This is a genomic window from Streptomyces millisiae, assembly GCF_031845425.1.
Classification (GTDB): Bacteria; Actinomycetota; Actinomycetes; order Streptomycetales; family Streptomycetaceae; genus Streptomyces; species Streptomyces millisiae.
Window position 1 is genome coordinate 114,980 of record NZ_JAVREM010000005.1, and the last position, 81,609, is coordinate 196,588.

86 protein-coding genes and 2 tRNA genes (1 of these 88 running past the window's edge) are annotated in these 81,609 nt (G+C 74.0%); 37 read left to right on the forward strand and 51 right to left on the reverse strand.

What is annotated here, in order from left to right; translation table 11 throughout:
- Nucleotides 1–49, forward strand: partial view of an SCO0930 family lipoprotein gene (locus RNC47_RS07995; protein ID WP_311596840.1) — the final stretch only. The gene continues 935 nt to the left of window position 1, outside the view; only the last 49 of its 984 coding nucleotides appear in the window; the start codon falls outside the window, past its left edge; the stop codon is at nt 47–49.
- 115 nt (nt 50–164) lie between these two features.
- Here the strand turns inward: RNC47_RS07995 and RNC47_RS08000 are convergent, their stop codons facing one another.
- Nucleotides 165–632 (reverse strand): Lrp/AsnC family transcriptional regulator, encoded by a 468-nt coding sequence (locus RNC47_RS08000; RefSeq protein ID WP_311596841.1) that lies wholly within the window; start codon nt 630–632, stop codon nt 165–167.
- 113 nt (nt 633–745) lie between these two features.
- On the opposite strand from RNC47_RS08000, the gene RNC47_RS08005 reads away from it, so the two are divergent.
- From RNC47_RS08005 to RNC47_RS08015, 3 genes are all read left to right on the forward strand, one after another.
- A complete protein-coding gene (locus tag RNC47_RS08005) occupies nt 746–1,579 on the forward strand; it encodes a class I SAM-dependent methyltransferase (RefSeq protein WP_311596843.1) in 834 nt (277 codons plus the stop codon).
- Between the two features lie 95 nt (nt 1,580–1,674).
- Entirely contained in the window at nt 1,675–1,872 is a 198-nt protein-coding gene (locus RNC47_RS08010) for a hypothetical protein (protein WP_311596845.1), read from the forward strand.
- A complete protein-coding gene (locus tag RNC47_RS08015; protein WP_311596846.1) occupies nt 1,862–2,851 on the forward strand; it encodes a CapA family protein in 990 nt (329 codons plus the stop codon). Before RNC47_RS08010 ends, RNC47_RS08015 begins: the two co-directional genes overlap by 11 nt.
- 18 nt (nt 2,852–2,869) lie before the next feature.
- On the opposite strand, the gene RNC47_RS08020 is transcribed toward RNC47_RS08015, so the two are convergent.
- The 3 genes from RNC47_RS08020 to RNC47_RS08030 all read right to left on the reverse strand — a co-directional run bounded on the left by RNC47_RS08020 (nt 2,870) and on the right by RNC47_RS08030 (nt 6,372).
- Nucleotides 2,870–4,207 carry an ABC transporter permease gene (locus RNC47_RS08020; RefSeq protein ID WP_311596977.1) on the reverse strand — a complete coding sequence of 446 codons (1,338 nt, stop codon included), beginning with the start codon at nt 4,205–4,207 and terminating at the stop codon, nt 2,870–2,872.
- Between the two features lie 11 nt (nt 4,208–4,218).
- Complete coding sequence (locus RNC47_RS08025; RefSeq protein WP_311596849.1) at nt 4,219–4,998, reverse strand: ABC transporter ATP-binding protein; 780 nt, start codon at nt 4,996–4,998, stop codon at nt 4,219–4,221.
- A 96-nt stretch (nt 4,999–5,094) separates the two neighbouring features.
- The gene (locus tag RNC47_RS08030) at nt 5,095–6,372 is read right to left on the reverse strand and encodes an MFS transporter (protein WP_311596851.1); all 1,278 of its coding nucleotides are present in this window, start codon (nt 6,370–6,372) and stop codon (nt 5,095–5,097) included.
- 240 nt (nt 6,373–6,612) lie between these two features.
- Here RNC47_RS08030 and RNC47_RS08035 point away from each other — a divergent pair, with 240 nt between their 5' ends.
- From RNC47_RS08035 to RNC47_RS08050, 4 genes are all read left to right on the forward strand, one after another.
- Nucleotides 6,613–6,876, forward strand: coding sequence for a Scr1 family TA system antitoxin-like transcriptional regulator (locus RNC47_RS08035; protein WP_311596852.1), 264 nt, complete (start codon nt 6,613–6,615; stop codon nt 6,874–6,876).
- A 5-nt stretch (nt 6,877–6,881) separates the two neighbouring features.
- A complete protein-coding gene (locus RNC47_RS08040) occupies nt 6,882–7,055 on the forward strand; it encodes a DUF397 domain-containing protein (protein ID WP_311596854.1) in 174 nt (57 codons plus the stop codon).
- Nucleotides 7,056–7,114: 59 nt separating this feature from the next.
- Nucleotides 7,115–7,597 (forward strand): hypothetical protein, encoded by a 483-nt coding sequence (locus RNC47_RS08045; protein WP_311596856.1) that lies wholly within the window; start codon nt 7,115–7,117, stop codon nt 7,595–7,597.
- A 69-nt stretch (nt 7,598–7,666) separates the two neighbouring features.
- A complete protein-coding gene (locus tag RNC47_RS08050) occupies nt 7,667–8,602 on the forward strand; it encodes a S66 peptidase family protein (protein ID WP_311596857.1) in 936 nt (311 codons plus the stop codon).
- 37 nt (nt 8,603–8,639) lie between these two features.
- Here the strand turns inward: RNC47_RS08050 and RNC47_RS08055 are convergent, their stop codons facing one another.
- Nucleotides 8,640–8,906 carry a YciI family protein gene (locus RNC47_RS08055; protein ID WP_311596858.1) on the reverse strand — a complete coding sequence of 89 codons (267 nt, stop codon included), beginning with the start codon at nt 8,904–8,906 and terminating at the stop codon, nt 8,640–8,642.
- 24 nt (nt 8,907–8,930) lie between these two features.
- On the opposite strand from RNC47_RS08055, the gene RNC47_RS08060 reads away from it, so the two are divergent.
- On the forward strand, nt 8,931–9,629 hold the full coding sequence (locus tag RNC47_RS08060; protein ID WP_311596861.1) for a Crp/Fnr family transcriptional regulator: 699 nt from the start codon (nt 8,931–8,933) through the stop codon (nt 9,627–9,629).
- A gap of 38 nt (nt 9,630–9,667) precedes the next feature.
- On the opposite strand, the gene RNC47_RS08065 is transcribed toward RNC47_RS08060, so the two are convergent.
- The 5 genes from RNC47_RS08065 to RNC47_RS08085 form a co-directional block, all read right to left on the reverse strand.
- Nucleotides 9,668–10,243, reverse strand: a complete 576-nt coding sequence (locus tag RNC47_RS08065) for a Fic/DOC family protein (protein ID WP_311596862.1) — start codon at nt 10,241–10,243, stop codon at nt 9,668–9,670.
- Nucleotides 10,240–10,590, reverse strand: coding sequence for an antitoxin VbhA family protein (locus RNC47_RS08070; RefSeq protein WP_311596863.1), 351 nt, complete (start codon nt 10,588–10,590; stop codon nt 10,240–10,242). The genes RNC47_RS08065 and RNC47_RS08070 overlap by 4 nt, the downstream gene beginning before the upstream one ends.
- A 161-nt stretch (nt 10,591–10,751) precedes the next feature.
- Nucleotides 10,752–11,591 carry a sugar phosphate isomerase/epimerase family protein gene (locus RNC47_RS08075; protein WP_311596864.1) on the reverse strand — a complete coding sequence of 280 codons (840 nt, stop codon included), beginning with the start codon at nt 11,589–11,591 and terminating at the stop codon, nt 10,752–10,754.
- Nucleotides 11,591–12,775: a dihydrodipicolinate synthase family protein gene (locus RNC47_RS08080; RefSeq protein ID WP_311596866.1), complete on the reverse strand. Its 1,185-nt coding sequence runs from the start codon at nt 12,773–12,775 to the stop codon at nt 11,591–11,593. Before RNC47_RS08080 ends, RNC47_RS08075 begins: the two co-directional genes overlap by 1 nt.
- Nucleotides 12,776–12,789: 14 nt before the next feature.
- The gene (locus RNC47_RS08085) at nt 12,790–13,950 is read right to left on the reverse strand and encodes a Gfo/Idh/MocA family protein (protein ID WP_311596867.1); all 1,161 of its coding nucleotides are present in this window, start codon (nt 13,948–13,950) and stop codon (nt 12,790–12,792) included.
- A gap of 122 nt (nt 13,951–14,072) precedes the next feature.
- Between RNC47_RS08085 and RNC47_RS08090 the strand changes: the two genes are divergently transcribed.
- The 4 genes from RNC47_RS08090 (at nt 14,073) to RNC47_RS08105 (ending at nt 18,779) form a co-directional block, all read left to right on the forward strand.
- Entirely contained in the window at nt 14,073–15,134 is a 1,062-nt protein-coding gene (locus tag RNC47_RS08090; RefSeq protein ID WP_311596869.1) for a LacI family DNA-binding transcriptional regulator, read from the forward strand.
- Nucleotides 15,135–15,914: 780 nt separating this feature from the next.
- Nucleotides 15,915–17,972, forward strand: coding sequence for an ATP-binding SpoIIE family protein phosphatase (locus RNC47_RS08095; RefSeq protein ID WP_311596870.1), 2,058 nt, complete (start codon nt 15,915–15,917; stop codon nt 17,970–17,972).
- A gap of 60 nt (nt 17,973–18,032) precedes the next feature.
- The gene (locus RNC47_RS08100) at nt 18,033–18,545 is read left to right on the forward strand and encodes an NUDIX domain-containing protein (RefSeq protein WP_311596872.1); all 513 of its coding nucleotides are present in this window, start codon (nt 18,033–18,035) and stop codon (nt 18,543–18,545) included.
- A 9-nt stretch (nt 18,546–18,554) separates the two neighbouring features.
- Entirely contained in the window at nt 18,555–18,779 is a 225-nt protein-coding gene (locus RNC47_RS08105) for a hypothetical protein (protein ID WP_311596874.1), read from the forward strand.
- Between the two features lie 12 nt (nt 18,780–18,791).
- On the opposite strand, the gene RNC47_RS08110 is transcribed toward RNC47_RS08105, so the two are convergent.
- From RNC47_RS08110 to RNC47_RS08125, 4 genes are read right to left on the reverse strand one after another with little or no spacing between them, the layout of a single operon-like run.
- Nucleotides 18,792–19,643, reverse strand: a complete 852-nt coding sequence (locus tag RNC47_RS08110) for a tryptophan 2,3-dioxygenase family protein (protein ID WP_311596876.1) — start codon at nt 19,641–19,643, stop codon at nt 18,792–18,794.
- A gap of 2 nt (nt 19,644–19,645) precedes the next feature.
- Nucleotides 19,646–20,617: a diiron oxygenase gene (locus RNC47_RS08115; RefSeq protein ID WP_311596878.1), complete on the reverse strand. Its 972-nt coding sequence runs from the start codon at nt 20,615–20,617 to the stop codon at nt 19,646–19,648.
- Nucleotides 20,618–20,633: 16 nt separating this feature from the next.
- Nucleotides 20,634–21,926, reverse strand: a complete 1,293-nt coding sequence (locus RNC47_RS08120; RefSeq protein ID WP_311596880.1) for an aminotransferase class I/II-fold pyridoxal phosphate-dependent enzyme — start codon at nt 21,924–21,926, stop codon at nt 20,634–20,636.
- Nucleotides 21,927–21,928: 2 nt separating this feature from the next.
- Nucleotides 21,929–22,786 carry an SDR family NAD(P)-dependent oxidoreductase gene (locus RNC47_RS08125; RefSeq protein ID WP_311596882.1) on the reverse strand — a complete coding sequence of 286 codons (858 nt, stop codon included), beginning with the start codon at nt 22,784–22,786 and terminating at the stop codon, nt 21,929–21,931.
- 159 nt (nt 22,787–22,945) lie between these two features.
- On the opposite strand from RNC47_RS08125, the gene RNC47_RS08130 reads away from it, so the two are divergent.
- Nucleotides 22,946–23,764 (forward strand): alpha/beta hydrolase, encoded by an 819-nt coding sequence (locus RNC47_RS08130; RefSeq protein ID WP_311596884.1) that lies wholly within the window; start codon nt 22,946–22,948, stop codon nt 23,762–23,764.
- Between the two features lie 59 nt (nt 23,765–23,823).
- Here RNC47_RS08130 and RNC47_RS08135 read toward each other — a convergent pair whose 3' ends face one another.
- Nucleotides 23,824–27,531: an ABC transporter ATP-binding protein gene (locus RNC47_RS08135; RefSeq protein WP_311596886.1), complete on the reverse strand. Its 3,708-nt coding sequence runs from the start codon at nt 27,529–27,531 to the stop codon at nt 23,824–23,826.
- A gap of 398 nt (nt 27,532–27,929) precedes the next feature.
- Between RNC47_RS08135 and erm the strand changes: the two genes are divergently transcribed.
- On the forward strand, nt 27,930–28,706 hold the full coding sequence (erm, locus tag RNC47_RS08140; RefSeq protein WP_311596889.1) for an ErmE/ErmH/ErmO/ErmR family 23S rRNA (adenine(2058)-N(6))-methyltransferase: 777 nt from the start codon (nt 27,930–27,932) through the stop codon (nt 28,704–28,706).
- Here the strand turns inward: erm and RNC47_RS08145 are convergent.
- Both RNC47_RS08145 and RNC47_RS08150 read right to left on the reverse strand, forming a co-directional pair.
- The gene (locus RNC47_RS08145; RefSeq protein ID WP_311596891.1) at nt 28,660–29,061 is read right to left on the reverse strand and encodes a hypothetical protein; all 402 of its coding nucleotides are present in this window, start codon (nt 29,059–29,061) and stop codon (nt 28,660–28,662) included. The genes erm and RNC47_RS08145 overlap by 47 nt on opposite strands.
- Nucleotides 29,054–29,257 carry a hypothetical protein gene (locus RNC47_RS08150; RefSeq protein WP_311596892.1) on the reverse strand — a complete coding sequence of 68 codons (204 nt, stop codon included), beginning with the start codon at nt 29,255–29,257 and terminating at the stop codon, nt 29,054–29,056. The genes RNC47_RS08145 and RNC47_RS08150 overlap by 8 nt, the downstream gene beginning before the upstream one ends.
- A 119-nt stretch (nt 29,258–29,376) precedes the next feature.
- On the opposite strand from RNC47_RS08150, the gene RNC47_RS08155 reads away from it, so the two are divergent.
- Together RNC47_RS08155 and RNC47_RS08160 are read left to right on the forward strand one after the other, a co-directional pair.
- A complete protein-coding gene (locus RNC47_RS08155; protein ID WP_311596894.1) occupies nt 29,377–30,216 on the forward strand; it encodes a helix-turn-helix domain-containing protein in 840 nt (279 codons plus the stop codon).
- Between the two features lie 426 nt (nt 30,217–30,642).
- Entirely contained in the window at nt 30,643–31,287 is a 645-nt protein-coding gene (locus RNC47_RS08160; RefSeq protein ID WP_311596895.1) for a dihydrofolate reductase family protein, read from the forward strand.
- 80 nt (nt 31,288–31,367) lie between these two features.
- Here the strand turns inward: RNC47_RS08160 and RNC47_RS08165 are convergent, their stop codons facing one another.
- The 3 genes from RNC47_RS08165 to RNC47_RS08175 form a co-directional block, all read right to left on the reverse strand.
- Nucleotides 31,368–31,769 carry a PIN domain nuclease gene (locus RNC47_RS08165; RefSeq protein WP_311596897.1) on the reverse strand — a complete coding sequence of 134 codons (402 nt, stop codon included), beginning with the start codon at nt 31,767–31,769 and terminating at the stop codon, nt 31,368–31,370.
- Nucleotides 31,766–31,993 carry a type II toxin-antitoxin system VapB family antitoxin gene (locus tag RNC47_RS08170; protein WP_311596978.1) on the reverse strand — a complete coding sequence of 76 codons (228 nt, stop codon included), beginning with the start codon at nt 31,991–31,993 and terminating at the stop codon, nt 31,766–31,768. Before RNC47_RS08170 ends, RNC47_RS08165 begins: the two co-directional genes overlap by 4 nt.
- Nucleotides 31,994–32,081: 88 nt before the next feature.
- Nucleotides 32,082–32,354: a helix-turn-helix domain-containing protein gene (locus RNC47_RS08175; protein ID WP_311596899.1), complete on the reverse strand. Its 273-nt coding sequence runs from the start codon at nt 32,352–32,354 to the stop codon at nt 32,082–32,084.
- Between the two features lie 51 nt (nt 32,355–32,405).
- Between RNC47_RS08175 and map the strand changes: the two genes are divergently transcribed.
- Complete coding sequence (gene map, locus RNC47_RS08180; RefSeq protein WP_311596901.1) at nt 32,406–33,173, forward strand: type I methionyl aminopeptidase; 768 nt, start codon at nt 32,406–32,408, stop codon at nt 33,171–33,173.
- A gap of 3 nt (nt 33,174–33,176) precedes the next feature.
- On the opposite strand, the gene RNC47_RS08185 is transcribed toward map, so the two are convergent.
- Together RNC47_RS08185 and RNC47_RS08190 are read right to left on the reverse strand one after the other, a co-directional pair.
- Nucleotides 33,177–34,055 (reverse strand): alpha/beta fold hydrolase, encoded by an 879-nt coding sequence (locus RNC47_RS08185; protein WP_311596903.1) that lies wholly within the window; start codon nt 34,053–34,055, stop codon nt 33,177–33,179.
- Nucleotides 34,048–36,744, reverse strand: a complete 2,697-nt coding sequence (locus RNC47_RS08190) for a helix-turn-helix transcriptional regulator (protein WP_311596905.1) — start codon at nt 36,742–36,744, stop codon at nt 34,048–34,050. Before RNC47_RS08190 ends, RNC47_RS08185 begins: the two co-directional genes overlap by 8 nt.
- Nucleotides 36,745–36,818: 74 nt before the next feature.
- On the opposite strand from RNC47_RS08190, the gene RNC47_RS08195 reads away from it, so the two are divergent.
- Together RNC47_RS08195 and RNC47_RS08200 are read left to right on the forward strand one after the other, a co-directional pair.
- Nucleotides 36,819–37,082 carry a hypothetical protein gene (locus RNC47_RS08195; RefSeq protein WP_311596907.1) on the forward strand — a complete coding sequence of 88 codons (264 nt, stop codon included), beginning with the start codon at nt 36,819–36,821 and terminating at the stop codon, nt 37,080–37,082.
- On the forward strand, nt 37,079–37,468 hold the full coding sequence (locus tag RNC47_RS08200) for a PIN domain-containing protein (RefSeq protein WP_311596909.1): 390 nt from the start codon (nt 37,079–37,081) through the stop codon (nt 37,466–37,468). The genes RNC47_RS08195 and RNC47_RS08200 overlap by 4 nt, the downstream gene beginning before the upstream one ends.
- Nucleotides 37,469–37,506: 38 nt before the next feature.
- Here the strand turns inward: RNC47_RS08200 and RNC47_RS08205 are convergent, their stop codons facing one another.
- The gene (locus RNC47_RS08205; RefSeq protein ID WP_311596980.1) at nt 37,507–38,673 is read right to left on the reverse strand and encodes a nuclear transport factor 2 family protein; all 1,167 of its coding nucleotides are present in this window, start codon (nt 38,671–38,673) and stop codon (nt 37,507–37,509) included.
- Nucleotides 38,674–38,750: 77 nt separating this feature from the next.
- On the opposite strand from RNC47_RS08205, the gene RNC47_RS08210 reads away from it, so the two are divergent.
- Nucleotides 38,751–39,644 (forward strand): LysR family transcriptional regulator, encoded by an 894-nt coding sequence (locus RNC47_RS08210; protein ID WP_311596911.1) that lies wholly within the window; start codon nt 38,751–38,753, stop codon nt 39,642–39,644.
- 14 nt (nt 39,645–39,658) lie between these two features.
- Nucleotides 39,659–40,810 (forward strand): low temperature requirement protein A, encoded by a 1,152-nt coding sequence (locus RNC47_RS08215; RefSeq protein WP_311596913.1) that lies wholly within the window; start codon nt 39,659–39,661, stop codon nt 40,808–40,810.
- Here the strand turns inward: RNC47_RS08215 and RNC47_RS08220 are convergent.
- The gene (locus tag RNC47_RS08220) at nt 40,802–40,999 is read right to left on the reverse strand and encodes a DUF5708 family protein (protein ID WP_311596914.1); all 198 of its coding nucleotides are present in this window, start codon (nt 40,997–40,999) and stop codon (nt 40,802–40,804) included. The two genes, RNC47_RS08215 and RNC47_RS08220, sit on opposite strands and share 9 nt — an antisense overlap.
- A 190-nt stretch (nt 41,000–41,189) precedes the next feature.
- Here RNC47_RS08220 and RNC47_RS08225 point away from each other — a divergent pair, with 190 nt between their 5' ends.
- Entirely contained in the window at nt 41,190–41,984 is a 795-nt protein-coding gene (locus tag RNC47_RS08225; protein ID WP_311596916.1) for a phosphatase, read from the forward strand.
- A 57-nt stretch (nt 41,985–42,041) separates the two neighbouring features.
- Here RNC47_RS08225 and RNC47_RS37580 read toward each other — a convergent pair whose 3' ends face one another.
- Nucleotides 42,042–42,866, reverse strand: coding sequence for a VanZ family protein (locus RNC47_RS37580; protein ID WP_394814733.1), 825 nt, complete (start codon nt 42,864–42,866; stop codon nt 42,042–42,044).
- A 152-nt stretch (nt 42,867–43,018) separates the two neighbouring features.
- Between RNC47_RS37580 and RNC47_RS08235 the strand changes: the two genes are divergently transcribed.
- The gene (locus RNC47_RS08235; protein ID WP_311596917.1) at nt 43,019–43,693 is read left to right on the forward strand and encodes a histidine phosphatase family protein; all 675 of its coding nucleotides are present in this window, start codon (nt 43,019–43,021) and stop codon (nt 43,691–43,693) included.
- Between the two features lies 1 nt (nt 43,694).
- Here the strand turns inward: RNC47_RS08235 and RNC47_RS08240 are convergent, their stop codons facing one another.
- Nucleotides 43,695–44,171 (reverse strand): nuclear transport factor 2 family protein, encoded by a 477-nt coding sequence (locus tag RNC47_RS08240; protein ID WP_311596918.1) that lies wholly within the window; start codon nt 44,169–44,171, stop codon nt 43,695–43,697.
- Nucleotides 44,168–44,926 carry an SDR family oxidoreductase gene (locus RNC47_RS08245; RefSeq protein WP_311596919.1) on the reverse strand — a complete coding sequence of 253 codons (759 nt, stop codon included), beginning with the start codon at nt 44,924–44,926 and terminating at the stop codon, nt 44,168–44,170. The genes RNC47_RS08240 and RNC47_RS08245 overlap by 4 nt, the downstream gene beginning before the upstream one ends.
- A 153-nt stretch (nt 44,927–45,079) precedes the next feature.
- On the opposite strand from RNC47_RS08245, the gene RNC47_RS08250 reads away from it, so the two are divergent.
- Nucleotides 45,080–45,916 carry a helix-turn-helix transcriptional regulator gene (locus RNC47_RS08250; RefSeq protein ID WP_311596921.1) on the forward strand — a complete coding sequence of 279 codons (837 nt, stop codon included), beginning with the start codon at nt 45,080–45,082 and terminating at the stop codon, nt 45,914–45,916.
- A 22-nt stretch (nt 45,917–45,938) separates the two neighbouring features.
- On the opposite strand, the gene RNC47_RS08255 is transcribed toward RNC47_RS08250, so the two are convergent.
- The 9 genes from RNC47_RS08255 to RNC47_RS08295 all read right to left on the reverse strand — a co-directional run bounded on the left by RNC47_RS08255 (nt 45,939) and on the right by RNC47_RS08295 (nt 55,608).
- Entirely contained in the window at nt 45,939–46,925 is a 987-nt protein-coding gene (locus RNC47_RS08255) for a twin-arginine translocation signal domain-containing protein (protein ID WP_311596922.1), read from the reverse strand.
- Between the two features lie 56 nt (nt 46,926–46,981).
- Nucleotides 46,982–48,271: a transporter gene (locus RNC47_RS08260; protein ID WP_311596923.1), complete on the reverse strand. Its 1,290-nt coding sequence runs from the start codon at nt 48,269–48,271 to the stop codon at nt 46,982–46,984.
- Nucleotides 48,272–48,277: 6 nt separating this feature from the next.
- Entirely contained in the window at nt 48,278–48,892 is a 615-nt protein-coding gene (locus RNC47_RS08265; protein WP_311596982.1) for a hypothetical protein, read from the reverse strand.
- Nucleotides 48,893–48,939: 47 nt separating this feature from the next.
- On the reverse strand, nt 48,940–51,081 hold the full coding sequence (locus RNC47_RS08270) for a hydantoinase/oxoprolinase family protein (RefSeq protein ID WP_311596925.1): 2,142 nt from the start codon (nt 51,079–51,081) through the stop codon (nt 48,940–48,942).
- Nucleotides 51,082–51,199: 118 nt separating this feature from the next.
- Complete coding sequence (locus RNC47_RS08275) at nt 51,200–52,828, reverse strand: FAD-dependent oxidoreductase (protein ID WP_311596927.1); 1,629 nt, start codon at nt 52,826–52,828, stop codon at nt 51,200–51,202.
- A gap of 44 nt (nt 52,829–52,872) precedes the next feature.
- Nucleotides 52,873–53,901 (reverse strand): LacI family DNA-binding transcriptional regulator, encoded by a 1,029-nt coding sequence (locus RNC47_RS08280; RefSeq protein ID WP_311596983.1) that lies wholly within the window; start codon nt 53,899–53,901, stop codon nt 52,873–52,875.
- Between the two features lie 205 nt (nt 53,902–54,106).
- Nucleotides 54,107–55,000, reverse strand: coding sequence for an acyl-CoA thioesterase II (gene tesB, locus RNC47_RS08285; protein WP_311596929.1), 894 nt, complete (start codon nt 54,998–55,000; stop codon nt 54,107–54,109).
- Between the two features lie 76 nt (nt 55,001–55,076).
- Nucleotides 55,077–55,150, reverse strand: a tRNA-Met gene (locus RNC47_RS08290).
- A gap of 14 nt (nt 55,151–55,164) precedes the next feature.
- The gene (locus tag RNC47_RS08295; RefSeq protein ID WP_311596930.1) at nt 55,165–55,608 is read right to left on the reverse strand and encodes a Fur family transcriptional regulator; all 444 of its coding nucleotides are present in this window, start codon (nt 55,606–55,608) and stop codon (nt 55,165–55,167) included.
- A 184-nt stretch (nt 55,609–55,792) separates the two neighbouring features.
- On the opposite strand from RNC47_RS08295, the gene RNC47_RS08300 reads away from it, so the two are divergent.
- The gene (locus tag RNC47_RS08300) at nt 55,793–57,247 is read left to right on the forward strand and encodes a catalase (RefSeq protein WP_311596984.1); all 1,455 of its coding nucleotides are present in this window, start codon (nt 55,793–55,795) and stop codon (nt 57,245–57,247) included.
- A 75-nt stretch (nt 57,248–57,322) separates the two neighbouring features.
- On the opposite strand, the gene hisN is transcribed toward RNC47_RS08300, so the two are convergent.
- The gene (hisN, locus tag RNC47_RS08305) at nt 57,323–58,117 is read right to left on the reverse strand and encodes a histidinol-phosphatase (protein WP_311596931.1); all 795 of its coding nucleotides are present in this window, start codon (nt 58,115–58,117) and stop codon (nt 57,323–57,325) included.
- Nucleotides 58,118–58,235: 118 nt separating this feature from the next.
- On the opposite strand from hisN, the gene RNC47_RS08310 reads away from it, so the two are divergent.
- Nucleotides 58,236–58,685 carry a TetR/AcrR family transcriptional regulator gene (locus RNC47_RS08310; RefSeq protein ID WP_311596934.1) on the forward strand — a complete coding sequence of 150 codons (450 nt, stop codon included), beginning with the start codon at nt 58,236–58,238 and terminating at the stop codon, nt 58,683–58,685.
- 26 nt (nt 58,686–58,711) lie between these two features.
- On the opposite strand, the gene rsgA is transcribed toward RNC47_RS08310, so the two are convergent.
- The 4 genes from rsgA to RNC47_RS08330 form a co-directional block, all read right to left on the reverse strand.
- Nucleotides 58,712–59,716 (reverse strand): ribosome small subunit-dependent GTPase A, encoded by a 1,005-nt coding sequence (gene rsgA / locus RNC47_RS08315; protein WP_311596936.1) that lies wholly within the window; start codon nt 59,714–59,716, stop codon nt 58,712–58,714.
- A gap of 14 nt (nt 59,717–59,730) precedes the next feature.
- Complete coding sequence (aroA, locus tag RNC47_RS08320) at nt 59,731–61,086, reverse strand: 3-phosphoshikimate 1-carboxyvinyltransferase (protein ID WP_311596937.1); 1,356 nt, start codon at nt 61,084–61,086, stop codon at nt 59,731–59,733.
- A gap of 31 nt (nt 61,087–61,117) precedes the next feature.
- A complete protein-coding gene (locus RNC47_RS08325) occupies nt 61,118–61,831 on the reverse strand; it encodes a M50 family metallopeptidase (protein ID WP_311596940.1) in 714 nt (237 codons plus the stop codon).
- 68 nt (nt 61,832–61,899) lie between these two features.
- Entirely contained in the window at nt 61,900–63,498 is a 1,599-nt protein-coding gene (locus RNC47_RS08330) for a sigma factor (protein ID WP_311596941.1), read from the reverse strand.
- Between the two features lie 193 nt (nt 63,499–63,691).
- Here RNC47_RS08330 and RNC47_RS08335 point away from each other — a divergent pair, with 193 nt between their 5' ends.
- Entirely contained in the window at nt 63,692–64,381 is a 690-nt protein-coding gene (locus RNC47_RS08335) for a DUF2637 domain-containing protein (protein WP_311596942.1), read from the forward strand.
- Between the two features lie 93 nt (nt 64,382–64,474).
- Here the strand turns inward: RNC47_RS08335 and RNC47_RS08340 are convergent.
- The 3 genes from RNC47_RS08340 to RNC47_RS08350 all read right to left on the reverse strand — a co-directional run bounded on the left by RNC47_RS08340 (nt 64,475) and on the right by RNC47_RS08350 (nt 66,399).
- A tRNA-His gene (locus RNC47_RS08340) sits at nt 64,475–64,550 on the reverse strand.
- 83 nt (nt 64,551–64,633) lie between these two features.
- Nucleotides 64,634–65,230: an oligoribonuclease gene (gene orn / locus RNC47_RS08345; RefSeq protein WP_311596944.1), complete on the reverse strand. Its 597-nt coding sequence runs from the start codon at nt 65,228–65,230 to the stop codon at nt 64,634–64,636.
- A gap of 59 nt (nt 65,231–65,289) precedes the next feature.
- Nucleotides 65,290–66,399 carry a GlxA family transcriptional regulator gene (locus RNC47_RS08350; RefSeq protein ID WP_311596947.1) on the reverse strand — a complete coding sequence of 370 codons (1,110 nt, stop codon included), beginning with the start codon at nt 66,397–66,399 and terminating at the stop codon, nt 65,290–65,292.
- Between the two features lie 709 nt (nt 66,400–67,108).
- Between RNC47_RS08350 and RNC47_RS08355 the strand changes: the two genes are divergently transcribed.
- Nucleotides 67,109–67,633 (forward strand): universal stress protein, encoded by a 525-nt coding sequence (locus RNC47_RS08355; protein ID WP_311596949.1) that lies wholly within the window; start codon nt 67,109–67,111, stop codon nt 67,631–67,633.
- A gap of 782 nt (nt 67,634–68,415) precedes the next feature.
- On the opposite strand, the gene glmS is transcribed toward RNC47_RS08355, so the two are convergent.
- Together glmS and RNC47_RS08365 are read right to left on the reverse strand one after the other, a co-directional pair.
- On the reverse strand, nt 68,416–70,236 hold the full coding sequence (gene glmS, locus RNC47_RS08360) for a glutamine--fructose-6-phosphate transaminase (isomerizing) (RefSeq protein WP_311596951.1): 1,821 nt from the start codon (nt 70,234–70,236) through the stop codon (nt 68,416–68,418).
- Nucleotides 70,237–70,303: 67 nt separating this feature from the next.
- Complete coding sequence (locus tag RNC47_RS08365; RefSeq protein ID WP_311596953.1) at nt 70,304–70,579, reverse strand: hypothetical protein; 276 nt, start codon at nt 70,577–70,579, stop codon at nt 70,304–70,306.
- A 128-nt stretch (nt 70,580–70,707) separates the two neighbouring features.
- Between RNC47_RS08365 and RNC47_RS08370 the strand changes: the two genes are divergently transcribed.
- Nucleotides 70,708–71,664 (forward strand): DUF389 domain-containing protein, encoded by a 957-nt coding sequence (locus tag RNC47_RS08370; protein WP_311596954.1) that lies wholly within the window; start codon nt 70,708–70,710, stop codon nt 71,662–71,664.
- A gap of 7 nt (nt 71,665–71,671) precedes the next feature.
- On the forward strand, nt 71,672–72,244 hold the full coding sequence (locus tag RNC47_RS08375) for a hypothetical protein (RefSeq protein ID WP_311596955.1): 573 nt from the start codon (nt 71,672–71,674) through the stop codon (nt 72,242–72,244).
- Between the two features lie 9 nt (nt 72,245–72,253).
- On the opposite strand, the gene RNC47_RS08380 is transcribed toward RNC47_RS08375, so the two are convergent.
- Complete coding sequence (locus RNC47_RS08380) at nt 72,254–72,661, reverse strand: ATP-binding protein (RefSeq protein WP_311596957.1); 408 nt, start codon at nt 72,659–72,661, stop codon at nt 72,254–72,256.
- A gap of 154 nt (nt 72,662–72,815) precedes the next feature.
- Here RNC47_RS08380 and RNC47_RS08385 point away from each other — a divergent pair, with 154 nt between their 5' ends.
- The 5 genes from RNC47_RS08385 (at nt 72,816) to RNC47_RS08405 (ending at nt 75,105) form a co-directional block, all read left to right on the forward strand.
- The gene (locus tag RNC47_RS08385) at nt 72,816–73,715 is read left to right on the forward strand and encodes a helix-turn-helix domain-containing protein (protein WP_311596958.1); all 900 of its coding nucleotides are present in this window, start codon (nt 72,816–72,818) and stop codon (nt 73,713–73,715) included.
- Nucleotides 73,712–73,930 (forward strand): DUF397 domain-containing protein, encoded by a 219-nt coding sequence (locus tag RNC47_RS08390; protein WP_311596959.1) that lies wholly within the window; start codon nt 73,712–73,714, stop codon nt 73,928–73,930. Before RNC47_RS08385 ends, RNC47_RS08390 begins: the two co-directional genes overlap by 4 nt.
- Nucleotides 73,927–74,397 carry an NUDIX hydrolase gene (locus RNC47_RS08395; RefSeq protein ID WP_311596960.1) on the forward strand — a complete coding sequence of 157 codons (471 nt, stop codon included), beginning with the start codon at nt 73,927–73,929 and terminating at the stop codon, nt 74,395–74,397. Before RNC47_RS08390 ends, RNC47_RS08395 begins: the two co-directional genes overlap by 4 nt.
- Nucleotides 74,398–74,535: 138 nt before the next feature.
- A complete protein-coding gene (locus tag RNC47_RS08400) occupies nt 74,536–74,892 on the forward strand; it encodes a hypothetical protein (RefSeq protein ID WP_311596962.1) in 357 nt (118 codons plus the stop codon).
- Nucleotides 74,893–74,976: 84 nt separating this feature from the next.
- Nucleotides 74,977–75,105 carry an LPFR motif small protein gene (locus tag RNC47_RS08405; RefSeq protein WP_311596963.1) on the forward strand — a complete coding sequence of 43 codons (129 nt, stop codon included), beginning with the start codon at nt 74,977–74,979 and terminating at the stop codon, nt 75,103–75,105.
- A 54-nt stretch (nt 75,106–75,159) separates the two neighbouring features.
- On the opposite strand, the gene RNC47_RS08410 is transcribed toward RNC47_RS08405, so the two are convergent.
- The 4 genes from RNC47_RS08410 to RNC47_RS08425 are packed head-to-tail and all read right to left on the reverse strand — an operon-like array spanning nt 75,160 to nt 80,877.
- On the reverse strand, nt 75,160–76,308 hold the full coding sequence (locus RNC47_RS08410; RefSeq protein ID WP_311596964.1) for an acyl-CoA dehydrogenase family protein: 1,149 nt from the start codon (nt 76,306–76,308) through the stop codon (nt 75,160–75,162).
- A 5-nt stretch (nt 76,309–76,313) separates the two neighbouring features.
- On the reverse strand, nt 76,314–77,264 hold the full coding sequence (locus RNC47_RS08415) for a hydroxymethylglutaryl-CoA lyase (RefSeq protein WP_311596966.1): 951 nt from the start codon (nt 77,262–77,264) through the stop codon (nt 76,314–76,316).
- On the reverse strand, nt 77,261–79,240 hold the full coding sequence (locus tag RNC47_RS08420) for an ATP-binding protein (RefSeq protein ID WP_311596986.1): 1,980 nt from the start codon (nt 79,238–79,240) through the stop codon (nt 77,261–77,263). The genes RNC47_RS08415 and RNC47_RS08420 overlap by 4 nt, the downstream gene beginning before the upstream one ends.
- A 29-nt stretch (nt 79,241–79,269) precedes the next feature.
- Nucleotides 79,270–80,877, reverse strand: coding sequence for a carboxyl transferase domain-containing protein (locus RNC47_RS08425; protein ID WP_311596968.1), 1,608 nt, complete (start codon nt 80,875–80,877; stop codon nt 79,270–79,272).
- 48 nt (nt 80,878–80,925) lie between these two features.
- On the opposite strand from RNC47_RS08425, the gene RNC47_RS08430 reads away from it, so the two are divergent.
- On the forward strand, nt 80,926–81,531 hold the full coding sequence (locus RNC47_RS08430; protein ID WP_311596969.1) for an SACE_7040 family transcriptional regulator: 606 nt from the start codon (nt 80,926–80,928) through the stop codon (nt 81,529–81,531).
- Nucleotides 81,532–81,609 lie beyond the last annotated feature (78 nt).

Consider the following 81,609-nt stretch of genomic DNA (forward strand, 5'->3'; position numbering starts at 1 on the left):
GGGCCTCTGGTGGGCCGTCACCCCCGAGGGCGGCAAGGCCGCCGCCTGACCACCCCCTGATCCGCCACCCCCCACACCCCCACAACCCCCCACAACCGCAAGCCACTTCCGTCCCCCCACAGGCCGCCCGGGGCACCCTCCCCGCCCCGGGCGGCACCCCCCTGTCAGCCCTTGCCCGGCAGCGGGGTGAGCACCCTGGTGCCCGCGGTCTCCCGGTAGATCATCGAGCTGCGGAAGCCGATCACCTCGCGGCGCGCGCTGAACCGGTCCATCAGGAACGCGTGCAGGTGCTCGATGTCCGGCACCGCCACATGCACCACGAAGTCGTCGTCCCCCGAGACCACGTACACCGAGAGCACCTCGGGCAGCCGGGACAGATAGCTCTCGAAGCCGGTGATCACCTCCCGGCTCAACGGCCGCAGCCGCGCGAACACCAGCGCCTGGAGCGAGCGGCCAAGCGCGCGCGGCTCCACGGCCGCGTGGTAGCCGGTGATCACCCCGCGGGCCCGCAGCGCCCGCACCCGCTCCAGGCAGGTCGAGGGCGCGACGCCCACCAGGCGGGCCAGCTCCCGGTTGGTCAGCCGCGCGTCGCGCTGGAGATGGGTGAGGATCGCCGAATCAATGTCGTCCATGGCCGCCATTCTGCCGCCTGTTCCGAACGTCGTTCGGTCACCGGCCGACGATCCCGTATTCGGGGCTAGATTCGCTCCCGTCCCGCCGGATACCGGAGAGGAACCCCGCCGCCATGACGCTCGCCGTCCCGCCCCCGTCGGCTCCCGCCCACCCGGCCCCGTCGGTTCCCGCCCACCCGCCGGCGATGGACCACTACGACCGGCTGCTCGCCGAGCACTACACGTGGATGCTGGGCGGCGACCTGACCGCGCTGGCCGCCGCCCAGCGGTCGCTCCTCGCCGACCTCGGACTGGCCCCGGGGCCGGCCGGGACCGTCGCCGTCGACCTGGGCTGCGGCCCCGGGCACAGCAGCCTCGCGCTGGCCGGGCTCGGCTACGACCCGGTGTTCGCCGTCGACCTCAGCGCCCCGCTGCTCGCCGAGCTGGCCGAGCACACGGCCGGAACCCCGGAGATCAGGACCGTCAGGTCGGACCTGCGCACCGCGCCACGCGAGCTGGTGCGGCCGGGCTCGGCCGGCGCCGTCCTGTGCCTCGGCGACACCCTGACCCACCTGCCGACCCGGGGCGACGTGGCCGCGCTGCTCGGCGACATCGCCGGCGCCCTGGCCCCCGGCGGCCGCGCCGTCCTCTCCTACCGCGACCTGACCGTGCCGCTCACCGGCACCGACCGCTTCCTGCCGGTCCGCGCCACCGAGGACCGGATCATGACGTGCTTCCTGGAGTACCCGGACGACTTCGACGACTACACGGTCGTCGTGCACGACCTGGTCCACAGCCGCCGTCCAGGACCGGACGGCGAGTGGACGCTGCGCACCGGCAGCTACCGCAAGCTGCGGCTGGCCCACCATTGGGTACTCGACCAGTGCCGCACGGCCGGCCTCCGGGTGGTGCGCGACGAGACGGGCCCCGGCGGGGGCGCGATGCGGACCGTGGTCCTGGAGCGGTGACGCGACCGTTTGGCACCGGTTCGCCCGAAGTGTGAGGCTGGAAGGGCAGGCACATCACAGCACGCCGCGTGACGCGCGGCCAGGGAGGTGGCCTCATGACCGACCGGACAGGCGGGACATACGGGACCGAGACCCGGATCGAGGATCTTGAACAGCGGGTGGAGACCCTGACGGACGCCCTGCGCACGGTGATCGACGGCCTGGCCGACGACCCGCCGCGGGACGTGCGGGACAGCCCGGCCGCCAGGGGAGCCAGGCTCGCCAGGGAGGTGCTGCTCGCCGGTGGCCGCTGAGGCCCGGCTGGCACTGGCCGGGGACACGATGCTGGGCCGTGGCGTGGCCGAGGAGATCGGCCACCACGGCACGGGGACGCTGTTCGCCGACAGGCTGCGGGCCGAGCTGGCCACGGCCGACGCGGTGCTGCTCAACCTGGAGTGCTGCGTGTCGAGCCGGGGCAGCCGGATCCGGATCCCCGGCAAGCCGTTCTTCTTCCGGGCCCCGCCCGAGGCGGCCGAGGCGCTGGCCGGGCTCGGCGTCCGCGCCGTCACCCTGGCCAACAACCACGCGCTCGACTACGGCCCCGAGGCGCTGCTCGACACCCTGGACCACCTGGCCGCGGCCGGGATCCTGACGGTGGGCGCCGGCCCCGACGAGCCGGCGGCGCGGGCGCCGGCCGTGCTGACCGTGGGCGGGCTGCGGATCGGGCTGCTCGGCGTCACCGACCACCCAGCGGAGTACGCGGCCGGACCGGCACGACCGGGCGTCGCCCACGCCGAGCTGCGCGCGGGCGTCCCGCACTGGCTCACCGAGACGATCGGCGCACTGCGCCACCACGTGGACGCGGTGCTTGTCCTCGTCCACTGGGGCCCCAACATGGTGACGGAGCCGGTGCCGCACGTCCGGCGCGCGGCGCCCCGGCTGCTCGCCGCCGGCGCCTCCCTGGTGGTGGGCCACTCGGCCCACGTCTTCCACGGCCTGACCCGCCGCGTCCTGTTCGACCTGGGCGACTTCGTCGACGACTACGCCGTGGACCCGGTGCTCCACAACGACCGGGGCGTCGTCGTCTTCACCACCCTCGGCCCGGAGGGGCCGCTCCGCACCGAGGCCCTGCCCATCGCGCTCGACTACGCCCAGACCCGCCCGGCCGAGCCGGCCGGGCGGGAGTGGGAGTGGGTGGCGCACCGGCTGACGGCGGCCAGCGCCGACCTCGGCACGACCGGCCTGCGGCGGGCCGACGGCCGCCTCGTGCGGGACTGGACGACCGAGGACTGAGCGGCCCCGCGTCGCCGGTCAGGCCACCACCGCCACGGCCTGGATGGCCGGGGTGCGCAGGGCCCGGCGGGCGGTGAGCAGGCTGGTCAGCAGCGTCACCGCGACCGCCACCGCGGCGGTGCCCAGCCAGATCAGGACCGCCTCGCCCGGCATCGTCGCCTCCGCCCGCACCCGGGAGAAGGCGAAGGCGCCCGCGAACCCGGCCACGGTCCCGAAGAACAGCCCGATCAGGGCGAGCAGCGCGCTCTCGGTGGCGACCATCGTCAGCACCTGCCGCGGCGTGGCGCCCGCCAGACGCTGCCGGCCGAACTCCTGGCGGCGGTAGGAGGTCGCCGCGTACAGGCTGTTGACCAGCATGACGCAGCAGAAGGCCGCGATGATGCCGACGACCACCAGGTTCAACGTCTCCAGGTTCCTGTCCTCGGCGGTCCTGGTGATGCCGGCCGCTTCGAGCGCGTCGCTCTCGATCACCTGGATGCACACCGTGGCGATGGTGATGCCGGTGAAGAGGACGAGCGTCATCAGCACCCCGGCGAGGCTCGCGGCCCGCTGCCGGGTGTTGTGCACGGCGAGGTAGCCGCCGGCGCCGGTCAGCGCCGCTATCGGCCGGCCGAACCAGCGCAGCAGCGTCCGCAGCAGCCCGGACGAGAGCGCGGCGAAGCCGACGGACAGCATGATCGCCCCGTAGGCGGGGGCCGCCATCAGCGAGGGCTCCGCCGGGTCCATGGCCCAGGTGGCGGAGACGCCGCCCACGCCGCCGAGCAGCGCCAGCACGCCGCCCACGGTGCGCAGGCCGGCCCGCGGCGCCCGGCCCCCGGCCGCCGCCCTGGCGGCCCGCCGCACCGCGAGGAACGCGGCGCCGACCGAGGCGAGCAGGGTGACGCCGAAGCCCGCGGACAGGGCGATCGGCCCGAAGGCGTACGCCACGCCGGGCGCGACCTGGTCGGTCTCCTGGAACATGTCGAGCAGCAGCCGGCCGCCCAGCATCGCCGGCGCGACGGCCAGCACCGTGCCGAGCAGCGCCACCAGCAGCGCCTCACCCGTGATCATCCGCTTCACCTGCGCCGGGGTGGCGCCGGTCTGCCGCAGCAGGGTGATCTCCGCCTCGCGCTGGCGCACGTTCACCGTCAGCGTGGAGGCGATGGCGAAGAAGACCAGCAGGGTGCCGTAGCCGCCGACCACGGCGCCGCTCAGGCTCAGCGTCTCGGCGCTGGTGTCGTCGATCCCGTCGGCGGCCGCCGTGTCGTGCATCGAGTTGAAGGCCATGCTGATGGCCGCGCCGAGGAACGCGGCGAGCAGGGTACCGAGGAACCGCCCCGGGCGCTGCCGGACGGACCGCGCCGCCAACTGTGTGATCACCATGTCCTTCAGACCCCCGCCGCCACGACGTCGCCCAGGTGCGCGAGGCGCTCCGCCACCGCGTCCGCGGTGGGCGCGGTCATCGAGCCGGCCAGCCGGCCGTCCGCGAGGAACACCACCGAGTCCGCGTAGGAGGCGGCGACCGGGTCGTGCGTCACCATCACGACCGTCCTGCCGTGCGCGACGACCACCTCCCGCAGCAGCTCCAGGACCTCGCGGGCGCTGCGGGTGTCCAGCGCGCCGGTCGGCTCGTCGGCGAAGATCACGCTGGGCTCGGCGACCAGCGCCCGGGCGATGGCCACCCGCTGCCGCTGCCCGCCGGACAGCTGGTCGGGCCGGTGGCCGAGCCGGTCGGCCAGGCCCACCTGCGCCAGGATCCCGCGCGCCCGCTCCCGGTTGACCCGGCGGCCGGCGAGGCGCAGCGGCAGCGTGGTGTTCTGCAGGACGGTGAGGGTGGGCAGCAGGTTGTACTGCTGGAAGACGAAGCCGATCCGGTTCCGCCGGAACTTCGTCAGCTCGGCCTCGCTGCCGCCCGCCAGCTCGGCGCCGTCGACCACCACCAGGCCCCGGTCCGGCCGGTCGAGCCCGGCCGCGCACTGGAGCAGCGTGGACTTCCCGGAGCCCGAGGGCCCCATGACCGCCGTGAAGCTGCCGGTCGGCAGGGACAGCGACACGTCGTCCAGCGCGGTCACGGCGCTCTCCGCGTCCCCGTAGACCTTGGTGACCCCGACCAGCCGCAGCGCCTCCGCGCTCCGCGCGGGCCCCGGCCCGCCACTACGACGAAACATCTCGACTTCCCTTTCCCCGTGAGCCTCGTGGGCCTCTTGAGCCCGTGGGCTCCGTAGGCTCCGCTCCGCGACGCCCGGTGCGCCACACCAACGAACCTACGGACGGCGCGGCGCCACCACATTGGCCTCACGACCCGAACCGGGGGTGGTCCTAGGTACACCTCCCCCCGAGCGCGCGGCCCGCAGCGGGCCGGCCGCCAGGCCGGCCAGGCCCGCGAGGAGCCCGGCCCCGGCGCTGACCCCGGTGGCCGCCGCGGCCCCCACCGCGTCGGCCAGCGCCCCGAGCGCGTTGTGCGCGATCACCAGCGCCAGGCTCTGCACCAGGCCCAACACCGCCTGGATCCGGGACAGATGGGTGTCCGGGGTGGCCCCCATGACCAGCGGCGCTATGTGCGCGGCGAACGCCCCCGCGCCCGCGCCGGCCACCACCCCGCAGGCCACGGCGGCTCCCGCCACCGGCGCCCCGGCCATCCCGGCCGTGCCGGCCGCCGCCACCACGAGCCCGAGCGCCGCCCCCGTGCCGGTGCGCCGCAGCGGCCCCCACCGCGACACGGCCAGCGACACCGCGATCATGCCGAGCGCCTCGGCGCCGGCCACCAGGCCCGCCGCCCCGGCGCCCCAGCCGCGCTCCCGCACCAGCAGCGGCGTCAGCAACGACACCACCGGCAGCAGCACCCCGGCCGCCGCCATGGTCAACAGCAGCGCGGACCGCAACAGTCGGTCCCCCGCCGCGAGCCGCACCCCCTCCACCGCCTCGCCGAGCACCCCGCCCTCCCCCGCCGCCCGCGCCACGTCGAACGCCGGCCGCACGCACAGCAGCACCACGAGCACCAGCGCGAAGCTCGCCGCGTCCGCCAGCGCCACCGCCGTCACCCCGGCCGCCGCCACCAGCACCGCCCCCAACGGCGCCCCGAGGAGCTGCGCGGCCTGGGTGCCCGCCTGGGTCATGGCCAGCGCCCGCGGCAGCTGCTCCCGCCCCACCAACAGCCGCGGCATGGCCCCGGCGGCCGGCAGGTAGAACGCGTCGACCGCCCCGACGACGGCCGCCGCCGCTACCAGCAGCCAGGCCGGCGTCCCCAACCGGTGGCTCGCCACCGCCAGCGCCAGGGTCGCGGCCAGCATCACCGCGTCCCCCACCACCATCACCCGCCGCGGCCCGAGCCGGTCCCCCAACGCCCCGCCCACCAGCAGCAGCACCGTCCGCGGCAGGGTGACCGCCGTCAGCACCAACGCCGCCGTCCGCCCGCCGTGCTCGCTGGCCGCCCACCCCAACCCGAAGAACAACGCCGCACCCCCGAGCAGCGACACCCGCGTCCCCGCCAACCAGACGAGAAACGCCCGCGGCATCGCCCCCTGCTTCCCTGCTCTCTCCATGTGACGCACCGTAACGGCCACCACTGACAATCGCGCCGGTCGCGCATGATGGGCCGCAGGCACAGATGGGGTTACGCGCCTGCCGCCTACCGATGACGGCGAGGCTCATACGGCAGTTGCAACGCGCGATTGCGGAGTACCGAGGAGTGCTTCCGGCCGGGCCCGTTGACCTGGCCGAGTTGGAGTACCACGCGAAGCGCGTGACCATGGTGGACCAACTGCCCGGAGGTGGCGGTCAACGTGCCGGGCGTCGTGGCGTTCCGCGACATGCGCCAACTGGCCGCCAACTACGCGTGTCCGGACCAGGCTTACGTGGAAGGGCTCGCCAGCATGGCCGAGACCCGAGTCGGTCCCGACATCCAGCGGCGACAGCTCGACCGGTTGCTGGAGGAGAGCGAGCACGAGCACATCACCATCCAGGTGATCCCGTTCACCGCCCCCGGATACGCCGGTGCGGGTGGAGCGTTCGCCTACGCGGCCGGTCCCGCGCTTCGGAAGGCATAGCAGCCGTGCCCGTTCTCGAATGGCGCAAGTCCTCGTTCTCCAACGAACAGGACAACTGCGTCGAGTTGGCGGCCAGCGCGCCGGCGCGACTCCTCATACGTGAGAGCGACGCCCCCGACACCGTCCTGACCACCAACCCGGCCCGGCTCAAGGCGTTGCTCCAGCGACTCAAGGCCTGAAGGGCCGGCCTCGCCCTAGACTTGAGTTCCGGCTGGGTGGGTCTCCGGAGCGAGGGCCGATGGATCAGGGGCTGGCTGCCATCATGGGCGCGTCGATGGGCGCGTTCGCCACGGGGATCGGCGCGTACATATCCGGCTTGTACGCCAACAAGATCGAGAAGAAGCGAGCGCGCCGTGAGGTCTACCGGGCCTTTATCGCCGAGCTGATCGCGATCCGCGCGCAGATCACCGCACTGCGTGGCCTCATTTTCACTCCCCTCGACGGCCGAGACGCCGACGCCATCAGGGCCGGCCTGACGGAGCTCGCGCCGGCGCCGTCCCGCCTGCGGCTCCTGGAGCTGGGCGTACGGCTGGAGGGGCCCGACTCCCTCTCCTCTCTCGCGGAAGCGGCGACCGACCGCGTTTCATGGCTCGAAGAGAGACTGAACCTCACCTTCGAGCAGAACGAATTCACAAACATGCGGGAAACGGTCACAAGCGATTGCGACGCACTCGATCGATTGATGAAGGACATCGGGGAAGAGGCCCCGAAGCATCTTTGACCGACCTCCCGCTCCGGCGTGCGGCTGGTCAACGTGTCCGACCGCCGGGTGGCTGGTTGACTGCGGGCCATGGAGACCGTCAAGCCACCCGCACTCGCGCCGGGCGCCCACGTCGGCGTCGTCGCCACCTCCTCGCCGGTATCGCCGGAACAACTGCGCCGCGTCACCGGCCACTTCGAGGCGCGCGGCCACCCCGTCAAGGTCGCCCCTGGCGTGCTCGACCGGCTCGGTTTCCTCGCCGGCACGGCGGAACGCCGGGCGGCGGGCGTCATGGCGATGTTCGCCGATCCCGACGTCGGCCTGGTCGTTCCGGCGAACGGCGGGGCCGGCGCGGAACATCTCGTGGACCGCCTCGACTACCCGACGATCCGGGCCAACCCGAAGCTCTTCACCGGCTTCAGCAACCCCACCAGCCTCAACAACGCGATCTGGTCCGCCGCCCGGGTACCGAGCCTGCACGGCATCAGTGGGTTCCAGTTCTTCCCGTCCACCGCCGAGCCGTGGACGGAGAACGCGTTCTGGGCCATGGCCACCGGTTCCATCACCGGCCACGAGATCCCCGGCCCGCACTGGCGCGTGCACCGCGCCGAGCGCCCGCGCGTCTCGGGGCCCGTCGTGGGCGGCAACCTCACGGCCTTCAGGACCCTCGTGGGCACCAGGTGGATGCCGCCCACCGCCGGGGCGATCCTGCTCATCGAGGCGATGACGGCCACTTTCGAGAGCATCGACACCGCCCTCACCCACCTCAGACTCGCCGGCGTCTTCCGCGATATCGCGGCCCTGGTCATCGGCGCCCCCGCCGACTGGCCCCGCGAGGACGCCCCCGACGCCGACGTCGACGAACTGGTCCTGCGCTGCGTCGGCGACGGCTTCCCGGTCGTCACCAACGTCGAGTACGGGCACCAGCCGAGGAAGATCCAGTTCCCGATCGGCTGCCGCGTCGAGTTCGACCTGCGCGGCCAACCGCCGGTGCTGCGCTACCTCGAAGACCTCGTCCGGGTGTGAGCCGGCACGGAGCCGGGTGGTCACCGCCCGTCCGGCGTCACCGATCAGGACCCACCACGGGCCGCCACTCGCGCACGCCGACCACCCGCACGCCCGGGGTGCGGTAGTACGGGTCGTCCGCCATGATCCGGTCCACCGCCTCCCGGTCTCCCGGGAAGACCAGCAGTGCCCCGGTGTCGTCCGCGAAGGGGCCTGCGGCCAGCAGGCGGCCCTCCGCGTGCAGTCGGGTCAGCAGCGCCCGGTGGGCGGGGCGGGCGGCGAGGCGTTCCGGCTCGGTGCCGAAGGCGAGTTCGACGATCAGCATGCGGGTGACGGTACGGTCGGGCGGGTGAGCCCGTCTGTATCAGCCGATACACCGCCGCCGCACGCGGCGCTCGGCGCCGTCCCGCTGCTGGCCGGCGTCCCGGACGACCGGCTGCGCGAGCTGTGGGCCGCCAGCGTGCGGCGCAGCCTCCCGGCCGGCCGGACGTTGCGGCACGCCGGCGCGCCGGCGACCCACCTGCTGCTCCTGCTGCGCGGCACGGTCGCCGCCACCGGCCACACCGCCGCCGGCCGGACCGTCCGGTACGGCGAGTCGATAGGACCGCGCGCCCTCGACAAGGTCGCGGTGATCGACGGCCTCGGCCACACCGCCACGCTCACCGCCGTCACCCCCTGCGCGGTGGCGGCGCTGCCGCGCGACCGCTTCCTGGCGCTGACGGACGATGCCGCATCCGTCAGGAGACACGTGCTGCGGGTGCTGGCCGCCGAGGCCCGCCACCAGCAGGCCCGCTTCACCGCCACCGCCACCCTCCCGGCCGAGGCCCGCCTCGCTGCCTGGCTGCTCACCGAGGCCGCGACGCGGCGGGACAGCGCGATCCCCGTGGGCACCCAGCAGGACCTCGCCGACCTGCTCGGCCTCAGCCGCGTCACCGTCAACCGGGCCCTGACCCGGCTCCGCCGGGACGGCCTGATCGCCCCGGCCGGCCGGTCGGTGCGGGTGCTGGCGCCTGAGCTGCTGCGGCTCAGGGCGGCCAAGGGTGCTTGAAGGCGGGTGCTTGAAGGCGGGTGCTTGAAGGCCGGCCCTCACTCCGGGCGACCGCCGACGAGCTTGTCCATCATGCGCTCCAGCGGACCGTTGTCCCCGAGGAAGCTCTTGACCGACGCTTCGGTGTTCTCGATCGCTGACAGGTCGGACCACCGAAGCGACCACCCGGCCTCGCTGCTCAGCTGGCCGAGAAAAGCCCGCTGAGCCCGGCCGTTCCCCTCCCGGAAGGGGTGAAGTGCGTTGACATCGCCGTAGAGAACCGCGATCTCCCTGACGAAGTCGGCTCTCGGCAAGCCGCGCAACCAGTTCGCGGACCGGAGTCGCCCGAAGACCTCGTCGGCGTACGTGCATATGTTGCGGACGGGACAGAAGGAGGTCCACTTCGTGAGGTCGACCGTGCGCAGTTCGCCGGCCCAGGGGTAGACGTCACCGAAGATCACGCTGTGGAAGCGCTGCAGATGAGCCAGGTCGTAGTCGCCGGGCAGCGGTCGACTCGTCAGGATCGCCAGGCGGGCGCGCGAGATGTCCGCCTCCGCCTCGCTCAACGCCCGGGGGTCCGTGATCCCCAGCTTGTTCCGTAAGGCGCCGCTCGGCAGAAGGTAGGGGTCGCTCATCCAGCCCGCCGGTTCTCCTGGCCTCGATGGCGCGCGATGGCTCGGGCGACCATTTCCTCACCCGAGATCTCTCCCCGCACCCAGGCGTCGGCGTCCCGGTCGGCGGCGCCCGATGTCCTGAGCCCCTCCGCCGCCACGGATGCAGTGGCCGACTCGACGGCGAGCCGCCTCTCGCGCTTCTCGACCAGCGCCTCGAAAGCCTCGACGGACAACAGCACACCCTGCGGCTTTCGGTGCGCCCCGATCAGCACGGGCTCGGCCTCGGGGCCCGCGGCACTCAGCTCGGCCAGTATCTGCGAGAGCCCCTTGCGCGCGTCACCGACGGTGACGACCTCAGGAATGTCCATGGCTCCACCCTACCCGAAATCTGTACACGTTTACGTACAGATCTCGCGGCCTCCGGAGCCCCGCCGCCACGTGGTCGCCGTCGTCAGTCCGCCCCGCCCGGGGGTGTTCGTCCCGTCACCCCGGGCGGGGCGGAGTCTCGGTCGCGCCTAGCGAAGGCGGCTCACAGGGTGTGCTCGCGGTAGCGGGCCACGGTCTCGGCCAGGACCTCGTGGCCGTCCCGCGCCCACAGGCCGTCGTTGAAGATCTCCACCTCCACCGGGCCCCGGTAGCCGGCCGCGGTGACCCGCTCGCGGAACCAGCGGAAGTCCACCGAGCCGTCGCCCAGTTGCCCGCGGCCGGTGAGGACGCCCGCCGGCAGCGGGGTGGTCCAGTCGGCGTACTGGAAGCAGTGGATGCGCCCGCCCGCGCCCGCGCGGGCGATGCCGGCGGCGATCGTGTCGTCCCACCACAGGTGGTAGGTGTCGACGACGATCCCCACCTGCTCGGCCGGGAAGCGCTCCGCCAGGTCGAGCGCCTGGGCCAGCGTGGAGACCACGCAGCGGTCCGCCGCGTACATCGGGTGCAGCGGCTCGATCGCGAGACGGACGCCGCGCTCGGCCGCGTACGGCGCCAGCTCGGCCAGCGCGTCGGCGATCCGCTCCCGCGCGCCCGGCAGGTCGCGGCTGCCGGCCGGCAGGCCGCCGGAGACCAGGACCAGGGTGTCCGTCTCCAGCTCGGCCGCCTCGTCGATCGCCGCCCGGTTGTCGGCCAGGGCGGCGGCCCGCTCGGCCGGGTCGATGGCCGTGAAGAAGCCGCCCCGGCACAGCGAGGTCACCGTGAGGCCGGCCTCACGGACCAGCCGCGCGCTGGCGGCCAGCCCGTGCTCGGCCACCGGCTCCCGCCAGAGCCCGACGCCGGGCACGCCCAACTCGACCAGGCCCTTGACCAGTTCGGGCAGGGACAGCTGCTTCACCGTCATCTGGTTGATGGAGAATCCGGTGAGGTCCAGAGAGTCGGTCATCAGGCATCCACCCCGTACACGGCCAGCAGCCGGCCCATCCGCTCCCGCGCCGTCTCCGGGTCGGGGAAGAGGCCCAGCCCGTCGGCCAGCCGGTAGGCCTGCGCGAAGTGCGGCAGCGAGCGCGCCGACTGGAGGCCGCCCACCATGGTGAAGTGCTCCTGGTGCCCGGCCAGCCAGGCCAGGAACACGACGCCCGTCTTGTAGAAGCGGGTCGGTGCCTGGAAGAGGTGCCTGGACAGCGGCACGGTCGGGTCGAGCGCGGCCCGGAAGCCCGCGACGTCGCCGGTGTCCAGCGTCCGCACCGCCTGGGCCGCCAGCGGCCCGAGCGGGTCGAAGATGCCCAACAGGGCGTGGCTGAAGCCCTGTTCGTCGCCGGCGATCAGCTCGGGGTAGTTGAAGTCGTCGCCCGTGTAGCAGCGCACCCCGTCCGGCAGCCGGCGCCGCAGCTTGATCTCGCGCTGGGCGTCGAGCAGCGAGACCTTCACGCCGTCCACCTTGTCCGGGTGGGCGGCGATGATCTCGACGAACGTGTCGGTGGCCGCGTCCAGGTCCTCGCTGCCCCAGTAGCCGGTCAGCGCCGGGTCGAACATCGGCCCGAGCCAGTGCAGGATCACCGGCTCGGCGGCCTGCCGCAGCAGCCGGCCGTAGACCTCGGCGTAGTCGTCGGGTCCCGCGGCGGTGGCGGCCAGCGCCCGGGAGGCCATCAGGATGGCCTGTGCGCCGGTGGACTCGACGAGCGCCAGCTGCTCCTCGTAGGCCGCCCGAACGGCGTCCAAGGAGGTCGCTCCGGGCGCGAGTTGGTCGGTGCCGACGCCGCAGGCGGTCCGGCCGCCGACCGCCTTCGCCTCGGCGCCCGAGCGGCGGATCAGCTCGGCCGCGCCGGCCCAGTCGAGGCCCATGCCGCGCTGCGCGGTGTCCATCGCCTCGGCCACGCCGAGGCCGTGCGACCACAGGTGCCGGCGGAACGCCAGCGTGGCGTCCCAGTCCACGGCCGCCGGGTCGTCGGGCGTCACGTCGGCGAACGGGTCGGCCACCACGTGCGCCGCCGAGTAGACGATGCGGGACGCCAGCGGCGGGGCGCCCGCGGGGTCGAAGACGGCGGGGTCGAAGACGGCGGGCTCGGCGCGCGGCTCGTACTCCACCAACGCGCCCGTGTCGTCGGGCAGTCGGATGGTCCGGGTCATGATGCGGGCACCCCCTACAGGCTCAGCTCGGGAACGGGCAGCCGGCGGCCCTCGGCGGACGACCGCAGGCCGAGCTCGGCCAGCTGGACGCCGCGCGCCCCCGCCAACAGGTCCCAGCTGTACGGCTCGTCGAGGACCACGTGGCGCAGGAACAGCTCCCACTGGGCCTTGAAGCCGTTGTCGAACTCCTCGTTGTCCGGGACCTGTTGCCACTGGTCGCGGAAGACCTCGGTGGCCGGCAGGTCCGGGTTCCACACCGGCTTGGGGGTGGCGGAACGGTGCTGCACCCGGCAGTTACGCAGCCCGGCGACGGCCGAGCCCTCGGTGCCGTCGACCTGGAACTCCACCAGCTCGTCGCGGTTGACCCGCACCGCCCAGGAGGAGTTGATCTGCGCGACGGCGCCGCCGGCCAACTCGAAGACGCCGTAGGCCGCGTCGTCGGCGGTCGCCTCGTACGGCTTGCCGTTCTCGTCCCAGCGCTGCGGGATGTGGGTGGCGGCAAGCGCCTGCACGCTCTCCACCCGGCCGAAGATGTCGTGCAGCACGTACTCCCAGTGCGGGAACATGTCGACGACGATGCCGCCGCCGTCCTCGCTGCGGTAGTTCCACGAGGGGCGCTGCGCGGCCTGCCAGTCGCCCTCGAACACCCAGTAGCCGAACTCGCCGCGCACGGACAGGATCCGGCCGAAGAAGCCGCCCTCGACCAGCCGCTTGAGCTTGCGGAGCCCCGGCAGGAACAGCTTGTCCTGCACCACGCCGTGCTTGATGCCGGCGTCGCGGGCCGCGCGGGCGAGGCGCAGCGCGCCGTCGAGCCCGGTGGCGGTGGGCTTCTCGGTGTAGATGTGCTTGCCGGCGGCGATGGCCTTGGTCAGGGCCTCCTCGCGGGCCAGGGTGACCTGCGAGTCGAAGTAGATGTCGACGCTGTCGTCGGCCAGCACGGCGTCGAGGTCCGTGCTCACGGCCTCCGGGTCGAGGCCGTGCCGCTCGGCCAGCTCGCGCAGCGCGTGCTCCCGGCGGCCGACCAGTATCGGCTCCGGCCAGATCACCGTCCCGTCACCGAGGTCGAGGCCGCCCTGCTCGCGGATCGCGAGGATCGAACGGACCAGATGCTGGCGGTATCCCATCCGCCCGGTGACGCCGTTCATGGCGATCCGGACGGTCTTTCGCGTCGTCATGCCCCTGCCTCCCACACGGCCTGCTTTCCGCGCCACCGAGTCGCCCCCGATTCAGTAAGCGCTTTCTATCGAGAGAGACGCTAACCTCTCCCCACCGGCTTGGACAAGTGTGGGAGCAGAGCATGTCCGTAACGCTGGCGGATGTCGCGGCCCGCGCTGGGGTGTCCGCGGCGACCGTGTCGCGCGTACTGAACGGCAACTACCCGGTCGCGGGTGAGACCAGGAGCCGGGTGCTGCGCGCGGTCGAGGAGCTGGAGTACGTGGTCAACGGCCCGGCCTCCGCGCTGGCCGCCGCCACGTCCGACCTGGTCGGGGTGCTGGTCAACGACATCGCCGACCCGTTCTTCGCGGTGATGGCGAGCGCCGTCCAGTCGGAGATGAGCCCGGCCGCGGACGGCAGCGGGCTCAGCGGCCAGAAGATGGCGATCATCTGCAACACCGGCGGCTCCCCGGAGCGCGAGCTCACCTATCTCACACTGCTCCAGCGCCAACGCGCCGCCGCCGTGGTGCTCACCGGCGGCACGGTCGAGGACCCGGCGCACACCGAGGCGCTGGCCACCCGGCTGCGGCGGCTCTCCGACGCCGGCACCCGGGTGGTGCTGTGCGGCCGGCCGCCGCTGCCGGGCCACGACGCGCTCACCGTCACCTTCGACAACCGCGGCGGCGCCCGGCGGCTCACCGAGCACCTGCTCTCCCTCGGCCATCGGCGGCTCGGCTACCTCGCGGGGCCCACCGCCCGCACCACCACCCGGCACCGTCTTGAGGGCCACCACGCGGCGCTGAGCGAGGCCGGCCTGGCCGGCGAGGCGACGCTGACCGTGCACGGCGCCTACGACCGGGCCTCCGGCTACGACGGGGCGCTGGAGCTGCTGCGCCGCGAGCCGCGCCTGACGGCGATCCTGGCGGCCAACGACACGGTCGCCCTCGGCGTCTGCGCGGCGCTGCGCGACCGTGGCCTGCGGATCCCGCAGGACGTCTCGGTCACCGGCTTCGACGACCTGCCGTTCGCGGTCGACGCGACCCCGGCGCTGACCACCGTCCGCCTCCCCCTCGCCGACGCCGGCGCCCGCGCCGGCCGGCTGGCCCTCGACCGCGAGACACCTCCGGTGGGCGGGGTCGCCACCTACCACGCCGACCTCATGGCCCGCGCCTCCACGGCCCCACCGAGCCGGCCCGGGCCGTAGGCCCGGAACGAGCCGGACCGGGCCATAGGCCCGGAACGAGCCGCGCGGACCGTATCGGGCCGCAGGCCCGGAACGAGCCACGCGGACCGTCCGGGACCCGCGCCGGCCCTGCCGGCCGGGTCGAGCGGCGGCGGGCGGTGGCGCGGCGCGCGCCGACGCGCGCCTCGCGGCCGGACCGCGGCCCGGTGGACGGCCGTGGGGCTCCGCCCGGGTCGGCCACCGCCAGTGCGGTACGCCCGTGGCACGGCGGCCGGCGGCGTCCGGCCGAGGGCGCACAGCCGGCCTCGGTGATCCCGGGCGTCGCGACGTCGGCACCAGGCCGTCCGGCCGGCCGCCACTGGTGCGGCACGCGCACCGCACGCCACCGCCCGGCCTCCGCCGGCCGCCAGGCCAGCGACGCCCGGCACAACCACCCCCGGCGCGAAGCGCCACGCCGTGTCGCCGTTCGACGAGCTGCCGCTGGTCGCCAACGGGCCGCAGCGCGCCGCCCGCCGCCCGTGCAGTACGCACGCCACGCACCCACGCAGGCCGCGGCGGGGCCGGCACCGTCCGGCCCCGCCAACCCGGCGCGAAGCGCCACGCCGCGCGGACCGCGCCGCGCCACCGAGCCCCGGCCGCAGGCCGCCCGCCCGGCCGCAAGGCCGGCGCACACCGACCACCCCGCCGTTCGGCGAAGCTCGCCGGCCGCCAGGCCGGCGGCGGCCGGCGCAACCGCCGGCGGCGCTCCGCGCCGCCGGTAGCCGACCGGCGAGGGGAGGCCCGCGCGGTTACGGTTGACGGGTGGCTTGGCTACCGGATCGCGTTCGTCGCGGTGGCGTGCTGACGCTGCTGCTCGTCTGCCTCGCGCTGGTCGCGGCGGTCTCGATCTACGACGCCCAGCTGAGCGGCCGGGTCAGGTGGGCCGGCTTCACCGCCCTGGCGCCGGTCGTGGCCGGGGCGCTGCTGCCGTTCTGGCCGACCCTGATGGTCGGCGCCGTCGCGCTCGGCTCCAACCTGATCATCTACGGGCTCCTCCCCACCGACGTCACCTTCGTCTCCCGCCTCTTCGCCGTCGGCATCGTGGCCATCGGCGTCGCGCTCGGGATCACCGTCTGCCGGGTGCGCCTCGACCGCGAGCAGCGGGTGCGGGGGCTGACGATCGCCAGGGAGCGGCTCACCCTGTTGACCGTGGCGAGCCAGCAGGTCGGCTCGACCCTCGATGTGTCCCGCACCGCCCAGGAGCTGGCCGACGTGGCCGTCCCCCGACTGGCGGACTTCGTGTGCGTGGACCTCTTCGACCCGGTGCTGCGCGGCGAGGAGCCCGAGCCGGGGCCGATCCACGGCCCGCTGCGGCTGCGCCGGGTGGCGCAGCAGTCGGTGCTGGAGGGCGTCCCGGAGGCCGTCGTCGCGCCGGGGGACGTCGCCGACTACCCGGAGGAGTACATCCTGTCCCGCTGCCTGGCCGAGGGCCGGGCGGTGCGCGAGCCGATGCGGCTGCCGGGCGACCGTCTCCCGGAGTGGCTGGAGCTGGATCCCAAACGCGCGGAGCACGCCAGGAAGTTCGGCTTCAACTCCGGCATCGCCGTCCCGCTGCGGGCCCGCGGCACCACCCTGGGGGTCGCGGTGTTCATTCGGCACCAGCGGCAGGAGCCGTTCGACGACGACGACCTGCTGCTGGCCGAGGAGGTCTGCGCCCGGGCCGCCGTCTGCGTGGACAACGCCCGCCGCTACACGCACGAGCACCGCACCGCGCTGACGCTGCAACGCAGCATGCTGCCCCGGCGGCTGCCCCGTCTTGCGGCGGTCGACGTGGCGACGCGCTACCTGCCGGCCGGCGGCCAGGCCGGGGTGGGCGGCGACTGGTACGACGTCATCCAGCTCTCCGGCGCCCGGGTGGCGCTGGTGGTGGGCGACGTGGTCGGGCACGGCCTGTACGCCACGGCCACCATGGGCCGGCTGCGGTCCGCGGTGCGGACGCTCGCGGACATCGACCTGCCGCCCGACGAGCTGCTGACCCACCTGGACGACGTGATGATCCGGCTCCGCGCGGAGACCGAACAGGACAGTCCGGGCGGCGGGTTCAGCGCCACCTGTCTGTACGCCGTCTACGACCCGGTCTCCCGCGCCTGCACGGTCGCCAGGGCCGGGCACCCGCTGCCCGCGTTGGTGCTGCCCGACGGCCGGGTCGACCAGATCGAGCTGCCCGCCGGGCCGCCGCTCGGCATCGGCGGGCTGCCGTTCGAGTCGGCCGAGTTGCTGCTGCCCGAGGACAGCGTGCTGGTGATGTTCACCAACGGCCTGCTGGAGTCCAGGTCCGACGGGACGACCGGCGGCATCGCGGAGCTGCGGGAGGCGCTGTCCCAGCCGGTGACGTCGCTGGAGTCGGCGTGCGACGCGCTGTTGAAGACGATGCTCCAGGAGGGGCCGAGGGACGACGTGGCGCTGCTGCTGGCCCGCACGCACGCGCTCGACACGGCGCACGTGGCGACGTGGGACGTGACGCCGAGCCCGGAGGCGGTGGCCACGGCGCGCGAGCTGGCCACCGGTCAGCTGGCCGAATGGGGGCTCGCGGAGGCGGCGTTCACCACGGAGCTGGTGGTGAGCGAGCTGGTGACCAACGCCATCCGGCACGCCGGCGGGCCCATCCAGCTGCGGGTGATCCGCGAGCACGGCCTGATCTGCGAGGTGTCGGACGGCAGCAGCACCTCGCCGCACCTGCGCCGGGCGCGGGTGTACGACGAGAGCGGGCGCGGTCTGTTCATCGTGGCGCAGCTGACCGACCGTTGGGGCACCAGGCAGACGAGCAGCGGCAAGACGATCTGGGCGGAGTTCTCGCCGGACGCGCCGCTGCCGGTGTGACGCCGTGCGCGGCGGCAGGACCCGGTGCCGTTGTCGGTGGCGTGTGGCAGGCTCGACGGCATGACCGACACGACGCGCCCCCTGGCCAGCGGGCCGCTGGGCATCCGGCTGCTGGCGTTCGACCGCCTCCCGGAGGGCAGCGAGTTCGCCGACGCGCGCGTCGGGTACTGCCTGGTCGCGGTGGAGCGCGGCGACCGGGTGCTGTTGGTCCTCGACCGCGGCCGGGGGTGCTGGGAGCTGCCGGGCGGCGGCATCGAGCCGGGGGAGACGCCGCGCCAGGCCGCGGTTCGTGAGCTGCGGGAGGAGGCGGGGCTCTCGCTGGCCCCCGAGGAGCTGCGCTTCGCCGGCTTCGCGCTCACCGCCTTCGCCGACAAGCCGGAGCTGCGCGGCGCGGTCTTCCGGGCCGAGTTCCCCGAGACCGCCGAGGTCGCCGATCCGGCCGGTTTCACGCCCAACGAGGAGATATCCGCGATCAGCTGGTGGGACGGCGCGGCGCCGCTGCCCGGCGGGACCCTGCAGACGGTGGACGCGGTTCTGGCCGAGCTGGTGCGCGGGGGCCCGGAGGGCGCGTAGCGTGGCCGCATGGCGAGAGCGGACGGCTTCGCGTACGACGTGCGGGCGGACGGCAGCGTGCGGGTCACCCACCGGGGGCGGGTGGCGGCGGTGCTGCGCGGCGAGCGGGCACGGGAGTTCCTGGCGGCGGTCGCCGCGCCGGGCGGGGATCCGCAGCTGGTGATGGCCCGCTGGACGGGGAACTACCGGCGAGGCAACGAACGCACGGCCCGCGACCACCCACGCAACCGGTAGCCGGCCGGCGGCTCAGCGGCGACCCCGATGAGCCGGGCAGGCCCCGAACAGGTCGTGCAGCAGCGGGTAGAAACGGCGGCGCGCGGTCCGGCGGAGGTAGTCCACGCCGCTGGTCCCGCCGGTGCCGGGCGCGTCGCCGATGAGGCGGGCGGCGAGGTCGGCGTGGCGGGTCCGCCAGGCGACGACCTCCTCGTCGTACGCGTACAGGTGGGCCGCCAGCCGCCGCAGCTCGCCGGTACCGGGCTCCTGCCCGGCGGCGACCCGGGCCAGGGTCGCGGGCAGACTGTCCTCTCCCACGGCTTCCCCCGCGCCCCGCCCGCCGGCGTCCGGTTCGCCCAGGAGGTGCCGGAAACCGTCCCACACGCTGGGCTCGGCCAGGCGTCGCAGCACCGCGTCCCGTTCCTCGGGTCCCAGGCCGGCGCAGGCCCGCTCAGGCGGGTCGGGCGCCTCCCGCCCGGAGAGGAACTCCAGCTCCCGGAACTGGGCCGACTGGAGCCCGCTGGCCGGCGCCAGCGCGTCGCGGAACTCGGCGAAGTCGGCCGGGGTCATGAACTCCAGGACGGCCAGTTGCTCCAGCAGCACCCGGCCGACGACGTGGATCCGCTCGAAGACGCGGGACGCCGCGGCGGGCCGGCCGGCGAACATCTCGTCGCGCACCAGTTCCAGGTCAGCCAGCAGCAGCTTGAACCACAGCTCGTAGGTCTGGTGCGTGACGATGAACGCCAGCTCGTCCCGGGCGGGCGGCCGCACCACGGGCACCTGGGCGGCGAGCAGCTCGGCCAGGCGCAGGTAGCCGCGGTAGGTCAGCGGGCCGGACGGCGGTAACCCGGACGGGGACGCCGGTGCGGAGGAAGCGGTCGCCATGGTCACTCGCCCCCGTCCCCCGCAACCAGCCCGTGGCGGGCGAACTCCTCGTAGGCGCCGGGCACCTCGAAGACCCCGGCGGAGCGGCACATCCGCACGGTGGACCGGGTGATGGAACGGATGCGCTCCCGGTCGGTCGCCAGGTGGTCGTCGACGACCGCGGCGATGACGTCGGCGTCGACCCCGGCCAGGGCGAGGGACGCGCGGGCCGGCCCGAGGTCGGCGGCGAGGCAGTCGTGGATCAGGGCGGGCAGGGCGTGGGCGGCCAGGGCGCGGTGCCGGGCGTCGAGCGCCTGCCACAGCCGGTGGAAGTAACCGGAGAAGAAGCGGTGGTGACGGCCCTCGTCCCGGGCGTGGTCCCGCATGAGGTCGCGGACCGTCGTGATGACCGTGGTGTCGCCGGGCAGCTCGTTGAGGACGGCGGTGATCAGCGTCTCGAAGACGACGACCTGTAAGAGCCCGGCGAGGACGGGTTCGCCGGGCAGCAGCCGGTTGGCCGTCTCGGCGAGCCGGTCGACGAACCGGCCGTAGTCCCAGTCGGGTACCGGCACGCCGGTGGTGTCGGCGATCTGGTGGGCCAGGTCGAGGCTGTACAGAGCGTGGTAGCCCTCGTCGCAGTAGACCTTGAACGCGTCCAGCCGGTCGTCCGGGGTCAGTTCCACGCCGCTGCGGCCGTTGGCGATCCGCTCGGCCGCGGTGTTGACGACCCGCGTCTCCATGTGGGTGGTCGATATCAGGAACTGGTACAGGTGCCGCAGCGCGAGCGCGGAGCGCTGCTGCCGGTCCAGACCGGCCAGCAGCGGGTGGTCGAGGAAGGGCACCAGGCGTTCGGGGAAGAAGACCTTGCCCTGGTCGCTCTCGTCGTGGAAGAGCCGGCGTACGCCCGAGCGCACCCCCGCGGCGGTGTACCACTCGGCGAAGGGGCCCGTCGCTCCGGCGTCTGCGCCGTCCGGGGCCGGTGTCGCGGTCGTCATCTCCTGCTGTACTCCGTCATCGTGTCCGTCGGGTCGGTGGTCTTCGCCGCGTGCGCGCGGCGAGCAGCCCGCCCAGGCGCTCGACGGCCACGCGGACGGTGGTGGGTTCGGTGGTGTGGCACATCCGGAACCAGCCGGGTTCTGGGGCGGCGAACATCCCGCCGGGCAGCATGCTGACCCGGCGGTTCTCGAACAGCTCGCGCCACAGGGCCTGCTCGGCCGCGTGCCCGGTGTCGGAGCCGGACCCGCCGGCGGGCAGGGCCGCCCGCAGGTCGAGCCACACGGAGAAGCCCGCCTCGGCCGGCAGGTGGGGCACGCCGTGGTGTTCCAGCGCGCCGGTCGCGGCGGTGTACGAGGCGCCCAGCCGCCGTCGCCCGGCGGCCAGGTACCGCGCGACCCAGCCGGGGTCGTCGGTCAGGAGCCACGCCAGCAGCTCCTGGGTCTGGGTGGACAACGGCGCGAAGTAGGCCAGCTCGCGGGCCGCGGCCAGGACGTCCGGCGCGGTGGTGTGCAGGACGCCCGCCTTGAAGCCGGGGAGGGCGAAGTCCTTGGCGAAGCCCCACACCACGTGGACCCGTTCCGGGGGCAGCGGCGAGCCGGTGGCGGCGTCGGCGGCGCTGACGAACCGGCGGGGCCCGAAGACGCTGTGGGCGTACAGCTCGTCGCTGATGACGTCGAGGTCCAGTTCGGCGGCCACGGCCAGCAGCCGGCGCAGGACCTCCGCCGGGTAGACCTGTCCCAGCGGGTTGGACGGCGACGACAGCGCCAGGGCCCGCACGGGGACGCCGTCGCGTCGGGCGCGGTCCACGGCGTGGCGTACGGCGTCCGGCGCGAGGGCGAACCCGTCGGCGGGCGACAGCGGGGCGGGCAGCAGCCGGGCGCCGGACCGGCCCGCGAGGTCGACATCGAACGCCCCGTAGTAGGGGGCCGGGACGACGATCCCGTCGCCGGGGTCGCACAGCGCGGTGGCGACGACGTCGAGCGCGGTGGTGGCGCCCGCGACGACCACGAGGTGGCCGGGGTCCACCGGGGTGGCACGTGAGGTGGCCGACAGGAACCCGGCGATCGCCTCACGCAGCCGCGCCGAGCCGTGCAGCGGCGCGTACCGGGTGGTGGCGGCGTCGGGCGGCGGGGCCTCGGCGAGGCGGGGCGCCAGCAGGTCCGCCACGAGCCGGTTCTCGGCGGTGCCGAGGTTCACGTAACCGCCCGGGTTGCGTTCCGGGTGATACGGGTCGGCCTCGGCGCGGAAGTGCGCGGCGGCGATGGGCGGTGACGCCTTGACCAGCCGGCCGGCCTGTCGGGACACCATCGTCACCACCCCCGCCCGGGCTGCCCGGTCCAGTCGTCGTGGCCCGGGGTGCGGTCCAGGGCGGCCGGGTCGCTGCCCAGACCGAGCGAGGCGTCGACGACGGCCCCCCGCAGGATCCGGGCCGGCTCCTCGCACAGCCACCACAGGACGTCGGCGACCTCCGCGGGCTCGATGAGCCTTCCGCCGGGCAGCCCCGAGGTGAGGGCCCGCAGCCGGCCGGGGTCCAGACCGTCGAGGGTGCTGGCGCGGAACATCCCGGTGTCGACGGCCCCCGGGCACACCGCGAACACGTCGACCGGCAGGGCCGACCACTGGGCCGCCAGGTGCCGCGTCAGGTAGGCGACGGCGGCCTTGCTCATGCCGTCCGCCACGTCGAACTGGGGGAACACGGCGACGCCGCCGCCGACGCTGGAGACGTTGAGGACCTTGCCGTAGCCGCGGGCGATCATCGCGGGGGCGAACTGCCGCACCAGCCACAGCGGCCCGAGGCAGTTGACGCGCAGGAACGCGGCGTCCCGGTCGGGGCCGGGCTCCGGCGCGTGGCGGGCCACGGTGGCCGAGCCCACGGCCGCGTTGTTGACCAGGACGTCCACCCGGCTGCCGGCGAGCGCCCGGCCCAGTTCCTCGTGGCTGTCCCGCTCCCCCTGCCGGAAGGCGAGCGCCGTGACCTCGTGGCCCTCGGCCGCCAGCTCCGTCACCAGCTCCGCCGCCGGTCCGGCACCGCTGTGGTAGGTGAAGAACACCCGGTCCCCGGCGCGGGCGAACCGGCGCACCGCGGCCGCGCCGATGCCGCGCGACCCCCCGGTGACCAGTACGCCGCGACGCGTCCGCGCGTCGGTGTCCGCACTCGTTTTCCGCACGGGTCCTTCCTACCGGCGGTCGGCGGGTGGAGTCCCCGAAGTCGTCGGCAGCCGCGTCGACTTGTCCAAGTCGCCGACGAGCAGCGCGACTTGTCCAAGTCGGCGGGCCGCCGCGGGCCGTCCCGTTGCTAGGGTCGCGGCGCCGAGAGGAGGTTCCGCGTGACCGAGGCGACCGAGGACCGCTCCGTCCTGACCCGGCCCGCTCCCGCGCCCGACGAGGTGCTGCGCTACGGCCCGGACACCGCCCACCACGTGGCCGACGTCTGGCGGCCCGCGCCGGGCGCCGCGCCGGGCCGCCCGCCCGTGGTGTTCCTGCACGGCGGGTTCTGGCGGCCCGACTACGACCGCGGCCACACCCGCCCGCTGGCGGCGGCGCTGCGCGACGCCGGCTGGCCGGTCGTCTCCGCCGAGTACCGCCGGGTGCCGGGCCGGCCCGACCTGACGACCGCGGACGTCCGGGCCGTGCTCACGGCCCTCGCCGCGCTTCCCGGCGACGCCCCCGGCGGCACCCGCGGCGGATACGTCCTGGCGGGCCACTCCGCCGGCGGTCACCTGGCGCTGTGGGCGGCGGCCACGCCCGGCGTGCCGCCGCCACTGGGCACGCTGGCCCTGGCCCCGGTCGCCGATCTGCGGCTGGCCCACGAGCTGGCGCTGGACGAGGACGCCGTCCACGCGTTTCTCGGCGCCGGTCCGGGCGGGCGCCCGGACCTGGACCCGGTCCGGGCCCCGGGGCCGGGCTCACCGGTGACGATCCTGCACGGGGCGGCGGACCGGATCGTGCCCCCGGCCGTCGCCGCGTCGTACGCGGCGGCCCACCCCGGGACCCGGCTGGTCCGCCTGCCCGGCGCCGGCCACTTCGCGGTGATCGACCCGCTCAGCGCCGCCTGGCCGGCGGTGCCGGCGGCACTGGCCGAGCTGGCTGGCCCGTCCGGCCCGGACGGCCCGGACGGTCGTTCCGGGGCGACGGCACCGGACTGACCCCCCGGCCGGCGCGCCGTCCGCGACCGGTGCGGGTCACGGGCGAACGCCCGCGAGGGTCACCGCTTCACCGACTCCAGCGCCTCGGTATCCGCCGGCGCCGGCTCGGCGCCGGTGTAGCTGGCCCACAGGCGGGCGTAGCGGCCGCCGGCGGCGAGGAGTTCGGCGTGCGGACCGTCCTCCACCACCCGGCCGTGGTCGAGGACGACGACCCGGTCGGCGCGGGCCGCGGTGGAGAGGCGGTGCGCCACCACCAGTGTGGTGCGGCTGCCGGCGAGGCGGTCGGTGGCCTGGTTGACCAGCGCCTCGGTGGCGAGGTCGAGCGCCGCGGTGGCCTCGTCGAGCAGCAGGATGTCGGGCCGCACCAGTTCGGCGCGGGCCAGGGCGATCAGCTGGCGCTGCCCCGCCGAGAGGTTGCGGCCGCGTTCGGCGACCCGGTGCCGGTAGCCGCCCGGCAGCGCGGCGATCACGGCGTGTGCGCCGACCGCCCTGGCCGCCGCCTCCACCTCGGCGTCGGTGGCCTCCGGTCGGCCGTAGGCGATGGCGTCCCGCACGGTGCCGGGGAAGAGGTAGGGCTCCTGCGGCACCACGCCGAGCCGGTGCCGGTAGCCGGCGAGGTCGAGGTCGCGCAGGTCGGCGCCGTCCACCCGGACCGCGCCCGCCGTCGGGTCGTGGTAGCGCGCCACCAGCTTGACCAGGGTGGACTTGCCGGCGCCGGTCTCGCCGACGAAGGCGACGGTCTGCCCGGCCGGCACCCGCAGGTTCACCCCGGCCAGCGCCTCCTCGTCGGCGCCCCGGTAGGCGAACCGCACGTCGTCGAACTCCAGGTCGCCGGTGAGCGACTCGACGCCGATGGGCCGTTCGGGCGCCGGGGTCGAGGTGCGCTCGCGCAGCAGCTCCTGGATGCGGCCGAGCGAGACGACGGCCTGCTGGTAGCCGTCGAAGACCTGGGAGAGCTGCTGCACCGGGGCGAAGAACAGCTCGATGTAGAGGAGGTAGGCGACCAGCGCGCCGGCGGTCAGGGTGCCGTCCCCGACCCGGCCGGCGCCGACCACCAGCACCCCGGCGGTGGCCAGGGTGGCGAGCAGCTGCACGAAGGGGAAGTAGACGGAGATCAGCCACTGTCCGTGCACCCGGGCCTGCCGGTAGCCGTCCGAGCGGTCGGCGAACCGCTCGTAGCCGTCCCGCTCGCGCCGGAAGGCCTGGACGATCCGCAGCCCGGCCACGGACTCCTGGAGGTCGGCGTTGACGCCGCTGACCCGCTCGCGCGCCAGCTCGTAGGCGCGCGAGCTGCGCCGGCGGAACACCACGGTGCCGGCGACCAGCGGCACCAGCGTGGCCAGCACGATCAGCGCCAGCTGGAGGTCGATGGCGAGCAGCACGCCCATGATGCCGAAGAAGGTGAGCACGGAGACCAGCGCCTGGGTGAGGCCGGTCTGCAGGAAGGTGGTGAGGGCGTCCACGTCCGTCGTCATCCGGGTCATCACCCGGCCGGCCTGCTCGCGCTCGTAGTAGTCGAGCCCGAGCCGCTGGAGCTGGGCGAAGATCTTGACGCGCAGCGAGTAGAGGGCCCGCTCGCCGGTGCGGCCGACGGCGCGGATCGCGCCGTACTGGGCGGCCCACTGGCCGAGCACCACGGCGAGCGCGATCCCGGAGGCGGCCCACACGGCGCCGAGCGCGGCCCGCTCCACGCCCTGGTCGATGCCGTGCCTGATCAGCACCGGCACCAGCAGGGACGCGGCGGCGTCGGCGACCACCAGCAGCAGGGCGAGCAGCAGCGGCCGGCCGAGCCCGGCGAGCAGCCGGCGCAGCCCGTACTCGGTCTCGGGGCGCGCGGCCCGCGCCTCGTCGATGTCGGGGGTGTCGGTGGCGGGCGGCAGGGCGGCGACCCGGGCCCGCAGCTCGGGGCTGCCGGCCTCGTCCTCCACGGGCTCGTCGACCTCGGGCCTGGGGGCACCTCCCAGCGAAGCTGGGGGAGGATCGCCGGCCGGCTCGGCGGTGACCCCGGCCGGGTCGCGCTCGACGCCGCCGAGCTCGCCGGGGTCGGCGAGCAGGGCGCGGTAGAGCTCGCAGCGCTCGACGAGCTCCTCGTGGGTGCCGGTGTCGACGAGCCGGCCGCCGTCCAGCACGGCGATCCGGTCGGCGAGCTGGAGCGTGGACTGCCGGTGGGCGATCAGCAGCGTGGTGCGGTCCGCCATCACGGACCGCAGCGCGCTGTGGATCTCGTGCTCGACGCGGGCGTCCACGGCCGAGGTGGCGTCGTCCAGGATCAGCAGCCTGGGGTCGGTGAGAATGGCGCGGGCCAGCGCGATCCGCTGCCGCTGGCCGCCGGAGAGGGTCAGGCCCTGCTCGCCGATGCGGGTGTCGTAGCCGTCGGGGAGCGCCAGGATGAACTCCTCGGCCTGGGCGGCGCGGGCGGCGGCCCTGATCTGCCGCTCGTCGGCCTCGGGGTGGCCGTAGGCGAGGTTGGCGCGGATGGTGTCGGAGAAGAGGAAGCTGTCCTCGGGCACCAGGCCGATGGCGGTGCGCAGCGAGTCGTAGGTGAGGTGCCTGACGTCCTCGCCGCCGATCCTGACGGCGCCCTCGTCGGGGTCGTAGAAGCGGGGCAGCAGCAGGGAGACGGTGGACTTGCCGCTGCCCGAGGGGCCGACGACGGCCAGCGTCTCGCCCGGCTCGATGCGCAGGCTGAGGTCGCGCAGCACGGTCCGCTCCGGGCCGTAGCCGAAGGAGACCCGGTCGAACTCGACGGTGGCCGGGGCGTCAGCCGGCAGCTCGTGGGCGTCCGGGGCCTCGCTGATCTCGGGCCTGGTGTCGATCAGCTCCACGACCCGCTCGACGCCGGCCCGCGCCTGCTGGCCCATGGTGAGGATGAGCGTGAACATCCGCACCGGGCCGACGAGCTGCGCCAGGTAGGTGGAGAAGGCGACGAAGGTGCCGAGCGAGATCTGGCCCCGGGTCGCCATCCAGCCGCCGAACGCCAGCATCGCGACCTGGCCGAGCGCCGGCACGGCCTGGAGCGCCGGCGTGTAGCGGGCGTTGAGCCGGACGGTGCGCATCCGGGCGCCGAAGAGCCGCCGGCTGACGTCGCGCAGCTTGCCGGTCTCCTGCTCCTCCTGCCCGAAGCCCTTGACGACGCGGACCCCGGTGACGGCGCCGTCCACCACGCCCGCCACCTCGGCGGCGCGCTGCTGCGCGTACCAGGTGGCGGGGAAGAGCCGGTCCCGGCTGCGGACCGTGATGAACCAGAGGGCGGGGCCGACGGCGAGGGCGACGAGGGTGAGCGGCGGGGAGAGGGTGACCATCACGACCAGCGAGACCGCGAAGAGCATCAGGTTGCCGATGGTCATCGGCAGCATGAAGAGCAGGCCCTGGATCAGCTGGAGGTCGCTGGTGGCGCGGCCCACGACCTGCCCGGTGGACAGCTGGTCCTGGCGGCGGCCGTCGAGCCGGGTGATGGTGCGGAAGATCTCGGTGCGCAGGTCGTGCTGGACGTCGATGCCGAGCCGGCCGCCGTAGTAGCGGCGGATGAAGGTGAGCGCGTAGACGACGAGGGCGGCGGCGATCAGCAGCGCGATCTGCCCGCCGAGCCCGCCCTGGCCGCCGACGACGACGTCGTCGATGACGTTCTTGACGATCAGCGGCATCAGCGCCATCACGGCCATGCCGACCAGCGAGGCGCCGACGGAGAGCAGCAGGTTGCGCCGGTAACGCCAGCAGTAGGCGGTCAGCCGCCGTATCCATCCCTCACCACGACCACCACTGGGCACGCCGTCTCTCCCTCGCTGTCGTATCCCAGGGAAACCCAACGTCGGGACCTGCGGATTTCATCCCACAGCAACACTATGAACCGACGATCAGCGGAGTGGTAATTCGGTTGCGGGGCGCCGACGCGCGTGCGTACGGTCACCGCCATGGGAGCGTTGAACATCCACGGTCTGTGCGCCGCCGCGCGGGCCGTGTTCATGTACACCCGTCCTCGCGTGCGGCGCCCGGCCCTGGTCCTGGGGGACCTGCCCGGCGCCTGAGCGTCCCGTTGTAACCAGCTCTCCCATACCTGCCAGGGCCGTCCGTGTGTCTCTGACCACCGGACAGGCCGTCGGCACCCCTCAGCGTTCCCATACCGCCGCCTCGGCCTGTCCTCGCACACACGAGGACGTGAGCCTTCATGGCACGCGAACGCATTCACCAGCGCAAGAACCTCTCGCAGAACTTTCTCCACGAGCCCGGGGTGCTGGGCATGATCGTGCGCACCGCCCGGCTGCGGCCGGACGAGACGGTGCTGGAGCCGGGCGCCGGCGAGGGCACCCTGACCCGGCTGCTGGCCGGCTCGGCCGGCCGGGTCGTCGCCTACGAGATCGACCCGGCGCTCTCCCGCCGGCTGCCGGACCGCCTCTCCCCCGCACGGAACGTGCGGGTGGTGGCGGGCGACTTCCTGCGGGCCACCCCGCCGCGCACCCCGTTCGCGGTGGTCGGCAACATCCCCTACTCGCGCACCACGGACATCGTCCGCTGGTGCCTGGACGCGCGGGCGCTGACCTCGGCGACGCTCGTCACCCAGCTGGAGTTCGCCAGGCGCCGCACCGGCGACTTCGGCACCTGGCCGCTGCTGACGGTGCGGAGCTGGCCCGAGCACGGCTGGGAACTCGGGCCACGGATCCGCCGGCAGCACTTCACGCCGGTGCCGCGCACCGACTCGGCGGTGCTGCGGATCACCCGCCGGCCCGAGCCGCTGCTGCCGACCCACCGGCTGCCGGAGTTCCGGGCGCTGGTCGCCGAGGGCTTCACCGGCGTCGGCGGCTCGCTGCGGGCCACGCTCTCCCGGCAGCGTCGGTCGTCCCGGGTCCGTGACGCGCTGCGCGCGGCCGGGATCCCGGACGACGCGGCGGTGGGGGTGGTCAGCCCGCCGCAGTGGCTGATGCTGTTCCGGCGCTTGGCGCCGTAACCTCCCGGACGGCAGCGGCCAACTCCGCCGTGGACTCGGCCTCGGTGCATCGCCCCGCCGTGGGCAGGAACAGCACCGGCCTGATCTCCCAGGAGACCCGCACCCCCGTACGGGTCCGTACGGGCAGTCGGCAGGACCCACCGGCCCGCAGCCGGTAGATCGCCTCCCACTGCCCGTACGACAGCCACCGGTACACCCGCTCCGCCTCGTCGGCGTCCAGCAGCGACAGCACCGTGCGCACCTCGACCCGCATCCAGATCAACGCCTGGATCGGCCGCGCGGCGCGCCGCGCCTGGACGCCGACGTCATCGTCCCGCCGGACGACCCGCTCACACCACAGCCCGGGCTCAAGCACGGCCCTGCCCGGCCCGCACCACGGCGGCGAGCCGCCGCGCCGTGTCGACATCGCAGCGGCCGAGCTCCACGAGCGGCCGGGTGTGGAAGACGGAGGTGCACGAGACGAGGTCGACGGCAAGGGACGGCAGCGTGATGCCGGCACCGGCGAGCGCGTCGCTCAACGCTTGGACCGCCGCGGCGGGAGGGGGGTTCATCAGGAGGGTGGCCCTTCTGCTGGAGAATTACGTTCCGCGCCCACAGCGTGACCAGTGGTCATACACTGCGGAAGGGGCTTCGACCCCACAACTCGCCTGCGGCAAAGGAGCGTTGGCCAATGGTTCACCCGAAGGAGCTGAACCCTTATCTGTCCCCGCGAGCTTTCTACGGCGGGGAACTGCGTCGCCTACGAGAGGGCGCCGGATTCTCCCAGGATGTCCTGGGAAAGCGGGTGTTTTGTTCCGGAACCTACATCGGCCAGTTCGAGACTGCCGAACGCCGCCCTCAGCTGGAGATGTCGAAGCTCTTCGACGAGATCTTCGGCACCGGTGAACACTTCCAACGGCTCTGCAAGTTGGTGCACGAGTGCGAGAAGGGCCACGCGCACTACTACGCCGCAGTTATCGAACTGACGAAGAACGCGCAGACCATCTGCGAGTCCACGCAATTGCTCGTCCCGGGCACGCTCCAAACCGAGGACTATGCCCGGGCACTTGTGCGGGCAGCCCACCCCTACGACCCGGATGAAGCGGTCGAGAAGCGGGTCAAGGCTCGACTCGACAGGCAGCGAATGTTGGAGGACCCAACCGCGCCCGAGTTGTGGTTCACGATCCATGAGGCCGCGTTCCGTCTCCCCATGGGCGGGCCAGAGCTCATGCGACGACAACTCGACCGGCTGCTCGAACTGGGGCACGACCACCACCGGGTGGTGCTTCAGGTGATGCCCTTCTCCGCTGGCCCACACCCATTTCTTCATGGGTCGGCCGCACTGATGACCTTCCCCGACGCACCTCCCACGTATTACGCCGAGAGCGACTACTCAGGACAACTCATCGAGGAACCGGCACTCGTGACCCAATACTTCCGAGCCTACGATCACCTACGAGCAGCCGCGCTGTCCCCCAAGGCTTCTCTGGCGCTGATCGGGAATATCGCCAACGACCTCTGGGCCGCATGAGCACGACCAATTGGCCCACTCGTCCCAGAGCAACGGCGATGACGAGCACTGCGGTTGAGGTCGCCGACAATCTCCCCAGCGTCCACCCCGTCCGCGACACCGAGCGCCGCCACGACGGACCGGTCCTCGTTCCCCAGTAGCCGGCCGATGCCGCCACCGCCCTTGCTGTGGGACCAGCACTGCCGTCGCCCCTGTCGGCGGACGCCGAAGCCGGCGAGCTCGCTCGCTACCGCAGGCCGGGCGGCAGTTTCGTCCCGGTGAATGTCGGCCACGCGCCACACGGCAACAGAGACGTGGTTGAGCGGATCGCCGCCGACGCACGGCGCGGCTGGCCGCGACCGTCGAGGACGCCGTCGCCGCCCGCCGCGATGAGTTTCGCCGGCTCCGGCGGTCCATCCTCCGTACCGTCCATGGAGGAGGATTCAGATGGGCCAGCTGCTGAGGGTGCAGAACTTCAACGTCTCGAGTGACGGCGTCGCGGCCGGTGAGGACCAGACTCTCGAACGGCCGTTTGGGCTCGACGGTCCGGAGCGGCTGTTCTCGTGGGCCGGGGCCACGGCGAGTTGGCCCAACCGCACGGACCCGGGCGGCAGTCGTGGTCTCGACGACTACTTCACCCGGGACTTCTCCAACAACATCGGTGCCGAGATCATGGGCCGCAACAAGTTCGGGCCGCAGCGCGGCCCCTGGCAGGACCACGAGTGGCTGGGCTGGTGGGGTGACGAGCCGCCGTTCCACACGCCGGTGTTCGTCATGACGCACCACCCGCGTCCGTCGTTCACCCTCTCCGACACCACCTTCCACTTCATCGACGGCGACCCGGCCACGGTCCTCGCGCAGGCGCAGAACGCGGCGGAAGGCAAGGACGTGCGGCTCGGTGGTGGGGTCACCACCATCCGGGAGTTCCTGGACGCCGACCTCGTCGACACCCTGCACGTGGCGGTCTCGCCGGTGGAGCTCGGGTCGGGGCTGCGGCTCTGGGACTCGCCGGACGAGCTGCGCGACCGGTTCCACCTGGAGGTGGTGCCCAGCCCGAGCGGCGTGACGCACCACCTGTTCTGGCGCAGGTGACGCGACGAACCGCGTCAGGCCGCGAACAGGCGGCGGCACCGAGAACAACGGGGCGCGCGCTGCCGCTGTCCTGAGATGCCTCAATGCATGCGTCGGACCGGCTGCCCGGTCAGTCGGGCGATCGTCTCGAAGTCGGCGTCGTTGTGGAGCAGCGTCAGCTTGTGATGCGCCGCCGTGACGGCGACGAGCAGATCGACCGGGCTGGCACATTGGTGCCAGCCTCGGTCAGCCAGCCCGCGTTGGAGTTCGGCGGCGTCGTCCCAAACGGATTCCCGCATGACGTATGTGGGGAAGGTCTCGCGCAGCAGTCCGTCCGCCTCGTAGTAGGCAGGCCGGCCCCCAACCGCCCGAAGGAACTCCTGGCGCACGGGCTCGCACAGCCCCACCAGGCCGGAGGCGGCGGAGTCGTCCCAGGCCGGACTTGCCTGGCCGCGGTAGAGGCGCACCAGGGCACTGGTGTCGATCAGGAACTGCTCCGTCACGCGGCCGAGCACTCTCCGGTAGCCGAGTCATCCTCGATGAGCGAGAAGTCGATCTCCCCCTCAGCCACCAGTTGTCTCATCCGTGCGATCGCCGCCGCACGCCGCCGTCGATCAACGATTTCCCGCAGGGCGGCGTTGACCGTGTCCTTCTTGGTCTCCGTGCCCAGGTGCCTGGCCGCTTCCGCCAGGGCCTCGTCGTCCAGATCAATCACCGTACGTGACATCGCCACCTCCACGACGCCGTATATACATTTCCCCAGAATGATATCCGACGCCACGCCCGCCGTCTGTGGCGTTCGCCGTCGCGGCCCGTCAGGCCACGGCCGCCTCCGCCGCCGGGCCGGCGGCGGCGCACGCGCCGGCCACCTCGTCGAGGGAGAGGCCAAGCGCGCCGGCCAGGGCCGCGATCGTGAAGAAGGCCGGCGTGGGGGCGCGGCCGGTCTCGATCTTGCGCAGGGTCTCGGCGGAGATCCCGGCCGCCGCCGCGATCTCGGCCATGCTGCGCTCGCCGCGTGCCTCGCGGAGCAGGACGCCGAGGAACCGGCCCCGCTCGCGCTCCTCGGGGGTGAGTGGAGTGCGTACCATGCCCGTGATACTAATACCGGTATAAGAATTGGCACAGGAGGAGTGCTCGGCATGGTGGAGATCAAGACGGACGCGGCGCTGGCGACGATGCGCGAGTCGGGGCGGGTCACCGCCCGGGCCCTGGCCGCCGTGCGGGAGGCCGCGCGGCCGGGCGTGTCGCTGTGTGAGCTCGACGAGGTCGCGCACGCGGTCATCCGGGACGCCGGCGCCAAGCCCGCCTTCCTCGACTACCACCCGCACTTCGCGCCGACGCCCTACCCCGGCGTCATCTGCGCCTCCGTGAACGACGCGATCGTGCACGGCATCCCGGACGGCTACCGGCTGCGCGACGGCGACCTGCTGAGCGTCGACTGCGGCGCCTACCTGGACGGCTGGGCCAGCGACGCGGCGATCAGCTTCACCATCGGCGAGGCCGACCCGGCGGACCAGCGGCTGCTCGACACCACCCGGCAGGCCCTCGAAGCCGGCATCGCCGCCGCCGTGGTCGGCGGCCGGCTCGGCGACATCGGCCACGCCATCGGCCGTGTCAGCCGGGCCGCCGGCTACGGCATCATGGAGGGCTACGGTGGCCACGGCATCGGCCGCCAGATGCACGAGGACCCGTCGGTCCCCAACGAGGCCCGCCCGGGGCGCGGTTACCCGCTGAAGCACGGCCTGGTGCTGGCTCTGGAGCCGATGCTGATCGCCGGCGGCCGGGACGACTGGCACACATCCGCCGACGGCTGGACCCTCCGCACCAACGACGGCAGCCGGGCCGCCCACTTCGAGCACACGGTGGCCGTCACCGACGAGGGACCGCGGGTGCTGACCCTGCCCTGAGGGTCACCCGGCCGTGTGCGCGAGGATCGCGGTGGCCAGTTCCTCGTGCGTCTCCGGCGGCAGCGTGTGGCCCATGCCCGGCACGATCAGCAGCCGTGCCCCCGGAATCCGCTCGGCGATCAGCGCGCCGTGGCCCGGCTTGGCCGGCTCGTGGCTGCCCTCGACGACCAGCGTCGGCGCCTCCACCCGGTGCAGCACGCCCACCGGCTCGAAGTCCGGCTTCGCCGCCGCGGCCAGCCGGTGGTTGGCCACCGCCGACAGATCGCGGGCCCGGTCGTGGATCCGCTCCTGGAGCCGGCGCGCCGCGTCCTCGTCGAACGGCAGCCCGGTGCCGTGCAGCAGCCGTTGCTCGGCGATCATGCCGTCGATCCTGGCGCGCCGGTCCGCGGGCGGCGCGGCGGCCAGCAGCGCGCGGTAGAAGGCCACGAACTCCGGGGTGGGTTCGGGCAGGCTTCCCTCGGGCTGCGGCTCCCCCATCAGGGCCCGCATGATCACCTGGCCCTCGCCGCCGCCGAGCGGCGAGGAGCCGATGACGGTCAGCGTGCGCGCCCGCTCCGGCCGCTCCACCGCGACGAACTGGCCGAGCAGCCCGCCCGCCGAGTGGCAGACCAGGTGCGCGCTCGCCAGGCCGTGGGCGTCCAGCACCCGGTACACGTCGTCCTTGATGTCGTTCCAGGTGTACGGGTCCGCCGCGAAGTCGACGGTGTCCGACCGGCCGGTGTCCCGGTGGTCGTACCTGATCACCCGGCGGCCCCCGGCGACGAGGCGCCCGACGAACTCGTCCGGCCACAGGACGCCCTGCGACATCGAACCCATGACCAACAGGATCGGCGCGTCCGTCTCGGCGCCGAACTCCTCGCTCCAGATCTTCACGTCACTCATGTCTCAGAGCATCTCGGGTTCCGCCGCCGGTGCCTTCCGTAGAACTACCGGTCAGAACCACCAGGCGCGCGAGTTCCGTACGGGAGCCGATGCCCAGCTTCGGATAGATCTTGTACAGGTGGTACTCGACCGTGCGCGGGCTCAGGAAGAGCCGGGCGGCGATCTGCCTGCTCGACAGCCCGTCGGCGACCAGCTCCGCGATGCGCAGCTCCTGCGGGGTCAGCACGTCGAGCGCGGCGGCGGGCGGGGCCTGCCCGCCGCCGCTCTCGCCCGCCGCCCGCAGCTCGGCCCGCGCACGCCTCGCCCACGGCCGCGCGCCCGCCCGTTCGAACGTCTCCCACGCCGTCCGCAGGTGCGGCCGCGCCTCGCCGGGCCGCTGCGCGCGGCGCAGGCGTTCGCCCAGCAGCAGGGCCGTCCTGGCCGCCTCGAACGGGTTGGTGTGCAGCCGCAGCGCCTCGTCGAAGGCGTCGACGGCCTCGTCCGAAGGGTCGACCAGGCCACGGCAGCGGGCCAGCAGGGCGTGCGACTCGGGCGTCGCGGCGTGCGCCGCCCCCCGCCGGTACGCCTCCGACGCCGCCCGCGCCGCCGCGCCGTCGCCGGCGCCCATGGCGGCCTCGACGCGATCCGGCGCCGTCCGCCACGCCACGGTGGGATGCCCGACGCCCGGCCCGGCCGCGGCGAGGGCGGTGAACCGGTCGTGCGCCGCCGCGTGCCGCCCCAGGCACAGGTCGAGCAGCGCCAGCGCGTACGCGGCGACCCCGGCCCGCAGCCCCACCCGGTGCGGCACGGCGATGGCCAGCGCCTCGCGGGCCCACCGTTCGCAGCTCTCCGCCTCGCCGCGCAGCGCCGCGAGCACCGCCAGGTTGGCGAGGTGCGCGGCCACCGTGTTCGTGTAGCCGGCGTCCCTGGCCAGCTCCAGGCCCTCCTCGGAGACGGCCTGGCTGCTCGCCAGCCGCCCGACGAGGCGCTCGCCCGTCGCCACGAACTCCAGCACGACGGGGAGCTGCCCGGCCATCCCCGACACCCTGGCCACCCGTCCGGCCCGGTCGACCAGCTCCGTCGCCAGGTCCGACTCGCCGAGCTGGCTGGCCGCGGCCGCCGCCCACAGGTACTCGGCCGCCTCGCCGAGCTCGCCGGTCCTGGCCAACGCCCGCCGCAGCAGGCCGGGTCCCGCCTCGTGCCCGGCCGACGTCAGGCCGATCCCGGCCAGCGTGTCGCGCAGGAAGCCCTCGGGGTGCGCGGCCGCCCGCCGGCCGAGCTCGACGACGGCCGCCGGGTCGCCGACGTACGAGGCGGCCTCCATCGCGTCGGCCAGCATGTCGAGGCCCTCGCCCGCCGCCAGGATCCGCACGGCCTCGGCGGCGTCGCCCGAGTTCAGCTCGAACCGGCCGCGGAGCCGGGCGATCTCCAGGGCGAGCCCGGCGTCCGCGCCGGCCAGCTCGCGGGCCTCGGCCAGCAGCGACTCGGCCTGCCCGGGTCGGCCGCCGAGCCAGGCGGCGACGGCGGCGTCCTTCAGGCGGACGGCACGGGCGGCCGGCTTCGGGGTCAGCTCGGCGGCCCTGGCCAGCGCGGTGGCGGCGGTGCCGTACCCGCCGCGGTCGCGCGCCCGCGCCGCGGCGGCCGTCAGCTCGGCGGCGACCCGCTCGTCCTGGCCCAGGGCGGCGCCGGCCAGGTGCCAGGCGCGGCTGTCGCCCTCGGTCAGCTCCGCCAGCACGGCGTGCACCCGGCGGATGTCGGCCGGGGCGGCGGCCTCGTGCACCGCCGACCTGACGAGCGGATGGCGGAACCGCACCCGGGTGCCGGAGAGCGTGGCGAGCCCTGACTCCTCAAGCTCCGCCAGCGCTTCCCGGGTCCCCGGAAGACGCTCGGTGGCGCGCAGCACCAGGTCGAGGTCGGCCGCCACGGCGGCGACCAGGGCGAGCAGCCGGGCGGGGGCCGACAGGGCCGTCACCCGCTCGCCGAAGAGCCGGGCGCCGCCGGGCAGCGGGTCGGGCAGCGGTTCGCGCCCGGCGAGCTGGGCGGGCGTCAGGCGGGCGGCGATCTCGCCGAGCGCGAGGGGGTTGGCCCGGGTCCCCGCGACGAGTTCCCTGGCCACCGCGGGCGCCACCCCGTGGCGGGTCGCCAGCAGCTCGGCCGCCGCGGCCCCGGGCAGGCCCGGCACGTCCACCGTCAGCGGCACGCCCCTGACCGGCGCGTCCCCGCGCACGGCGAACAGCAGCGCGATCCGTTCCGTTGCCAGCCGTCTGGCGGCGAACAGCAGCGCGTCGGCCGAGGCCCGGTCGACCCACTGGAAGTCGTCGACCACGCAGAGCAGACCGTCCGGCGCGGCGGCCTCGGCCAGCAGCGACAGCACCCCGGCGCCCAGCAGGTACCGGTCGCCGCCACCGCCCGCGGCGAGCCCGAGGGCGGCGCGCACGGCCTCGCCCTGCGGTTCCGGCAGCGCGTCGAGCGAGCCGGTCACCGGCCACAGCACCTGGTGCAGCGCCGCGAACGCGAGGTCGGACTCGGCCTCCACGCCGGTGGCCCGCAGCACCCGCATCGCGCCGCCGCGCGCGGCCGCCGCGTCGAGCAGCGCCGTCTTCCCCGCGCCCGCCTCACCCCGCAACACCACCGCCCCGCCGAAGCCGTCGCGGGCCCGCGCGATCACCTCGTCGAGCGCGTCGATCTCCGCCGATCTCCCGTAGAGCACGAGGCCCCACTGTAGGAGACCGGCCGGGTGCTGCTCCGCCCCCGAGGGGCATATACGCCGCGTATACTCCTCGCATGCCTGACGTCATGATCCGCGTCCCCGACCATGTCCGCGACCGGTTGGCGGTACTCGCCGAAGCCCGTGGCGTGTCGATCCGCTCGCTCGTCCAGGAGTTCGCCGAGTCGACCCTCACCCTTCAGGAACGCGAGGACCGTGCGGAGCGGGCACGCGCCTACCTCGCGGAGCACTTCGGCGTCCACGTCACCGACGAGGACAGCGACCTCATCCAACGCAAGATCGAGGATGCCTTCGCTAACCGCTCCGAGGCAGCCGCGTGATCCAGCATCACCTGGTCATCGACCATCCGACCCTGCTGGCGCTCGGCTCGGGCAATCGCATGGCTTCCAGTCTGATCCACAACGCCTATCGCAATCACAGCAACAAGCTGTGGGTCCCCGTGCTCTGCGTGCTGGAGGCGGACCGTGAACGTCACGGCGTCGCTGCCCACGTCGGCGCGCTGGAAGTGCTGAACGCGGTCGATCTGACGTTCTCCGACATACTGGCCGTCTCCCAACTCTGCGCCGCCGGTCTCACCCCTGGCATCGCCCATGCCGTGCAGGTCGCCGCGCCGTCCGTGGAGCGCCCGGAGGGCGCCATCGTGGCCACGCTCGCCCCCGATGCCTACCAGGGCACCGGCACGCGGGTCATGGACCTGGACAAGTAGCCTCGCGGCACAGCCGAACCGTCACACCCGGCGGCGGCTCAGGCGTGCCGGTGGTACGCCTTGTTGGCGATGCGCCAGCCGGCCTCGGCGCGGACCAGCAGGAAGACGTCGGTGAAGGTGTCGGCGCCGTGCCGGAGGGTCATGGTCGCGGTGGCGACGGTGCCGTGGACGTCGACGGCGTCGACGCGTCGGGTGCGGCTCGCCTCGTCCGGGGCGGGCCGGCCGGGGAAGAGCGCGCAGTACTCGTCCAGGCCCCACGAGACGAACGCCCCGTCCCGGATCCCCTCGATGTGCGCGGTGGGCAGGAACGCGTCGCGGAAGTGGGCCGGGTCGCCGGTGGCGTGGCCGCGCACGTAGGCGCGCAGCGGTGCGCGCACGGCGTCGTCCACGGCGGGGACCGTGGCGGCGACCGCGATGTCCGCCTCCGGATCGGCGGCGGCGATGGCGGCCAGCTCGGCCGCGCCGCCCGGCGGGCGGCCGGACGCGGTGGCCAGCAGCGCCAGGTCCTTGGCCAGCGCGCCGATGGTGAACTCCGCGGTGGCCGGCTCGCCGCGGAGGAACGGCCCCTTGCGGGCGACAAGGCAGCCGAGCGGGCCGAGTTCGAGGACGTCGAGGACCTGCTCCCGGGGCAGCCCCAGCGCCTCGGCCTGCCGCAGCGCGTCGCGCAGCGCCAGCACGGTGCCGGCGAGGCCGCAGTTGGCGACCAGCTTGAGCGCGGCGGCGGTGGCGGCGTCGGCCACCCGCCGCACGGTGCCGAGCGCGTCCAGGACCGGTCGGGCCCGGTCGAACGCGGCCGGTTCGCCGGCGGCGAGGATCCGCAGGTCGCCGGCCGCGACGGCCGGCACGGAGCCGAGCACCGGCGCGTGGACATAGGCCGGGCCGAGCCGCCGGGCCAGCCCCGCCGCCTCGTCGGGGCCGACGGTGCTGGTGTTCACCACGATCGCGTCCGGCCGCAGCGCGCCGTTGATCCGGTCGACGACCTCCGCGCAGGCCCGGCCGTCGAACAACGCCAGCAGGACGATGTCGGCCTTCGCCACGGCCTCGTCCGGGTCCTCGACGGTGCGGCGGACGTCCCCCGCGCGCCCGGAGCGTGTCCAGCCGACGACGTCCAGGTCGTGGTCGGCGAGTCGGTTGGTGATGGCGGCGCCCATGCGGCCCAGGCCGAGGACGGCGATCGTGTGGTGCGGTGCGGTCATGCGTCCCAGCCTGCGGGCCCGCACTCCCCTGCGACAAGCGCAGATCTCGCAGGGTATCCATGCGTGGAGCGCATACCATCGGTCCCATGGATCTGACCGCCTGGCGGACGTTCGTGACGGTGTGCCGGCTCGGGTCGCTGTCGGCGGCCGCCGCCGATCTTGGCTACACACAGTCGGCGGTCTCCCGGCAGATCGCCGGCCTGGAGCGCCGGCTCGGGGCCGAGCTGGTGCGGCGGCACGTGCGCGGCGTGCGTCCGACGCCCGCCGGCGAGGTGTTCCGGCACCACGCCCTGCGCACGCTCAACGAGGCGGACCGCGCCGTGCGGGCGGTTCGCGACGGTGCGCCGAGTCGGCCGCTGGCCGTCGGCGCGACCCCATCCCTGGCCGCCGGGATCGTGCCCGCGGCGATCCGCCGCCTGCTGGACGGGGCCACGCCGCTCAGGTGGAGCCTGTCCCCCGCGCTGAGCGCGCGGCTGCACGAGCGCGTGGTCGCCGGCGAGCTCGACGTCGCCGTCGTCACCGACGCGCCTCCGGGGCTGCCCGACGATCCGCGGGTCGAGCGACGCTTCCTCGGCATGGACGAGATGGTCGTCGTGCTGCCCGCCGACCACCCGCTGGCCGGGCACGGCCCGGTGCCCGTCGAGGCGCTGGCCGACGAGGTCTGGGTCGAGGACAACGACGGCTCGGCGGCACTGCTGCGCCAGCACGCCGCCCGGGCCGGCGTCACCGCCCGCGTCGACCTCGCCGCGGCCGACCTGCCGGGCAAGACGGCCCTGGTCGCGACCGGCCACGCCATCGCCCTGATCCCCGGCGCGCTGCGGGGCGCGCTGCGCGCCGACGTCACCACGGTGGCCCTCGTCGATCCCCCGACCCGCGGCGTCTACGCGATCACCCCACGCCAGGACCGGCACCCGTCGGCGACCCCCCTGCTCGACCAGCTCGCCGCGGCCTTCGACACGCGCCGCGACGCGACGGAATGACCCAGTATGTCCCCATGAGCAGCGCGCCCCTGCACCGGCCCATGGCCGCCCGCGATCCCGAGGAGGAGCACCGGGTGGCCACCCCGCTGGAGCTGTTCTTCGACCTGTGCTTCGTGGTCGCCGTGGCGCAGATCGCCGGCGAGCTGCACCACTACGTCGCGGACGACCACGCCGGCCACGCCGTGCTCAGCTTCCTGGCCGGCTGGTTCGCCATCTGGTGGGCCTGGATGAACGTCACATGGTTCGCCTCCGCCTACGACACCGACGACGTGCCGTACCGGATCGCGCTGCTGGTGACCATCACCGGCGCGCTGATCCTCGCCGCCGGCGTCACCCAGGCCTTCGAGCAGGGCGACTTCCTCATCATCGCCATCGGCTACACGGTGATGCGGGCCGCCCTGATCACCCTGTGGCTGCGGGCCGCCCGCGCCCACCCGGAGGGCAGGGCCACCGCCCGCCGCTACGCGCTCGGCCTCGCCGTCGTACAGGCGGCGTGGCTGGGCTGGCTGCTCCTGCCGCCCGGCCTCCAACTGCCGCTGTTCGCGGCGTTCGCCGCCTGCGACCTGGCGGTGCCGGTGTGGGCGGAGCTGGCCCGCCGCACGCCGTTCCACCCGCACCACATCGCCGAACGGTACGGCCTGTTCACGCTGATCGTGCTCGGCGAGTCCGTGCTGTCCGCCACCACGGCCGTGCGCTCGGCCGTGGACACGCAGGAGGCGACGGCCCGGCTGTTCACGGTGGCGGCCGGCGGGCTGCTGATCGTCTTCTCGATGTGGTGGCTGTACTTCGCCAAGCCCGCCGCCGAGCTGCTGCTCTCCCAGCGGACGGCCTTCGTCTGGGGCTACGGCCACTACCTGGTGTTCGGCGCGGCCGCCGCCGTCGGCGCGGGGCTCGCGGTGAACGTCGACCACTCCGTGCACCACGCCGCCGTCGGCCGCGTCGCGGCCGCCGCGGCCGTCACCCTCCCCGTCGCGCTCTTCCTGGTCGTCCTGTGGCTGCTGCACATCAGGCCGCACCAGGTCGGCGGCCGGCAGGGCCTGCTCTTCCCGCTGACGGCGGCGCTGGTGCTCGCCGCCACCCTCCTGCCCGCCGCCGTGCTGGTCACCGGCCTGCTGACGGCCGCCCTCGTCGCCGCCGGCACGATCCCGCGCCACCCCTCACGCTGACTCCCGCCGCCCTCGGTTCAACCGCCAGGCGCCGTCCAGGAGTTGGACGCCGCCCGCCAGCATCAGGACGACGCCGAACGGGTGCGCGTCGAACCAGCCGAGCTCCAGGTCGCCGCCGAACAGCCGCAACAGGCCGCCGACCACGACCAGCGCGCCGCCCTCCACCAACCGTGCCTTGCCAGGAGCCATCGCCCCGCGTCCCCTCTCGAACGTCCGCCACGGACACGCTCGACGCTAGGCCCGGACGCCCGGCCCCTGCCTCGGCCCGCGGGACGATCGTCGGCGCCCGCGGTACATCGAACGACGGACCACTCCACGGGGAGATCACAGCTCGGCGACACCGCCGCCGTAAGTTCACCGGCCAGGCGATACTTGCCCTATGCCGACCTCCGCCGTCCCCTCCCGTTCGGAACTGATCGAACACCTCATACAGACCAGGATCGCGGGCGAGGTCGCCACCCCCCGGGAGAACAACCTGGCGCACTACCGGGAGCTGGCCAACGGCAACCGCTACTACTGGCTCGGCCTCGAGCTCGGCGACCGCTGGACCGACGAACAGGACGTGCTGGCCGTGATGGCCGAGCGGTGCGGCGTCGACGAGGACCCGGAGCACCGGCAGGGCCAGGACACCATCGACCCCGAACTGACCGTCGACGCCCTCGACCGGGCCGCGACACTGCTGCGGAAGGCCGTCGCCGACCGCCAGCGGGTGCTGGTGGCCACCGGCCACCCCGGCGGGCTGCTCGGCGTGCACGTCCGCACCGCCGCCGCCCTCCGGGCGGCCGGCTGCGAGCTGGTGCGGGTGCCGCTCGGCCTCACCGCCGACGAGGGCCGGATCGCCCAGTTCGCCGACGTCGCCGTCTACGAGCGCGGCGCCTCGCTCTGGCACACCCACTCGCCACGACCGATGGCCGAGATCCTGGACGCCCTCCCCCAGGAGGGCGAGCCCTCGCCCGACCTGGTGATCGCCGACCACGGCTGGGCCGGCTGCGCGGCGGAACGCGGCATCGAGACCGTCGGCTACGCCGACAGCAACGACCCGGCCCTCTTCCTCGGCGAAGCGGAGGGCACGCTCACGGTGTGCGTCCCCCTCGACGACTACGTCACCAGCCCGCACTTCTACGAACCCCTCACCGCCTACCTGCTGGACGCGTCCGGCCTCACGCCCGCGTAGCGGACGCCTGGCCGGCGGCGACCCCCGCGCGGAGCGCGACCGAGGCCGGGCCGGTGGCTAACCGGCGGTGGTGCCGGGGTCCGTGGTGCCCTGCCTGCGTGGAGCGGCCTTCTTCGCGGTCGTCTTCTTCGCCGCGGTCTTCTTGGTCACCGCCTTCTTCGCCGCGGTCTTCTTCGTCGCCGTCTTCTTCGCTGTGGTCTTCTTCATCGCTGTCTTCTCGGTCGCGGCCTTGCGCGCGGGTTTCTTCGCCGCGGGCTTCTTCTCGGTGGCGGGCCCAGCGGCAGCGGCGCTCGCGGGCGACGGCCGGTCGTCGTCGGTCACCGTCATGGCCTGCGGCGGCGTGTCGCGGCGTGTCCAGCGGTGCCACCAGTGGTGGCGGCGTGGGTGGAGGGCGTGGCCGAGCCGGCGGCCAGCCAGCACGTAGCCGACGAGGGCGCCGGTGGTGTTGAGGATGACGTCGTCGACGTCGAAGGCGCGGCCCTCGACGATCAGGCCCTGGGCGATCTCCACCAGCACCATCACCAGGGCCGTGAAGGCCGGCACCCGCAGCAGGCCACGGATACGTGGGAAGAGCATCGGCAGCAGCACGCCGAACGGCATCCCGAGCAGGACGTTGCCGCCGACCTGCTGGAGGATCGAGAACCGGTCGGGCTGGTCGAGGTAGGCGCGGATCGAGGAGCCGGGCTCCAGGTTGGTGTGGATCATCTCGGTGGAGGCCGGCGAGGGCACCAGCGTCACCCGCGCCAGGGCCACCGCGAAGGCGACCATGCACACCAGGGCGACGAACAGCACGACTGTCCTGGCCAGCGAGGCGCCCCAGGAGTCGCGCTGGAGGAACGGCGTCCGCTCGCCGGGCGACGGCGCGGACGTAGGCGTCGGCATCGACATCGGCACTCCTTCGGTCGGCGACCGGGATCCGCTGCCCCGGCGTCTACCCGCGGCGGCCAGCGCCCACGCGGCCCACGCGGCGCCGCCGGCCGGCGTGGTGGCACAGTGGGAAGTCCGCCCCCTAGCCCTGGAGACACACCATTCCCATGCGGTTGCTGCTGATACGCCACGGCCAGACCCCCTCCAACCTCAAGCACCTCCTCGACACGGCCGTGCCGGGGCCGGCGCTGACGCCGCTCGGGCAGCAGCAGGCGGCGGCCCTGCCCGAGGCGCTCGCCGCGGAGGAGATCGGCGCGCTGTACGCCTCCACCCTGATCCGCACCCAGCTCACCGCGGCGCCGCTGGCGGAGCGGACCGGCCTCGAGGTCCGGGTGCGGGACGGCATCCGGGAGCTGTCCGCCGGCGACCTGGAGATGCGGGGCGACGACCAGGCCATCGAGACGTACCTGACCACCGCCTTCGCCTGGTCGGCCGGGGACACCACGCGCCGGATGCCGGGCGGCGAGAACGGCGTGGAGGCCCTGGGCCGGTTCGACGCCGTCGTCGCGGAGGCCGCCGGCACCGGCGCGGAGACCGTGGCCCTGGTGAGCCACGGGGCCGCCATCCGGACCTGGGTGGCCGCCCGGGCGGCCAACGTCGACGTGGCGTTCGCCGCCGCCCACGAGCTGCGCAACACCGGGGTGGTGATCCTCTCCGGCGCCCCCGACGAGGGCTGGCGGCTCCTCAGCTGGGAGGGCCGTTCCGTGGGCGCCGAGGACAGCGGCCCGGCCGACAGCGGTCCCGCCGGCGCCAGCGTCGAGGACGGTCTCCCCGACCAGTGAGCTAGCCGCGGTCGCCGAAGGCCGCCGTCGGGTCCTGGCCCGTCTCCCACCAGACGCCCAGGCGTTGGCGGGCCAGGCGCCAGCCGGCGGCGGTCCTGACGAACTCCCAGTCGTAGGGGCCGCCCATCGCGTATGGCGTGGCGCGCATGTCGGGACGGGGCACGGCGACGAACCACAGGTAGCCGATGCCCGTCGCCCGGTCGCCGCGTACCTCGAAGGCCGTGTTGAGGATGTGGTGCTGCATCGCGGCGTAGCCGGACTCCGCCTCGACCACGGTGCGGCGGATCGCGTCCCGGCCGCGCACCTCCTGCCACGGCCCGAACTCGAAGACGGCGTCCTCCGTCCAGCACTCGCTCCAGGTGTCCCAGTCCCTGGAGTCCAGGGCCCGCCAGCCGCGGATCATCAGGGCCCGCAGGTCGCGGTCGTCCTCCAGCGCGCGCACCCGGTCGAGCAGCGCCGCGTTCCCGGCGGCGTTCACTGGGCGCTCGCGGCCGGGCGGACGATGATCTCGTTGACGTCCACCTCGGCGGGCTGGGCGACGGCGTAGGCGATGGCGTCGGCGATCGCCGAGGCCGGCAGCGCCACCGCGCGGTAGGCGCGCATGGCCTCCCGCGCCACCGGGTCGCCGATGCCGTCCGCCAGCTCGGACTCGGTCACGCCGGGGGACACCAGCGTGACGCGGATGTCGCCGGACGACTCCTGGCGCAGGCCCTCGGAGATGGCGCGCACCGCGAACTTGGTGGCGCAGTAGACGGCGGCGGTCGGCACCACCTCGTGGGCGCCGACCGAGGCGACGTTGACGACGTGGCCGCCGCCCTGCTCCCGCAGGTGCGGCAGCACGGCGGCGATCCCGTGCAGCACGCCGCGGACGTTCACGTCGATCATGCGGTCCCACTCCTCGGTCCGCAGCGCCTCCAGCGGCGACAGCGGCATCACCCCGGCGTTGTTCACCAGCACGTCGACGCGTCCGAACGTCTCCAGCGCGGCGGCCACGAAGGCGCGGGTGTCGGCGGCGTCTGTGACGTCGAGGCCGCGGTACCCGACCTGGCCGCCCGCCGCGCGGAGCTCGTCGGCCAGCGCCGCAAGGCGCTCGACGCGGCGGGCGCCGAGGAAGACGCGGTGTCCGTCGGCCGCCAGCCGCCGCGCGGTCGCCTCGCCGATTCCGCTGCTGGCTCCCGTGACCAGCACGTTCCTGATGTTCCTGGTGTTCCTGGTGTCGCTCGTGGATGTCACCACGGCTGCTCCCTTCTCTCAGCGGGTGACGTCCACTCTCCGGACGCGGCGTCCCGGCAACCAGGACAGCCGTTGCCCGGGTGTGGCACACCCAGGCACCGCGGGCCGGCCCGCGCCTACGCTGGACGGGTGAGCGACAGGGTGAGGAACAGGGTGAGCGACAACGCACTCGGCGAGTTCCTGCGCGCCCGGCGCGCCCGCCTCGGCCCCGAGGAGCTCGGCCTGGCCTCGTACGGGCGGCGGCGCGTGCCGGGGCTGCGGCGCGAGGAGGTGGCGGTGCTGGCCGGCGTCAACGGCGACTACTACGCCCGGCTCGAACAGGGCCGGGAGCGGAACCCGTCGCCCCAGGTGCTCGGCGCCCTGAGCGACGCCCTCCGGCTGGACGCCGAGGCCAGGGACCACCTCTTCCGGCTGGCCGGCGCCGCGCCCGACGGGCGGGGGCCGGCCACCGACCGGCGGGTCTCGCCCGAGCTGGTGACCCTGCTCGACGGCTACGCGCACACGCCGGCGCTGGTGCTCGACGCGACGCTCGACGTCCTCGCCGCCAACGCGCTGGCCCGCGCCCTGTTCTCGCCCTTCCGGCGGCTGGACAACCTGGCGTTGACGGCCTTCCTCGACCCGGCCGCCCGCTCGTTCTACCGGCGTTGGCCCGAGGTGGCGGAGGCGACCGTCGCGAGCCTCCGCCACGGCACGGGCCCCGACCCGGACCACCCGCGACTGCGGGAGGTGGTGGACACCCTGCTGGCGGCCAGCGCGGAGTTCGCGGCGCTGTGGCGCAGCCACGTCGTGTCCGTCAAGAGCCAGGGCCCCAAGGAGCTGGACCATCCGGAGGTCGGCGTCCTGTCCCTCACCTACCAGACCTTCGACGTGCGCGCCGCGCCGGGGCAGCAGCTCGTGGTCTACCAGGCGCCTCCGGACAGCCCGAGCGCCCAGGCCCTGGCCCTCCTCGGCAGCCTCCACGCGCCGCCGCCCCAGCCGGTCGAACACTGATCCCGCGACGACCGGAGGCGGCTCAGCCGCGGGCGATGGCGATGCTGCCGGCGAGGCGCTCCCCCGCCTCGTAGATCATGTACGGCACCCCGCGGTCCGTGCCGAACGCCGGCGCGGCGGCCCGGCCGTTGTCGGGTGCCCCGGCCAGCGGGCGGTAGAAGACGCCCAGGTGGTCACGGCGGGAGAAGTCGGCGCCGACCTCGGTGATCCGGATGGTCCCGCCGCTCGCCCGGTCGGTGTGGTAGACGACGTACGCGGAGCCGTTCCTGGTCAGCAGGTGCGGGCCGCTCAGGTCGTTGACGCCGATGTCGGAGTACCTGATCAGCGGCTGGCTCGCGAAGCTCCAGCTCCGCCCGTCCGGTGACCAGCCCCAGCCGATGGAGCGGTGGTTGGCCGTGGTGTTGATCATGAAGAGCATCACGTAGCGGGCGCCCCGGTCCGGCAGCGCGTGCGGGAAGACCCGGGCGTAGGAGGCCTCGGTGGTGCCCGAGGGCAGCATCGAGGTGGTCAGCACGGTGCGGTCGTAGACGAAGTCGATGCCGTTGGACGAACGGGCAAGCCGGGTCGTGGTGTTCTCGCCGTGGAAGTAGAGCCACAGCTCGCGCTCGCCCTCGTGCCACATGACGTGGGGCGAGGAGACGTGGCTGACCGAGTAGTGCGGGGACCAGCGGTTGGAGACGATCGGGTTCCCCGGGTACTCGGTGTAGGGGCCCGCGATGGAGTCCGCGTACGCCAGGCAGATGCCGCCGGGCGCGTCGTGCGGCGCGTAGTAGAGGTAGTAGCGGCCCAGCGGGGCGGACAGCCGGTCGTAGACGCCGCGGACGCAGGGGAAGATGATCTCGCCGGTGGGGTTGTAGGAGAGCCGCCCCGGGGTCAGCAGCGTGCCGAGGTGGCGGTAGTCGGGAAAGCCGCCCGGCGCCGCGGCGGCCGGGGTGGCGGGCGTGCCGAGGGCGAGCAGGCCGCCGGTGGCCGTGGCGGCGGACAGGAAGGTACGGCGGTTCAGAGGCATCAGGGACTCCGTCGCGTCGGTGGTACGGGTCGTGGGATCGGGAGAGTCGGGGGAGTTCAGAGGTGCAGCGCGGCGGTGACGGCGAGGCCGCCGAGGGCGACGCACCACACGTAGGGCAGCGTCCTGACCATCACCTGCTGGGGGCTGACGCCCGAGTACTGGGCGCTCCACACCGTCTGGGTGCTGGTGGGGTCGGCGACGCCGAACACCTGGTTGTAGGAGGCGGTCAGGCCGAGCACCGCCACGGCCGGGTAGATCCCCGCCGCGATCAGCACGCCGGCGATGCCGGCGCCGAGCCCGTAGACGTTCAACGGGCCCCGGTACAGGCACAGCGGCACCAGCGCGGTGAAGACCAGCACGAACAGCACGGGGTTTTGCGGGCTGACGGCCTCGACCAGCGGTTCGAGCGCGGTGACGGCGTCCGGCAGCTGCACCGCCGCCAGCAGCACGCCGATCGCCACGAACAGCGCGATGGGCGCGGCCGCCACCTCGAAGCCGGCGTACAGGGTGCGCAGCAGGCGGGTGTTCATGTCGCGTGGGCGGGTCGTGGTGACCAGCGCGAAGAGCACGCCGGCCAGCAGCGAGGGGATGATCGCCACGTCGAGGACCAGGGCGAGCACCAGCGGGACCGCCGGGGTGAACAGCGCGTACCAGGGCGCGTCCCCGAGTCGTTCGCGCCGTGAGGGGCGCCGGTCGGGGCGCGCGTCGAACGACCGCAGCGACCAGGTGTGTTCCACGCCCCGCCGCCGGGTCTCCACCAGCACGAACAGCACGGCGAAGAAGGCGGCGAACGGGAACAGCCGCATCATGAAGCCCCGCACGGTGTCCACCGGCAGGTCGAGGGCGGTCGAGAAGAACTGCCAGACCGGCAGCTCGAACGGCATGCCGGCGGCGATCCCCATGAGGATGGTCCCGGCGGCGGTCACCTTGGGCACGCCCACCGCGATCATCGCGGGGATCCCGATGATGCCGGCGAGCATCGCGGCGGGCGCGGAGCCGGTGACGGTGCCGACCAGCGCCGAGATGCCGAGGACGCCGAGCGCGACCACGGTGGGCCGGTCCCCGCCGAACTCCACGATCTTGCGGACCAGGGTGCCCGCGATGCCGGTCTCGTCGAGCAGCTTGCCGAGCCAGGAGCCGAGCAGGATGGCGATCATGGTGGCCGCCAGCCTGGCCGAGCCCTCCTGGAGGACGGTGTCGAAGACGCTGGCCTCGCCGGTCAGCGGCGCCCCCACCACCAGGGCGACGGCGACGCCGAGCAGGACCAGGGCGAACGCCGTGGGCAGCTTGCGGGTCAGCATCAGCACGACGCCGGCCAGCATGATCAGCAGAATGACGATTCCCACGGTTCCTCAGTCCTCTCGCAGGGCGGCGACGGCACGGGCCAGCGCGGCGGTCAGCAGCAGCGGGCCGCGGCCGAGGCCGAGCGTGGCCCCGGCGTAGGCGTGCGCGGCGAGCTCGTCGGCGCCCGCCACATGGCCGAGCCGCCGCCACCGGCCGAGGAGCGGCAGCTGGTGGTCGAGCGCGACCCGCAGGCGCCGCTTCACGGCGGGCTCGTGCAGCCGGTGGTGGCCCGCCTCGTGGGCGACGGCGGCGGCGCGGACGGCCCCCTCGGGGTACCGGGCGCGCCAGCCGAGGAGTTCGATCAGCTCCTCGGCCAACGCCACGGTGTCGGTGAACAGTTCGACGGTCGGCTCGGGCCGGGAGCGGTAGCGGGCCAGCAGCGGCGGGTCGCCATCCAGGCCGCCGGGGCGCTCCACCACCCGGGGCTGCCCGGCGTCCGCCGGCTCGGCGGCCAGGGCGGCGCCGAACCGGGCGGCCGCGACCGCCCAGCGGCGCAGGGTCTCCTCGGCGCGGCCCTCGTGGGTCGGGGTGCCGGCCAGCAGGGCCACGGCGAACGCGGTGTCGTCCCGGTCGGCCAGCGCGGCGCAGTCGGCGCGCAGCCGCTCCAGGCGGGCGGGGCCCAGGCGTTCGGCGAGCGGGCGAGTCGGGGCGGGGGCGGGAACGAGCGGGGTCACGACCGCACCTCGAGCACCGCGACGACCGGCTCGTCCCCGGTGCGGGAGCGCAGCTCGCCGCGGGCCAGGGCCAGCAGCGGCTCGGCGTCCAGCACGCCGGACAGGTCGGCTATTCGGGTACCGAGCAGCAGGCGCACCGCCGGGGCGCGCACGCCGCCGTCCCCGTAGGAGGTGGTCTCGCGCACCAGGTCGGCCAGCACACCTGGCGCCTCGGCCACGGTGGTGGTGGCCACCCGGGCATCGGCCGCGTGCAGCCGCACCACGCCGTCGGCGTCGAGCACCCGCACCGGGTGCAACGCCCGCCGCAGCCGCCGCCTTCGCACCGCCCCGTAGACGGTGTGGGAGGGGGTGCCGGCCAGCACCTCCACCCGCTCGGGCGGCACCCTGAGGCTGGCCGCGGCGGCGCGGAGCCGTTCGGCGTCGTCCGCGCGGTGGGCGCGGTCCTGGGTGCGGAGCTCGGTGGCGCCGGTGGCGATGGCCCGCACCGTGCTGGTCTGCGGGTCGACGGTGACCTCCACCTCGACCGCTTCGGGGCTCGCGCCCTGCGCGACCACGGCCCGCTCGGCCTCGTTGCGCACCCCCAGGATCTGCTCCTGGGTGGCCCCTGGCACGATCCGCTCGATCTGCTCGCGGACCAGCGCCAGCGCCACGCCCACCGGGCTGATCACCTCGTTGTGCGCGGCGATCTTCCCGGGCAGCCCGGTGAGCGCGGCCAGGTGCGGGGTGACGGCGGCGGCGCCGCCCCCGCCGCCGACCAGCACCACGGCTTCCTCGTCGAGCCGGTAGTCGCGGACCATCCGGTCCACGACCTCCCTGACCCGGGCGGCGCCCGCGTCCAGCACGGCCTTCGCCGCGCCCGGCACGTCCGTGCCCAGCGCCCGGGCCAGCGGGGCGAGCGCCGCCGCCGCGACGGCCGGGTCGGACCGCGCGAAGTCGCCCTCCGGGACCCGGCCCAGCGCGTTGGCCGCGCAGGTCATGGTCAGCGCGAACCGCCCGCCGGCCGCGTCGATCACCGCGTGGTCGTCGGGGTCGCCCGGCATGGGCCGGATCAGCGTGAGCGTGGCGTCCCGAAGGTCCTCGGGGGCCGCGAAGCAGGCGTAGGGCAGCCCGGCGATGTGGGCGCTGCGCGGCCCGGCCGCGACCACCGCCCCGCCGCCGACCCGCACCATCGAGCCGCCGCCGACGCCGACCGTCCGCACGTCCAGCGCGGGCAGGTAGGAGCTCCGGCCGAGGATCTCGGCGTGCCGCACCGCGACCCTGCCCCGGTGGATGACGCTGATGTCGGTGGAGGTGCCGCCGGTCTCCAGGAAGACGCCCTCGCTGACCCGTTCCCGCATCAGCGCCCCCGCCACCCCGGCGGCAGGCCCGGACAGGATGGTGAGCAGCGGGCGGCGGCGCATCTCGTCCAGCGACATCACGCCGCCGTCGCAGCGCATCACCATCAGCGGGGCCCGCACGCCGGCCTTCACCACGGAGGTGTCCACCAGGTCGGCGGTGGCCAGCATCCGGGGCAGGATCGCGGCGTTGACGACGGCCGTGCGGGTGCGCTTGCCGAGGCCGTAGAGGGAGGTGATCTCGTGCGCCGTGGTCACCGGCAACCCCGCGGCCCGCGCCTCGGCGGCCACCGCCTCCTCGCCCTCCGGCGCGTCCACGCTGAACGGCTCGGTGGCGACGACGACCTCGGCGCCGGCCTCGGTGACCCGCGCCACCGCCTCCCGCACGGCGGCCGGGTCGCCCGGGTCGGCGAGGTGGGCGTAGCGCAGCGGCAGCCGGCGTCCTGGCGCCAACTCCAGCCTGCCGAGCGCGGCGAGGCGGCGGGTCAGGAACCCGGCGGGCCCCTTCCCGATGCCGACCAGCCCCACGGGGGCGACGTCCCCCTCCAGCAGGGCGTTGGTAGCCTGAGTCGTGCCGTGCGCCAGGAACGTCACGTCCTCGGGGGCGCGGCCGATCTCGGTGAGCAGCCGGTCGAGCGCCTCCACGATGCCATGCGCGACGCCGTCGCGATGGTGGTGGCTGGTCGGGACCTTCACCTGGCCGATCAGCTCCAGCGAGGTGGCGTCGACCGCCACCGCGTCCGTGAAGGTTCCGCCCACGTCGATGCCGACGCGCAGGCGGTGAGTGGTCCGTTGAGCGGTCATGTTCGAGGGACACCTCCTTGTGTGCCATGTCGGAAGTGGGCGGTGCCGGGCGGGACAGGTGGAGCTGTCCCGCCCGGGTCCACCGGCCACGGGGGCGGGCCGCCGGGGCCCGGGGCGTTCAGTAGCCGCGCACGTCGGGCCAGTGGCGTTCGACGCCGGCGCGGTCGAGGACCCGGGCGAAGTCGGCGAACCGCTGTTCCTCCTCTCGCACCTGGTGCGGCGTCACCTTGGCGTCCAGGCAGTGGGCGGCCAGCGCGCCGGCCACCTCGCCGACGTTCCACTCCACGGGGTGGAGCCGGTAGCAGCCGTTGGTGATGTGGGTGGTGCCGATGTTCTTGCCGGCCGGCAGCAGGTTGCCGACCCGGCGCGGCAGCAGCGCGCCGAGCGGGATCTCGAACGGCACGGAGCCGATGTCGATGTAGTCGTCGCCCCCGGTCGAGGGGTGCAGGTCGATGCGGTAGCCGCCGACGCCCACCGAGTCGCGGTGCCGGGTGCCGCCGTAGGGGCCGACCAGGTCGATCGCCACGTCGTGCTCGGTGACGGTGGTGACCGCCTTGATCCGCCGGGACTCCCGCACATAGGCCGACTTGGCCAGGCCGTCCGGGGTGCCCGTCACGTCGGGGCGGATCCGCAGCCCGGGGAAGCCGGTGCCGCCGTCGGGCCTGGGCGCCTCGGTCTGGAGCCAGTACAGCACCGAGCGGGACAGCTCGCGCGCCCCCGCCAGCGCCTCCGCCGCCACCTCCTCGCCCGCGCCGACCAGCGGCTTCAACCAGTAGTCGTTGAGCGGCCAGTTGACCAGCGTGATGTCCGAGTCGAACGCGCCGGGACGGTGCAGCCCGCGCGCCAGGATGCGCCGGAAGCCCCACAGCTCCTTGTCCCCGGCGTCCGCGCTCTGGTCGGCGGCGACGACCAGCGGATCGGACTCCGGGTTGGGCCGGAACGAGCGCTCCACCGGCTCCAGGGTGCGCGGGTCGGGGGCGGTGAAGCCCAGCAGCGGCCCCGGCCAGAACTCGGGGCGGTAGGAGCGCCAGAAGTCGTAGTCGGCGGGCCGGTCCCCCACGTGGTCCTCGCCCGCGTGGTGGGAGACGGCGAAGCAGACGGTGATGCCCTGTTGGTTGAGCGGCTGCGCCTCGTCGGGCGCGTGCGGCTCGTCGAACTCGGCCCGCGCCTCGGCGCCCAGCGCGTGTTCGACGCCGGCCAGCTCCAGCAGCTCCCCGGTCTCCGTGGCGTCCAGCACATAGGGCGCGGTCACGGTGCGGCGGACGCCGCCGCGGGTGTCGAGCAGCGTCACCGCGCGCACCGCGTCGCCCTCGGTCTCGGCGACGACCGGCCGGTGCTCGGTCAGCACCGTCAACCGCCCGGCCGCGCGGTGCGGGGCGAGCATGGCCTCCAGCACGGCCAGCGCCACCCGCGGCTCGTGGCACAGCTTGCTGACCCGCCCGGCGCCCGGGTTCAGCTCGGCGACCGCCAGGGCCTCGGAACGCAGCGGGTACCAGCGGCGGTAGTAGTCCCGGATGTGGCCGCGCAACGCCCGGTAGCTCGCGGTGGCGCCGAACTGCTCGATCCACGGGTGCTCGTCGGGCGGCACGGCCTGCGCCGTCAGCTGGCCGCCGACCCAGTCGGTCTCCTCGGTCAGGACGGCGCGCCGCCCGGCCCGGCAGACGGCGAGCGCCGCGGCGACCCCGCCCAGGCCGCCGCCCACGATGAGGACGTCGGTCTCGGCGGGTGGGCTGGTCGGTTCCGGCATGGCAGCTTCTCCTCGTTCGGTGCTCGGTGGGTGCGGTGCGGCGGTCAGGGCGACGCCGGTCGGGCCGGCGGCGCCACGGTCGCGCCGGGGCGGAAGCGGCAGGTCACCAGGGCCGCCGACGTCCGCTCCCCGCCGGCGAGCAGGTCGGTGAGCAGGCGGACGGCGGCGGCCCCGAGATCCGCCCTGGGAATGTCGAAGCCGGTGGGCTCCGGCTCCCCCGCCAGGTCGGCGGGCGGGGAGCCGAGCAGCGCCAGCGACACCTCGTCCGGCACCCGCAGCCCGGCCCGGGCCACGGCCGTGGTCAGCGCCCGCCAGGCGTCGCCGGTGTCGGTCTCCTCGGCGACGAACGCGGTGACCCCCTCGGCGTACCTGGCCCGCAGCCACGCGGCGTCGAGCTCCGCGGCGGGCCGCGCGGTGCGCACCACCGTGCCCCGGGACGCGGGCAGTCCGGCGGCGGCAAGACCGGCGAGGAAGCCCCGCTCCCGGTCGGCCGAGGCGGGCGCGTCGTCGTCCTCCCGGACCAGCAGCATCCGCCGGTGCCCGAGGCCGGCCAGGTACCCGACGACCTCGGCGCTGGCGGTCGCGTAGTCCGCGCCGACCCAGGCCAGGCCCTCGGGCTCGTCCCGGCGGCCGAGGTGGACCAGCGGGAAGCCGTCCGCCACCAGCCGCCGCAGCGGCTCGGCCGGCACCTGCCGCCCCAGGAGCAGGCAGCCGTCCGCGAGCCGCACCCGGTCGAGCGCCCCCGGCGCGCCGGCCCCGGCGCCGCCGCTGCTCGACCCGGTGAACAGCACCAGGTCGTAGCCGCGGGCGGCGGCCTCCTGCTCGATGCCGACCAGGAAGCGGTAGTAGGAGTGCTCGACCGCGGTGGGGAAGGTGGCGGTGAAGCTGAACACGCCCAGCAGGTTGTTCCGCGCCGCCGCCAGCCGCCGCGCCGCGGGGTCCGGGACGTAGCCGAGCGTCCGGGCCGCCTCGAGCACCCGCTCGCGGGTGGCCTCCTGGATGACGATGCCCTGCTTGTTGCCGCCCAGGACCAGCGACACGGTCGTCTGCGACACGCCCGCGAGCCGCGCCACCTCGGCCTGCCGAGGCCGCCCGCGCCGCGCCGCGCGGGGCTTCCTTTCGGTCACTTCTCCACCTTCCGACTAATGCGCATTAGCTGGCGGCGGCGAGCAACCACACCCAGGACTAATGCGGATTAGCCGCTACTGTGGCGCCCCACCCCGACCCCCGTCAAGACCCGTGCCCGGCGGGATCCTCCCGTCCGGATCCCCCCGCCCGTCAGGCCCGCCCGGCCCGGGGGACCCGCATCAGGCCCTCCTGCATCACCGTGACCGCCAGGCGTCCGTCCCTGGTGAAGATCCGGCCATGGGCCAGCCCGCGGCCGCCCTGGGAGGACGGCGAGTCCGTGTCGTACAGCAGCCACTCGTCGGCGCGGAACGGCCGGTGGAACCACATGGCGTGGTCCAGGCTGGCGCCCACGATGTCGCCCACCGTCCAGCCGCCCCTGCCGTGGGCGAGCAGCACCGAGTCGAGCAGCGTCATGTCGGAGACGTAGGTGCCGAGGCACAGGTGCGCCACGGGCGTGTCCCGGTCGCCGTCGAGCTTGCCGTTGACCCGGAACCACACCTGGGAGCGCGGCTCGCGCGGCCGCCCGGCGGTGGCGAACGGCGGCTCGTCGACGTACCGCAGGTCGATGGCGCGCCGGGCCTCGAGCAGCAGGTCGACCACGGCGGGGTCGAGGAACCGGTGGGCGTGGCGCGGCAGCAGCTCGTCGGCGGTGGGCAGGGTCTCGGGGTCGGGGGCCGACGGCATCGGCTCCTGGTGTTCCAGGCCCTCCTCGGCGGGCTGGAAGGAGGCCGAGAGGTGGAAGATCGGCTGGCCGTGCTGGACGGCGACCACCCGGCGGGTGGTGAAGGAACGGCCGTCCCTGATCCGGTCGACCGTGTAGACGATGGGCGCTCCCGGGTCGCCGGGGCGCAGGAAGTAGGAGTGCAGCGAGTGCGGCAGCCGCTCCTCCGGCACGGTCCGGCAGGCGGCGACCAGGGCCTGGGCGGCGACCTGGCCGCCGAAGACCCGGGGGACCACCCAGTCGTGGCTGGCGCCGCGGAATATGTCCTGTTCGATCGGCTCCAGATCGAGCAGTCCCAGAAGGTACTGGAGAGTAGCGTCCATGTGCCGATTCTCCCCCGCGGCCCGGAACGCGCAGCACGGAGGCCCGGATCCGATGGATCCGGGCCTCCGTGTTCAGTAGCGGGGACAGGATTTGAACCTGCGACCTCTGGGTTATGAGCCCAGCGAGCTACCGAGCTGCTCCACCCCGCGTCGTGTTCTCCACCTTAGTCGGCGCCCGACGCTTCCCGCAAATCGCCGGCCCCGCACTCGGGGCAGCGCCCGTAGTAGGTGACCGTGACGTCCGAGACGACGAAGCCGAACCGCTCGTCCTCCGGCAGCGCCCGCAGCGGGTCGCCGGCGAGCCGCACGTCCCGCATCGCGCCGCAGCCGGAGCAGACCAGGTGCTGGTGCGGCTGGTGCGCGTTGGGGTCGTACCGCTTGGCGCGCCCGTCCGTGGTGACCTCGATCACCTCGCCGAGCGCGACCAGCTCGCCGAGCGTGTTGTAGACGGAGGCGCGCGAGATCTCCGGCAGGCGCGCGACGGCCCTGGCGTGCACCTCGTCGGCCGTGAAGTGCACGTGCTCGCCGTCCAGCACCTCGGCGATGACCCGGCGCTGGGCCGTGAGCCGCCACCCGCGCTCGCGGAGTCTCCGCAGGAGATCACTCATGGCACCACCCTAACTGGCGGCCCGCCACCTCGGACGGGATATGAGGTAGGTCGTCATCTTGACTTGGACAAAGTCCAATATAGGATCGGTTCTGTCAACGGCCAAGGGGGGCCGCACGGCAGAACGACATCCCGGCAGTACCCGACAAGCACCCGAAGGGCGTGACAGGCAGATGACCGACCAGATCGCAGCCGGACCGCTGACCACCGAGGCCGGTGCCCCGGTGGCGGACAACCAGAACAGCCAGTCCGCCGGTCCCGGCGGCCCTGGTCTCATCCAGGACCAGCTCCTGATCGAGAAGCTCGCGCACTTCAACCGCGAGCGGATCCCGGAGCGCGTCGTGCACGCCCGCGGCGCCGGCGCCTACGGCACCTTCACGGTCACCGCCGACGTGACCCCGTACACCAGGGCCCGGTTCCTCTCCGAGATCGGCAAGCAGACCGAGGTCTTCCTGCGCTTCTCCACCGTCGCCGGCAGCCTGGGCTCGGCCGACGCCGTGCGCGACCCGCGCGGCTTCGCGCTGAAGTTCTACACCGAGGAGGGCAACTACGACCTCGTCGGCAACAACACCCCGGTCTTCTTCATCAGGGACGCCGTCAAGTTCCCCGACTTCATCCACACCCAGAAGCGGGACCCGTACACCGGCTCCCAGGAGGCGGACAACGTCTGGGACTTCTGGGGGCTGAGCCCCGAGTCCACCCACCAGGTGACCTGGCTCTTCGGCGACCGCGGCATCCCCGCCAGCTACCGCCACATGGACGGCTTCGGCTCCCACACCTTCCAGTGGAGCAACGAGGCGGGCGAGGTCTTCTGGGTGAAGTACCACTTCAAGACCGACCAGGGCATCAGGAACCTGACCTCCGAGGAGGCCGCGGCGCTGGCCGGCCAGGACCCGGACAGCCACCAGCGCGACCTGCGCGTCGCCATCGAGAACGGCGACTTCCCCAGCTGGACCGTCCAGGTGCAGATCATGCCGGCCGCGGACGCCGCCACCTACCGGTTCAACCCGTTCGACCTGACCAAGGTCTGGCCGCACGCCGACTACCCGCCGATCGAGATCGGGAAGCTGGAGCTCAACCGCAACCCGGAGAACATCTTCGCCGAGGTCGAGCAGTCGATCTTCTCCCCGCACCACTTCGTGCCAGGCATCGGCCCCTCGCCCGACAAGATGCTCCAGGGCCGGCTCTTCGCGTACGGCGACGCCCACCGCTACCGCGTCGGCGTCAACGCCGACCACCTGCCGGTCAACCGCCCGCACGCCACCGAGGCCCGCACCCACAGCCGGGACGGCTTCGCGTACGACGGCCGGCACGGCGGCGCCAAGAACTACGAGCCCAACAGCTTCGGCGGCCCGGCCCAGACCGGCCGCCCGCTGTGGGAGCCGGTGCCCGTCGCCGGCGTCACCGGTGACCACCCGACCCCGGTCCACGCCGAGGACGACGACTTCGTCCAGGCCGGCAACCTCTACCGGCTGATGTCGGAGGAGGAGCGGGAGCGGCTGGTCGCCAACCTGGCGGGCTTCATCGCCCAGGTCTCCCGCGACGACATCGTGGAGCGGGCGATCGAGAACTTCCGCAAGGCGGACGAGGACTACGGCAAGCGGCTCCAGGCCGCGGTCCAGGCCCTCCGCGGCCGGTGACGGTGCCCTTGCCGTAACCACCCGGGCCGGTGCCGCGCTCGGCGCGCCACCGGCCCGGGCCGCGCACGCGAACCGTCAGTCGCCGAGCCGCCGCAGCAGCTCCTCGTGGAGCAGGCCGTTGGAGGCCACCGCGTTGCCGCTGTGCGGCCCTTCGCGGCCGTCAAGGCCGGTGAAGCGGCCGCCGGCCTCCTTCACCACGATCGCCGGCGCCGCCATGTCCCACAGCGAGAGCTCGGGCTCGGCGCACATGTCGACGGCGCCCTCGGCCACCATCATGTAGGACCAGAAGTCGCCGAAGGCCCGGGTGCGCCAGCAGTCCCGGCCCAGCTGGAGGAACGCGTCGAGCCGGCCGAGCTTCTCCCAGCCGCCGAGCGAGGAGTAGGAGAACGAGGCGTCGGCCAGCTCCGACACCGCCGACACCCGCAGCCGGCTCGCCGACGTCAGGCTGCGCCCGGTGTAGGCGCCGGCCCCCTCGGCGGCCCACCAGCGGCGGCCGATCGCGGGCGCCGAGACCACCCCGACCACCGGCCGGTCCCCGCCCTCGCCGCGCTCCAGCAGCGCGATCAGCGTGGCCCACACCGGGACGCCCCGCACGTAGTTCTTGGTGCCGTCGATCGGGTCGACGATCCAGCGCCGCGGGCCGTGCCCCTCGCTGCCGAACTCCTCGCCGAGCACCGCGTCCCGCGGCCTGGCCCGCTGGAGGGCCGACCTGATCAGCTCCTCGGCGGCCGTGTCGGCCTCGCTGACCGGCGTCATGTCCGGCTTGGTGTCGACCTTCAGGTCGAGCGCCTTGAACCGCTCCATCGTCGCGGCGTCGGCGGCGTCGGCCAGCACATGGGCGAGACGCAGATCATCGTGGTAGTCCGGCATGCCCCCAGTATCCGGCACGGCCCGCCGGGCCCCGCGAACCACCTTGACAGCCCGTGACACCGCGTCAATCCTGTGCCGCACCGGGGCGTCGCGGCCCCGGGCAGGCGAGGAGGCGACGATGCCCACCGCGCGTGAGTCACTGCTCGACGCGGCCGCTGCCGCCGTGGAGTCGCGCCCCTGGCGGCGCGTCCGGATGGTGGAGGTGGCCACGGCGGCCGGCGTCTCGCGGCAGACCCTCTACAACGAGTTCGGGGGCAAGGAGGGGCTCGGCGCCGCCCTCACGGCCCACCGCACCGCCCTGCTCCTCGACGGCTTCGCCGCCCAACTCGCCCGCCGCCGCTCGCTGGACGGCGCCGCCGACTGGATCCTGGCGACGGCCCGCGCCGACCGCGTGGTGCGGGCGGCCCTCACCGGCTGCGAGTGCGCTGGCGCGCCGCCGACCGGCGCGCCACCGGCGCGACTGATCGCCGAGTTACGCGACCGCGCCGTCCGCGCCCTGCCGCACGCCTCCCCGACCGACTGCGAATCCGCCATCCGCCTGGCCGTCTCCCACCTGATCGCCCCCTGACCGGCAGGCGCCCCGGCCAAGGCCGCCTAGTCCGTACGTTCCCGCGAGGCCAGGAGCCGCCGTAGCGAGGCGAGCCTGGCCGGCTCCGCGTGGCCCTCGGCCACCCACGCGTCGAGGGCGCAGTCCGGCTCGTCGTGCGAGCAGGCGCGCGGGCACTCCGCCGTGCCGGGCTCCAGGTCGGGGAAGGCGTGGATCACCCGGGACGGCCGCACGTGGTGCAGCCCGAACGACCGCACCCCGGGCGTGTCGATGACCCAGCCCGGCGCGCCGGGCAGCGGCAGCGCGAGCGCCGAGACGGTGGTGTGCCGGCCGCGCCCGGTGACCACGTTGACCTCGCCTGTGGCCCGCCGCCGGTCCGGGACCAGCGCGTTGACCAGCGTCGTCTTGCCCACCCCGCTGTGCCCGACGAAGGCCGTGACCCGGTCGACCAGCAGCTCGCGCACCCGCGCCACGGCCGCCGGGTCGCCGCCGAACTCCTCGGCGGTGGTGACCACATGGCGGACGCCGAGCGGCGCGTACGTCTCCAACAGCGGCTCGGCCGGGGCCAGGTCGGCCTTGGTCAGGATCAGCAGCGGGTCGAGCCCGGCGTCGTAGGCGGCCACCAGGCAGCGGTCGATCAGCCGGGGCCGCGGCTCGGGGTCGGCGAGCGCCGTGACGATCGCCAGCTGGTCCGCGTTGGCCACCACCACCCGCTCGAACGGGTCGTCGTCGTCCGCCGTCCGCCGCAGCGTCGAGGAGCGGTCCTCGATCCTGACGATCCTGGCCAGGGTGTCCCTGCCCCCTGACAGGTCGCCCACCACGGCCACCCGGTCGCCCACGACCACGCTCTTGCGGCCCAGCTCCCTGGCCTTCATCGCCGTGATCACGCGGTCCTCGACGAGACACGTGAACCGGCCGCGGTCCACCGTGACCACGAAGCCCTCGGCGGCGTCCTCGTGCTTGGGACGCCGGTGGGTGCGCGGCCGGGTACCCCGCCGGCTGGGGCGGACGCGGACGTCGTCCTCGTCGGTGTGCTTGCCGTACCGGCGCATGGCGGGCGCGGCTCTCAGGCTCTCGGGCCCGACGCCGCCAACATGCCGTGCCACAGGTCGGGGAAGTCCGGCATGGTCTTGCCGGTGGTGGCGATGTTCTCCACCTCCACGTCCTTGACCAGCAGGCCGAGCAGCGCGCCCGCCGTGGCCAGCCGGTGGTCGTCGTAGGTGTGGAAGACGCCGCCGTGCAGCGGCCGGGGGCGGATCCGCAGCCCGTCGGCGGTCTCGGTGACGTCGCCGCCGAGCGAGTTGATCTCCTTGGTGAGCGCGGCGAGCCGGTCGGTCTCGTGCAGCCGCAGGTGCGCGACGCCGCGCAGCACCGACTCGCTGTCGGCCAGCGCGGCCACCGCCGCGATGCCCGGGGTCAGCTCGCCGACCTCGCTCAGGTCGGCGTCGATGCCCCGCACCCGGCCGGTGCCGGTGAGGGTCAGGCCACGGTCGTCGAGCACGCAGGAGCCGCCCATCTCCGTGAAGATGCGGCGCAGCGCGTCGCCCGGCTGCGTGGTGGCGCGCGGCCAGTCGGGGATGGTGACGCGGCCGCCGGTGACCAGGGCGGCGGCCAGGAACGGCTGGGCGTTGGACAGGTCGGGCTCGACGACGAGGTCGCCGCCCAGCAGCGCGCCGGGCCTGACCCGCCACACGTTGGGCTCGCCGCCGGAGTCGGGCGAGTCGACCTGGGCGCCGGCCTTGCGCAGCATGTCGACGGACATCCGGATGTGCGGCATGGACGGCAGCGTGGCGCCGACGTGACGCACCTCGACGCCGTGGTTGAAGCGCGGCGCGGAGAGCAGCAGCGCGCTGATGAACTGCGAGGAGGACGACGCGTCGACCTCCACGTATCCGCCCTCGACCGAGCCCGTGCCGTGCAGGGTCAGCGGCAGCGCGCCCCGCCCGCCGTCCTCGACGCGCACGCCGAGGGCGCGCAGGGCGGCGATGAGCCCGTGCAGCGGGCGCTCGTGGGACCGCTTGTCGCCGTCGAAGCCGACCGGGCCCTCGGCGAGCGCGGCGAAGGGCGGCAGGAAGCGCATCACCGTGCCGGCGTTGCCGACGTCGACGGCGGCCGGCGCCTGCGGGGTGGTCGGGATGATCCGCCAGGACTCGCCGCGGCCGAGCGGCAGCCCGGAGACCGGGGAGTCCGAGGAGACGGTCTCCTCGATGCCGATGCCCAGCGCCCGGAGCCCGTCCGCCATCAGCAGGGTGTCCCGGGAGCGCAACGGGCGCCGCAGCCAGCCGGGGTCGGCGGCCAGGGCGGCGAGGATCAGCGCCCGGTTGGTGACCGACTTGGATCCGGGGACGGTGACGGTGGCGTCGATGGCGCCATCGGCGAGCGGCGCGGGCCAGAGGGCGAGGCTTTCGCTGTTGTCGGTCATGCCTCTCACTTTAGTCGCGCGGGGCCCACCGTCAGAGGTCGAGCAGCCACCGTCCGCCGCCGGTGAGCGAGGTGAGCGACACGGCGTGGAAGAGGATCAGCCACATCAGCGGGGGGACGCTGGTGAGCCTGGCGAGCTGGTCGGCGTCGGAGTCCCGCGCGGCACCCCGCCGGCGCTTGGCCTGCAGTTCGAACACCGGGCGCACGCCCCCGAGGAGCAGGAACCACACCACGACATAGGCGAAGGCGGCCTGCACGTCGGGCTCGGTGAGCCAGGACACCAGCAGGAAGGCGGCCGAGGTGAGGACCACGGTGAGCGCGCCGTAAGCGTTGCGGACCATGACCAGCAACGCGAGCAGCAGGGCGGTGGCGCCCCAGAGCAGCAGGGTGATGCGGCCGGCGGACAGCAGGGCGGCGCCGGCGAGGCCGAGCAGCGAGGGGGCGGTGTAGCCGGCTGCCGCGGTGAGGATCATGCCGACGCCGGTGGGCTTGCCCCGGGAGACGGTCAGGCCCGAGGTGTCGGAGTGCAGGCGTATGCCCTCCAGCTTGCGGCCGGTCAGCAGGGCCACCAGCCCGTGGCCGCCCTCGTGGGCGATGGTGATGGTGTTCCGCGCCACCCGCCACACCCCGTACGGCGCGACCGCCGCGAGGGCGACGACGGCCGCGCCGACTATCAGCCAGAGCTCGGGCGCTGGCTGGGTGCCGGTCACGCGGTCCCACAGCTCGTCGATGTCAGCGATGTCCATGATCCCCCGGGGGTCGGGCTGCTCGGCCGGCCTCCGATCCTATGGGGACACCGGGACCGCCGGGACGCTCAGGGCGCGGACCGCTGCGCCGGCACCCGGGGCGGCTCCGCCGCGGGGTCCACCGGGGGAACGGCGCCGGGGTCGTCGTCCGGCCGGCCGCGCTGCGCCTCGGCGCCGTCGGCGCCGTGCTGACCGTCCCCGCCGTGCCCCGGCGGACCGGCCGGCGGGCCCGGCTCCTCCTGGCCCCTCCCCCGCTCCTGTCCCAGACCCAGGCCCTGGCCGCGGTCCTGTCCCAGCCCCTGGCCCTGCCCCAGACCCAGGCCCTGGCCGCCGGCCGCGGGACTCGCCGGCGTCACGGGGGTCGCGGGCGTCACGGGCGTCGCGGAGGTCTCCGGCATCGCGGAGGTCTCCGGCGTCGCCGAGGTGACGGGCGTGGCCGGCGTGGCCGCCGTCTCCGGCAGGAGCCCGTCCCGCCCCGCGGCGACCGCCCCGTCCGAGTCCCTGCCGAGTGCCTGCCCGTTCCCCGGGCCAGGCTCGGGGCCGTCCGTCCTCGCCTCCTCCGACTCCTCCGACGGCCGCCCCGGCGCGGACGGCACGGGAGCCGACGTGTCGCCGGACGGCTCGGGCAGGTGCGGGGCGGCCACGACCGGCCAGCCGCCCACCGGCGACCCGCCGGGATCCACCTCAGCCGTCGCGGCCGGCGGTCCCTGCTGGCCGGGCCCCGGCACCGGCCCCGGCATCGGCAGCGGGGTCACCGCCATCGCCCCGGTGGCCAGCGCGAACGTCGCGGTGACCGCCGCCTTGCCGAACACCCCGCCGGCGCCGACCGCGCCGACCGGGCTCAGCTCCGCGGCGATGCCCGCGGAACCGCCGGCGATCCTGGTCGCCGCGAAGAAGGCGACCAGCCCCGTGGGCACCAGACCGCGCAGCGTCGAGTTGAGGTCCACCAGCTCCAGATAGGCCGACCGGCAGCGCGCGCAGCCGTCCAGGTGCCGGCGCAGCTCGCGGAAGCCCCGCCGCCGCGAACTGCGCCGCGCGTAGGCGCCGAGCCGGCCCGCGTACTCCCGGCACTCCTCCTGCCTCGTCAGCGAGGAGGACACGTGCGCCTGGAGGTAGGCGGTCCGCAGCCCCTCCCGGGCCCGGAACGCCAGCACCGCCGTCGCGTTGGGGGTGAGCCCGAGGAGCGGCGCGACCCGGCTCACCGGCTCGTTCTCCACCGTCGTGTGCCACAGCACGGCCCGCCACCGCTCGGGCAGGCTACGGAAGGCGCGGGCGGCCATCGAGCAGTCGGCCCGGGAGAGCGCCAGCACCTCGGACGGCGCGCAGACCGCCCGGCCGGCCGGCGCCAACTGGTCGGTCTCGCCGACCGGTTGCTCCATGCGTCCCTCGGCGACCCACTGTGCGGCCACCCGCCGCAGGATGGTCAGCAGATACGCCCGCACCGCGGCGTCGGGCCCGGCGCCGCCGCGCACCAGGCGCAGCGTCCGCGCGAACACCTCGGCCGTGAGGTCCTCGACCAGGTGCGGGTCCTGGCAGCACAGCCGGGCGTAGCGCTTGACTCCCCCGACGTGCCGTCGGTACAGCTCGCCGAAGGCCGCCTCGTCCCCCCGCCTGACCCGGTCCAACAACGCCTGGTCCGGCGGCGACTCCTCCTCGGGCTCGGTCATGAGTCCCCCCGCCGACACGTGTGCGATCGGATTCCCCGGTGACGCATGGCAACAGCCAAGATCGTGCGCTCCGTTTGGTCAAGGCATCGTGCCGAGCCGTCCTACCCTCCGCCTTCACCCCAATGCCCCACATCTCCGCAACACGCGCATCGTTGCTGGAATGTGACACCAACGAGCCGAGGACCCCGATCCGATGACGATGCCTGAGCAGCGCGACGCCCCCTGGCACCCCTCCGAGGAGACCACACTCCTGGTGCCACCCGAACTCCGCTCCCCGCACCAGAACTGGGGAATCTCGGACGACACCACCCCGCTCGCGGGCATCTTCGGGCCGCCCATCCCACCCATCCACCACCCGCCGCCCAGCGCGTCCCTGCCACGCCACCGCGGCCGCCGCCGGCGCGTGCAGTGGTCGGGCCAGCCGGCGAAGGTGCGCTGGGTGCGCTGGTCGAGCCTGCTGCTGGCCGCGGCCGCCGCCGTCCTGGTGGCGATGCTGAGCGTGCTGGGCGGGCTGATCTCCTACGAGCCGCTGCGTCAGGTCGCGAGCCCGGGCTCCTCCGCCGCGCTCACCGCCTGCTGGCCGCTGCTGATCTACGGCCCCTGGCTGGTCGCCTCGCTCTCCATCCTGCGCGCCGCCCTGCACCAGCGGCACGCCCGGCACTCCTGGGCGGTCGTCGTGCTCTTCTCCGGGCTCGCCGTCGCGCTCTGCGTAGCACAGGCGCCACCCACCATGACGGACGTGGCCGTGGCAGGTCTGCCCCCCATTTCGGCGCTCGTGGCCTTCCACCAGATCGTCCGGCAGATCACTCTGATCAGTCCGCCGCGCCATGCGCTGCCCCGCCAACGGACGGTCCCCAGCCAGAGCCGAGCCGGCGCGGTGTGACGTACTTCACTCCCGCCCCGCGGGTCTCGGTGGACCGGACCAGGGCATGCGAAAGGCCCGACCGCGCATCCGCGAGTCGGGCCCTGAGGAAACTGGGGTGAGTGACGGGACTCGAACCCGCGACCACCTGGACCACAACCAGGTGCTCTACCAACTGAGCTACACCCACCGTGGGCCGCCGCAGCGACCGGTTCAAAAGCATACAGGGTCGCCGGGGGTGCCACGTGCCGCTTTCAGGAGAGCACGCGCCGGTCAGGAGACCACGTGCTGGGCGGCGATCCGGCGGGCCGCCTCGGAGTCCGGTCCCGGCTGGGGCACGAAGATGGCCTCGCGGTAGTAGCGCAGCTCGGCGATGGACTCCCTGATGTCCGCCAGGGCGCGGTGGTTGCCGGCCTTCTCGGGGCTGTTGAAGTACGCCCTGGGGTACCAGCGGCGGGCCAGCTCCTTGACCGAGGAGACGTCGATCACCCGGTAGTGCAGGTGGGACTCGAGCCGCGGCATGTCACGGGCGAGGAAGCCGCGGTCGGTGCCGATCGAGTTCCCGCAGAGGGGCGTCTTGCCGGCCTCGGGGGCGTGCTCGCGCACGTAGTCCAGGACCTGCCGCTCGGCGTCGGCCAGCGTGGTGCCCGCGGCCAGCTCGTCCAGCAGCCCCGAGGCGGTGTGCATGGTGCGCACCACCTCCGGCATCGAGGCCAGCGCCTCGGCCGGGGGGCGGATGACGATGTCCACCCCCTCGCCGAGCACGTTGAGCTCCGAGTCGGTCACCAGCGCGGCCACCTCGATGAGCGCGTCGTCGGCCAGCGAGAGCCCGGTCATCTCGCAGTCGATCCACACCAAGCGATCGTTCATGCGAACAACCTTACGTCGCTCAGCGCGACCGGCTCACTGCAACGCCCCTCCCGCGCCCCCTACGGCGTCGGGCGCCCCCGCTGGCCCGGCAGGCGGGGCGAGAAGCCGTCCCCGACCGGCTTGGCGCGGCCCGCCGTGCTGTCCTGCTGGCGCGCCCGGTACGCGGCCCGGTAGGCGGCGGGAGAGGCCCCGAGCTGCCGCCTGAAGTGGCCGCGCAGCGCCACCGGGGACCGGAAGCCGCAGCGGCCCGCGACCTCGTCCACCGAGTAGTCGGACACCTCCAGCAGCCGCTGCGCCTGGAGCACCCGCTGGGTGATCAACCACTGCAGGGGAGCGCTCCCAGTGAGAGCACGGAAACGCCGGTCGAAGGTGCGACGGCTCATGTAGGCGCGGGCCGCCAACGTCTCCACGTCGAACTGCTCGTGCAGGTGCTCGAGCGCCCAGGCCACCACCTCGGCCAGCGGGTCGGCTCCGATGTCCTCTGGTAAAGACCTGTCGAGGTGCCGGTGCTGGCCGGTCTCCACGCCGTTCCCCCGCCGGGGCGGCAGCACCAGGCGGCGGGCCAGGGCCGCCGCGGCCTCGGGGCCGTGGTCCTGGCGGACGATGTGCAGGCACAGGTCGATGCCGGCGGCCGTGCCGGCCGACGTCAGGATGTCCCCGTCGTCCACGAAGAGCTCCCTGGGGTCCACGTGGACCGACGGGTAGCGCTTGGCGAGCGTGGGGGCGTACATCCAGTGCGTGGTCGCCGGCCTGCCGTCGAGCAGGCCGGCCGCCCCGAGCGCGAAGGCGCCCGTGCACAGACCGACGATCCTCGCCCCCTCGCTGTGCGCGCGCCGCAGGGCGGCGAGCGCCGCGGCCGGCGGCGGTCCGGTGATCGACCGCCAGGCGGGCACGATCACCGTGCCGGCCCGCGCCACGGCCCCCAGTCCGTAGGGGGCGCGCAGTTCGAGGCCGCCGGTGGTGCGCAGCGGCCCCTCCTCGCCGGCGCAGGCGAGCAACCGGTATCGCGGCACCCCGGCATCCTGGCGGTCGACGCCGAAGACGGACAGCGGGATGGAGCTCTCGAACATGGGACTGCCGCTGAACAGCAACACCGCGACGACTTCGCGGCGGCGTCGGGCAGCGAGCTTGACGGCGGGCTCGGGGCCGTGCGTTGGGTCCTGGCTCATGCTCCTCAGTTCCCTCGGTCGTCGCATCCTCTCGGTCCTGCACGTTTCCCCCGACGTGATTGCCAAGATCGAATCTACTGTGTCAGGCGAGGTCGGCGGGACAAGTTCATCACTCGGCGCTAAATCGACATGACAACGTGGCGCGAAGCATTCGATCAGGAAGCGTTACACGTAGGAGCAGTTGGGGGAAGTGCGCCTTTCCCCGGTGACTTGTCACGGGTGGGGCGGACGGCCCGGCACGGCTCTCCCCGACGGTATACCCATGGGGTTGGTGTGACAGGTGGGCAACACGGTTCGCCCAAGCGGAAGTTGGCTGAAAATAAAAGTCGTCAGCAAGACAGTCGCACCAGCCGGGCGCTGGGCGCCACCTGCCGCGCAACCTTGCCCCTGGGGCGCGCGCCGGGCGCATCGTTGCAGGTAGGGCGGACATGTCAAGAAGAGAAGGCGCCGGGTGGTGCAGCCGGTCACGCTCCGGCAGCGGAGGTACCGCAATGTGTCCGAAAGCATTGCGTCCCCGGCCACCCGTAGGGCATGCTGCTCGGTCACGGTTCCGTGCCTGGTTTCAGGGGTTGTACGCACCGTCCCTGGGCACTAGGTAGCTAACGCCGTACTCTGGAGGAGGAACCTGTGACATCACGACCAACGTTCCTCCGCCTCCATCGCCGGCAAGACCCCGAGGCTTCCTCACTGACCCACCGCTGAGGCTCCGATGGCTGGATACGAGTTCCCCGAACCAGCGGATCGCAGACGCGTCGTCGATCCCTCGTCCACCACGCCCGATTCGGTGGTGGAGTCGCACACATCGCACGACCCGGCGTTCCAGCATGGTGTGGTGGTCGGCTTCGACGGCTCGACATCGAGCGAGCGCGCCCTCGCGTACGCGGTGGGCATGGCCAACAGGTCCAACTGCGGGCTGATCATCGTGCACGTCGCCAACCGGCTGCCGACCACGGTCTGGGCGGGCTGCGAGCCGCCGGCCCTGGTCGACGTCCCGGACCACCGCACGGAGGTGCTGGGTCTGGAGCTGGCCTGCTCGGACTACCTGTCCGAGGTGCCGTGGGTGCTGCTCGAGCGCGGCGGGGACATCTGCCACGAGCTTGAGGAGGTCGGCCAGGAGTACGCGGCCGACGCGATCGTGGTGGGCACGACCCACGGCCTGCTCGGCCGGATCTTCGGCTCCGTCTCCGGCCGCCTCGCCCGCCGCGCCCGGCGCCCCGTGATCGTCATCCCCTGACGGTTCCCTGGCCGGGGGCCTGGCCCTGTTACCTGCTGTCCCGGCCCACCTGCCCCCGCCCGCACACCCGGCTCGCCGCCGGTAGGCACGACGCGGACGCGCGCCGATCTACGCGGGCAACGGCCGGCGTCACCAAACGCCGCACCCGACGGCCGGCCAGGTCGGCCACCAGCCGGTCCGGCTTCCGCCGGCAGGCACGGCGCGCCGGCCTCGGCCCGCACCACCAAACACCGCACCCGACCGCCGGCCAAGCCCGCCGACAGGCGCTGCGCGCCTCGCACCGGCGACGGTCGACGCCGCCAGGCGCCGCTCCGACCTCGGCCAGGTCGACCACCCGCCACCGGCAGGTGCCGGCTTTCGCCGGCAGGCACGGCGCGCCGCGCGCCGGCAACGGCCCGCACCACCAAACACCGCACCCGACCACCGGCCAGACCCGCCGACAGGCGCCGCGCGCCAACGCCGGCTTTCGCCGGCGGGCGCGCACCGCGCCGTGGCACACACTGGCGCTACGCGCCAGTGGTCATCCGCCGCCGTCCGGCGGCTTCTCACCGAGCATTCACCAAATTCGTCGCCTCAGGTTGGTGGATTGTGCGTTTGTGACGGGCATAAAAGGGACAGCGGTCCGACAGAACTTCGGCCGCCGGCCGGGAGGTGACGGACCCGGCGGCGGCTTCTCCCCGCCGGCGTAATGGGCGACGCCGGCGCAAATGGCGGCCCCCGGTGGTGCGTATGGTGGCACGCACCCCTCCGGGGGCCGCCCTGCGTCCCGGCCCGGTCCGCCGCTACTCGACGGTCACCGACTTCGCCAGGTTCCGCGGCTTGTCGATGTCCCGGCCGAGCGCCAGCGCCGTGTGGTAGGCGAGCAGCTGCAGCGGGATGCCCATCAGCACGGGGTCGAGCTCCGGCTCGTTGCGCGGCACCACGATGGTGTCGTCGGCCTTGGCCTGCTCCTCGTGCGCCACCGCCAGGATCCGCCCGCTGCGGGCCTTGATCTCCTCCAGCGTGGCCCGGTTCTTCTCCAGCAGCTCGTCGTTCGGGATGATCGCCACGGTCGGCACCGCCGGCTCGATCAGCGCCAGCGGGCCGTGCTTGAGCTCGGACGCCGGGTAGGCCTCGGCGTGGATGTACGAGACCTCCTTGAGCTTGAGCGAGGCCTCCTTGGCCACCGGGAAGCCCCGCACCCGGCCGACGAACATCATGCTCTTGGCGTCGGCGAACTCGGCCGCCAGCTTGGCGATCCGCTCCTCGTCGGCCAGGATCTGGTCGATCTGCTCGGGCAGTTTGCGCAGGCCCTCGATGATCCGCCGACCGTCCGCCACCGACAGGTCCCTGATCCGGCCCAGGTGCAGGGCGAGCAGCGCGAAGGCGACGGCGGTGTTGGTGAAGCACTTGGTGGACACCACGCACACCTCGGGCCCGGCGTGCACGTACACGCCGCCGTCGGTCTCCCGCGCGATGGCGCTGCCGACCACGTTGACCACGCCGAGCACCATGGCGCCCTTGCGCTTGAGCTCCTGGACCGCGGCCAGCGTGTCGTAGGTCTCGCCCGACTGGCTGGTGGCGATGTAGAGGGTGTCCGGGTCCACGACGGCGTTGCGGTAGCGGAACTCGCTGGCCGGCTCGGCGTCGGCCGGGATCCTGGCCAGCTCCTCGATCAGCTGGGCGCCGATCAGGCCCGCGTGGTAGGCGGAGCCGCAGCCGAGGATCTTCACCCGGCGCACCCCGCGGGCGGCGCGCGCGTCCAGGTTGAGGCCGCCGAGCCGGACGGTGGCGAACCGGTCGTCGATCCGGCCGCGCAGCACGCGGTCGACGGCGTCGGGCTGCTCGGCGATCTCCTTGTGCATGTAGGTGTCGTGGCCGCCCATGTCCCAGCTCTCCGCCTCCCACTCCACGGTGGTCGGCGCGGCGGCGGTGCGGCTGCCGTCGGTGGTGTAGGTGCGGTAGTCGTCGGCCTTGATGGTGGCCATCTCGCCGTCGTCCAGGGTGATGACCTGGCGGGTGTGGCTGATGAGCGCGGCCACGTCGGAGGCGACGAACATCTCCTTCTCGCCGATGCCGAGCACCACGGGCGAGCCGTTGCGCGCGACCACGATCCGGTCGGGGAAGTCGGCGTGCAGCACGGCGATGCCGTAGGTGCCCTCGACGTAGCGGAGCGCCTCGCGGACCTTCTCCTCCAGGGTCTCGGCCTGGGCCCGGCCGACGAGGTGGGCCAGTACCTCGGTGTCGGTCTCGGAGGCCAGCTCGACGCCGTCCGCGGTCAGCTTGGCGCGCAGCTCGGCGCAGTTGTCGATGATGCCGTTGTGGACGACGGCGACGCGTCCCGGGGCGTCCAGGTGCGGGTGGGCGTTGGTGTCGTTGGGGGCGCCGTGGGTGGCCCAGCGGGTGTGCGCGATGCCGGCGGTGCCGGCGAACCTGGCCGGCACCTTGGCCTCCAGGTCGCGGACCCGCCCGGCGTTCTTGACGGTCTTGAGCCCGCCGGCCTTGCCGCTGCTCTGGATGGCGATGCCGGCCGAGTCGTAGCCGCGGTACTCCAGGCGCTGCAGGCCCTCCAGCAGGAGGGGCGCGACATCACGCTTTCCGATGTATCCCACGATTCCGCACATGCCCTGGCTCCTCCTGCTGTTCCCGCTGATCCGCTGTGTCTCGTGTGTCCCGCGCGCCCGTCGGCCGCTATCCGTAGACGATCCGCCGCAGCTGTCGCAGCGAGAGCGCCGGCGGCGCCACGGCGCGGCGTGGCAGCTCCGCCGCGATCCTCTCGAAGATCGCGTCGTTCCCGAGGCCACGGCCACGCAGCTCCCGGTGCCGCCTCCGGACGTATTCCTCGGCCGTCTCGTCGAAGTACGCCAACACGTCGAGAACCACCCGGGCAGCCTCACCGCGGGCGAGCGGCGTGGTGCGCACCAGGTGGTCCACGAGGTCGTCGTAGGGCGTTCCGCGATCGAGCACCCCTTGATACTGCGGATCAAGAGGGACGTCCGCAACATCTGTGCCCGATTTCGGGCACGGACGTGTCGTTCCTCATTCCGGGGCCGGGCCCCGGTCGCGAGACGGCGGGGGTGAGTAGTCTGCCCGGCGTGCTGCATCTGCGGATCATCGTGCCCTCGGCCCGTACCGAGGAGGTCGTCGCCGAGCTGACGTCGACGGTCGGGACGGCGCACCTGGTCGTGCTGCCGGGGGCCGCGCGGGACCCGGCGGGGGACCTCGTGCTGTGCGACGTGGCGCGCGAGGCGGCGGACGAGCTGCTGCGGCGGCTGCGCGCGTCGGGCCTCGCGGAGGTCGGCTCGGTCTCGGTCGAGGACATCGACCTGTCGCTGTCGGAGCGCTCCGAGCGGGCCCAGGAGGAGGCCCCGGGCGCCGGGGTGGACGCGGTGCTGTGGGAGTCGTTGATCGACTCCACGCAGGAGGAGTCGCGGCTGACGTTCACCTTCCTCGTCTTCCTCACCGTGGCGACGATGCTGGCCGCCTGCGGGGTGCTGCTGGACAGCGCGATCCTGATCGTCGGCGCGATGGTGGTGGGCCCCGAGCTGGGGCCGCTGGCCGGGGTCTGCACCAGCCTGGCCGCGTGGGCGCCGCGGCTCGGGCTGCGGTCGCTGGCCGCGCTGCTCGTCGGCTTCCCGTTGGCGATGCTGCTGACGGCGGCCTTCTCGCTGGTGATGGACGGGTTCGGGGTGTTCTCGAAGGCGCAGTTCGAGCAGCCGCATCCGACGGTCGAGTTCGTCTGGCAGCCGGACATCATGTCCTTCGTGGTGGCCCTGCTGGCCGGCGTGGCCGGGATGGTCTCGCTGACCTCCGCCAAGTCGGCGGCGCTGGTGGGCGTGACGATCTCGGTGACCACGGTCCCGGCGGCCGGCCACGCCGCCCTGGCCCTGAGCTACGGCCATGTCACCGAGGCCCTCGGCTCCATGCTGCAACTGGGCGTGAACCTCGCCGGCATCCTGGTCGCCGGCACGCTCACGCTGCTGGTGCAGAAGCTCTCCTGGGCCTGGGTCCGGAACATGGTCCCCACCCGGCGGAGTCGGAGTGCCGGATGATGACCGTATGAGACGAAGACTCCGGCTGCTGCCGCTGGCCCTCCTCGTACCGCTCGCCGCCTGCGGTGAGGGGGCCGCCGACCGCGACGAGTTGGAGGCGCGGGCCGCCTCGCTCGAGACGGCGATCGAGCTGGTCTATGTGACCGAGGTGTCCGGCTACGAGCTGGCGCCCATGTCGGTGGCCCCGGCCGGCGCCGACGGCTTCCAGAGCACATATGTCTCGTCCTCGGACGGCTCCACCATCCACCTGGTCGTCGACCGCGGCACGGTCGACCCGGCCAACTGCGACTGCGAGCCGGACGGCGACTCCGTCTGGTACCGGCCGTCGGTGGACCTCGGCCCCCACGCCTACGTCCGCGTGGAGGACGGCCACACCGTCACGGTCGAGGCGCCGGCCGACGCGGTGTCCCGCGAGACGCTGCGCTCCGCGCTGGACGAGGCCCACGTCGCCGACGACGCGGAGCTCTCGGCGACCCTCCCCGAGGCGCCGGAGGGCGCCCCCGACGCGCCCGTCGAACGCGGCGACCTCCCACCGAACGGCGACGGCGCGCCGGTCGACCCGGAGGGCGCGAGCGGCTGACCGGCCGCCTCAACCGGGGTGCTTGAGCGCCGCCCACACCACCCGCCCCTCGGGTTCGAGCGGCGCCACGCCCCAGTCGACCGACACGGCCTCGACCAGCAGCAGCCCGCGCCCGCACTCGGCCTCGTCGTCCGGGACGCCGGGGCGCGGCACGGCCGACGTCCCGCCCTCGTCCTCGACCGCGAGCCACACCTCGTCCTCGCAGACGGCGAGCCGGCAGACGACGTACCGACTGCCGGTGTGCGTCACGGCGTTGGCCACCAGCTCCGTGACGACCAGCGCGGCGTCGTCGACCACCGCCACGTCCCCCAACCACCGCCGCGTCAACCGCCGCGCGACGGCGGCCGATTCACGCTCGGCGCGCAGCCGGAACCGGGTCGAGGCGCAAGCCTCGTGAGACCAGGTGTGCTCATGCATGACGGAACCTCGCTGTCGCCCGGCCCGGCGGCCGCGACCGCCGGGAGTCACCGCTTCGCGGCTCCCACCATCGCGGACTGCCGGTTCATTTTGAAGTTGCAAAACGGAGCTTCACTCGGAAGTGTGCTGGGAGGCGCCGATCCGAACTGGAAGGATGGCGCTGCTCGTTGCGAACGGATCACGAAGGGCGACAACGGTGGCGGCACAGCCCAGGTCGGCGACGTTGAGGCGGCGCCTCGGCATGGAGCTCCGCAGGCTGCGGGAGGCGGCCGGACTCACCATCGAGCAGGCGGGTGCGGCCATCTACGGTTCGGACTCCAAGATCAGCCGCCTGGAGAACGGCCGTGGCGCGCTCAAGCCTCTGGAAATCCAAGCGTTGCTGGTCACGTACGCCGCCCCGGCCGAGCAACGCGACCGTCTGCTCCGGATGATGGAGGAGGCGGACCAGCCCGAACCGTGGGCCGGCTACGACGTGCCCGCAGGACTGGAGACACTGCTTGGCCTTGAGGCGGACGCCGAGCGGCTTGACGTGTTCAGCTCCTCGATCGTGTACGGGTTGCTCCAGACCGAGGACTACGCGCGTGCCACCATCCGCGAGGGCCGGTTCGCGGACGAGGACCCATCGGCCGCGGACAACCTGGTGGCTCTCCGACTCCATCGCCAGCGGCTGCTCTTCGGCAATCCCGAGGCGCCCGAGTTGACATCGGTGATCGACGAGGCGGCACTACGGCGCCTGGTGGGTGGCACAGACACGATGCGCGCCCAGGTGAGCCACCTGCTCGACATGGCCGACCGTGCGAAAGTCACCGTCCAGGTACTGCCGTTCAGCGCCGGCGCGCACGCCGCCCAGACGGGCAGCTTCCTGCGGTTGTCCTTCCCCGGGGGCGAGGATCCGGACCTGGTCTACTGCGACGGAGCGGCGGGCAACCAGTACGTCAAGAAGGCCGCGAGCGTACAGAGGTTCGCGGTGACCTTCGACCGCCTCCGCCGCCAGTCGCTCTCACCGGCGGACACCAGGAAGTTCCTCGACCAGTTGCGCAAGGAGTATCGATGACGCGCCCCACCCTCAGCGACGCCCGCTGGTTCAAGTCCTCGGCCAGCGACTCCGCCAACGGTTGCCTGGAGGTGGCCTTCCTGGACGACGGACGCGTGGCGATACGGGACAACGAGGACCTGGCCAACCCGCCGTTCCTCGTCACCCGGCACGTGTGGGAGTGCTTCATAGCCGGCGCCGCGCAGGGCGAGTTCGACCCGCCGGTGAGCGCGTGAGTTTCCGGCTGGCGGCGTACGCCGTCTGTGTCGAGGACGGGCAACGCGTGCTGCTCGCCCACCACGTGCCGCCGGAGGGCGAGAGCGTCTGGACGCTTCCCGGTGGCGGGGTCGAACCCTTGGAGGATCCGTTCGACGCGGTGATCCGGGAGGTCGCCGAGGAGACCGGGTACGAGGCCGTCGTCGAGCGACTGTTGGGCGTGGACTCCCGGGTGATCCCCGCGGCCGAGGCGCGTCGGGGTGTCCCGCACCAGAACGTCGGTGTCTTCTACGAGGTCCGCATCACCGGCGGCCGGCCCAGGCCCGAGCCGAACGGCGAGACCGCCGAGTCGGTGTGGACGCCGATCCCCGACGTCGCCCGCCTACGGCGCTCGTCGCTGGTCGACGTCGGCCTCGCCCTGGCCCTGACCCGCCCGGCCACCGGCCACGTCCCACCCGTCCGAACCGGCCGGCTCATCCAGCACTGAGACGCCACGCCCGCCGCGCCGTCGCCGGGCGGCGAGGGCTCGCGAGGCGGACCGACGACCGTTCACCGAGAGTTCACCTCGCGGCGGTCTGGCAGAGTGGCCCCCGGATCCGAAGAGGAACGATCGCCGGAGGATCGCGTGGCTCTGATACGAAGGTCTCTCGCGCTGACGGCCGCCGTGCTGCTCGCCGCCGCCTGCGGCGCGCCGGCCGACGCGGAGCCGGGCCCCGACCGGAACGAGGACACCGCCCAGCCGGTCCCCGAGCCCGACCTCGACCTGACCGCCCCCTCCCCCAACGAGGGCCTGACCACCCCCGTGCCCGACGACCCGCCTCCCGCGACCGAGCCGGAACAGGACCCCGACGCGGACCCCGAGCCCGGCGAGACCCCGAGCCTGGCCGACGTCATGGACGACCCGTCCCTGTGGTGCGACCTCGCCTTCGAGGAACAGAACGAGGCGGTGCTCGACCTCTGCCACGCGTTGTTGGACGAGTGAGCCGGTTCGCGGCGGCGACGGCGCCGTACGTTTCGTGCCCGATGTCCGGGTTACCCGAGGGTCGATCGAAGGGAGGAGCCTGCCATGTTCCGAGCCATCGCGGATGTGCTCCGCGCGATCGGCGGGGCGGTTGCCACTGTTGTCTCCCTGCCGTTCCGGGCCGTCGCCCGGCTTTTCGGCGGAGTGTCCGACACGGTACGCGGGCGGCACTGACCCCGAGGGAGTGGCGGCCGGCGCAGAGCGCGCCGGCCGCCGCTCCGTGTCCGGTCAGGCGGTCATGCCCAACTCTCGGGCGATCAGCATGCGTTGGACCTCGCTCGTGCCCTCGCCGATCTCCAGGATCTTGGCGTCGCGCCACATCCGCGCCACCGGGTACTCGTTCATGAAGCCGTAGCCGCCGTGGATCTGGGTGGCCTCGCGGGCGTTGGTGACGGCGGCGTCCGAGGAGTGCAGCTTGGCGACGGCGGCGGCCTTCTTGAACGGTTCGCCGGCCTGGAGCCGGGAGGCGGCGTCCCGCCAGGTGGTGCGGGAGGTGTGGGCGCGGGCCTCCATGTCGGCCAGCTTGAACTGGATGGCCTGGTTGGCGCCGATCGGGCGGCCGAACGCCTCGCGGGTGCGGGCGTAGGCGGTGGACTGGTCGACGCAGCCCTGGGCGAGGCCGGTGGCCAGCGCCGAGAAGGCGATCCGGCCCTCGTCGAGCACGGTCAGGAACTGCGCGTACCCCCGGCCCTCCTCGCCCAGCAGGTTCTCGACGGGGACCCGGCAGTCGGTGAAGGACAGCTCGTGGGTGTCCGAGGCGTTCCACCCGACCTTGGAGTAGCCGGGGGCGACGGTGAGGCCAGGGGTGCCGGCGGGGACGATGATGGTGGAGATGGCGCCGTCGGGGCCGGTGCGGGCGGTGATGGTGATCGGCCCGGTGATGTCGGTGCCGGAGTTGGTGATGAAGCTCTTGCTGCCGTTGATGACCCACTGGTCGCCGTCCCGCACGGCGGTGGTGCGGGTGCCGCCGGCGTCGGAGCCGCAGCCGGGCTCGGTGAGGCCGAACGCGGCCAGTTGCTCGCCGGCGCAGAGCCGCGGCAGCCACTCCCGCTTCTGGGCCTCGGTGCCGAAGCGGTAGATGGGGGTGACGCCGAGCGAGACGCCGGCCTCCAGGGTGACGGCGACGGAGGAGTCAACGCGGGCCAGCTCCTCGATGGCCAGGCAGAGGGCGAGGAAGTCGCCGCCCATGCCGCCGTACTCCTCGGGGAACGGCAGGCCGAACAGGCCCATCTTGCCCATCTCGCGGATGATCTCGTACGGGAAGGTGTGCGCCTCGTAGTGCTCGGCGATGCGCGGCGCGACGACGTCGTTGGCGAACTGCTCGACGGTGCGGCGCAGTTCCTCGTGTTCCGGGGTCAGCCTGTGGTCCAGGGGCATGGTCGTCACTCCTCGTGGGAGTCGGGGGCGCCGGGGTGGAGCGCCCGCACGGTGCGGGACGGGCTGGGGCGGCCGAGGTAGTCGGCGAGCCAGACGCTGGTGGCGGCGAGCCGGTCGAGGTCGACGCCGGTCTCGATGCCGAGTCCTTCGAGCATCCACAGCAGGTCCTCGGTGGCGAGGTTGCCGGTGGCGCTCTTCGCGTAGGGGCAGCCGCCGAGGCCGCCGGCCGAGGCGTCGACGGTGGTGACGCCGTGGCGCAGCGCGGTCAGGGTGTTGGAGAGGGCCTGGCCGTAGGTGTCGTGGAAGTGGACGGCGATCCGCTCGACGGGGATGCCGGCCTCGCCGAGCGCGGTGAGCAGGGCGGTGACCTGGCCCGGGGTGGCGACGCCGATGGTGTCGCCGAGGCTGAGCTCGGAGACGCCGAGCTCGATCAGGCGGCGGGCCACGGCGACGACCCGGGCCACCGGCACCTCCCCCTCCCAGGGGTCGCCGAAGCACATGGAGACGTAGCCGCGCACGGGGACGTCCTCGACGACGGCGTGCGCGACGACGGGCGCGAACATCCGCAGCGACTCCTCGACGGTGCGGTTGAGGTTGGCCTTGGCGAAGGACTCGGTGGCGCTGGCGAAGACGGCGACCTCGCGGGCGCCGAGGGCCAACGCCCGGTCGAGGCCGCGCTCGTTGGGGACGAGGACGGGCAGCCGGCGGTCGCGCAGGTCGTCGAGGAGGGGGAAGAGCCGCTCGGCGTCGGCGAGTTGGGGGACCCAGGCGGGGTGGACGAAGCTGGTGGCCTCGATGGTGGTGAGCCCGGCGTCGGCGAGCCGGTGGATGAACTCGGCCTTGACCTCGACGGGGACGACGGCCTTCTCGTTCTGCAGGCCGTCGCGCGGGCCCACCTCGTGGATCCGGACGCGGGTGGGGAGGCCGGGCTCCGGGGTGCGGGTGGGGCGGGTCATGGCGCGGGCTCCTCGGCGGGGGCGACGACGGCGAGGAGCTGGTCCATGGTGACCGTGGCGCCGGCGGCGACGGGGAGTTCGGTGACGGTGCCGTCGTGCGGGGCCGCGATGACGTGCTCCATCTTCATGGCCTCGACGACCAGCAGGCTCTGACCGGCCGTCACCCGCTCGCCGACGGTGGCCTTGACGACGGTGACGGTGCCGGGCATGGGGGCGGTGAGCGCGTCGGCGCTGGCGGCCGCGCCAGGGCCCGCGGTGGCGATCGGGTCGTGCTCGGTGACGTGCCAGACGTCGCCGTCCCGCCCCAGCCAGTGCCCGTCGGCCACTGCGGCGTGGGTGAACGCGTGGATGGTGCCGGCGAGTTCGACGTGGACGGTGCCGGTGGTGCGGGAGACCAGCCGGGCGGGCACCGGCTCGGCCTCGCCGACACGGGCCTCGCCGGGGCGGACCAGCACCGTGACGGGGTCGTGTCCGGCGACGCGCAACGCGCTGCTGGTCCAGGCCGGTTGGCCGCCGAGGCGCCAACCGGACGGCACGGAGAACGGATCGGTCCAGCCGGCCGGGTCGGGGGCCGGGGCGAGCTCGGCGTGCCGCAGCAGCGCGGCGGCGACGTACACCTCGTCCGGGACGGTGGCCGGGATCAGCGAGGGCGCCGCGCGGTCGACCAGGCCGGTGTCCAACTCGCCGGCGACGACGTCCGGATGGGCCAGCAGGCGGCGCAGGAAGCCGGTGTTGGTGTCCACGCCGAGGACGGTGGTGCCGGCGAGCGCGGCGCGCAGCAGGCGCAGCGCGGTGGGACGGTCCGGGCCGTGGGCGACGACCTTGGCGAGCATCGGGTCGTAGGCGGTGGACACCTCGGTGCCCGCGTCGAGCCCCGAGTCGACCCGGATCCCCTCGCCGACCGGCTCGCGCAGCAGCCGGACGGTGCCGGCCGAGGGCAGGAAGCCGGTGGCCGGGTTCTCCGCGCAGATCCTGGCCTCGACGGCGTGGCCGGTGAGGCGCACCTCGTCCTGGGTGAACGGCAACGGCTCGCCGGCGGCGATCCGCAGCTGCCACTCCACGAGGTCGAGCCCGGTGATCAGCTCGGTGACGGGGTGCTCGACCTGGAGCCGGGTGTTCATCTCCATGAAGTAGAAGGTGCTCGGGTCGGTGCCGGGGACGATGAACTCGACGGTGCCCGCGCCCCGGTAGTCGCAGGCGCGGGCGGCGGCGACGGCGGCCTCGCCCATCCGGGCGCGGGTGGCGTCGTCGAGCAGCGGGCTCGGCGCCTCCTCCACGATCTTCTGGTGGCGGCGCTGCAGCGAGCACTCGCGCTCGGCGAGCCGCAACACGGCGCCGTGGTCGTCGGCGATCACCTGCACCTCGATGTGGCGGGGCCGCTCGACGAAGCGCTCGGCGAGCAGGGTGTCGTCGCCGAAGGAGGCGAGCGCCTCGCGGCGCGCCCCGGCGATCTGCTCCTCCAACTCCCCGGTGTCGGTGACCAGTCGCATGCCCTTGCCGCCGCCCCCGGCGGCCGGCTTGAGCAGCAGCGGCGGGCCCAGCTTCCGCGCGGCGGCGGCGAGCTCCGGGCCCGAGACGCCGGGGACGACAGGCACGCCCGCCGCCTCGACGGCGGCCTTGGCGCGGATCTTGTCGCCCATGGTCTCGATGGCGGCGGCCGGCGGGCCGACGAAGGCGAGCCCGGCGGTGGTGACGGCGCGGGCGAACGCCGCGTTCTCCGCGAGGAATCCGTAGCCGGGGTGGACGGCCTGGGCGCCGGTCTCGGCGGCGGCCGCCAGCAGCCTGGGGATGGCGAGGTAGCTCTCGGCGGCCGGGGTCGGGCCGATCCTGACGGCCACGTCGGCCTCGCGGACGTGCCGGGCGTCGGCGTCGGCGTCGCTGTAGACGGCGACCGAGCGAATGCCGAGGCGGCGCAGGGTGCGGATCACCCGGACGGCGATCTCGCCGCGGTTGGCCACGAGCACGGTCTCGAACATGCCGGTGAACATGGCGGTGTTGCCCTCCCTCACATTCGGAAGACGCCGTGACTCGGCTCTGACAGGGGCGCGTTGGCGCAGGCGGTGAGGGCGAGGCCGAGGACGGTGCGCGTCTCCAGCGGGTCGATCACGCCGTCGTCCCACAGCCGCGCCGTGGCGTAGTAGGCGCTGCCCTGCGTCTCGTACTGCCGGCGGATCGGGGCCTTGAACGCCTCCTCCTCCTCGGCCGACCAGGCGTCCCCGAGCTGGTCGCGCTTGACGGTGGCGAGCACGGCCGCGGCCTGCTCGCCGCCCATCACGGAGATCTTGGCGTTGGGCCACATCCACAGGAAGCGCGGCGAGTACGCCCGGCCGCACATCGAGTAGTTGCCCGCGCCGTAGGAGCCGCCGATCACCACGGTGAGCCTGGGCACGCGGGCGCAGGCGACGGCGGTGACCATCTTGGCGCCGTGCTTGGCGATGCCGCCGGCCTCGTAGTCGCGGCCGACCATGAAGCCCGCGATGTTCTGCAGGAAGAGCAGCGGGATGCCGCGTTGGTCGCACAGCTCGACGAAGTGGGCGCCCTTCTGGGCCGATTCGGAGAACAGGATGCCGTTGTTCGCGACGATGCCGACCGGGTGGCCGTGGATCCGGGCGAAGCCGGTGACCAGGGTCGGCCCGAACTCGGCCTTGAACTCCTGGAGTCGGGAGCCGTCGACGAGGCGGGCGATCACCTCGCGGACGTCGTAGGTGGTGCGCGGGTCGACCGGGACCACGCCGTAGAGGCCGGCCGGGTCGACGGCGGGCTCCTCGACCGGGGCGACCGACCACGGCAGCGGGCCACGCTCCGGCAGGGTGGCGACGATGGTGCGGACGATGCGCAGCGCGTGCGCGTCGTCCTCGGCGAGGTGGTCGGTGACGCCCGAGGTGCGGGCGTGCACCTCGCCGCCGCCGAGCTCCTCGGCCGTGACGACCTCACCGGTGGCGGCCTTCACCAGCGGCGGCCCGCCGAGGAAGATCGTGCCCTGCCCGCGCACGATGACGGCCTCGTCGCTCATGGCCGGCACATAGGCGCCGCCGGCGGTGCAGGAGCCGAGCACGGCGGCGATCTGCGGGATGCGGGCGGCCGACATGCGCGCCTGGTTGTAGAAGATGCGGCCGAAGTGCTCGCGGTCGGGGAACACCTCGTCCTGCATGGGCAGGAACGCGCCGCCCGAGTCCACCAGGTAGAGGCAGGGCAGGCGGTTCTCCAGGGCGACCTCCTGGGCCCGCAGGTGCTTCTTGACGGTGAGCGGGTAGTAGGTGCCGCCCTTGACGGTGGCGTCGTTGGCGACGACGACGACCTCACGGCCGCTGACCCGGCCGACGCCGGCGATGACCCCGGCGGCGGGCGCCTGCCCGTCGTAGAGGCCGTCGGCGGCGAGGGGCGCGAGCTCCAGGAAGGGCGACCCGGGGTCGAGCAGCGCGTCCACCCGGTCCCGGGGCAGCAGCTTGCCGCGCGCCACGTGCCGGGCGCGGGCCCGCTCACCGCCGCCGAGGCGGGCGGTGGCCAGCTTCTCGCGCAGTTCGGCGGCGAGCTCGCGGTGAGCCGCCTCGTTGGCCCGGTACGACGCGGACGCCGGGTCCACGGTGCTGCTGAGCGTCGGTGCCTGCCGCATACCGAAGAGGTTAACGCTCGTTAACGGGCCTGTCTACAATACGTTCTCATGACGTCGCACGCCTCCGCCCACGCCCTCTCCCGCCGCGAGCAGATCCTGCGCGAGGCGTCCAGGCTCTTCGCCGAGCGCGGCTTCCACGGCGTGGGCGTCGACGACATAGGAGCCGCGGTCGGCGTGAGCGGCCCCGCCCTCTACCGGCACTTCGCCGGCAAGGACGCGATGCTGACCGAGCTGCTGGTCGGCATCAGCAGCCGGCTGCGGGACGGCGGCCTCCGGCGGGTCGAGGAGGCCGAGGCGGCCGGCCGCCCGGCGGAGGAGGCGCTGGACGCGCTGATCGCGGGGCACATCGACTTCGCGCTCGACGACCGGGCGCTGATCACGCTCCACGACCGCGAGCTGGACTGGCTCCCGGAGGCCGACCGCAAGCGGGTGCGGCGGCTCCAGCGGGAGTACCTGGAGCTGTGGGTCCAGGTGGCCCGCCGCGCCCACCCCGGGCTGCCGGAGCCGCGGGCGCGGGCGGCGGTGCACGCGGTGTTCGGCCTCCTCAACTCCACGCGGCGGCTGTCCAGCCCGACGAACCTGCCGGACCGGGCGGAGACCGCGGCCCTCCTGCACCGCCAGGCCCGCGCGGCCCTGGCCGCGGCGGCGCGCTGACGCGCGCGGAAGGCCGCCGCGCTCCGCGCGGGGGTGGCTGCGGGCCGAGCGGGGTGGCGCTTCGCGCCGGGTTTCCCC

What these genes read in the sequence shown, in the direction of transcription:
- RNC47_RS08000 (WP_311596841.1), bottom strand. Translation starts at nt 632, where the DNA reads ATGGACGACATTGATTCGGCGATCCTCACCCATCTCCAGCGCGACGCG.
- RNC47_RS08005 (WP_311596843.1), top strand. Translation starts at nt 746, where the DNA reads ATGACGCTCGCCGTCCCGCCCCCGTCGGCTCCCGCCCACCCGGCCCCG.
- RNC47_RS08010 (WP_311596845.1), top strand. Translation starts at nt 1,675, where the DNA reads ATGACCGACCGGACAGGCGGGACATACGGGACCGAGACCCGGATCGAG.
- RNC47_RS08025 (WP_311596849.1), bottom strand. Translation starts at nt 4,998, where the DNA reads ATGTTTCGTCGTAGTGGCGGGCCGGGGCCCGCGCGGAGCGCGGAGGCG.
- RNC47_RS08030 (WP_311596851.1), bottom strand. Translation starts at nt 6,372, where the DNA reads ATGGAGAGAGCAGGGAAGCAGGGGGCGATGCCGCGGGCGTTTCTCGTC.
- RNC47_RS08045 (WP_311596856.1), top strand. Translation starts at nt 7,115, where the DNA reads ATGGATCAGGGGCTGGCTGCCATCATGGGCGCGTCGATGGGCGCGTTC.
- RNC47_RS08050 (WP_311596857.1), top strand. Translation starts at nt 7,667, where the DNA reads ATGGAGACCGTCAAGCCACCCGCACTCGCGCCGGGCGCCCACGTCGGC.
- RNC47_RS08055 (WP_311596858.1), bottom strand. Translation starts at nt 8,906, where the DNA reads ATGCTGATCGTCGAACTCGCCTTCGGCACCGAGCCGGAACGCCTCGCC.
- RNC47_RS08065 (WP_311596862.1), bottom strand. Translation starts at nt 10,243, where the DNA reads ATGAGCGACCCCTACCTTCTGCCGAGCGGCGCCTTACGGAACAAGCTG.
- RNC47_RS08070 (WP_311596863.1), bottom strand. Translation starts at nt 10,590, where the DNA reads ATGGACATTCCTGAGGTCGTCACCGTCGGTGACGCGCGCAAGGGGCTC.
- RNC47_RS08075 (WP_311596864.1), bottom strand. Translation starts at nt 11,591, where the DNA reads ATGACCGACTCTCTGGACCTCACCGGATTCTCCATCAACCAGATGACG.
- RNC47_RS08080 (WP_311596866.1), bottom strand. Translation starts at nt 12,775, where the DNA reads ATGACCCGGACCATCCGACTGCCCGACGACACGGGCGCGTTGGTGGAG.
- RNC47_RS08085 (WP_311596867.1), bottom strand. Translation starts at nt 13,950, where the DNA reads ATGACGACGCGAAAGACCGTCCGGATCGCCATGAACGGCGTCACCGGG.
- RNC47_RS08090 (WP_311596869.1), top strand. Translation starts at nt 14,073, where the DNA reads ATGTCCGTAACGCTGGCGGATGTCGCGGCCCGCGCTGGGGTGTCCGCG.
- RNC47_RS08100 (WP_311596872.1), top strand. Translation starts at nt 18,033, where the DNA reads ATGACCGACACGACGCGCCCCCTGGCCAGCGGGCCGCTGGGCATCCGG.
- RNC47_RS08105 (WP_311596874.1), top strand. Translation starts at nt 18,555, where the DNA reads ATGGCGAGAGCGGACGGCTTCGCGTACGACGTGCGGGCGGACGGCAGC.
- RNC47_RS08110 (WP_311596876.1), bottom strand. Translation starts at nt 19,643, where the DNA reads ATGGCGACCGCTTCCTCCGCACCGGCGTCCCCGTCCGGGTTACCGCCG.
- RNC47_RS08115 (WP_311596878.1), bottom strand. Translation starts at nt 20,617, where the DNA reads ATGACGACCGCGACACCGGCCCCGGACGGCGCAGACGCCGGAGCGACG.
- RNC47_RS08120 (WP_311596880.1), bottom strand. Translation starts at nt 21,926, where the DNA reads ATGGTGTCCCGACAGGCCGGCCGGCTGGTCAAGGCGTCACCGCCCATC.
- erm (WP_311596889.1), top strand. Translation starts at nt 27,930, where the DNA reads ATGGCACGCGAACGCATTCACCAGCGCAAGAACCTCTCGCAGAACTTT.
- RNC47_RS08150 (WP_311596892.1), bottom strand. Translation starts at nt 29,257, where the DNA reads ATGAACCCCCCTCCCGCCGCGGCGGTCCAAGCGTTGAGCGACGCGCTC.
- RNC47_RS08155 (WP_311596894.1), top strand. Translation starts at nt 29,377, where the DNA reads ATGGTTCACCCGAAGGAGCTGAACCCTTATCTGTCCCCGCGAGCTTTC.
- RNC47_RS08160 (WP_311596895.1), top strand. Translation starts at nt 30,643, where the DNA reads ATGGGCCAGCTGCTGAGGGTGCAGAACTTCAACGTCTCGAGTGACGGC.
- RNC47_RS08170 (WP_311596978.1), bottom strand. Translation starts at nt 31,993, where the DNA reads ATGTCACGTACGGTGATTGATCTGGACGACGAGGCCCTGGCGGAAGCG.
- RNC47_RS08175 (WP_311596899.1), bottom strand. Translation starts at nt 32,354, where the DNA reads ATGGTACGCACTCCACTCACCCCCGAGGAGCGCGAGCGGGGCCGGTTC.
- map (WP_311596901.1), top strand. Translation starts at nt 32,406, where the DNA reads ATGGTGGAGATCAAGACGGACGCGGCGCTGGCGACGATGCGCGAGTCG.
- RNC47_RS08185 (WP_311596903.1), bottom strand. Translation starts at nt 34,055, where the DNA reads ATGAGTGACGTGAAGATCTGGAGCGAGGAGTTCGGCGCCGAGACGGAC.
- RNC47_RS08195 (WP_311596907.1), top strand. Translation starts at nt 36,819, where the DNA reads ATGCCTGACGTCATGATCCGCGTCCCCGACCATGTCCGCGACCGGTTG.
- RNC47_RS08210 (WP_311596911.1), top strand. Translation starts at nt 38,751, where the DNA reads ATGGATCTGACCGCCTGGCGGACGTTCGTGACGGTGTGCCGGCTCGGG.
- RNC47_RS08215 (WP_311596913.1), top strand. Translation starts at nt 39,659, where the DNA reads ATGAGCAGCGCGCCCCTGCACCGGCCCATGGCCGCCCGCGATCCCGAG.
- RNC47_RS08220 (WP_311596914.1), bottom strand. Translation starts at nt 40,999, where the DNA reads ATGGCTCCTGGCAAGGCACGGTTGGTGGAGGGCGGCGCGCTGGTCGTG.
- RNC47_RS08225 (WP_311596916.1), top strand. Translation starts at nt 41,190, where the DNA reads ATGCCGACCTCCGCCGTCCCCTCCCGTTCGGAACTGATCGAACACCTC.
- RNC47_RS37580 (WP_394814733.1), bottom strand. Translation starts at nt 42,866, where the DNA reads ATGCCGACGCCTACGTCCGCGCCGTCGCCCGGCGAGCGGACGCCGTTC.
- RNC47_RS08235 (WP_311596917.1), top strand. Translation starts at nt 43,019, where the DNA reads ATGCGGTTGCTGCTGATACGCCACGGCCAGACCCCCTCCAACCTCAAG.
- RNC47_RS08255 (WP_311596922.1), bottom strand. Translation starts at nt 46,925, where the DNA reads ATGCCTCTGAACCGCCGTACCTTCCTGTCCGCCGCCACGGCCACCGGC.
- RNC47_RS08270 (WP_311596925.1), bottom strand. Translation starts at nt 51,081, where the DNA reads ATGACCGCTCAACGGACCACTCACCGCCTGCGCGTCGGCATCGACGTG.
- RNC47_RS08275 (WP_311596927.1), bottom strand. Translation starts at nt 52,828, where the DNA reads ATGCCGGAACCGACCAGCCCACCCGCCGAGACCGACGTCCTCATCGTG.
- tesB (WP_311596929.1), bottom strand. Translation starts at nt 55,000, where the DNA reads ATGGACGCTACTCTCCAGTACCTTCTGGGACTGCTCGATCTGGAGCCG.
- RNC47_RS08295 (WP_311596930.1), bottom strand. Translation starts at nt 55,608, where the DNA reads ATGAGTGATCTCCTGCGGAGACTCCGCGAGCGCGGGTGGCGGCTCACG.
- hisN (WP_311596931.1), bottom strand. Translation starts at nt 58,117, where the DNA reads ATGCCGGACTACCACGATGATCTGCGTCTCGCCCATGTGCTGGCCGAC.
- RNC47_RS08310 (WP_311596934.1), top strand. Translation starts at nt 58,236, where the DNA reads ATGCCCACCGCGCGTGAGTCACTGCTCGACGCGGCCGCTGCCGCCGTG.
- rsgA (WP_311596936.1), bottom strand. Translation starts at nt 59,716, where the DNA reads ATGCGCCGGTACGGCAAGCACACCGACGAGGACGACGTCCGCGTCCGC.
- aroA (WP_311596937.1), bottom strand. Translation starts at nt 61,086, where the DNA reads ATGACCGACAACAGCGAAAGCCTCGCCCTCTGGCCCGCGCCGCTCGCC.
- RNC47_RS08325 (WP_311596940.1), bottom strand. Translation starts at nt 61,831, where the DNA reads ATGGACATCGCTGACATCGACGAGCTGTGGGACCGCGTGACCGGCACC.
- RNC47_RS08330 (WP_311596941.1), bottom strand. Translation starts at nt 63,498, where the DNA reads ATGACCGAGCCCGAGGAGGAGTCGCCGCCGGACCAGGCGTTGTTGGAC.
- RNC47_RS08335 (WP_311596942.1), top strand. Translation starts at nt 63,692, where the DNA reads ATGACGATGCCTGAGCAGCGCGACGCCCCCTGGCACCCCTCCGAGGAG.
- orn (WP_311596944.1), bottom strand. Translation starts at nt 65,230, where the DNA reads ATGAACGATCGCTTGGTGTGGATCGACTGCGAGATGACCGGGCTCTCG.
- RNC47_RS08350 (WP_311596947.1), bottom strand. Translation starts at nt 66,399, where the DNA reads ATGAGCCAGGACCCAACGCACGGCCCCGAGCCCGCCGTCAAGCTCGCT.
- RNC47_RS08355 (WP_311596949.1), top strand. Translation starts at nt 67,109, where the DNA reads ATGGCTGGATACGAGTTCCCCGAACCAGCGGATCGCAGACGCGTCGTC.
- glmS (WP_311596951.1), bottom strand. Translation starts at nt 70,236, where the DNA reads ATGTGCGGAATCGTGGGATACATCGGAAAGCGTGATGTCGCGCCCCTC.
- RNC47_RS08375 (WP_311596955.1), top strand. Translation starts at nt 71,672, where the DNA reads ATGAGACGAAGACTCCGGCTGCTGCCGCTGGCCCTCCTCGTACCGCTC.
- RNC47_RS08380 (WP_311596957.1), bottom strand. Translation starts at nt 72,661, where the DNA reads ATGCATGAGCACACCTGGTCTCACGAGGCTTGCGCCTCGACCCGGTTC.
- RNC47_RS08385 (WP_311596958.1), top strand. Translation starts at nt 72,816, where the DNA reads ATGGCGCTGCTCGTTGCGAACGGATCACGAAGGGCGACAACGGTGGCG.
- RNC47_RS08390 (WP_311596959.1), top strand. Translation starts at nt 73,712, where the DNA reads ATGACGCGCCCCACCCTCAGCGACGCCCGCTGGTTCAAGTCCTCGGCC.
- RNC47_RS08405 (WP_311596963.1), top strand. Translation starts at nt 74,977, where the DNA reads ATGTTCCGAGCCATCGCGGATGTGCTCCGCGCGATCGGCGGGGCGGTT.
- RNC47_RS08410 (WP_311596964.1), bottom strand. Translation starts at nt 76,308, where the DNA reads ATGCCCCTGGACCACAGGCTGACCCCGGAACACGAGGAACTGCGCCGC.
- RNC47_RS08415 (WP_311596966.1), bottom strand. Translation starts at nt 77,264, where the DNA reads ATGACCCGCCCCACCCGCACCCCGGAGCCCGGCCTCCCCACCCGCGTC.
- RNC47_RS08420 (WP_311596986.1), bottom strand. Translation starts at nt 79,240, where the DNA reads ATGTTCGAGACCGTGCTCGTGGCCAACCGCGGCGAGATCGCCGTCCGG.
- RNC47_RS08425 (WP_311596968.1), bottom strand. Translation starts at nt 80,877, where the DNA reads ATGCGGCAGGCACCGACGCTCAGCAGCACCGTGGACCCGGCGTCCGCG.
- RNC47_RS08430 (WP_311596969.1), top strand. Translation starts at nt 80,926, where the DNA reads ATGACGTCGCACGCCTCCGCCCACGCCCTCTCCCGCCGCGAGCAGATC.